Below are 113,804 nucleotides of genomic sequence, written 5' to 3' on the forward strand. Positions count from 1 at the left end.
ATAGTTGGTTCGTCATCTATTGCACCGATGGAGCTTCCGCACTTTGGACAAAAAGCTCTACTGGAGTAATCCGAGGATCTAAACGCTGAGGGAGCACCACCGGCACCTATCCACTTAACTCTGTCTCGCGCAAACTCGACCCACACGGCAGTAAGAGAGCCAGTATGCTGCTGGCAAGTTTTGCATGAGCACGTATGTGGTTTCTCTGCTGGGCCTAGCGCTTCATATCGAACCCATCCGCAGACGCATCCGCCACTATAGGTTGTTTTTTCCATGTACTACTCCGTTGACCTGCGGTCATAGGGTCAAGCTTAGCGGTAGGCAATCGAACCTGTCTCGACGAGCAATCAATAGATACATATTTTCTAAACCTCTAAATTTTTCTGCCCTAATTCTCAGGGTTACGATATGTGCCGGACGCACAGCATAAAAATCGTGATCCACAAGGTGTATTGAGCGGACGCCTACACCCGAGGGATGAGTTGGAACACTTTAAATCTGGCAGCTACGGCGCTGATCCGGGCTCTTGGTGGGTGGGAATACGAGCGACCGAAGCCAAGATTACTCCCTCGTTTACAGGTATGGTGACGCTTTCACTCAAGGATGAACCATGGCTACGCATACCACCAATAACGCTCAGAAGCGCCTCGCAGTGTTGATCGACGCCGACAATGCCCCAGCAGCAATCGTCGAAGGCCTGTTTGAAGAAATTGCTAAGTACGGTGTCGCCAGCGTCAAGCGCATATACGGCGACTGGACTGGCCCCCATCTCGGCGGCTGGAAGAAAGTCCTGCTCGATCACTCGATTCAGCCCATCCAGCAATTCGCCTACACCAAAGGCAAAAATGCCACTGACAGTTCGCTTATCATCGATGCCATGGACTTGCTATACACCCGCCGCTTTGACGGATTTTGCCTGGTATCGAGCGACAGCGATTTCACTCGATTAGCTTCTCGATTACGTGAAGAGGGGTTGACCGTTTACGGGTTCGGCGAAGAGAAAACACCCAAGCCGTTCGTGGCCGCATGCGACAAATTCATTTACATCGAGTTACTCCGTGAGGATGTCGTTGCACCTACCAATGGTGAGCCTAGTACGGCTTCTGTTGCGCCCCCTGATGTGGCCAAACCAGCAGTTGCTGAGCCTTCTAAAAAGCCTAAAGCACCGGTGGGCTTTATCGCCAAGATCATGGACGACATTGCTGACGAGGATGGCTGGGCACATTTAGGCGCGCTGGGCGCGAACATTACGAAACTACGTCCGGATTTTGACCCACGCACTCATGGCTACAAAAAACTGAGCGACCTCATCAAAGGCTACCCGCAGTCGTTTGAGCTGCAGGCCAGAGGCGCATCAGGCGGCACAGCGGTGATGTACGCTCGTCACAAGCAGCCAAGTAAATGACATGTGAAGCCATGGATGGGATAGACGTGCGCTGATTTAAGAATTGTTGGAAGACGTTAGCGGTCGGGGAAAAGTTAGGCACGACGCGCTGTCATAAATTGTATCAGCTCAGTTATGCATAATTGGTAGGCGTTCCGGCAATACATCTTGCGGCCCATCACCAAGTGTGACGGTGTGCGTAGCCTGATACACAGAGCCTCGGCCAATTTTTCATCAATAAAATCGACCCATAGCAGACACTTAACGTCTCATTTAAGACGTGCGGGAATGTCGTATGGTGCCCGTGCCTACGGCAAGTCATGCGCACTCCCGCACTTTCGGGCTCTGCTAGAAGCTCCACTCCTCAGCCCGAACTAGCTGGCAGAACGGCCCGTCAAGAGTTGCGTTGTGATGAGCGACGATCTCCTCAGCTTTCATCACTGGCGTGTCTGAACAGGTATGGCCTTCGGCGATGAGTGCCACATCGAAACCAATATCACGAGCAGCACGGCAGGTGCTGTCGACGCAGTATTGAGTTTTCATCCCAGTGACTACCACACCGGTAGCGCCGCAAGAGCGCAAATTGTCAGCTAGGTCGGTCATTTCAAAGGCATTGGGCCGCCGTTTTTCAAACACCACTTCTCCACCCAGCAGCTTCAGTTCCTGTGCAACCATCGTAAGCGGGCTGCCTGGTTCGATTGGAGATCCAGCGGGCCCGATGTGGCGCGAGAGAAAAATTGGAGCACCAGCGCTGCGTGCCTTGTCCATCAGCGTATTCACTGTTTCCAACAACTCTTCGCAGCGCCATAGTTTTTCCGGGCCGTGAACAAGCCCAACTTGGATATCGAGTATCAACAGGGCGTACATGGGTGCATCTCCTTGCGTTTGAGCCAGCGACACAAGGGCATAAAAAAGGCCCTGTCCATCGCTGGCGGGCCTTTGAAGTTCGTCTGCTATTGGCTCACGAAACCTCGCACGCTCCGCTTTCAGCGGTCGTGGTGGTGGTAGTCGAGGTGAGGCAATAGGTAGTCATGGATCGACACTAGCAATATTGCAACGAGCTGACAAGCCAGGATCCTAGAGTGAGTGCTTTTGGCAGATGGGGTAGGGCAAGTTTACGGAAATCAGGTCTTGTGTCACTCATGCGAAATTGCACCTCACTTGACCACCCGTTTGCATCGCATTTGACCAGCCAATTGCAACGGAGTGACCAGCACGGGTCGTGGTCATTACCGGCCACGAACTGCCATCAGCCCTCGATTACAACCGCATTGCAGATGGCCGCTATTGGACGTATACCGACGACTCGCGTTGCTGGGAATTATCCAGATCGCTCAATTTCTCAGCCGTGACATCCGCGCCGGCCGACAGCAGAAAGTGTAGTATCAGCGGCCGATCAATCCGCTGATTTCTGATACCCAATATGCATGCAGTCAACAGAACATCGAACCGCTATGACGGTAAACACATTGTAATTGTGCATGGTTATACTGCCTCGCCCAATGTGAACTGGTTTCCTTGGTTGGCGGAGGTGCTACGGGCGCAAGGCGCGCGAGTTAGCATTCCAGCTATGCCTGATTCGTTCAATCCCGATCCAATAAAGTGGGCATTGGCGTTGCAGCAATCACTGCCAGCAGCCGACACAAACACAATCCTCATAGGGCATAGTCTTGGATGCATCACTGCTCTACGGCATTTGTTGTCCTTACCCGCACACACCCTAGCTGGCGGAGTCTTGCTGGTCTCCGGCTTCGATAGAACGGTGTCTACGTTGCCAGAACTACACGCCTTCACAGATGCACCGCTAGACCACGCGGAGGTTTGCCGTCGTACACAGAAAATCATCTCGCTGTTTTCCGACAACGATTCAATTGTTGAGCCGACAGCATCGATCGAACTTTCCCGCAATCTCAACGCCGAGCAACAAGTCGTTAGTGGCGGCGGACATTTTCTCGATCGCGAGGGATTTGTACAGTTTCCAGAAGTACATACGGCTATTGCGAGGCTTCTTGAGCACGAGACACAGGTTTAGCCGCTGGGGTATCCCAGTCAGTGTTTGCGTTCGCCGAAGACATTCGACAGCTGCCTTGGAATGAGAAACGGAGATTCGCATGGGAGTTCTGTGAACCTGCTCAGGGTCGTTATCTGCCGGCCGTCACTACGGCGTCTGCTGGTCAAGTCGAATGCAAGCGGTTGGTCAGCACGAGTGCAATTGACTGGTCAGTGGCGATGCAATTGGGTGGTCAAGTCCATGCAGTTACGTAACTCAGGCAGGCTGCCATTTATGCGGCAGCAACTGGTCTATTTCACTCGCCCGCTGCGTCGGCAGACACGTGAGAACATCCTTCAGGTAAATATACGGATCATGCCCGTTGAGACGCGCCGATTGGATCAAACTCATGATCGCTGCCGCCCGTTTGCCGCTACGCAACGACCCTGCGAAGAGCCAGTTCTTGCGTCCAAGTGCCCACGGCCGGATCTGGTTGTCGGGTAGTCAGACGCGGTTGCCCGCGTCCAACCCCCTAAGAACCGTGCATGCGAGTTTCCCAGCACACGGCTCAAGCCTCTACTAAGGCGCTATTGGGCACCCGGTTGTACATCGTCGACGTTGGCAAATTGCACATCCCTTGGGCACCGCAGGTGGTAGATCTCAAGATTGGCGGCCGCATCCGTCCCTCCGTGACTCAGCTTCACAACATGGCGGCTATGCCATGGTGTGTCTTTGGTGACCGGTTTAAGGCATGCGCAGCAGCGGCCACCTTGCTGTAGCCACACCCGATACAGCTTGGCTCGACCCTTTGGGGAGATAAGCATTCTTTTGCCCCATCGGGATTCGAAGTACTCATCCCATTCAGGGTCGTGAGGGTTGGCAGCAGCCTTGATCTTGATATGTCGCACAATTGGCGTGTCCGAGGCGTCCAATAACGTGTACTGACGCTTCCGACCATCGGCGGATTTTTCAGCACATGAGAATACCCATCGACGCGCCCCTTGTACTTTGAAATACCGATCCTTCACCCATCGGCGTGTCTTGCGAGGGTGGCGACGTACCGCCCATCGCCAGAGCATTTCCCACACTGCGCTGTCCACCTGGTTGAAGACCTTCTTGGCGACGACATGACTGTGATAGTTCGCCCAACCCCGTAGAACCGGGTTGAGCAAACCTATCAAGTTAGCCTGCCGTATCGTTTTGTTGGTCTTGATCAACTCTCGCAGCTTGGCAAGTAGAGCCCCGATGTTCGCCTTGGACGGCTTGATCAGGAGCTTGCCGTTGTACTTGCGCAGGTTCCATCCGAGGAAGTCGAACCCGTCCCCTATGTGCGTTATTTTGGTTTTTTCCGGAGAGAGGACAAGTCCACGCTCTGCCAAGAAATCAACCACAGCGGGCCTGACTTCATTCTCCAGCCACTCTTTCGAACAGCCTGTGATGATGAAGTCATCTGCATAGCGCACCACGCGCATTTTTCGGGCTGTCCACTTTGCACTGGGAAACCTCTTCGCCAGCATCGCCTCCAACCCGTCCAGCGTCATGTTGGCCAACACCGGGGATATGATGCCTCCCTGCGGGGTTCCGGCGTGGCTGGGGAACAGTTGATTCTGGTGGACATAACCGGCCTGGAGCCATTTCTGCAAAATCGCCTTATCCATGGGAATGTTGTCGATCAACCAGTCATGGCTGATATTGTCGAAACAGCCTTGAATGTCGCCCTCTAACACCCACTCCGCGTTTGCTTTTCGTGACAGCACACCAAAGCACTGCGCGGCGGCATCCGCAGTTGAGCGTTCCGGCCTGAATCCATAAGAGTTCGGGTCGGCGGTGGTCTCCGCTATCGGTTCCAGAGCCAGCAAATGAAGCGCCTGCATGGCCCGGCATTTCATCGCGGGAATTCCGAGAGGTCTAGTCTTACCGTTTTTCTTCGGAATGAGGACTCTCCGAAGCGGAAGCGGCGAGTAGCCTCGCCGCTTCAACGACTCTATCGCACCGATCTTGGCCATAGGCGTATTCCAAGTGACCTTGTCCACACCGGAGGTATTTTTGCCTTTGTTTTCAGACACACGTTTCACAGCTAAAGCTTTGCCGATGAACGAGTGAGTCAGCAGCCATTGCAAGGCTCTCGCCTTGTTATGCCTGCCGTCTTGTACAGCCTTCACAATACGCGCTTGCAGCCCTTTGACACGACGTTGTACGGCGATCCAATCGATGCCGTCCCACGACGTGCCGGAAGGTGCACACGCCAATGTTGCTGCGTTCATTTGCTCTCCTTCCGTTGAAAGGGTTCTACCTACTCTCGTGTGAAGAGAGACCATGAGGACGTCTGCCCGCTTTCGCGTGAAGTGATGTTTCAACCTCTATCCAACCCATTACAGGATGGCGTTCGCTTTTTCCTCGTTCCTTCGCCCGCACCGCCATGGGCAGTTTTTACAAACGGCTTTCCCTGACGGGAGCGATACGGGATTTCCACGTTCCGCCTACTGAAGTACGTCGGGTTAGGTGCCTGCTATCGACCGGGAGGCATGTGGGTCACGAACGCGTAGTCGAAAGACGCTATTCCCACCTCCATTACCGTTTTGGTTCGAGCGTGTAAGCCATTTCCGCTCGTTCAACTTAACGACCGTTGCGCAGATTCACATGCGTTCACCATACCGACTATCTAGTCCTTGTCCGGCTATGGCTGCCAGAAGAGTACGCCTCTCACGATTGATACCCCGCACCTTGCAGTGCCTCGTCCCATTGTCGAAGGCGCTCTTGATTCAGCCTTCTAGATTCACCCGGTGACACGGGTGGTTCCCGCAGGGGGGGAACAACTTCATTAAGCGACTTCGTGTCGCACCTCGCACCAATTATTGTCAATGGGGACGGCCCCGTCATCGAGATAACGCGACAGCGCCGTCCAGCGTTTAAGGCTGTAATCCAGGGCTTTGGCTGTTGCCGATCCGTTGGGCACCAGATCACGTCAGCTGGTTGAGATAGTCCAAGGAATACCCGGGCACGCGACTCCATAGGATGTGATGATGTGCTCTCTCAACGACAGACAGCGTGTCGATTTGCACATAACCTAAATGCTCTATCGCGCGGAGCGTGCCCTCAAGACCATGACCAAATGCCTTGCTCGAACCTAGTCCTTGATGATCCAGAGCCAGTCGCCGCCAATAAGTTGGATTAGATTGAGTTGCCACGTTCAAGCCTTGGTCGAGTGCGCGTACCGTCTTATTGGTGTGGATGTTCCGGAAACTGCTTGGCGCTGTCGCAGATGTCGTACCAGCTTGGCTTTTCCTTGACGAACTCATGGAAGAGATTGGTGATGGTCAATGCCTCATCGATGCAGTTCGCAGCCACGGGAAACGACTCGGCGGTTGACGTCACCTCGCCCAATGCTGTTCCGCAGTGCGAACAGAAGCAACGGTTGTACTTATAAGGTGCTTCAGGCTTGAAGGTGGTGATGGAATCCGAGCCGGAAATCAGCTCGAACGATGAGCGCTTTACGAAGACGAAGGTACTTGCTCCGACCTTTCTGCAACGAGAGCAATGACATGTTCCCATCATTGTTGGAGGACTCGACACCAAGAACTTCACTGCTCCGCAGCAGCAACTACCTTTAAGCATGGCTTTCTCTCAAAATGAAATAGATACTGTACATAAATACAGTATTCATTGAAAGAATGACGAAAGGCAGCTATGGGGCCAGAGTGTGTAAAAACGCTAGATCCCGTTTCGATCTTCAAGGCTGAGTGGCTGTCCGGCTTCGTAGCCTGATCAAGGCACGATGTCCCTTCCTGATGAGCTAAACCACCCCAGCAACGCGCCAGATCATCGGGACACGTAAAAACAGGCCGGTTTTTAGGCCGTTAGCGCCTTCATCAAGTGATGCGTACCGATGATTTTCATGACCCGTTTCAGGTTGTAGGCGAGCACATTCAAGCTCATCTCCGCACTCACCCCAGCCAGCTTCCGCGTCAGGAAGTGCGTCGCACCCATCCATTGTTTGAGCGTCCCGAAGGGATGCTCAACCGTCCGTTTTCGGACTCGCATCATCTCTGGTGCTTTGCTCAGCCGAAGCTGCATCTCCTCCAATACGTCTTCATGCTCCCAGCGTCGAACTCGTCGTTCCGTGCTCGGTGTGCACTGCAATTTCAACGCGCAGCCCTGGCATTTCGAACTCCAGTAACGATGCAACTTCAGGCCTTTTTCAACGTAGGAGTAGTGCCAGATCAGTGCCTCTCCAGCCGGGCAAATGTATTCGTTTTTGGCCGCGTCATAGACGAAGGCATCGTTATTGAAACGCCCGTCAGCCTTGGCTCCAGAGGTCATCAGTTTGGGCACATAGGCGGTGATGCCTGCATCGTGACAAGCCAGGATTTGTTCGCTTTGAAATAACCTCGGTCCGCCACCACCGACAACGTTTCTGACGCTATCGCCTCGCGGGCCTGCTTGGCCATTGAACTGAGTTGATCGCGGTCAGAACCGACGTTGGTCGCCTCATGTGCAACGATCAAATGGTGCTGAGTATCGACCGCTGTCTGCACGTTGTAGCCGACGATTCCTGTGCCGCGCGTCATCATGGAACGGGCGTCTGGATCGGTCAGTGAGACCTGTTTATCCGGCGATTCATGAAATCCTCAGAAACCATAGCAAGTGTTTGCGAAGGCGTTTTTACACACTCTGGGCCGATTGTTGCCTGTCGCCACGGTCAGCTTTGGGTCGTCCTCTGCCGGTGCTGTTTACTGAGCGTTGAAGTCCGATGCAACCGCTGGGTTAGTTAAATGCGAACGGGTGGTCAAGTGCAATTGATCATTAAGCGACGGCCTCAAGAAGGCATGTTGCCGGACACCTACAATATTCATGACTGCCTAACGTTTAGGTTAAGGAACCGCGGTACGCGGCCCCAGAGAGCGAAGCGAACGGCTTGAACCGCTTATTATACGTTAACCCTGTAACTCAAGGTTGCCTCATCGCCTGTGATCCCTCGGAATCCCCAGCAATGACTTGGCTGCTCAAATATTGTGATTTCAACGTCAACCGGATTTATAGCCAAGTTTCGCTCAAAGGCTGTAAATATTTGCTTTATGAGCTTCTTTTTTGTTTCTTCCGTTCGCCCAGAAATCATGCTTATTTCGATTACTGTGTATTTTTCAGATCTACCGCCGGGGTAATAAAAATTAGTTTTATCTAGCGGGACGAAACGGTGAGCACGCTTGTCTTCGGGCAACCCAAGAACAGTAGTCATGCAATTATGTAGCACATCGGACATCTGTTCTTTTTTGGCATTTAAATTGTAGTCAATTCCATAGATGGTGATCATTGCGATTCCTTGCAAGTGTATAACTACTATTAGGTGACATGCCATGTCACGATTCTTGTCGCGATGGTGTGTCGTATAACGTTCCTTGTCGTCCTGTAAGTCCTTCTCTAGCTTAGAGGTGGTCGCGGTAAATGCGACATTGCTCAGGGAGAAACGCGACATGGATGACGGTAAGCCCTGCTGCCCTCTAGAGTCGAAAGCAGCATCCGTGACACTACTCATTTGCCATCGCCGTGTCCACCGTCCACTTTTGGCCGATTGCTGTCCGTCACGACAGGCAGCAATCGTCAAGTGAGGGGCTGTTTACTCACTTTTAAGATAGGTGCTTAGCTTATTCTGAACAACTTTCATCTGGGCAATCAAAGTATCGAAGTTGTCGGCGATCTGGAGTAACTGCTTCTTTTCAGAGTCTGATTTGGGCGGCTCTGCTTGAGATAGTGTCCCATATAAACCTGCCCGAGCATTCACCATAAAAGTGAGCTGCTTGTAAGTGTCAATATCCTTATATATCAAGTCTCCGTCGAAGCTTCGCAAGACTTCAACTAGCTCTGACACGACGGGAGCATTCGTTGAAATTACAGTTTTCACCTGATTCCAATCACTCGGATCATTGTTATCTACGTAAGTTCTAAGCAACCACGGCAGCGGCGCCTGCGATTGCTCTATTTTAACCAAATCGGCAATGACTCTCTTTAGAGCCTGCTTTTCAACTCTTCGTTCCAGAGACTCTCTCGTTGTCGAGCTGTCCAGCATTGACGAAAGCTTCTTTACTGCCTCCACTGCTGCACCCGAAGAGTTCACAACGATGCTCAGGGCCGTGCCTCCGTCTGCGGGCTTTGGTGATGGTACCGGCAGCCAGATGAGCAGAAGAGTGAACAAGCTGATTCCGAGTACGATGGCCGTCAGTACGGACTTGTGTATTAGGGGTAGTGATCCCATCCAAGGTGCGATCTTCTGAAGGCTCTCAATCCAGTCCATAGAGTTCTCCTGAGTTTATGCAGAGACGAATGAAGTGCTCATGACGTCTAACGCTGACGTTCAGCTGCTCCCGGAGGCAGCCCTCTGCAACGAAGGGAGCCCTCATTTGTAGCAGTTACGGTGTTTGATTCTTGGCTACGAAGCGAACCAATACTAAGCGTACTCTAAGATAGAAAATGTGCACCCGTCGCCCGCAGAAGCAAAGCGCAGTTATGGGTTAAAAGCAACAATGGGGAGCGTCCGCTTCTGGCCGCTCTCTGCCGGTCACGACAGGCAGGAGTCGACCAGAAGCGGTCAAGGCGGATGAAATTACCTTGTACCAACCTACGATGTTGTATGTAATTCCAAGCCCATTCAGTGCATAAAGTGGTTCACAGGTATGGACACCAGTACCCTCACACTCCAAGAGTTGTATCGTCCGGGTAGCTCCTCAAATGGCTGCACCGTGGTCGACAGCGGCCTCATCTGAATCGTGGCTTTCGAGCCAACCCCGATCAGTCGCGACAGGCTGAAAACGTCCAGGTATTACCTGCAAAAAACTCCTAGCGTCCGACAAAAAAATCCTAACCGTTCTGTTTCATGCGGACTAAGGTTCCCACAGGTAGTGCATCAAGCACTGATCTAGGAACTCTACGAAACTGAAAGCGTGCCACTGGTGCCTTGCTCCACGCGACCTCTTTGGGCATGGCCCCGACCGCTAGCGATACCGTCTCCGAGCCGCAGTCGCCGCAGGAGTTGGAGTGGACCTGGGGGCTAAACGGATGGCCAACATCTGGCTAAAAGCAGGCTCAATGCCAGCCCAGCGGCAAGGCTCATTGCTACCATCGTGCTTCTTGTATCTGAAAAGGATTCCCTCTATGCGTAAGTTACTTTTTCTAGTCATGCTGGCAGTTGTTGCAACGGGCTGCTCCAGCCGTAAAGACTTCTACGCAACCGGCGGGAGCAGAGCGGACGGCTCGATCGACATGGCTTACGACTTCAAGCCCTTTGAGACACCGGTCGTTGACTATAAGCAAGCTGAGTCAATTGCAAACAGCAAATGTGCGGTTTGGGGTTACAACCGCGCCGAACCCTTCGGTGGGAAAACTCAGAACTGCCAGGCCCGAGACGGCTGGGGTAATTGCACTGCAGGCCAGATGATCGTCAAATATCAATGCATCGGTAACATCACACCAGCTAACCAGGCCTCAGCTCCAACGCTCACGTCGGTTCCGGTTGGTATGATGACTCCCGCTCAGTACAAGGAAGCGCGTGTGAAAGCATTGATGGATCAACACCTACCCTATGCCGAGTACCAGAAGCAGTATCAGGCGATCATGGCTGAGTAATTCCGTCGATACTGGTTCACGGTGCGGCTCAATATCTCCGAAACTCCCTGAGAGACGGCGTGAAACTGAGCCAGGTTTTCACTCGAAAAACTGCACTGTCGCTTTACTGCCATTGTTTGGCCAAACTTCAGCGATCACAAAATGTGAGGCGCATATCCGCAATGACCACTTCTGGCCGATTGCCGCGAAGGGCCGCAATCGACCGAGGCTGTGTAAAAACGTTTTCGAGCAGCTTTGGTGGCCTAATTGGGAGCTAAAATCACGCGCCTATGCAAATCTCAGCTCTGCTGATTAGCCAAACGCTGGCAGATTTCGTGTAGCAGCGCAGACTACAAAACGGTGCCTGCGTTTTTACACACTCTGGACCCATAGCTGCCAGTGGCGACAGGCAGAAATCGGCCGATTCTGTTGAAAAAGTAGCTCCCCTATCTGGCCTCCGGCAAAATCTCTACATTGGCCAGCAGGGAAGCACGCAGCATGATGGGACAGTTATCGAGTGGGCAGGAACGGCTGTTTTACTCGTTCAACCTTGAAGATCACATCCCAGCCAATCACCTTCTGCGCAGCATTGATCAGTGTCTTGATCTGAGCGACCTGCGCCATTACCTCGCCGATTTTTATAGCCCGATCGGGCGTCCGTCGATTGACCCTGAACTGATGATCCGCATGCTGATCGTCGGCTATTGCTACGGCATTCGCTCAGAGCGGCGGTTGTGCGAAGAGGCCCATCTGAACCTGGCGTATCGCTGGTTCTGCCGGTTAAGCCTTGAAGATGAAGTCCCCAATCACTCGACCTTTTCCAAAAATAGACACGGCCGTTTTCGGGACAGCGATCTCTTTCGCTGGCTGTTCAATGAAGTGCTACGTCGTTGCATGGATGCAGGCTTGGTCAAAGGTGAAGGCTTTGCCGTGGACGCCAGCATCATCAAAGCGGATGCCTGCCGGCAGCGCGGTGTACCGGGTGATGAACAGGTCAACTGGAGCGATCCGGCCCTGAGCACCCGCGCCGTGCGTGAGTATCTTGAGGCGCTTGATGAAGAGGCTCTGGCCGAAACGCTACCGAAGCGCCTGTCGCTGACTGATCCTCAAGCCCGCTGGACCGCTGCTCCAGGTGGCCCAGCGTTCTACGCTTACTCCACGAATTATCTGATCGATACCGAGCACGGTGTCATCGTGGATGTGGAACCCACACCGGCTCATCGCACGGCCGAGGTCGAGAGCACCAAGATCATGATCGACCGGGTCGAGGCGCAGTTCGACATCAAACCGGAACGCCTCATTGGCGACACCGCTTACGGTACCGCGCCGATGCTGGCCTGGATGGTGGAGGAAAAAGACATCGAGCCGCATGTGCCGGTGTGGGACAAAACCGAGCGCAAGAACGACAGCTTTTCGAGTAACGATTTCCACTGGAATGAAGAGGCCGAGGAATACCGCTGCCCGGCCGGCAACCCACTGCGCAGCGAATGGCGAGCCTTCAAGAACGAGCGTTCACACGTCACCAAAGCCAACACCATCATCTTCCGATCCCGGCAGACCGACTGCGCTACGTGTCCGATGAAAGCCAAGTGCTGCCCGAACACTGCATTCCGAAAGATCGCTCGTAGCGTCCATGAAGCCGCTCGCGATGTGGCTCGGCGCATTGCAGCAACGCCGGCGTATCAGCGCTCTCGCCACGAACGTAAAAAGGTCGAAATGTTGTTTGCCCACCTCAAGCGCATCCTGAAATTGGATCGCCTGCGGCTACGTGGCATGAGTGGCGCATCTGATGAGTTCACGCTGGCGGCCGCGGTACAGAACCTGCGACGTCTGGCCAAACTTGCATCTCAAGGGCCACCTTCTACGGGATAGGTGCGTCTGCACGCAGCAAAAAACCTCAAACTAACCCACTAACAGAGCAGCAAAGATCAACGTGTAGTGGTCTAATGAAACCGGACACCCATTTAGGCGAGAATGCTCGCCAGATAGAGGTGTCTGATGACCAAACAACGTCGTTCCTTTTCCGCTGAATTCAAACGCGAGGCCGCAGGCCTCGTGCTCGATCAAGGCTATAGCCATATCGAAGCCAGCCGCTCGCTTGGGGTGGTCGAGTCCGCGTTGCGTCGCTGGGTTAATCAACTCCAGCAGGAGCGCAGCGGCGTGACTCCGCAGAGTAAGGCGCTGACGCCTGAGCAGCAGAAAATCCAGGAATTGGAAGCTCGAATCGCTCGCCTTGAACGGGAGAAATCCATTTTAAAAAAGGCTACCGCGCTCTTGATGTCGGAAGAGCACGAGCGCACGCGCTGATTGATCAACTGAGCCCCCAAGAGCCGGTTGATTGGCTTTGCGCAGTCTTTGATGTCACTCGTTCGTGTTACTACGCCCACCGCCTCAGGCGCCGAACTCCAGACGTTGAGCGGCTGCGGTTGCGCAGCCGGGTTAACGAACTGTTTACGCAAAGTCGAAGCGCCGCCGGTAGCCGCAGCATCGTGTCGATGATGCAGGAAGACGGCGAGCAAATTGGGCGGTTCAAGGTGCGAGGCCTGATGCGGGAACTGGAGTTGGTCAGCAAACAACCTGGATCACATGCCTACAAACAAGCGACGGTTGAACGGCCTGACATTCCGAACATCTTGAATCGAAAGTTTGATGTGCCGGCGCCGAATCAGGTCTGGTGTGGCGACATCACCTACATCTGGGCTCAAGGGAAATGGCATTACCTGGCTGTCGTTATGGATCTTTACGCGCGCCGAGTGGTGGGCTGGGCGCTGTCGAACAAGCCGGATGCGGATCTGGTCATCAAGGCGTTGGACATGGCTTACGAACAGCGTGGCAGGCCTCAAGGACTTCTGTTTCACTCGGATCAGGGCTCGCAATATGGCAGCCGCCAGTTTCGCCAACGGCTCTGGCGTTACCGCATGCGCCAGAGCATGAGCCGTCGTGGAAACTGTTGGGATAATGCGCCGATGGAGCGCGTTTTTCGCAGCTTGAAAACTGAATGGATACCGACCGTGGGCTACATGACGGCTCAAGAAGCGCATCGAGACATCAGTCATTATCTGATGCATCGGTACAACTGGATTCGACCGCACCAGTTCAACGATGGGCTGGCCCCAGCTCAGGCCGAGAAAAAACTTAACGTCGTGTCCGGGATTAGTTGACCACTACAACGAAGGGCCGAAAAACCACTCAATGTGGTGAGTAGGTTCTCCGGTGGTGGTCGTGCCTGAGTTCAGACGAGCTGAAATCCGACTTTTTCAACAGAATCGGCCAATAGCTGCCCGTGAGGTGAACCGGACTGACTTAACACAGCCCAAAAATCGCGTCCCTTCGCAAATTTCAGGTCTACTTACCAAACGGTCGACGTCAGATTTCACGTAGCAACGCTGACTTCAAAGTGACGAATGCGTTTTTACACGGCCTGGGCCGAAAACGGCCTCACCCCAAGACTCCTAGGCCTGTTGATCTGCGAAGTATCGACTGGGTACTTCTCCCAGCAAGCGCTTGAAAACCGTCGCGAATGCACTTGAACTGCTATAACCCAACACCATTGCAACCTGTGTGACCGACTGACCTTTTCCGAGCCGAACAATCGCTGCGAGCAGGCAGGCTTGTTGTCGCCATTCGATGTAACTGATGCCTGTGTGCAATCGAAACTGTCGGGTAAAGGTACGGCGGCTCATCCCCGCGCGCTGAGCCATTTCGTCGATACCAATTTCCAGCGAAGGCAGGGCCAGGAACTCGCGGCACACAATTGCAAGACGTGGCTCCGCTGGCAACGGGGCATTGAGCGAAAGCGCAGGCATCCCGGCAATTTCATGCAGCAGCAATCCCATCAAATGGCCATCTCGTCCTTGGGTGGAATAGTGCGCGGGTACATCCATTGCCTTCAACAGCAAATGCCGCAACAGCGGCGACACGTCCAATACCTGACATTGTCCCGGTAGCCCGAGTCGCTGTGCAGCTTGTTTGCGGATATAGGTGTTGTGCATGGTGACAGGGCCACGCATCTGCATGGCGTGGGGGAGCTGCGCCGGGACCCATATGCCGCGTTGGGGCGGAACGACCCAGTTGCCGTCATCGGTAAACACGGTAATGACCCCCCTTGCGGCATACGCGAACTGTCCACGCTGATGGTTGTGTACCGGGAACAGCGTTCCGTCCGCATAGTCATGTGCGGTCACGACAGCATCGCGCGATGTGTTCTGGTAGGGAGGTATGGTTATTTCTCGCATGGCCCGATTCTAATGAAAGTTGGCCTGTGACTGAAAGCGGGCCAAGTCGATTGCTTGCATATTTCTTCAGGCACGAGCATTTCCGCTCGGCTCTGGGAAAAGACTGACCATGCAGAAGAAGCATCTTGTACTAGCCGTGCTGGTAACGGCCGTCTGGGGATTGAACTTTCCCGTGACCAAACTTGGGCTTGCCGGCATCGACCCGCTGTTGTTGACAGCGTTGCGTTTCACGCTCGCCGCCTTGCCTTGGGTATTTTTCGTGGGGCGTCCACGCGTTGCATTCCGGTGGTTGGCGGCCTACGGGCTGATCTTTGGCGTAGCCATGTGGGCCTTGATCAACCAGGGGATCGCTTGGGGTGTGCCACCTGGTAGCGCATCGCTGTTGATCCAGCTCAGCGCATTCTTCACGCTGGGCTGGGGTGTGCTCTTTTTCGGAGAACGCCTGGGTCAGCCTCAATTGGTTGGCAGCTTGCTGGCGGCCGTAGGGTTGGGGGGGATGGTACTGTGCAGTCCCGGCGATGCGTCGAGGGCAGGTTTTGCACTCGTAATTGGCAGCGCATTGGCATGGAGCATTGGCAACGTTGTCATCAAAGTATCCAAGGTACGTGAGATCTTCGCCTTCGTGGTATGGGCCAGCTTGTTTCCACCCATCCCGCTCTTGCTGTTGACGTGGCTGCTGCATGGCTCGGCCCCCTTCAAGGCGCTACCTTCGCAGCTCAATGCAATGACGCTTTTTTCACTCGCTTTCCAGGTCTACGCAGCGACACATTTCAGTTACTGGGGGTGGAACCTGCTGTTGCGTGAATACCCAGTGTCGCGCGTGGCACCGTTATCGCTGTTGATTCCGGTATTTGGCATCGTCAGCTCAATGGTCATCCTCGGCCAACACCCAAGCCCCTCTAATTGGGCCTTGATCTTGCTGGTTCTACTGGCGCTAGCCTTAGGTTCAGGGAAAGTACAGGTACTGCTCACCCGCCATCGCACGCGTTGATTGGCGGGCTTGAAGGGTCTGTCGGCTGCTTTGTTTCTGGTGTGTCAGTGCTGAATGGGCATCCCTGTGCAGCCTAGGGATCAAGGGGTGGAATTGCCCAACCGTCTGACCTCAGCCTGTATGGCATAAGCCGGCGCCTCCACAGCATTGAAATCTTGTGTATACCGCTGGGCAAATCCTTCTACCCCCCATTCCTGAAACTGCTGCACATGCTTTAGTTCGTGAGCCCAGAGCGCGATGTTCTGTTCTGCGGTTTGAGCGTCCCGGAAGAGGATGATGTCGATCAGCGTCACGGCACCGACATCGGGGTTTTGCAGCATGGCAGTGGCGGCGCTGAATTGGCCGTTGTCGCTAACCTTGTAGCGCGCGACATCGAGGACGCTGGGGTCGTACCAACGCAGCAGTTGTTCCCGGATGTGCAGTGGGATGGGTTGGATGTCGGCGCTGGCTGCTTCAGCACGGGCTTGGGTCAACCATAGAGCCAGGGCAGGTGCCGCGATCTGGTAGATGCCATCGGGCATCTGCCCCAGATCTGGCAGGCAGATGCAGCCGTCCAGGCACACTTGTTTCTCGCCAGGTGGGCAGGCGTTGGTTTGGGCGGGTACTACAAGAGTCAGGCAAAGAGCAAACAGCGCCACCGGGCGCGTGGTGATGGGCGGCATTAGGCCCTCCAGGGACGGAAGCAGCACGAACAGTAGGTCACTATTGATCGACGACCCACATAACTTTAGCGTATCCCTATCGGGTCTCTTCTCGACGGCTGTTTGGGGCGATTGCCGCCCTCACAACAACAGCAACGGTCGATCAGAAGTACTCACTCAGTGATTGCGATCGGACTGGATATACGGTGTCTCATGCACGCTCAGTCCCTCTCCGTGCGATCCGAGGACACGCCGTCTCCCCCCGCTGCCGAAATTTCCGCAAATGGCCATAAACGCTGAAGTGCCTCAAGTAATCGGTTTGGTCGCCGACACGGTTGCTGAATGCCCTCATGCGAAGGACCATAAGATGTTTTACCCACGCGAAGCAGAAAAAGATCACCTATACAACCGAGTAATCCTGCTAAGCATTGCTTGCTGTGTGCTGCTATCACTGGCCGCCATGGCACGGCACCAAGGATCCATCTATGCGATCATCCAATTGAGCGCGGCTGAGGTCACAGGCACAGTGACGCAGCTGGAAGATATCCCTAGAAACAGCATGGTCAAAATAATTCGCTACCAATATGTCGATCACGACCGCCAAGTTCACGAAGGCGAATACCAGGACCAGCGTTATGACGAACACTCCCAATATGAAGTGGGTCAGGATATTTCGCTGCTTTATTCACGCTGGTTCCCGCGAGTAAGTAGTATCACAACCGAGCTACACACCTACCGCCCCGGCTTTTTCATCATGACTGGCGGAGTGTTGCTGGCCTTGTTGTTTCTTGGCATCTCGTTCAGAACAATCAGCCGCATTTTTGCCATGAAGCAGGAAGATCGCTTCTATTGAGATGCGCACCTCAACGATCAATCCAAGCAATAGCCGCCGCGCAGGTCACACCGACTTGCCAACCAGGCACCGTGCAGATACTGTCCATTTTATGAATCAGCCACGCATTGCCTCGACCACCACGACCACGACCGCCCAAGGCGGGTCGTGAGAGGTGTCGTGAGCCAATAACGCACGAACTTCAAAGGCCCGCCAGCGATGGACAGGGCCTTTTCTTTTGCCCTTGTGTCGCTGGTCCAAACGCAAGGAAAGCACTATGTACGCACTGTTGATTCTCGATATGCAGGTTGGATTGTTTCATGGTCCGGATAAACCATGGGCTGGCGAAGCGCTGCTGAACACTTTGAATAACCTGTTGAGCAAGGCCCGCACGGCTGGCGCGCCAATCTTCCTTGCTCGCCACGTCGGTCCACCTGGCTCGCCCATCGAACCTGCGAGCCCGTTGACGCAACTGGTGTCGGAACTGCTGCTACAAGGCGACGAAGTAATCTTCGAAAAAAACCGACCCAACGCTTTCGCCATGACTGACCTGGCCGATCGGCTGAAAGCTTGTGAATCTCAGGGTGTGGTTATTGCCGGAATGAAGACCCAGTATTGTGTCGACAGCACCTGCCGCGCCGCACGCGATCTTGGATTCGATGCAGTGCTGATCGCCGATGGTCATACCTGCTCCGATACCCCTGTGTTGACGGCCGAAAATATCATCGCTCATCACAATGCGACCCTGGCGGGTCCATTCTGTCGCGTCGTTCGCGCTGAGGACTGGCATTTTTAACCGGCATTGATAGATCGGCTCAAGACTGGGTCGGTCTGTCCGCTTTGGGTTGTGAATTCACCAACCCAAAACGTACCTTGAGCAAACGCGGCTAGGCGCGCTCACGCCGATATAGTCGACTCTATTGCCGACCGTACCTCCAGGAACCTTTTCCCAGTGTCTGACATGCCGAGCAACTTCGCTTACACAAAACGCTTCAACGCCGTACTCGCCTACATTGATGCCAATCTCGAAGGTGACCTGTCGGTGAAGACGTTGAGTCATGTGGCGAACTTTTCGGTGTTTCACTTCCATCGACAATTCACCGCGTTCGCAGGCGTGCCTGTCTCACGTTATGTGCAACTGATGCGGCTACGACGCGCGGCGCATCGCCTGGCCGCCCTCGCTGATTCCTCGGTACTGGACGCCGCACTCGGTGCCGGCTTTGAAAGCCCCGAGGCATTTTGCAGGGCGTTCAGGCGGGCGTTCGGTATGACGCCGAGTGCGTTCATGAAGGAACCGAACTGGCAGGTCTGGAATGCGGTATTCGCAATCCCTCACTTTTCCAGGACTATCATCATGCAAGTACGAATCGTGGAATTCCCTGAAATCAGGGTAGCAGCGCTTGAACACTGCGGACCCGCCAGGCTCGTCAATGAGAGCGTGCGCACGTTCATCGAGTGGCGTATGCAGAGCGGACAGTCGCCAGTGGCATCGAGTCGCACCTTCGGTATTCCCTATGGCAATCCCGATACGACACCTCCACAAGCATTCCGCTTCGCAATCTGCGGCGAGATTCACGAGGCAGTGGCGCCGAATGAGTTCGGTGTGCGCGAGATCGTCATTCCTGGCGGTCGCTGCATCGTGGTGCGACACGTGGGGTCACCGGATCACATCGGCGAAACGATCTATCCGATTTACCGCGATTGGCTTCCTGCCAGTGGAGAAGAGCTTCGTGACCACCCGCTGTTCTTCAATTACCTGAGCGTCTATCCCGAGACGCCGCAGGATCAATGGCAAACTGATGTGTATGTGCCGCTGCAATAGCGGAGCAAGCAGCTTTCGCCCCTGACAGACATTGACGAGTGTCCGCTCAGGGTTGCAGCCTTTCGCAACAGGCAGACATCGGCCAAAAGCAGTCCTTCGGATGATGGTCACTGCTGAGAATCAACGAGCTTTGTTCGGACGAAAGACCACCCAGCTCGCCGCCACTAGCACCCATGCCGCAATACCCCCATACAGCATGACCCAGCCAAATCCATGGGCCAAAGCTGCGTTGGCAACATCGACCGCAATAGTAGTGTCTTGGCCAGTCTGCGCCAACACAGCGGAGTTGCCGGCTGAAATATTCTCCGCCAGCAACCTCAACTGCACATCATCGGACGAGCCAGATAACTGGTCGCGCAGGGAAGACAGGATGCCTTCCACCAAGATGAATCCCATCAGCGCGATATTGATTGCAAGGCTGATCATACGAGCGCTGATATCGATGCCCGATGCCATGCCTGCACGCTCACTGGGCACCGATCCTGTGGTGGTATTGGTGACAGGCGTATTGGTCAACCCCAGTCCGATCCCTGCGATCAAGCAGCCAGGAAGCATCGTCAGCCAGCTGGCATGCGTGACACTGCTGCCCCATTTCATCAGCAGGAAGCCCAGACCTATGGTGAACAAGCCTGCGGGAATCACCACGTCAGGTCGATAACGCAGCGCCAGCCGTTCGCCCAACGGAGGGATAACCAGCGTTGGCAGCGTATACGCCAGCAGTGCCAGACCGGTGCCGACACTGGCGTAGCCCAGGCTATTTTGAAAGTACAGAGGCAGGTAGATCATGAATGGCCAGAAGCTGAAGTTCATGCCTGCCGACCCTAGCAAGGCACCCGAGAAGCGGCGGATGCGAAATACCGAGAAGTCGAACATGGGATCGACATAGCGTCGCTGTGCGATGACAAAGACAACGAAGCTGACCATTGCCACAACCAGGCTGGCGATGGCCGAACCACTGGAGAAGCCCAGCCCCGCTCCCTGAGTGATGAACCAGGAAAGACCCAACACTGCCAGCGATAGCGAAATAATGCCCAGCACATCCAGCCTGCGACGCTGCGGATCGCGTGACTCATCGACACCGGCGATGACCAGCACCAGCGCGAGCACGGCAATTGGCGCATGCACCAGGAAGACCCATTCCCAGCTCGACAACGCCACGATAGCTGCGCCGATAATCGGACCGAACCCCAGACCGATGCCGAACACGATCCCCCAGGCACTGAAAGCTTTGCCGCGCGCATCTCCCGACTGGAATCGGTGAGACAGCACTGCCACCTGACAAATCAGCATGGCACCACCGGACATACCTTGCAGGAATCGGCTTGCGATCAACACACTGGTGCTTTGTGCCCATCCACAGCTCAGTGAGGTAATGCCGAAAAGTACCAGGCTAATGATGAACACTCGCTTGCGCCCATATCGATCCGCCAGTGTGCCGGTGGCCATCAGCACCGTGGTGCAGGCGATGGTGTAGGCATTCATTATCCACTGCATATCTTTGAAATCGCTACGCAGAACCGATTCAAGCGTAGGCAAGATTACCGGCACACTCGAGATTTCCAGGCCGAACATCAGCGAGGCCAAGCAAACGGCGGCTATTGTGAAAACATCCTTTTGCGAAGAAGAGAACAGCATCGTGATCTTCCAGATCAAGTTGATGGGCACTGGCAAGACGACCCTGCCCCCTCAGGGGAGTTGGCGCGATAGCCTCACCAGCGTCACCCGACATAACTCCAAGTGACCAGCCGCATTCTGGAAGTAATTAAAAAATGACAGAAATGATTTAATTTCGTAAGTTTTATTAATATTCATCATGAGTTGACTAAATGGACTTCGATCCAGCTCTGTTGCGTGCTTTTGTCGCGATCAAGGAAACCGGTAGTTTCACTCGTGCCGCAGAACGGCTGCACTTGAGCCAGTCAGCGATCAGTCATCAGATCCGGCGCCTGGAAGAACAGGCCGGCACCACCCTACTGGTGCGCACCACCCGACGTTTGACGCTGACAGAAGATGGCGAAGATTTTCTGCGTCATGCCGAACATGTCCTCGACGCGCAAGACGCCCTCTCACGGCGTTTCGAAACGTCATCGGTATCCGGAACCGTGCGCTTCGGTGTGCCAGAAAACTTTATCGGCGACGGCCTGCCGCCGTTATTGACTCGGTTCGCCAGACAATTTCCCGCAGTACGTCTGGATGTAACCGTTGGCACCTACCTTGATCTGCGCGCGCAGGTCGATGCCGATGGGCTCGATCTGGCCGTGGTCATGGCATTGCCGGGCGGTCAGGCCAGCGGTACCGTGCTGCGCGAAACCCGGTTTGTCTGGGCCGCGGCGCAGAGTTTCGACTTTACCGGCGACACCCCTTTACCGCTGGCGTTTGCACCAGCGCCCTGCATGCACCGGCAAGTGGCCGTAGAGGCACTGGCGAGCTCCACCGTGGATTGGCGAGTTGCCTTTACCTCTCCAAGTCAACAAGGACTGCGAGCGGCGGTATTGGCCGGACTTGCCGTCACCGCTCTACCGCTGGGAGATCTAGAGCCCGGCATGGTGGTGATTGACGGTCAACATGGCCTGCCACCGCTGGTGGATGCTAATTTCAGACTGATATGGAGTGTCACAGGAAAGACCCCTGCGGCCAATGCATTTGGGCAACTGCTGGTGGAGATGTCTGAGTCGCCAACGATTTAAACAAGCTGACGGCTATTCGATGGTAAGTGCCCTGTTGATTGCGAATGGCCGCTTTGGGTTGTGGATTCAACCGGTCGAAATCTGACATTTTATTTCCCTCAACCTCTGCCAGACTCAGTCAAAAAAGCAGCCGAAGGAAGTGCCGTGAAAATGCTCATGGAGGTTGTGCTCGGCGTCATCTGCTACCGAGTCGGGTATTGGGTGCTCAAGGCAATTACGCTGGGTCGGTGCGTCAGCAGCCAAATCCCCGGTCTCCCAACTTTGATAGCTGCTGCATATTGGAAGCGCTAACATCCCGCCCTCGCATGGATGCTGTATGGCGGCGTGTAGAGCGCGCACGCTTGGAGTGTCCGTATCACCAGGCCCGCGGACACAAGGAAAAAGTACCATGGCGCTAACCAGCAAGATTTCCCTCTACGACAGTCGATGGCCCACGCTCTTCCTTAACGCCAAAGAGCAGATCGCGAAGGCGTTCGGCACTGAGCTTGTAGCCATTCATCATGTCGGAAGCACCGCCGTTCCCGAGCTCGCCGCCAAACCAGAGATCGACCTCCTGGTCGAGGTTGCGCAGCATCGAAACGAATCCCTCCGAGACACTGTCATGCGTGGGCTAGGGTATGCACGGGGAAGCGATCTGTCGGCAGGACACCATTTTTATCGTCGCGATGTTGATGGTGTGCGGACACACAAGGCCCACGTTTGTATCACCGGCCACGGTCAAATCGAAAGAATGCTCCGCTTTCGTGATTTGCTCAGGAGCAACCCTGTGCTTCGCCAGCGGTATCAAGACTTGAAGCTTGAACTGGAAGCAAACAACACCGGCGGCATAGGTGAATACCTGGCACGGAAGGCCCCCTTTATCGACGAGATTATGGGGTCGGTCTCGACATCCGCTCGCTATAGCGTGGAGCCAAGACCAATCGGCTAGTCAGCGTGGCAATGCCGAGTGTCCTCCCTCATCTCTCCTCGGCAAATGCATCCTTGATAAATGCCTCCAGCTCCTTCTCTTCAAGCAGCTCAATAGAAAAATGCCCGAAGCGTTTCGGTAACCAGAGTATGCGTGTCCCACTTGGCGACTGGAGATTATCGCGAGACAGCGGCTGGCCGTTCTCATTTTCCGGCTGGACGCCTGCGTCGATCAATTCGTCGTAGGCTGCCTCAATATCAGGTGTGGAATAACAGTGCCGGTAGATTGTGCCTTCGCCGTTGGCGTCCATCAGAGCCTTGAGATTTCCGGTAATCGGTTGCACCAGCATAATGCGCTCCGTTCCGAACTTGACGATCGCATAGCGCACATGCAAACCGTCGCGCTGCCAATCAAGTGTCTTTGAAATTTTGGCGCTAAAGACACGAGCGTAATACTTGCACGCTTCCTCGAGGTCTTTGACGAGAACATCGACGTGGCTGAACTTTAATTTCAAGGGCCCCCGGGCGGGTATCGAGGCCGCCGAGAGGGTCAACTTCTCTATCAGCGAGGCGACGTCCTTCGCACCGTAACAGCGAAATTTAACGCTGCCAGCGTCGGTATCCAGACGGACGATCTTCGTCACAAACCCACCTTCAACGCTGACCTTTCGGATCATTGCCAATGGGAGTTCAATATCCAGGGTCCCATCCTGAACGAGGCGGTTCATGATATTGGCGTTCAGGCGAACCATGGTTTCGGTGACCACTAACTTCCCACCAACCCACAACCCTCCGTATGCGTTCTTGAAGGCCTCCAGCACCCCGGCCAACGCGCCCACACTGCCACTCCCGGCTATGGAGAACAGATCGCCCACGTTGTCGTGATTCAACTGGGCGTCGGCCACCAGAAAATTGACCAGCTTCGACTTCAAAACTCCTTCGGCCATCTACACATCTCCATAATTTGAGGAGGTGTAGTTAACCAGAAATAGGCTCTGTACGCCCGGCTGTGTATCACAGTGTGTCTGACCAGCCTCTTGATACATGGTTTTTCACCTGGCCTGCGATTCGACACAGGCCAGATACGTCGCCGCGTTCGAATGCAAGCAAGGTTTCAAGGGGCTCAGCCAGAACCCCTGGCCAACGGCTTGCAACGGAGACATCACATGAAGATGGCACTGCGGAACAAAACCGGCAAAACCCGCCACCGCCTGGTCGGCTCGCCGATCCTCGCGTTTACCCTGTTCAGCGTTCTCGGTGCGGCCCACACACAAACGACCGCAGCCACGCAGCCAACGGCGATCAATGCTGGCGCCACTCATGCAACACCCTCCCCGTTCGGCCCGCTCAAGCATGTCAATGCCGGGCTGCTGAACGTGGCATACGCCGAAACGGGCCCGGCTGACGGGCCGGTGGTGATTCTTCTGCACGGCTGGCCATACGACATTCACAGCTATGACGAGGTCGCCCCCTTGCTTGCTGCAAAGGGCTATCGAGTGCTGATGCCGTATGCACGCGGCTATGGCGATACGCATTTTCTGTCCGATAAAACCGTTCGCAATGGCCAACCGGCTGCACTGGCCAGTGACGTCATCGACTTCATGGATGCGCTGAAGATCAAACAAGCCGTGCTCGGTGGTTATGATTGGGGCGCGCGCTCGGCCGACATCGTCTCGGCGCTATGGCCAGAACGGGTCAAGGCGCTGGTCTCGGTCAGCGGGTATCTGATCGGCAATCAGGCGGCCGGCAAGAACCCGCTACCACCCAAGGCTGAATTGCAGTGGTGGTATCAGTTTTACTTCGCCACCGATCGCGGTCGCGCCGGGTACGAGAAAAACACCCACGACTTCGCCAAGTTGATATGGCAACTGGCTTCGCCGAAATGGGCGTTCGATGACGCCACTTTCGACCGCAGCGCCAAGGCGCTGGACAACCCCGACCATGTCGACATCACCGTGTTCAACTACCGCTGGCGGCTGGGCCTGGTCCAGGGCGAGACCCGATACGATGCGCTCGAGCAGAAACTGGCCACGACGCCTTCCATCAGCGTGCCGACCATCACCCTTGAAGGCGATGCCAACGGCGCGCCGCACCCTACACCCCGAGGATTACGCCAAGCGCTTCACCGGTCAATACGAGTTCCGGCTGATCAGCGGCGGCATCGGCCACAACCTGCCGCAGGAAGATCCGCAGGCGTTCGCCAAGGCTGTGATTGACGCGGATCACCTTTGAGGTGATCTGATGTCCGTGTACTGGCCCCGATGAACACCGTCACAACAACGGCTCGTTTATTTAACGAGCCGTTTTAGCCAAGGCAGGCGCAACACCGTCTAATCTGAATAGAGCACGACCACAAACACACCTCCAGCCTCTTGATGCAGGGGAACATGGGATGATCGGCAAAACAGCGCGCCAATGCTCGTCATGGATCCTCCCTTCCCTGCTCGCCATTAACCTGGCGCTGACTGCAGGATGTGCGGGCAAAACTTCCACGGCCCGCTATTCGGCCTCAAGCGCCGGCTCAAGCTGCTATGCAAAAGCGCTACCCACTGCCGGCGAGGGCGGCCTGGCTTGGGGCTCCACCCTGGACATGGCTCGCCAAAAGTCCATGGATAATTGCATACGCTATGCCGGTCAATCCGGTGGTACGCCGACTACCTGCCATGTGGTGTTGGCGGAGTGCAAAAACTGATATCGAACGCCTGCATTCAATAACAGAACTGAACGCTCACCCTCTGCTCAATAGCGTCAGGCGGCACCAGGGACATTTGTTCCCATGCCCGCCGGCAGGAACGGTCGAATTTCGTCGATTTCTGCGGTGCTAAGACGCAACTCCGAGGCTGCAATCAGTCCGTCTACTTGTGCCGGACGGCGGGCACCGACAATGGCGCCCGTCACTGCCGGTTGGCGAAGTACCCAGGCGATGGCGACCGCCGCAGCGCTCACCCCGTGCCTTTCTCCAATGCGTGCCATGACGTCAACCAATGCCAGGTTCGCACTCAAACGAGGCTCCTGGAAGTCAGCACTTCGGGCCTTGCGCCAATCGTCTTCGGGCAGCTGCGAGATGCGTTCACGCGTCATGCTGCCGGAAAGTAGCCCTGATTGAAGCGTGGAATAGGCAAGGACACCCATCCCGACCTGCTCACAGAATGGCAGAACGTCCTTCTCGATGTCCCGCATCAAGGCCGAGTACGGTGGCTGGAGCGAAACGATCTCTGTCACCGCCTGCGCCCGCTTGAGTTGAGCGACATCGAAATTCGATACACCGATAGCGCGAATCTTTCCTTGATCGCGCGCGGCTGCCAAAGCCGAAAGCGCCATTTCAATACCTTCACTGCTGGCATCGGCAGGAAAAGCAGGCCAGTGGATCTGATAAAGATCGATCGTCTCGACTTGAAGCCGGTGCAAGCTTGCGTCGATCTCGGCGAGCAAGGATTGAGGGGCCAGTGAGTGCGAAATCGCCTTTGTGGCCGGGTCCCAGACCAAGCTGCCTTTAGTGAACACCAAAGGACGACGTGAGGCCGGCACCCGCTGCAGCAACTGCCCCACTAATTGCTCCGCATGGCCCAAGCCATAAACTGCAGCGGTATCAATCCAGTTCACGCCGCGTTCGACGGCATATTCAAGTGCGCCCAGGCTGTCCTTGTCATCCTGCGCTCCCCAACTGTACTCCCAGCCGGTGCCGGCGATTGCCCATGTCCCCAGGCCAATAGGCGAAATCAGAAAATCCGATGATCCAAGACGATTCTTTTGCATAGCGACCTCTCCACCAATGATGGAGGAAGTATCCGGCAGAGGTCTCATGACGATAAGATAGGTTATCGCATTTGAACTACTGAGCAACATTCATGAGTTATCACCCCGATCTCTCTGAACTCGACGCCTTTGCCGCCGTCGCTCGCCATCGCAGCTTTCGCAAGGCCGCCGACGAGCGTGGCGTTTCAGCTTCCGCGTTGAGTCACGCAATGCGAGCGTTGGAAGCACGCTTGGGCATCAGACTGCTGAACCGAACCACTCGTAGCGTGACCCCGACCGAGGCTGGCCAGCAGCTATTGGCGACGCTGGTCCCAACCCTGCACCAGGTTAACGATGCATTGGCGCAATTGACCTCGATGCAGGAAGTGCCCGCTGGCAAACTTCGCCTCAACGTGGCGCGTCCGGCGGCTCGCATCGTGTTTGCAAAAGTGCTCGCGCCCTTCGTGGCCAGGTATCCACGTATTCAGTTGGACCTGATCACCGATGATGGATTGACCGATATCGTGAATGCGGGGTTTGACGCTGGAGTCCGCTTTGGTGAAAGCCTGGCCGGTGACATGATCGCAGTCCCTGTCGGCGCACCCCAGTCGTTCGTGACCGTTGCTGCGGATGCCTATCTGGCCGCAAAGGGAACCGCGCACGTCCCCCGCGACTTGCTCGACCATGCGTGCATTGCCAGGCGTTTTCCCAGTGGCAAACTTTACGCTTGGGAGTATCAAGCCGACGGTCAACCGATACGGTTGTCCGTCACAGGCCCGCTGATTCTGGAAGACGATGCGCTGATGATCCAGGCGGCGAAAGATGGCGCCGGTATTGCCTATGTCTATGAGGAACTGGCGCGCGACGATATCCAGAATGGGCATCTCAGAGAAATACTCCAGGAGTGGAAAGCACCGCCAAGCCGATTCTTTCTTTATTACTCCAGCCGGCGCCATGTGCCACCCGCCCTCAAAGCGCTCATCGAATTTATCAGAGCGGGCCGAGTTCGCGAGGCTGCGTAGCCGTCGTAAAATCAGAACCTGGAGCCCACGATCTTTTTCAACAAACGGAGTTACCTACATGGAAGTCATCAATCAGTTGCAGCCTGCAGAGTGTGCGGGCATGGAAGATATCCGACGCGAAATCGACGCCCTTGATCAGGCCGTTATCAAGCTGTTGGGCAAGCGTTTTCACTATGTGCTGGCCGCCTCGAAGTTCAAGACTTCGGTGACTTCGGTGCGCGCTCCGGAGCGTTTCAAGGCCATGCTGGCGACACGACGCGAGTGGGCCGAAGCCGAGGGCCTGAGCCCGGATGCCATCGAGAAGATGTACAGCGACTTGGTGAACCACTTCATTGCCGAAGAGATGAAACACTGGGCGACCCATCAATCCGAAACCTGACGCTAGTGTCCGGACCGACTTTTTCAACAGAATCGGTCGCAAGCGGCCCTTCACTACCGGCGGCTCTCGTTCCGAAGTGCTCATCGAACCTCGTGGCATCCATTTTTCCCTCCTGCTGACTCTTTCAATCCCACCTTCAAGGACCGAACCTGTGATCGTATCCCCCGCCAAACTCCTCTTCCTGCCCGGAGCCTCAGGCAACACCCGGTTTTGGCATCCGGTTGCTGAGCGCCTGGCCCACCCGGCGCAGCAGGTCCATATCGGCTGGCCCGGTTTTGGAGACACTCCGCCCTTGCCTGGCGTGACTGGCATGGATGATCTGGTGGCTCGCGTGCTGGCCGAGATCGACCGGCCCACAGCGCTGGTGGCGCAGTCCATGGGCGGCATAGTCGCTGTGCTTGCAGCGCTTGAACGACCTGAGCTGATCACACACCTGACGCTGACCGTCACCTCTGGCGGGGTGGATATGTCTGCTCTGGACGCGCATGACTGGCGCCCGGATTTTGCTGCCGCCAACCCGACACTGCCGAGGTGGTTTCTCGACGACCACACCGACCTCACGCTCCGGTTGGTCGAGTTGCGCATGCCAGTCCTGCTCCTCTGGGGAGATTCTGATCCGATCAGCCCTGTTCGCGTCGGCCAGCGCCTTGCTCAACTGTTACCCCGCGCGGAACTACACGTTTTCCCGGGCGCCGATCACAGTCTGGGCTTTACTCACGCAGCCGAGGTGACGAGGTTGATCGAGAGACATCTGGCCTGCTGGTGAGCGGAACACTTGTTGCCACCGTGTCGGACTGATTGTGCGGCCCCGTGCGTTTCAAGACATCTCGGATAGCAAGTGAAAACGTATTTCAGCAGATTCGGTGATTCACTTTCAGAGTGTCCCTAACCAAGGAATGACCCGAGAATTCAAGGATTCAGATTGATGTCAATTTCCATCGCGAGTTTCTTCTACCCTTATTCAAAGTTCCTCCATGGCGCTGCCTACAACCTGCACCAGATTTTGGAAGGCCTGGGCGTCGTGTCATCGAGCTTCACCGAGCGTGACGACGCTGGAAAGATCATCGGCGGCTACTGGTCGCCCGATGAAGCTATGGTGATCACGCTGGGCTATCTGGTGATGCTGTCACTGCTGCTGATTCCCTTGCTGTCAGCAGCAGCCTATACGGTGGGCAAGAAGCGGGGCCTGCTCATCTTCTTCGCACTCTTGTTCCTGCCGGGTGTGTTGAACTGCCTAGGCCTATTCCCCATCATCAATTACCTGCCCACCCGTTACACCATCCATGGTGTGGGGAACCTGGGCAGCGAGGTCGGGCTAATTCCCCTGTTGATGCTATGCGCCATCACCGGATGGGTCGTCATGGTTCTTGTCTATGACAACCTCAACCTCACCGAACGTTTCCGCCAGATCTACGATCACTTCTGGTTCCCACTGGCCTTGGTCGCAGCGGTGTTTTTCGTGGCGGACAACGGCGCCAACGAAGACGCCACATTGCTGAAGGGGGCGACGGCGAACATCCAGGATGCCAGCGGTTACTTGTTGGGCCAAATCAGGCGCTACGACGACTACTGTAAGGCCAATGGCTTGGATGACCTGAGGTCGTGCCAGTGGAGCCGCTATTCGCAGTGGACCTTTACACACATCAAGGAAGGCGAAGCCGGCTACTTCATCGAATTCGCACCGGATGATTCCAAAGGGTTTTACTCCGCGAGTCGCAGGACCGTAAGCGATGAGGATGTGATCGCCATTCGCACAGAGATCGCCGAATACAATCAACGGTTGTGCCCTGTGAAGTACTTTTCCAGTGACCTCTCGAAGTCATCGCCGCTCTCCAGCACCTGTGAGTATGTCCCCCACCACTATTGCTTGGCCAAACCTGATGGTCCGCCGGGTCTTGTGGACGACGGTATCGGCAGCCACACCGTGGCCTTGGCCAGCGAATGCATCATCCCCCGGCTCGCCGCTGCCAAGCCTTACTTGAAGCAGCTGTCGGCGTTGGTCAGCCAACATGACAAAGCCAAGAATCATCGTTGGCTGTATTTCCTCGCCGTCGCTGTAGCGATCGGAGCAAAAGTGGCCCTGGCCACCACCAAGCTATGCCTGATTGATGCGCGACCTTCGGCTGACAGGCGTCGCGTCCTACGGGCTGTACGGTACCGCCTGGGCCAGTGCGTCCGTTTACTGAAGCGCCTCAGCCATTGGGCATGGTTCGCTGCAACCCGCCTATCCAAGCTGTTCAAATGGGTATAGCCCGGCCGGACTGACATTCGCGACGACATTTGCTGACCGATGCAGGAGAGGTGCGCTTGTAAAGCGCAGAAACTCGGGCACAACCGGTCTCTGGATGAAACAGCTGGCTGCGACCGGTCTGGCAGTTAGTTGAGCAGGCTATGCGGCCCGAATAACACCGGAGACGGTTGCGATCCGTCTGTTTCGAACATTTGTCTACTATTGGCCGGTCGCTGGCTTTCGCGCACGACAGCTACCGGTCGATTCTGTTGAAAAAGTCGGCTTCGATTTCCACGGCAGAAAAGTACGCGCCTGAGGTTGAAATCTGTGTATTGGGCAGAAGGTTCAGGACTCGGATTTCACGTGGCAGCGTGCAAAAGAGGTGTTTTCACCCATCAATATTCGAGCGTTTTGGGAAAACCGACTTTCTCAACAGAATCGGCCAATAACGGACGTTCGGATCAGGCCTGCTTTCTGCTACACACGCAAAGAGCCGCCTCAGGAAGCCCTGTCCGCATTGCCAGGAAAGCACCATTTGCTACTTGGCTTGATCAGAGTGTCCATCGGCACCGGAACTTCTCATGCTGATTGTCTGCGCCAAGTGCCGGGTGATGTGCCGAACTGGCGTTTGAATGCGCGACTGAACGCGGCTTCAGACTCGTAGCCAACTGCAAAGCCAATTTGCGCCACATTGCCGCGACCTTCGCGCAGGTGTTGAGCCGCCACGTGCATACGCCAGAGCGTCAGGTATTGCATCGGTGGCTGTCCGACCAATGCCGTGAATCGCTCCGCAAATACCGAGCGCGACATGCCCACTTCAAGAGCCAGGGCTTCTGCAGTCCAGCCCCCGGTTGGACGAGCATGGAGCAGCGCCAGCGCGCGTCCAATATGCGGATCTCGCAAACCCGCCATACTTGATTCGTGAAATGCCGCCGACTTCTGGCGACTGAATAACTTCCCTCGCCGGCATGGGCGCAATGCTCAGGTCACTGCCAAAGGAATGAGCGTCATTGCGAGGAAGCAGAACGAGTTCGCCTGCCCCCACGTCGAGGGTGGCACCACCGTCTATTCGTATTTTCATGTGCCCCGCGGCGGGTTTGACCTGGTCGGCTATCATGGGTGAGTTACTTGAAACGACCCGGTGTAGACGTTTTTGAACGTCCGCATAGGGTTGTGGATTCAACCGGTGGACGCAACAGGCTGCTTACTCTTGCCTGACAATATCGACCGAGATCTCCACCGCCGCAATCGTGCCTCTGTTCTCAAGCCAGTGTGTGGTGTTCCTGTCCTCGGGCCAACCCACGCCCGGCCCATAATCCGTGGCGACGCCATTTCGATGGTCAGTGATCGTTCCTTGCAGGATGTAAACGGTGCCGGGTCTGTCTTTATGGTTGTGAATCGGCCCGAAGACGCCTCCAGGCTCGATGGTCACCATGCGCATTCTAAGTTGGCGCCCTGCCATGCCCTCGATCTCAGGGCCGAGGTCAACCGTTGCAAGTAACTTCACCGCAACACCTTTCGTTTCAGGTGCCACCTGTTCGTTGCTCATAGTGCTCTCCTCTCTGAACATACAGCGCCTGAAATCCACCCGACAACGGTCGCAGCCAAGCCCTGAGCGACGCTGGTTAACGCTCCAGAGCCGCTTCGATCGCTGCGATGTCGATCTTTGTCATCCCCATCATGGCGTCGAACGCGCGCTTGGCCGCCGCTCGATCAGGATTGGTTATCGCAGCCGTCAGAACGCGTGGCGTGATCTGCCACGACAGTCCCCACGGGTCCTTGCACCAGCCGCATACGCTTTCCTGGCCGCCGTTTCCAACAATCGCGCTCCACAAGCGGTCGGTTTCTGCCTGATCGTCGGTCGCCACCTGGAACGAGAAAGCCTCGTTGTGCTTGATACCCGGCCCGCCGTTCAGCCCGAGACAAGGGATGCCCATCACCGTGAATTCGACCGTCAAGACATCGCCCTGTTTGCCCGCCGGATAGTCGCCAGGCGCGCGAAGGACAGCCCCCACAGCACTGTCCGGGAACGTCTCGGCGTAGAACTTCGCAGCGTCCAGCGCGGTGCCGTCGTACCAGAGGCAAATCGTGTTCTTGCTGATCATCCTGGTTCTCCAGAATCGGGACTGATACATGCATTCTAGCAGCGCAGGTAACCGGACGATTTCGGCAACATCGCGCTCGAAGGCACCACAACCCCATGGGCAAACCCGATCATAGCGCTCTATGATTGAACCCCATGACGACCTCTCTTCCGATCCGCCAACCCTGCCCTCCCGGTGCCTGCATCTGCGAGCGTGAGCAGCTGCTGGAAACCCCCGGCACGGACCTGCGCATCCTGAGCCTGACCCAGTCGGAAGAGAAGCGCCTGATCGAACGCCTGGAAAACCTCCAGAGCCTGAGCGACCTCGAGCGTCTGCAACGCCGGATGTACGAGCAGTTGGGCCTGCGCGTGGAGATCGTTCCGGGCTTCAATGAAGTGCGCACCATGCGCGGCATCAACATCACCCTCGGCGAACTGCCGGGCCTGTGCCGTAAAACCCGTCAGTCGATCCCGGCGGCAATTCGTCGAGGGCTGGAGAAGCATCCGGAAGTCGCCTACGAGCTGCTCAATGCCAACGACTTGTTGCGTGATGCCTGATGGCTTGCTCCGTTATCCCGATACGTTCGCTCGAATGCCCTGAAACAGGATCAGCGGTCGCACGCGCGACACGGTCCGCTGCTATGCCTTCTGATGGGAGAACAGGTTTCAGGCCAGCCAGGACGGAGCTGGAAACTCAGGCGTGACCGTGGCCCCGGCGCCAGCCAGGAACGCGAAGATAAAAGGTGCCAGTCCGTAGCAGGAGGTGGCAGATGTTATTCATGGTCCGTTGGTCCATCAGTCCGCAACAACGTAACAGCGCGATCGAACGTTTTCTCAAGACCGGTGGCGCCCCACCCGCAGGCGTCACCATGCTGGGGCGCTGGCATGCCGTCGGCGGCTCCAGCGGTGTGGGCATTGCCGAGGCCAGTGATCCGGTGGCGATTCAGAAGTGGGTGCTGGAATGGAGCGACCTGATGAACATGGAAGTCCACGCCGCATTGACCGATGAACAGGTGGCGCCGCTGCTCGCAGCCGCGGTCGGCAAGCAATAGTCGTCCAGGCGGCGAGTGCCTCTCGCCGCCTTCCTGCTGATTCACTACGTTTTCATCCCGATCCGCCGCCGCATCTCGGCGGTAATCGTCTGCCGGGTTTTCTTCAGGTCGGCCCAGGGTTCATCGCCCACCTCGGCCAGGCGCTCATGCACAGTGTGCAGGTTCCACTGATTGGCGCCCTTGAGCTCGGCCACTTCTTCGCGAAAGACCGGCACCGACACCGGCAGCCCTTCGCGGGTGCGCACGGCGTAGGCGCAAATCGTGGTGGCGCCCAGGCCGTTGCGCAGGTAATCGATGAAGATGCGCCCAACCCGGTTTTTCGGCCCCGACACCGCAGAAAAACGTTCCGGCAGCAACTTGGCCATGTGGCTGACAATCGCGTGGCTGAAGTCCTTGACCTCGTCCCAACCGTGCTTGCGGGTCAGCGGTACGACCAGGTGAATCCCCTTGCCGCCGCTGGTCTTGAGAAACGCCTTGAGCCCCAGCTCATCCAGCACCGTGAGGGTCAGCCGAGTCGCTTCAATCATGCTCTTCCAGGGCAGCGCCGGGTCCGGGTCAAGGTCGAGGACGAAGCGGTCGGGTTTGTCCAGATCGACCGATGTGGCGTTCCAGGTGTGCAGCTCCACCGTGCCCATCTGCACCGCGCCGATCAGGGCTTTGGCGTTGTTGATGACCATCATCGGTTGGCCCGTCAGTGCCTTGTCCAGGATGGCGATTCCGGGAATGGCCAGACGCTCTGAGTTTTTCTGAAAGAACAATTCGCCGGCGATGCCGTCCGGTGCACGCACCAGCGCCACCGGCCGGTCCTTGAGCTGCGGCAGGATCCACTCGGCGACGCTGGTGTAATACTCCGCCAGTTGCATCTTGGTGGTACCGCTGCTGGCATCGATCACCCGATCCGGGTGCGTAATGCGCACTTTGCCCTGCCCCAGGCCGACTTGTGAGGGTGCGGGTGCGTCTTGGGCGGTTGTCTTTTTAGCGGCTGCAGTTTTCATGGCTTTCGCACGCTCCTCGGTGATGCCTTCAGCAGGCTTGTCCTCACGTAGCCCATGGAACACGGCCTGGCGTACCGAGCCGTCCTTGGTCATCTCGGCAAAAGCCACTTCCGCCAGCAGAACGGGTTTGAGCCAATGCACACCCTTGGCTTCACCACCGGTGGGCGGGTTGACCACCGACGGCTTTTTCGTCTGCAGCGGCTTCAGTTGTTCGTAAAGACGCTTGAGGGTCGCCTCGTTGAACCCGGTGCCGACCTTGCCCGCATAGCGCAAACCGCCGCTGTCGCGGTCGTGCAGCCCCAGCAACAACGCGCCAAAGGCACTGCGAGAGCCTTGGGGATTGGTGAAGCCGACCACGACGAATTCCTGTCGATGCTTGCACTTGAGTTTGATCCAGTCACTGCTGCGTCGGGACACGTAAGGTGAACCCAGGCGCTTGCCGATCAGCCCTTCCATCTGCATTTTGCAGGCGCTGCTGAGCAACGCCTCCGGGGATTCGCCGAAGGCGTCGGAGAATCGCAATTGCGGGTTTTCATTGGGCTTGAGCACGGTCGCCAGTGCGGCCCTGCGCTCTTCGACGGGCACTTCGCGCAGGTCCACGCCATTGAGGTAGGGCACATCGAAGAGGTAGTAGACGATATTCCCGCTACGGCCGGTATCGAACGCGTTTTGCAGCGCCTGAAAATCCGGAACGCCCTGCTCGTTCGCCACCACCATTTCGCCGTCGAGCCAGGCCGATTCCAGCCCCAATGCCGCCAACGCCTTGGCTTGCCCGGGCAATTTGTGGGTCCAGTCGTGACCGTTGCGAGTGAAGAGTTTGACCTCATCGTGGTCGATGCGCGCCATGACCCGGTAGCCGTCGAACTTGACCTCGTAGCTCCATTCGCCATCCGGAGCGGATTCGACCAGCGTTGCCAATTCGGGTTTGATCAGCTCCGGTAGCCAGGCTTTGCGGGCGCCCGTCAGTTGTGGCGACTTGTCCTTGAGCGCCCTCGCCGCTGGCTTTTTGACGGGATCGGGTTTCGACTTGGCGACGATGGCGCGGTCACTGAGCACGCTGTCGGGCTCGGCGGCGACCACGTCATATTCGCTTTCAGGTCTGGCCGCGCTGTCCTGATGCTTGATCAGAAACCATTGCTCCTGCTTGCCCGGCATGTGCGTGCGCACGAGGTTCCACAGGCCGCCGAGTTTTTCCCCTAGCAGCTCGAATTTCAGTCGTCCCTTGGCGTATGCCTTGGCCGGATCATCCTGGGGAATCCACACCCCGCGGTCCCAGACGATCACCTCGCCGGCGCCGTAATGCCCTTCGGGAATGGTGCCCTCGAACGTGGCGTAATCGAGTGGATGGTCTTCGACGTGAATCGCCAGGCGCTTGACCTTGGGGTCCAGCGACGGGCCTTTCGGCACAGCCCAACTTTTCAGCGCGCCATCGAGTTCCAGGCGAAAGTCATAGTGCAGGTGCGAGGCGTCATGTTTCTGAATGCAGAACTGCAGCGCATGCGCTTTGCCTTGTCGCCGGCCTTTGGCGGGTTTGGAAACACCGGCAGGCTCTGGACTTTTTTCGAAGTTCCTCATGTTGTTGTACTTTTCGAGCGGCTTGTCCATGGCGCCCTCCACAGGGTTTATGACTGAATCAAACCGTTATAGTCATGAGACCCCGGATGAGTGCGCGAAGGTTCAGTAGCCTTGCAAAACTTGCCCCGTGGTTCCGCCAAACGACAAGGCCCGGCGATTGGCCGGGCCTTGTCGTTGCAGGGCTTGCGAAACACTCGCTTTTTTATCAGGTGAGCGGTTTGCGCAGCAGGATATCGACCGCGAAGACGCCCAGGACGGTCCCGGACACCCAGCGTTGGGTGCGCATGGCAGAGGGTCGCGTGGCCAGATATCCGCTGACCCGGGAGGCGGCGAGGACGATCATGCCGTTCACTGTGACGGCAATGGTGATCTGTACCAGCCCCATCTGGATGAATTGCTGGAAGGTAGACCCTGCGGAAGGGTCGATGAACTGGGGAATCAGCGCGGAATACATCAGCGCAATCTTCGGATTCAGCAGGTTCGTCACCAGCCCCATCGTGAACAGCCGTCTCGGCGAGTGAGGTGGCAGTTCGCGCGCCTCGAAGGGGGAGGTCCCCCTGGGCTTCAGCATGTTCCAGGCCAGGTAGCCCAGATAGAATGCGCCTGCGATCCTGACGAAATCGTAGGCCACTGGCACCGCCTTGAACAAGGCCGCCAGCCCCAGTCCCGCAGCCAGCAGGTAGCACACGAAGCCTAGCGCCACACCCGCCAGCGAAATCATCCCGGCCAGCCGCCCTTGGGAAATCGCCCGCGAGGTCAGGTAGACCATATTGGGACCCGGTGTCAGAACCATGCCCAAGGAGATGATGGCCACACCGGCCAGGTTTTCCAGCGCCATCATTAGCGTGCTCCTTCATTCAAAGGGGATTTGTCGGCCCGCTGCGGCTCGAGCCAGCCGAGACTGCCGCGGAACAGCGCATGCTGAGCGCGCTGTGCCACTGGCCGAACCACGATTTCGTCGACATTGACATGGGCGGGTTGATCGGCAACCCAAGCCACAACCTGGGCGACATCGTCCGCGCTCAAAGGCCGGTCGACATCATTGTAGATGGCGCTGACCCGTTCGGCGTCGCCGCGAAAACGATTCAAGGAAAACTCTGGCGTATGCACCATCCCGGGAAGCACCTCGGTGATGCGCACCGGTACGCCCTTCATCTCCAGTCGCAAGGAATGGGTCAGCGCGCGCTGAGCACTCTTGGCCGCGCAATAGCCGCCTCCCCCCTCATAACCGGCTAGCGCAGCCGTAGAGGTAATATTGACGATGCACCCTTGGGATGCAATGAGCCGAGGCAACATCAGTTGGGTCATCCGCAAAGTCCCCAGTACGTTGCTGTTGAACATGTTCGTCCAATCCTCGGCACTGGCCGTGTCTACCGCATCCAGGCCGATCGCACCGCCCGCACAGTTGACTAGAAGATCGCACTCGCAAATCTGCACCAAGTCCTCTTCTCGCGCTTGTGTCACATCCAGCAAAATGGCGTGTCCGCCGGTTTCGCCGGCAATCCGCTCGAGCCGATCCCCCCTGCGCGCCACAAGGAATACCCGCCAGCCACGACTGGCCAAGGTACGGCCGCATGCCTCGCCAATACCACTGCTGGCACCTGTAACAACGGCTGTTTTCAAGATTGAGCCCCCCATGACTCGGATAACTGTTCGAAGATCATCCCCACGTCACGTACCAACGCGGGGCGATCGAAGCTGCGCAGGCGAAGGCGAGTGCCAGCGCCTTCATAAACACCGCTGGCGAAGCGATCCAGGTTCTGCGGCTGAGCCCAGTACAGGGTACCCAAGCCATCGCGCGGCGAGCTGTTGCGGCGGGCGATCACCCATGCACCCCGCTCGGGGTGCAATGGCCTGCCCTCCTTACTAAGGCTGCGCGCAAGATCCCTGTAGCGGGTAGACGCCCCTGTCTGGAGTTCCCACGCGATCCCCAGCAGGTCGATATCCCTCACCTCTCGCCAGAGGAACGGGATTTCGGCGCCACCGACCCGGGCACCGATTTCCAGGAACAGCCATCTGTCATCCAGGTCGAACAGTTCGAGGTGGAAGACGATTTCTCGCTCAGGCGCGAAGACTGCCAGCAGTTGCTCGACGCGCCCCGCAATTCGCTGTTCGTCGTCGCCCTCCTCGAGCTCGATGCTACCCAGCGGGCTGTCCGGACCGAAATCGGCACAGCTGTTCACATAACGCGACGCCGTGACCACCACAATCCGTTGCCCATCCCACCAGCCGTCTACGTGCAGGATGGGGGCCGCGCAGTAAGCCTGGACCATCATCGGCTCCGTTGCCTGCCGGATCTGATCAAGATCCCCTGGGCCGCGAAGGAATTTTACCCCGCGACTCGCCGTGCCATAGCGCGGCTTGAGCACCAGCGGATAGCCGTGTTCGGCCGCCAGTCGCTCCACCGCTTCGCGGGAATCGGCGGGCGAGGCAGGCAGCACGCCGATCGACGTTTGCCGGCCAGCGACCTCCAGCATGGTGAGCTTGTCGCGGAACCGCTCGGTCCAGGCGACAAGATCTCCCGGTATCTGCCATCGCTCGCGGATAGAAGCCGCATTGAGCAGGTCGCCCTCATTAAGGGCAACCACCAGCGCTGGAACGCCATGCTGCTCGACCAAACGCTCAGCCTCGACCATGACCGCCTCAGCATCGTCCAGTGAGGCGAGCGTCGAGCTTGACGCCAGACGCTCGCTCGGCAGGGACGCGCGGGATTCGGGCGTGCAGATCGCCCGAATCTGCATTCCTGCAGGCAGTTCGTATCGGTCATAGAGCGCTTGGCAGCCGACCCAACGGTGCAAGCACAGGACATATCTCATGCCGTGGGGTCCACGATGAAGTGGACCGCTTCCACCAGTTCGTCGCCGATCCGAACGGCCTCCTCGCGCGAGGAGCCTGTTGCCAGGACATACCCTGAAACGCAGTCGGCAACGGTGTCGAGCGGAGGAATCTTGTCGCCCTCATGCTTCTGGATGACGACGGCACGCTCGGCTGCACCCAGCTCAAACAGGAACGGCAGGAACACCAGTGGCGTCTCGCCTGGCTTGGTATGGCGCACATCGACATCAGGCTTGAGATCGAGCTCGACCTTTCTGACCTTGCCAGGCGTCGGTACGAAGAACTGGATCGCGGCACCCGCTATCGGCTCGGGCGACACATCCGGCAGGGTGTCGATACCCAGTGGCACCGTCAGGAACATGCGGTTCAGGTCCAGGCCGAACGCACGCCGCACCAGTTCCGGGGCACCCGAGCCCGCCAGGCGAGCGTGGGATTCGAGTACACGAGGACCTTTCGGGGTCAGCACGAACTCGCTGTGGGAAGGCCCCTCCTCCAGCTCTACGGCGTCGAGCAGGCGGCAGGTCATTTCCTTCAGCTCGCTCAGCCATTTTTTGGCCTCAGTGCTCGGCGTACTGACCTCCCACTCTACGTATTTGTCGTTCATGCGGTACTGGGAGTAACCAATCGGAAGGTGGCGACCCTTGAACGAGAAGGAGTCGACGCTGACGACCGGCCCCTCCAGGTACTCCTCGATGATGATGTGCTTGACGTCGGCATCCTGAAGCGCCTGCCAAGCCTTGGAAGCGGAGGCTTCGTCATCGCAGGGATGGATGTGCAGGCTGGCTACGCCTTCGGCTGGTTTGAGAACCGACTTGCCATGCTCTTTGACGAACGTGATGGCATCCTGCGCACTGGTGACATGGCGATAAGCTACCGGGCTCAGGTTGTGCTCGACCAGCAACTCGCGCATGGCCACTTTGTCCTTGAGCAGGCGCGCAGTCTTATAGGAAACCCCGGTGAGGCCGAAGTGATCAACCACCTTGCCCGTCGACTCGCCCGCCACTTCGGTGGTGGTAATGATGCGATCGAACGGACGTTCGCGGTGCAGGGGCTCGAGGACCTTGATAATGGCCTCGGCGTCGTCAAGCCTGGCATGCACCACTTGTTCGCAATGGGCGAGGATCTCCTGCTCGTAGTCACCCTCTTGATGCACCAGTACGACGTCGATGCCCAGTTCTTTGGCACCGTGGATAGGCGCGGGACGGCCACCGACTACTGCGATACGCTTGTTCATGCATAAACTCCATGTCTATTGGGATGGTTTTTTGAAGCAAAGGATCAACTGCCGTACACCCTACGCAGCCAGCGCGCCTTGCCGTTGAGCAAAGGCTGGAACGCCTTGCGTCGGTGCAGCACGCGGGCATTTTTGAAAATGAAGAAGTCGCCTGGCTGCAGCACCACCTCTATACCCTGGGCGTCACGCAGGCACTGGCGCAGGAGCGCAAGAGCCTTTTCGCTGTCCAGGTCGAGCGCGGCCACGATGCCATCGTCAAAGCGCAAGCGATAACCGCCAGCGTCCTGCTCCAGCACCGGCAGCACCCTCGCCTCGCCATCGAAGCCCTCGTTGGAGGCGGGGGCACCAAAGGTGTAGGCAGCCTTCTGCAACTGGGCGATCGCCCAGGTGGGCAGCCGTGAAAGAACATGATCCACACAAACAATGTCGGTGGAGGCCCCTTCAAAGTTGCGCACGGCGGTGAAGGCCAGGAAGTTCGGCACGGCGGTCGCGACACTTCGGCTTTGATCGGCGAAGGGCCAGTTGGGGTTGTCGGTGTGCCAGAAAAACTCCACATCGGCGCCCCAGGAACTCGTGGTGCCCGCAGCCTCCGGGACCGGAACGACGTTTCTGACCAGCTTGCCGAAGTTTTCATACTCGACGGCATGCGGCCTGACACCCAGCAGTCGCAGCATGCCAAAGTGCAGCAGATCGAAATCAAGAACGCACTCGGCATTGGGCAGGAAGCCATTGCGTGGCGTCGCGATGTCCGTCGAGAGCGAAATGCCTCTGATCAGCAGCGCTTTGTGCGGGCTGGCAGGAAATGCGCGAATCGCCTCGACGATATCCCGTCCCAACACGGTGCCGAGCCAGTCCCCGCCGACTGTTCCCACACTGTCAGCGCAGTGTGGCGTTTCGGCCAGCCTCACGCGACAGTGCTCCAGCCCGGTCAGGTCGGGGTCATTGACGACCATCTCCTGTACCAGCGAAGCCTCCTGAACATCCATGGCCAAGACGCTCATGATTTGCGGTTCAGATATGAGGTGACCTTGGGGTCCGGACGATGGGCGAACGCCTTGGTTCGCCGGATAAACATCCCCAACGGCAGGATCAGGTAGAGCAGAACATAATCCATAGTGCACCTTCCCTAGTGTATGAAATAGTTAATCCAGCGGTACTGTCTCGCGCCAGTCGACCGCTTCCTCAAACTGAGGCTGCTCCGATTTATCGAGATAGAAATCGCCAATCGCCAGTACATCCATATTGGTACGCATGAAGCAGCGATAAGCTTCGAACGGCGTGTTCACAATGGGCTCACCGCGCACGTTGAACGAGGTGTTGACCAGTACCGGACACCCCGAACGCTGGTAGAAGCGTTCAAGCAGCGCCCGGAACCGCGGGTTGCGCTCCCGGTCCACGGTCTGCACTCTTGCCGAGAAGTCCACGTGGGTAATTGCTGGCAGATCGCTGCGCACCAACTTGAGCAAGTCGATACCGGTAAGCCGCGCACTCTCCTGTGGGATCGCCTTGCGAATGCCCTTTGCAATGGGCGAGACCACCAGCATGTAGGGGCTTTCCTCGACGATATCGAAGTAGTCAGCCGCTTTTTCCTCAAGCACCACGGGAGCGAAGGGCCGGAAGGACTCGCGAAACTTGATGCGCAGGTTCATGTTTGACTGGGTGTCCGAGCGGCGCGGATCACCCAGGATCGAACGGCTGCCAAGTGATCGCGGACCGAACTCCATCCGCCCCTGGAACCAGCCGATGACCCCGCCGTCCTCTATGCTGGTGCTCACCCGCTGGTCGAGCTCTTCCTGCGAAAGCCTGTGAAAAACAGCGCCGCAGGCTTCCAGTTCGTCCCTGATCTGCTCCTCACTGTACTCCGGCCCGAGCAATGCTCCGCTCATGCCATCACGCACGCCAGCAGGTAGCTCGCGGTTTGCTACGCGGCGATGCGTGCGGTCTGTCAGCAGCGCGGCGCCCAGCGAGCCACCCGCATCGCCAGCCGCCGGTTGCACCCACAGTCGGTCGAACGTTCGCTCACGCGAGATCACACCGTTGGCTACGCAGTTAAGGGCAACGCCCCCGGCCATGCATAGCGCTGTCTCGCCAGTGAGTTCACGGGCGGTCTTGGCCAGGCGCGAAACGACGATTTCCGTGACTTTCTGCACCGATGCCGCCAAATCGAATTCGCGATCGGTAAGGGGGGCCTCGGGCAAGCGCCGGGGGCCTCCGAACAGCTGCTCAAAGGCATCGCCCGTCATGACCTGGCCCTTGATGAACTCGAACTTGGTCCAGTCGAGTCTGAAGCTGCCATCGGGCTTCACATCGATCAGATGCGAGAGGATCGTGTCGACGTAGTGAGGCTTGCCATAAGGCGCAAGTCCCATGAGTTTGTATTCGCCGGAGTCCACCTTGAAGCCGCAGAAATAGGTGAAGGCCGAGTAGAGCAAGCCCAGCGAATGGGGAAAGGACAACTCTGCGACCAGCTCGATGCCTTCTGGCTTACCGTGCCAGAGAGTGGTCGTCGCCCATTCGCCGACACTGTCGATACACAGGATCGCGGCGCTCTCGAACGGACTGGGGAAGAACGCCGATGCAGCGTGGGACTCGTGGTGGCCATGCACTTCGATTCGGCGACCGTCCCGGTCTCCCATCGCGCTGAGATGACGCACAACCTCACGGTCCATTCGGCGCTTGGTTGATAGCCATTCGCCAAGCACCGGTGCATAGGTGCGCGCTGCCGAAAACCCGGCCACGGCTGCCGTCGAGAGCACCCGACGGAACTTGAGCGCCGGGTCTTCGTAATAGGCGACATGGTCGACATCGGCCAGGTTTATACCTGCGTACGTCAGGACATACTCAATGGCCTTACGCGGAAAACCCGGGTCATGCCGGATCCGGCTGAAGCGCTCTTCCTGGGCCGCGGCGACGATCTTGCCGTCCACAACCAGAGTGGCCGCGCTGTCGTGATAAAAGGCAGAAATGCCAAGCGTAACCGTCATAGCAGCGACCTCACTTTTTCGCGAAACTTATCCAGCATTGTTTGCTCCCTGGGTGGATTGAGCGCGACGAATCCATTACGGACGCGCGCCCAAAGTTCTTCACGGTCACGTCGAGAAAATGCGCAAAGGTAGGTATCCAGACTCGCGGCAGCCCATGCCGTATGCCCGGTGGAGATGTTGTCGATGGAGTTGTGCAGATCGACGAACATCGTCGGATAGCCGTAGGCGACCAACGCCTTGTGGGTACGCCGATAACCGCCACCTACACCGGATAGCTCCATCGCCAGGTTCAGCCCGAGAATCTCCGGGCAGTAGGTTTGGGGATACCGTCCGATTGACAACCAGAACACGGGCAGCTCGAAGTCCTCGTCGTTGAAGCACGTTGCGTTGGCGTATCCAGGGTCGGCGGTGGCCGGCAACTCGCCATGTACTGCCTTGAGCAGATGGCGGTAGATAACGGGATGGTTCTGCGCCTCGATTCCGTTGCCCAACTCATCGAAAAGCGTTTCGAACAGCCGGCTGCCATACGCCGTGGAGGCTACCGCCGGGTGGGCGAACCCGGCCAGCCAAGCCCCGTCGATCATTGTCAGCGGCGCCAGGGACAGGATATCGGCGACCACCTCATCGCGAGACGGCAGCTCTTCGTCCTGCCCCAGTGCCTGGTTGGAAGCTTCATGCTGGCCCTGCAACCACTGCTGCAAGACACCGGGAGCCCAATGCTCCGGCAACGAGCAACGCCCCTTGGCGACGCCATGGGCGGCCCGGGCCAGCCAGCTCTTCACGTAGTGACCGGCATAGGACTCATCTGACGGCGCGAGCTCCATGCGCAACATGCGCGGGTAGGCCTCTCGTGGGCTCAAACTGGCGACTAACGCTTGGGGTTCAGCGTCCTCGCGAATAGCCCCGGCGAGTATTCCGTCGTCTTTCCATACCTGGAAAGCCGCAGGCTGCATGGGCGCATCGGCGTAAGGCAAGCCGCAGATCCAGCGGTGAAGAATGGCAATATCGTCGCGACTGAAGATTCGGAACATCTTGCCCCGCGGCGAAATCAGGCTGGTGAGCAGTGGACTCGATTCCGGCTTGCCCGCCCGCACGTAGGTGCTGGCGGCAAGATGATCGAGGAACGTCAAGGAGTCGTCGACCGCGAGCAAGGGCTTCATCGGCACCTTATTCAGCCGTGTCTTGTCATGGTATTGGCAAGCATCCAGCCGACGTCGGCTAATCAGGTGGCGTGCCGCCTCTCTCGGATCGAGCCAGCGCTCAAGCACATTGAGCAGTGCTCCGTTCATCTCCTCGACTTGCCAGCGCGCCCACAGGTAGCCTTGGCGTACCCCAACGTTTGCGGCCGGTCCCATCTGCCCGAGAAATTCCCGGACGGCCACTTCAGCGAGCACGGCGAGATCGTCGGTACGACCGGCGGGGTCGTGACGCAAATCGAGAAATTGGCGGGTGGACGGCTCATTGTTGGCAATGAACTCGAACGCGGGCAGCAGCCCGCAATGGCGCAGGTAAAGGTTGACCCCCAGGATCTGGGCCGTCAGCGACTCCGGGAAATGCCCCAATACGACCAGGGCCGAGGCACAGTTGAAGGCTCCGTCCGAAATCCTTGGGTCGGCCACTGCTCGCAAGAGATCTTCGCCAGCATCTGCCAGCGCGTGCTGACGCAGCAATTCCTGGTAGCGCTGGATACGACTGGCCCCCGGTTGACCGGCACCCACATCCGCCGCATGGATACGCAGCGCTGCCATGGCATGGCGCGCTTCATTATTCCAGCTACCACAGACCCCATGAATCAGGTGCTGGCTGCCGATCAGAAAGGGAGCCGACTCCAACGCCGCCTTGGCACGCAGCGCCTGGGCATCTGCTTCGTTCGTCTCGATTGCCTGTGCCAACCTTCGGAATCCGTCGCGCCATGGCCCAAGCCGCTCGCATGCCACACTCGCCAGCCCCGCCAAGGCCGTCGCGCTGGCGAAGTCGAGGTCTGCCAAGTCCGTCCCCTGCACCGCATCCAGGCACGTGCGCAGGGTGACGGGCGTGAACATGCGCCTCGCCTCTCCCCCGGTCTCTGCCCCGAGGAAACTGGAAAAGATTTGCCTATTAGTCTTCATCAGTGCATTGGATATATGGAGGAATTGTTTTTCTTCTTGGACTTTTTCTTTTTCTTGAACAAAGAACCAAGTGCCTTGCGAATTCGCTTGAACATAGAGTCTCCTAAACTTTCACTGCAGGTATCGATGAATGGTGCGTGCTGCGACATCACTGCCAAGGTCGGTAAAGTGCGCGCGATCTACGAAAAGCCATTCATCGCCCGGACGCTCTCTAAAATCATCGATCAAACTGGCAAATCGAATGCCTAAACCATGACAACCACTGGCCAAGTTATCAGCGTAATATTCCGCGACGTCGGGAACGGATATGTCGCCATACAAATGCTGCCAAGTGCCAAACCGGGAAATTCGATCAAGTTCAGCGAACAGTTTCTGCTCTTCGGCGCACGGTGTTCTTGCCCAAGTCGCCAAGGGCTGGAGAACAAACGTAAGTTCCGCACCCAAAGAATCCGCGAGTCGCTTCCAAGTAGTCAGACGATTTAGGGTGTCTTGTGTGGCGCGTGCCAGAGTTTGTGAAACTGGCGGAACTTCGGTCGTTTCGGCAGGCCACTTTGGAAGTTTGCTTGGCGGCAGTTCTGCGCCATTCTCTTCAGCAATTTCATCAAACTTTTCGTAATAGTCGCCGCAGAAGTAGAACGGCGGCAGATCACCCCGAATGAACTCGGGAAGACGCGCCATGACCAGCGTATTGAAGCCCCCCATGATCACGATCTTCCGCACTTTGGGCAGTCGATGGGCATGCAGCATGAATAGCATCAATTCCTGGGTCGCATTAAAGGTATGCCCAGCAAAATTCAGCCATGGCGTACCGTCGGGATCATACGTGGACAGGCGGCTCGCTAGCGAGGCGGCATCACTGGAAGCCCCGTAACCCAAGGCTGTTGAGGCCCCGACCAGCAAATTTACCGCGGACGGCGCGCCGGCCTCCAGGGTGCCGACACTGATCGGCCGGCCTTGCGCATCATGGGCCAGGCGAAATCCGAGCCGATCGGTATTGATCGATTCCGAACGGTAGTCGGCGGCATTGAAACCCATCACATAAGGCAGGTACTGGGAACGACTGCGACTGGCGAATTGATCGTAGGTGAGCATCTGGGGTGTCAACTTCACACGTTCCAGACTGGGATCATCCAGTGCGATGCGCTTGCGTCTTTTAAACATGGCCAAGCCACTCCTTTAGCGAGAATCAGAATTCCATTTGATCAGCCAATTTTTTTCGGGGCGAACGACGCCATCAATTTCGAATCTTTAATATCGAAAGTGCGAATTGGCTAATCACGACCCACGACAAACCATGCATCATAAGTTTTGGCTATTACCAACCTAAACTGTTAGATGCATGAAAGTCGAAATCAATTAAAACCGTATGCGAGCGATAAAGTTCACATCGCAATGCGACGAGGCGGGAAATTCAGTGATGACTGTAGCGAGGTACAATATGAAGGTATTGCATGCTGCAATACGGCGATATGGATAGCTTCCATGCATTGTATCGTCCCTTTACTTTTATTCTTCTCGGCCCCTCAGAGGGGACTCGTGCGAACGATTCTAGACATTGAATCCCAGATGTCAAATGAAAGTACCTGCATTTCATCTATTGGGAAAAAATATTGATGAACGGGTGTGCAAAATCAACAACCCCTTTGAATACCCGGTCATTCATGCCATTAAAATGACAGCACTTATGGAAGCCAGGTTCTGCCGAACAGACGGGTTTGTGCAAGGACACCTCAATGAATAAAGGCGGAACCACACGCCCCCTGATTAACGAACGCCATTTCCGTAGGGGAGCTGGCGCAGGCTGCAATCTTTTGAATTTCAGCGGCTCCGAAAATGCCAAAGATCAAAAGGGAGCACGTTCAGGCCGTGCCGCCCTTGGCCTGTTGCTCCAGGTGCAGCTGCAACTCGGGATCGATCTTCAGCGCAGCCGCCAATTCATCCAGATAATTGCGTTCGGCGTCCTGCTGATCATCCACCAACATCACGCTGGCCAGGTACATCTCGGCGGCCATGCCCGGATCCTGAGCGGACTGCGCCACATCGGCAGCATCCAGTGGCCGGGCGACTTCGTCATCGAGCCATTGCTGCAGCTGCGGATCGTCGGTATGGCGGCCGATTTCGGTGCTGATCATTTGCTTCTCGGCATCATCGATGCGCCCATCGGCCTTGGCGGCGGCGATCAAGGCACGGAGGATGGCGTGGCTGTGGTCTTCGATTTCCGGGCCAGACAACAGATCAACGGTGCGCGGCGCCTGTTGTGGTGCCGAGGCCTGGCTGCGTTGCCAGGCCTGATACGCCTGGAACGCCATCATCCCCAAAGAGGCCAATGCTGCGTAGTTGGTACCGCCCGATCGCGTTTGCGTCGAACCGCCCACGGGTGAACCGCCGCCCAGCAGCCCCCCGAGCAAACCGCCCAGGCCTCCGCCCGCACTGGCACCCGCGCCGCGCCCTAACAGACCACCAAGCAACCCGCCAAGATCGCCCAAACCTCCTTGAGCTGACGCCGCACCGCCACTCTGTTGCGACTGCGAGCCCTGGCCGGCTCGCAGTAATTGCTCAAGCAAATCGCTGGTGTTCATGACGACGTCCTCATCAATGGGCAGAAACTCAGTCAGGCAACAATAGCCCTCGTCGGACATTACGCCAGCGCCGTCTGGCTGACATCAAAAGGCGCCCGCTCACACTCCTGACAGAAACTGACACTGCCTCCTTTTATGCTGCGTCCACCTTGAATGGAGCAGCCCTATGATCACTCCCCGTTACATTTTGCTTTTCGTGGAAAACCCCGCCATCAGTGCACGATTCTATGAGTTTCTGCTCGAACGCAAGCCCGTGGAAGAGTCGCCGACCTTCGCTCTGTTTGTCCTGGATGGCGGCTACAAGCTGGGACTCTGGTCGCGGCACACCGCCGAACCTGCGGTGGGTGCGACGGGCGGCGGGACCGAACTGGCGTTCCCGGTGGAAACCGCCGAACAGGTCGATGCCCTGTTTGCCGATTGGAGCGCTCTCGGGCTGACCATGGTGCAAACGCCAACAGAGCTCGACTTCGGTCGTACCTTCGTCGCGCTTGACCCGGATAACCATCGGCTGCGCGTGTTCTACCCCTCACTGAGCTGACACCCGTCGCGACATCGGTCAACGCTCAATACGTGCCCCGGAGATTTCCGGGGTATTTTTTTGCGCGGCGTCTAAGATTCAAAGGTGGTGAACCTTATCCCCGAAAATCCGGTCGATACCTGCTACCCGACCCGGTTTGCCGACGCCCTCAACAGGAGGGTGATAACCGGCTTGCTTCACTTTCTGGAGAACGCCCCCGTGATATCCGCCGTACACATCGCCAGGCTCAAAGCGTGGGGCGCCCATGGTTTTACCGCCACCGGCGTGGTCACTGCCTTCCTCGCGACCCTCGCCTTGCTGGAGAACCAACCCACCAATTGCCTGCTGTGGCTGGGCGTGGCGCTGATCGTCGATGGCCTGGACGGCGCACTGGCGCGCAAGGTCAATGTGCAGTCGGTGCTGCCAAGTTTCGACGGTTCGATCCTCGATCTGGTGATCGACTACCTGACCTATGTGTTTATCCCGGCGCTGTTCATCTACCGTTACATCCCGTTGCCGGACTACACCCTGCTGCTGACCGTGTCGCTGATTCTGGTGTCGTCGCTGTTTTGCTTCTGCAACGTCAACATGAAGAGCAAAGACAACTACTTCCAGGGCTTCCCCGCCGCGTGGAACGTGGTTGCGCTATGCCTGTACATCATCGATCCGTCGCCGTGGATCACCTTGCTCACGGTCATCGGCCTGGCACTGTTGACCGTGACCCGAATGAAGTTTTTGCACCCGTTCCGCGTGCGTCGATTCATGCCGATCAACATTGCCGTGACGGCCATCTGGCTGCTGTGCAGCTTGTCGCTGGTGGTCAACCACCCGGTCATCAACCCGCTGGTGATGGGCCTGTGGCTGCTGATGTCGGCGTACTTCCTGGGAATCTGCATCTGGCGCACCGCGCTGGAGTGGTTCGACAGCTCGCGGCTCAAGTAGGCACTGCGATCATGCCCATCCATATCGTGCGACTCGGTTCACCCCGCTCCGCCAACGAAGGCCTGCGCCTGGGCACCGTACGCCGCCCGCCTCGTGGCGTGCCGAAGGCCGAATTTGCCAGTCGTGATTTTTATGATGTGTGGCAACCGCTGCTGTCTCCCAGCCCCGAGTTGGTGGCCGTAGCCAAAGCGGCAGACGATGCCAAAGCCTGGGAGGCCTTCAAGCGCAAGTTCAAGGCCGAAATGAACCATCCCGCACCCAGCCAGTTGCTCGACCTGCTGGCCGCCCTCTCCCATCAAACGTCGCTGGCCGTGGGGTGTTATTGCGAGGAAGAGGCGTACTGCCACCGTTCCGTATTACGGGAACTACTGGAGGCACGGGGCGCGAACGTTGTTTAAATCAGGTGAACACCAGCCGGCCTGAAGTTGCCGGGTTGCCCTGCAACATAGAATCTCCCACATTAGAACGTCGGCATGACACCCATCGCATGAACCCCACGGAAGAGAGACCGATCATGGTCAATAATCAAAGGATTGGGTGTATTGAACGGGAGGTTTGTCATGTCTGGTCAATCGCGTTTCATGCTGGTCGTCTCACCCCTGATGGAACACAGCCCCGCCTTCGACCGGGCCGCGGCGCTGGCCAAGGCCGAGAGTGCGGCCCTGCACATCGTGGCCTTCGACTATCTGGAAGGCCTGGCGACCGCCAGCCTGGTCAACGAAAAAGCCCTGGAACAGATGCGCCTGGGGTACGTCGAGCGCCACCGTCAGTGGCTTGAGGAACAGGCCCGCCCCTTGCGCAAGATCGGTGTGCACGTCACCACCGAGGTGGCCTGGGTCGAACATCCGCTGGAGGAAATCCTGATTCACCTCAAAGAGCAGCCGATGGACGTGCTGATCAAGGCGCTGGAACACCCATCGCGGCTGTCGCGGCTGGTGTTTACCCCCCTTGACGTGCATCTGCTGCGTGAGTGCCCGGTGCCGCTGCATTTCGTCAGCCATGCCAAGCATGCATTGCCGCGCAAGATCGTCGCGGCGGTCGATCCCTTCCATCGTGATGATCAATACAAAAGCTTCAACGACCGGATTCTGCACGAAGCGTCAAAACTGGCCAGCGCCTGCAATGCCGAGCTCGATGTGGTCTACGCCTATGACCTTTCATCCATCAGCGCGGACGAATTCAACTTCGATAACGGTTCGGCGTTCTTCACTTCCGGCAAGGCCAAGACCCTGTTCGACTTCCAGGAGGACGCCTTCAACGAACTGGCCGCACGCAACGGCATCGCGCCGGAACAACGACACATGATCATGGGCAACCCGACCAAGGTGCTGACCCGCTATGCCGATACCTATGACGTCGACGTGATTGTCATGGGCCGGATCGGCCATCGCGGCATGGGCCGGTTGATCGGCAGCACGGTGGAACATGTGTTGTACAAAATGCCGTGCAGCGTGTGGGTGGTGTACACCGAGCGGCTGGATGAGTGATTGGGCTGCTCAGAGAGTCAATTCTGCACATACCCTGTGGGAGCGGGCTTGCTCGCGAAGAGGATCTTACGTTCAACAGTGATGTTGACTGAATGTCCGCCTTCGCGAGCAAGCCCGCTCCCACAGGGGATTTGTGTTGTCGTTTCAACGCCGTGTAATCACCACCTCCAGGTATTCACTGGGCACCACCAGCGACCGCTCTCCCGCTCGATTCAGGCGATTGAGCAGTTCGGTCAAGTCGCTTTCCAGCGCCGCGCCCCCTTCGGGTGGCAGGGTCGCAAAGGCCTTGTGAACCGGGCCATACCAGGTGCGGAAAATGTCGATGAAATGGGCGGCCGAGCGGTAGCGGAAGTTGAATAACCGCCGTGTCACCTGGAGTAGAAAGTCGCGCTGATCGAACTGCGAGTGCAACCAGGCTTCGGAGCCCCAGTTGGAAGGCGGTTGAGCCCCCACGGGTGGCGGCATGTGGCGACCCAGGGTCTTGAACATCTGGCCGACGAAGCCTTCAGGCGTCCAGTTGGCAAGGCCAATTCGCCCGCCAGGACGGCACACCCGCGCCAGTTCCGCGGCGGCCTTGGGCTGATCCGGGGTAAACATCACACCGAAGGTCGAGAGCACGGCATCGAAGCTGGCGTCTTCGAACGGCAGGGCCTCGGCATCGGCCACCTGAAAGGTCACGTCCAGGCGCTCGGCCCGGGCGCGGTCTTCACCCCGTTCAAGCAGCTTGGCCACGTAGTCGGTGGACGTAACCTTGCAGCCCCGACGCGCGGCGGCGAGCGTTGCGTTACCGTTGCCGGCGGCGACGTCCAGCACGAGCTCATCACAGAGCAGGTCGCAGGCTTCGGCCAGTTGTTCGCCGACAATCTGTAAGGTGGTGCCGATCACGGCGTAGTCGCCGCTGGCCCACGCAGTCATCTGACGGTTTTTCAGGGCAGTGAGGTCAATGGGTGTGCTCATGAAGTCAGCTCCATCGCAGGTTGGCCCGGCTTACTCCGCCGTGGTGGGATCGATGATGCTCATGACTCGGGAAACGCTGTTGATCGGAAATCCACCCTGTTTGGCGTGCTCCCTGATGAGTTCTTCATTCGGCGCGATGTACACGCAATAAATCTTGTCGCCAGTGACGTAACTCTGCTGCCATTGCACTTCTGGCCCCAACCCGCGCAACACATCGCAGGATTTTTGCGAGATCGCTTTGAGTTCCTGTTGCGGCAGTGCGCCGGCCCCCGGAAGCTCGCGCTCAATAATGAACTTAGGCATGACAATCTCCCTTGCATGATCGTGATGGCAGAGTCGAGAGTGACCCCGTCCACAAACTAAAGCTCCCGGATACGTATCCGTCCTGCCCGGTCGTCCGGCAGTCCCACGAAATGCACCGCTCTCCGATGCATGGTCGCCCCTCCGTAACGCCGCATTAACAGGTTGGCTTGCGTCGCCGAAACGGGTTACACGGCAGGCGCCTTGGCCTCTTTCAGCAGCTGCTGAATCAATTGCTCCTGAGTCTCGTAACGGCCCTCGCCAAAGTGGCTGTAACGCACCTGCCCCTTGGCATCGATCAGGTAATGTGCGGGCCAGTACTGGTTATCGAAGGCGCGCCAGATCGTGTAGTTGTTATCGATCGCCACCGGGTAGGTGATGCCCAGTTTTTTCACCTGATCGCGGACGTTGTCGATGATGCGTTCGTAACCGTATTCAGGGGTGTGCACGCCGATCACCACCAAGCCGTCCTTCTGATATTTCTTCGCCCAGTCCTTCACGTAGGGCAAGGTGTGCTGGCAGTTGATGCAGCCATACGTCCAGAAGTCCACCAGCACCACTTTGCCACGCAGGGCATCGTTGCTCAGCGCTGGCGAGTTGAGCCATTCGACCGCGCCGGAGAGTGACGGCATCACACCTTTGGCCGAGTCCACGCTCGAGTCGGCCTTGACCTTGCTGACCAGGTAATCGACCACTTTCGGCACGGTTTCCAGCACCTGCCGTTCCACCGTGGTAACGCCTTCGGACGAGGTGCCCGCAAGCAGCCTGTTGTCGGTTCCGGTGGCGATGACCGCCGCCGCGACCAACACCGCAGCACCGGCACCGCGACGCAGCCAGCCGGTGACTGGAATCGACGGTCTCAAGCGATTGACCAGGCCGCGACCGGCAAAGACCAAGGTGCCCAGGGACAACGCGCTGCCCAGGCCATACGCCACCAGCAACAGGCTGGTCTGGGCGTTGGCGCCTTGCAGCATCGCGCCGGTGAGGATCACTCCGAGGATCGGCCCGGCACACGGTGCCCAGAGCAGCCCCGTGGCGACGCCGATCATCACCGAGCCCAGCGGGCCGGACATTTTGCGGGTGTCGGGGTCGAGGCGATTGCCCAGCAGCACCAACGGACGCGCCAGCCAGCCGCCGATGCGGACGGAGATCAGCGACAGCGCAAACAGCACCATCACGATCAGCGCCACATGGCGGCCGGTGTTGTTGGCTTGTACCACCCAGTCACTGCTGACCACGGCCAGGCTGGAGATCAGGGCGAAGGTCAGGGCCATGCCGCCGAGGGTGAGCAGGATCGAAGAGCGTGTGCGTTCAACACCGGCAAACAGAAACGGCACGACCGGGAGGATGCAGGGGCTGAGGACGGTCAAAATGCCGCCCAGGAATGCGATGAGAAACATGGGATTACCTTGAGAGTACGAGTCCCATGTGGGAGCGAGCCTGCTCGCGATAGCGATCTGACGGTCACATAGAGGTTGAATGTGCTGCCGTCATCGCGAGCAGGCTCGCTCCCACAGGGATATTGGGTGGTTGGGGGATTGCGTGCGGTCAGGCTGCTATGCCGATCACCCCTTCCCCGTGCATCTGCCGCAACAACGCCACCCCACTGTCAATAAACACTGGCGACCCAACCATCCTCGCCTCCATCGCCAGCCCTTCCAGCTGCGCTCGGCCATTTAGCTGAGGAAACTCTCCGATCCGCTGCAACAACCGCCACGTCAACGGGCTCAATTCGGAGAAACGCACACTCCAGTCTTCGGCCCGACGAACCAACAGCAACGTCGGCTGAGCCGGCAACGCTTGCGGGCGGTAATCCGGCCCCACCCATTGCACCGGCCAGCCATACGCCAACGGCCAGGCCAGCGGCGAAACCTGCAACGGTCGATCCAGCAGCAACCCGGCATCGCTGGCTGGAAACGGCTCGGCCCCGGATTGTTGCAGCACCATTTCGACCCATTCGTAATGCGCCAGCTCGACCATGAATGGCGGCCACGGTCCATCGCTCAACGTCAGCGGCTCCGTGGCCAGGAACTCGACAAACTCCCGGGCGATCTCGCCGAACTTTGGCGTTTGAGCACGGTGGTCCCGCAGGAAGATCCGCACCAGAGAACGCCAGTCACTGTCGCCCAGTATCTTCACCAATACCGCAAAGGTGCTACTGAGCAACGACGACAGGTTCGAGAACACCAGGTCGCGATAAACCTGCACCCGCGCCACGTCCATCCCGGCGGGGCGCGATACGCCGCGCCGTGAGCGCCGCCGACGCCGATCCAGTTCTCCGGCGCGACTTCCAGAAAGTCGAAAGCGCCCTCCGGGGCCGCTTGCAGGTCCTTGATCAAACCGCGGCGCAAGCCTAGCCCGACGGTCGCCGGTACTGATGTGAGGGGAATCTGCATGGTGTCGATCTCATCCGGTCTGGTCCGGTCTCCAGCGCCTGAACACTCAGTGCCGGCCGGCAGGCCCAGTTAGGCGACGCGGTGTGTCGGGGCTGTGTGCGCAAACGGCCATTTTTCAGAGAACTGTATCGGACAGGCAGCCAGATACAGTGGGATACACGAACTAGACTTGTTGATTACCCCCGAAGGGGGAGCCAGGACGCGGTTATCGTCCTGTTCATTCCCACGATCACCGCCCAGAGGGGCATGCCTCGACAAACAATGCCTGCGGACCGTGATCCTGCTGAAGGAGCACACATGATGGACGAGGCCAGACTCAATGATTTCATGGGCAAACTGGTAAACGACATGGGCGGCGCGGCGATGCTCGCCAACGTCATCCTCGGCGAAGAGCTCGGCCTGTACCGGGCCATGGCCGACAGTCAGCCAGTCACCCCCGAAGCACTCGCCGCGAAGACCGGCTGCAACACCCGCCTGCTGCGTGAATGGCTCAGCGCCCACGCCGCCTCCGGTTACATGGAACACCGCAACGGCCAGTTCCGCCTGCCCGAAGAGCAAGCCCTGGCGCTGGCGATCGAAGATTCACCGGTCTATGTGGCCGGCGGTATCGGCGTGGTTGCGTCGTTTTTCCATGACAAGGACAAACTGGTCAACGCCATGCGCGGCAACGGTGCCCTGCCCTGGGGCGATCACCATCCGTGCATGTTCAGCGGCACGGAACGGTTCTTCCGCCCAGGGTACAAGGCGCATCTGGTCAGTGAATGGCTGCCGGCCCTCGATGGGGTGGTCGCCAAACTGGAGGCCGGCGCGAAGGTGGCAGACATCGGCTGCGGCCACGGCGCCTCGACCGTGATCATGGCCCAGGCATTCCCGGATTCGCGGTTCGTCGGTTTCGACTACCACGCACCCTCCGTCACCGTCGCCACCCAGCGCGCCGAAGAAGGTGGGGTGGCCGGCCGGGCGAGGTTCTTCCAGGGCACCGCCAAGAGCTATCCGGGCGACGACTATGACCTGATCTGCTACTTCGACTGCCTGCACGACATGGGTGACCCGGTCGGCGCCGCGCGGCATGCCTATGAATCGCTCAAACCCGACGGCACGGTGCTGCTGGTGGAGCCTTTCGCCAACGACACCCTCGACGAAAACACCACCCCGGTGGGACGGCTGTTCTACGCCGCCTCGACCTTTATCTGTACGCCTAACTCGCTGTCCCAGGAAGTCGGCCTCGGGCTCGGTGCCCAGGCGGGCGAAGCACGGTTGCGCAAGGTCTTCACCGAGGCGGGGTTCACCCAGTTCCGGCGGGCCACGGAAACGCCGTTCAACCTGATACTGGAGGCGCGGAAATAGAGGCAGGCCATCTGCCCGGGTGATCCGCCAGCAACTGGCGAAACCCAATTCCTGTGGGAGCGAGCCTACTCGCGATGGCGGTGTGTCAGGCAGTATCTATGTTGAATGTGCCGCCCCCTTCGCGAGCAGGCTCGCTCCCACAGGGGAATGTTGTCATCGCGCGGAGAGGCGCTCGCCGAGGTTTTCAGCCTTGAGAATATCGAACAGCGCTTGCGCCGCCGCCGACAGTTCATGCCCCGTCGTCAGCACTCCGATCGCCCGCTCCACCACCGGATCACGCAGGGTAATGCAACGCGCGCCCAGCTCGCGCATCTGCCCGGCGCACAACGCTGGCACCGCGCTCACGCCCAATCCGCTGGCCACCATCCGCCCGACCGTCGCCAACTGATGACTTTCAAACTCCACCGGCAATTTCATGCCCCGCGACTGCAAGTGCTCTTCGAGCATCACCCGCACCGTGGACGGTCGCTGCAAGGTAATGAACGGTTCCTTGAGCAAGGTCTGCCAATCGATATCGCCCAGGTCCGCCAGCGGTGAATCGAACGGCACCACCGCCACAAACCGGTCGATGTACAAGGGGGTAAATTCCAGCGACGAACTCTGGGTCGGTTCAAACGCCACGCCCAATTCCACCTGGCGGTCGCGAACCATTTCCAGCACCTGCTCGTTGATCACGTCGTTCACCGTGACGTTGACCTTGGGATAACGCGCGCGAAAGGTCTTGAGAATCGGCGGCAGCAGGTTGCCGGCAAACGACGGCATCGCCGCCAGGGTCACGCGGCCACGCTGGAGGGTGAAGCGTTGCCGGAGCTCATCCTCGGCATTGTCCCAATCCGCGATCAACCGGCGAGCCAATGGCAGCAGCGATTCGCCTTCCGCGGTCAGTGCGACGTTGCGGGTATTGCGCGTGAACAGGCGCCCGCCCAGGCCCTCCTCCAGCGCCTTGATGGTCAGGCTCAACGCCGACTGGGACAGGTGCAGCCGCTCGCAAGCCACGGCAAAACTCAAACTCTGGGCCACGGCCAGAAACGCACGGATCTGTTTAACGGTCATGGCCGATGTCTCCAACGTAATACATTGGTGAGTTTTATCTATCAATCAACCTTAAAAATCAACTTAACAAATAAATCCTCCAGCGCGACACTCCCTCCCCATCCGGCTAGCCAGCCGCCCACAAAGAATAAAAGAGGTGCATATGGCAGGGTTCGACAAGCGCGTGTATTCCTATGAGGAAGCGATGGCCGGTCTTGAAGACGGCATGACCGTGATTTCCGGCGGCTTCGGCCTGTGCGGGATTCCGGAAAACCTCATAGCCGAGATCAAGCACCGAGGCACGCGCGACCTCACCGTAGTGTCCAACAACTGCGGCGTCGACGGTTTCGGCCTCGGTGTGCTGCTGGTAGACCGGCAGATCCGCAAAGTGGTGGCCTCCTACGTCGGCGAAAACGCACTGTTCGAAAAGCAGCTGCTGAGCGGCGAAATCGAAGTCGTCCTGACCCCCCAAGGCACCCTCGCCGAAAAAATGCGCGCAGGCGGTGCCGGCATCCCGGCGTTCTTCACCGCCACCGGCGTCGGCACTCCGGTGGCCGAAGGCAAGGAAGTGCGCGAATTCAAGGGTCGCAAGTACCTGATGGAAGAATCCATCACCGGTGACTTCGCCATCGTCAAAGGCTGGAAAGCCGACCATTTCGGTAACGTGGTCTATCGCCACACCGCCCAGAACTTCAACCCGCTGGCCGCCACCGCCGGCAAGATCACCGTGGTCGAAGTCGAAGAAATCGTCGAACCCGGCGAGCTGGACCCGTCGCAGATCCACACCCCTGGCATCTACGTCGACCGGGTCATTTGCGGCACGTTCGAAAAGCGCATCGAACAGCGCACCGTGCGTAAGTGATCCCCTGCCCCCGGACCGAATGAAGGAATAACAACAATGGCACTTTCCCGCGAACAAATGGCTCAGCGCGTCGCCCGCGAAATGCAGGACGGCTACTACGTGAACCTCGGCATCGGCATTCCGACCCTGGTCGCCAACTACATCCCCGAAGGCATGGAAGTCATGCTGCAATCGGAAAACGGCCTGCTCGGCATGGGCGCCTTTCCGACCGATGCCGAAGTCGACGCCGACATGATCAACGCCGGCAAGCAAACAGTGACCGCGCGAATCGGCGCGTCGATTTTCTCCTCCGCCGAATCGTTCGCGATGATCCGCGGCGGCCACATCGACCTGACCGTGCTGGGCGCGTTCGAAGTGGACGTCGAAGGCAACATCGCCTCCTGGATGATCCCCGGCAAACTGGTCAAGGGCATGGGCGGCGCGATGGACCTGGTGGCCGGTGCGGACAATATCATCGTCACCATGACCCACGCCTCCAAGGACGGCGAGTCGAAACTGCTGCCCCGTTGCAGCCTGCCGCTGACCGGTGCCGGTTGCATCAAACGCGTGCTGACCGACCTAGCCTACCTGGAAATCCACAACGGCGCGTTCATTCTCAAGGAACGCGCGCCGGGCGTGAGCGTCGAAGAAATCGTCGCCAAGACCGCGGGTAAACTGATCGTGCCTGACCACGTCCCGCAAATGCAGTTCGCTGCCCAGTGAGGAATCCTTCCATGCAAGAAGTCGTGATTGTTGCCGCCACTCGCACTGCCATCGGCAGCTTCCAGGGGGCGCTGGCGAATGTATCCGCGGTTGACCTCGGTGCTGCGGTGATCCGTCAACTGCTGGCGCAGACCGGGCTGGACCCGGCGCACGTCGATGAAGTGATCATGGGCCAGGTGCTGACCGCCGGTGCCGGACAAAACCCTGCGCGTCAGGCCGCGATCAAGGCTGGCCTGCCCTTCGCCGTGCCGGCCATGACCCTGAACAAGGTCTGTGGTTCGGGCCTCAAAGCGCTGCATCTGGCGGCGCAGGCGATTCGCTGCGGCGATGCCGAGGTGATCATCGCCGGCGGCCAGGAAAACATGAGCCTGGCCAATTACGTCATGCCCGGTGCTCGCACGGGGTTGCGCATGGGTCACGCACAGATCGTCGACACGATGATCAGCGACGGTTTGTGGGATGCGTTCAACGATTACCACATGGGCATCACCGCCGAGAATCTGGCTGAGAAATACAGCCTGACCCGTGAGCAACAGGACGCCTTCGCTGCCGCGTCCCAGCAGAAAGCCGTGGCCGCCATCGAAGCCGGGCGGTTTGCCGACGAAATCACCCCGATCCTGATCCCGCAGCGCAAGGGCGATCCGGTTGCCTTCGCCACCGATGAACAGCCTCGGGCCGGCACCACCGCCGACTCCCTGGGCAAACTGAAAGCGGCCTTCAAGAAGGACGGTTCGGTGACTGCCGGCAACGCGTCTTCGCTGAACGACGGTGCCGCCGCCGTGATCCTGATGAGCGCCGAAAAAGCCAAGGCCCTCGGTCTGCCGGTGCTGGCAAAAATCGCCGCTTACGCCAACGCGGGCGTCGACCCGGCGATCATGGGCATCGGCCCGGTCAGCGCCACCCGTCGTTGCCTGGACAAGGCCGGCTGGTCCATCGATCAACTGGACCTGATCGAAGCCAACGAAGCCTTCGCCGCGCAATCTTTGGCGGTGGCCAAGGATCTGGAATGGGACCAGAACAAAGTCAACGTCAACGGTGGCGCCATTGCCCTGGGCCATCCGATCGGTGCTTCGGGTTGCCGGGTGCTGGTGACGTTGCTGCATGAAATGATCAAGCAGGACGCCAGGAAAGGTCTGGCGACGTTATGCATCGGTGGAGGCCAAGGCGTGGCACTGGCCATCGAAAGAGCTTAAAAGCTTCGCGAGCAAGCCCGCTCCCACAGGGGATTTAGGTGAGGCACAGTTTTTGTGTTCACTGAAGATCAACTGTGGGAGCGGGCTTGCTCGCGAAAAGGCCCGATCAGGCAATACACCTCCCGACTCAGCCCACAAACTGCAAAATCAACCAGCTATTCGCCCCGCTGATCACCGTAAACAATCCCCACGCCAACACCCGCGTTGGCAGTCGATTCACAAACGGCCCCATGAGCTGCTGATCGTTGGTCATGCGAATCAACGGATACAACGCGAATGGCAATTGCAGACTCAACACCACCTGACTCAACACCAGCAGCTTGCCGATTGCCCCATCGCCCATCAGCCATACGCCGATAAACGCCGGGATCAGCGCCAGCCCGCGAGTGATCAACCGCCGTTGCCAGCAGGGCAGCCGCAGGTTCAGGTAGCCCTCCATGATCACCTGGCCGGCGATGGTGCCGGTGAAGGTCGAGCTCTGCCCCGACGCCAGCAACGCCACGCCAAACAGCACGCTGGCCAACGCACCGCCCACCAATGGATCGAGCAGATGATAGGCATCCTGGATGTCCACCACGTCGGTATGCCCGGTCTTGTGAAACGCCGCGGCGGCCAGAATCAGGATCGCGGCGTTGACCAGCAGCGCCAGCGTCAGAGAACCGATGGTGTCGATGCGCGCCAGTTTGACCGCGTCCTGCTTGCTGGCCAGGTCCTTGCCGATCATTCGGGTCTGCACGATCGAGGTGTGCAGATAGAGGTTATGCGGCATCACCGTGGCCCCGAGAATACCGATGGCCAGGTACAGCGGCGCCGCATCGCCGAGGGCTGAAAGTGACGGCGTAAAGCCCCGGGCGACGTCCGGCCAGTAGGGTTTGATCAGCAACAGCTCGACGAAGAAACACGCGCCAATAGTGCCCACCAGCACCAGCATGATCGCCTCCAGTCGGCGAAAGCCCCGGTTTTGCAGCGCCAATACCAGCAGCGTGTCGAACGCGGTGAGCGCGATGCCGAAGGTCAGCGAACAACCCAGCAGCAGGTGGAACGCCAGCGCACAGCCGAGCACTTCGGCGAGGTCGGTGGCGATGATCGAAATTTCCGCCAGCAGCCACTGGGTCCGTGCGGTCCGCGTGCTGTAGCGATCCCGGCACAACTGCGCCAGATCACGCCCGGTGGCGATGCCCAGACGCGAGCACAAACACTGCACCACCATCCCCGCCAGACTCGCCAGCAACACCACGAACAACAGGCTGTAGCCAAACCGCGAACCGGCCTCGATGGCGGTAGCCCAGTTGCCCGGGTCCATGTAGCCGATGGACACCAGCAAACCGGGGCCGGCAAAGCGCAGGACGCGCTTGAAGAAGGCTGCACGAGGGTCAACGGCAACCGTGCCGGCCACTTCCGGTGGGCAAAACGGCGCAGTACCGACTTCGGGCAAACTGAATTTCACACAAGCATCCGTCAACAGTTGGGAGCGCGCAGCTTAGACGTTTCGCGCACTCCGGTGTAGGCGCTCAGCGCTTGTGCAGAGAGCGCCCTGAGCATTTCCTCACCCGCAATGCTAACGTGGCCGGCTCACACCGATCGGAGACGCGTGCGTGCTGATGCTCAAACTGTTGGTGATTCCGGGATTTCTGTTGCTGATTTCCCTGGCCGGAAAACGCTGGGGCCCAAGCGTCGCCGGTTGGCTGTCGGGGTTGCCGGTGGTGGTCGGGCCGATTCTGTTCTTCCTCGCCATCGAGCAAGGCCTGGTGTTCGCCGCTCAGGCGGCGACGGCAGCGTTATCGGCAATGTTCGCAATGATTGCCTTTTGCGTGACCTATGCCCAGGTTGCACAACGCTTGAGCTGGCCGTGGGCGCTGACGATTTCGCTGCTGGTCTGGGCTCTGGCTGCCAGCGTGTTGTCGCTGATCCCGCCGTCGCTGGTGTTCTCGGTGATCGCGGCCGCCACCGCATTGCTGGCCGCGCCGCACCTGTTTCCCTCGGTGCAGCCCATCGTTTCAGGCCCGGCGCCGAAGTCCGACAAACTGCTGCTGCGCATGCTGGCCGGCGCCCTGCTCACATTGGCCGTCACATTGCTGGCCAGCACCGTGGGTGAACGCTGGAGCGGTCTGCTCGCGGTATTCCCGGTGCTGGGCAGTGTGATGGCGGTGTTTTCCCAGCAGACTCGCGGGCCGGCTTTTACTGCGGCGTTGCTCAGGGCGACAGCGACCGGGATGTATTCGTTTGCGGCGTTTTGTCTGGTGCTGGCGTTGGCGTTGCCAAGGTTGGGATGGCTGGGTTTTGTCTTAGGGGCAGGCGTGTCGTTGGGGATGCTATTGATCACTAAACGGCTGGCATTGCGTTCGAGAACTTAACGCTACCACGGCAGCTGCTACAGATCGCGATCCATGGGATGATCGCCGTCAAAGCGCGATCATCCCATGGAGAGTTTGAATGTCATTGTTGAGTAAAAAAGCCGTTGTTCTGCTGCTGATGGCGGCCGCCAGCCTCGGAGCCTTGAATGCGCAGGCGGCCAAGGCCACTGCCAAGGATACGGCACCGACCCAAAAGGTTTCGATGCTCGGCGGCAAGTTCACCTTCACCCTGCCCAAGGGTTTCATCGCCAACCCGCTGCCAGCCGGCGACGCGGCCACCGGTACCGCCGGGGCAACAGGCACGATGTACACCAACCAGACCACCAAAACCGTGGTGATCGCCGCTGAAAACACCATTCCCGGCGGCGTCAACGTCAAGGACAACGACGGTGAGTTCCTCGACGCCACCGTGTCCGCCTTCGCCACCGAGCAACGCAAGGCACTGCCGGACTTCAACAAACTGAGCGAAAAAAGCCTGACCCAGAAAGGCACGGGCCTGGGCCTTCGGCAGATCGACAGCACCGCCACCCAAGGCGGTGGCATGACCCTCGACAGCACGTTGATGGCCGCTTCCGGCACGCGCATGGCCATCGTTCAGATCATCTCCCGCCCCAACGACAAAACCGGCCACGAAACGCTGGTCAAACAGATCGTCACCGGCAAATAGACCCGACCGACTCAGGGATTGAGGCGCTGCAACCAGGCGCTCAGATCCTGCATCTCGGTGGCACTGATGCTGTGGCCGACACCTTCGTAGGCATGAAACTCAGGCTTGAGTGACAGGCGCTGCAACAGGCTGTCGGCCTCGGTGCCATCGTTGTAGGGCAAGCGTTTGTCGGCGGTGCCATGACCGATGAAAATCGCCAGCGACTGGCGTTTTTCATCCGGTTCGAGTTCGGACTTGAGCACCGGCAGGATTCGCCCGCTCAACGCCGCAATGCCACCTACTGCCTCGGGATGACGCAACGCCACTTCGTAGGACATGATCGCGCCCTGGCTGAAACCCACCAGGAATACCTTGTCCGTTTCGGTGTGATATTTCTTCGCCGCTTGGGCGACGAAGTCCAGTAGCACCTGGCCGCTGGCCTTCAGGTCGTCCGTCTCGCCGTTATAGGCGCCGTCGCCCTTTTTGCGAAACCACTGGTAACTGCCCTCCTCCATCGTCATCGGCGCCCGCACCGACAGATAGTTGTACTGCGGCGGCAATTCATCCTTGATGCCGAACAGGTCCTGCTCGTCGCTGCCGTAACCATGCAGGAAAATCACCAGAGGCTGGTGACGGGATTCAGCGTTGGCCTGCTCCAGGTATTTGAGCGGCAGATCGGTGTGCAGTGGGGTTTGAGCATGAACGGCGGTGGACGCCAGGAGCGTGAGCAGAGCGAGCAACTTCAACATTAACCTTCCTTCACGGCGCGCAGGATTCGGGGCAGAGCCTAACACTGTGAGGCGAGATGTCGATGATGGCCCAGGTATCTTCGCCGTTTCTGAGGCCGTCTTCGCGAGCGAGCCCGCTTGTGTCTTGCGCAGGAATTAGACTGAGGGTGAGAGCGGTGAGTGGGTACTGGCGCGCAGCACACCGACTTTCTTGCCCTTGAGTTCGGTCAGCGGGTCCTTGATGTCGCGACCCTCCTTCATCACGAAGCGTGCCGGGGTGTGGTAGTGCTTGATGGTGAAATCGACGTTCTTCTTGCGGTCGTCGGTGATGGTCATGGACGACAGGATCGCGTCGATTTTCTTGACCCTCAGGGCCGGGATCAGGCCATCGAACTCTTGCTCGACCCAGGTGCACTTCACCTTCATCTGCTCGCACAGCGCATCACCGATATCCACGTCGAAACCGGTGAGTTTGCCGTCCGGGGTTTTCATCGAAAATGTCGGATAACCGGCTTTTTGCCGATGGCCAGACGCTTAAGGTATTGGAATGGCACGAAGATGCGATCGATCTACCGCCAGGTGCGCAGTTGCGGGCCAGCAGTGACGTTTGTGAGCAGCAGATGCATCGCGTTGGCCCGGCACGGATGGGGTTGCAGTTCCACCCGGAGTGGAATGCCGAATCGGTGGCGAGGGAGCTTGCTCCCGCTCGGCTGCGAAGCAGTCGTAAATACTGAAGATGCGATCTATCCAGGAAATCGTGAGTGGCTGTTTTCAGGGCCGCTTCGCGCCCCAACGGGAGCAAGCTCCCTCGCCACACTGGGTCAGCATTCACAACTGATGGGCATCGCAATGGCGGGTTGCGCCACAACACTCAACTCAAACCCTTCATCCAGCCACCCGGTCACCCCGCCGATCATCTCCTTGACCGGGTAACCCAGCGCCGCCAGTTTCACCGCTGCCTTGTTGGCGCCGTTGCAATGGGGCCCTGCGCAATAAACCACGAACAGCGTGGATTTCGGATAAGCCGCCAGGCCATCGACCGTGATCAGTCGCCCCGCAATGTTGATCGCGCCCGGCACATGTCCGCGTTCGAACGCCAACGGTCCACGCACGTCCACCAGGACAAAATCCACATCGCCGGCCTGTTGGCTGCCGTATACGTCGGAACAATCAGTCTCGAAGGTCAGACGGTTGCTGAAATGCATCAGGGCGATGGCGGATGGGGCTGCGGGAATCTCGCGAACCAGGCTGGGCATGGGCTGTACTCCAAAGTCTCGGTGGGTGTGAGAAGACTTTATCTGCTCCGGGCTTGCCGCTACAGTGGCGCACAAGACACTCACCGGGAACTTTCCGCCAAATGCAGCCCACCCCAGGCTTGGTCGCGATTCTGGCCTACGACGGCCTCTGCACCTTCGAGTTCGGCATCGCCGTGGAGATCTTCGGTCTGGCGCGACCGGAGTTCGATTTCCCTTGGTATGAGCACCGCATCGTCGCTGTCGACCCAGGGCCGATGCGTGCCATGGGCGGCATTCAGGTGCTGGCCGACGGTGGGATGGAACTGCTTGAAGAGGCCCGGACCATCATCATCCCCGGCTGGCGCGACCGCAGCGCGGCGGTGCCTGAACCTTTGCTCGCAGCCCTGCGCCAGGCCCATGCCCGGGGCGCGCGATTGCTGTCGATCTGTTCCGGGGTATTTGTACTGGCGGCCACCGGTTTGCTCGACGGTCACGGCGCCACGACGCATTGGCGCTACACCGCTGAACTGGCCGAACGCTTTCCGGACATTCAGGTGGACCCGGACGTGCTCTATGTCGATTCGGGTCAGTTGATTACCTCCGCCGGCAGCGCCGCCGGCATCGATGCCTGCCTGCACCTGGTCGCGCGGGATTTCGGCACTCAGGTGGCCAACTCGGTGGCACGGCGGTTGGTGATGTCGCCGCAACGCACCGGCGGCCAGGCGCAGTTCATTCCGTCACCGGTCAGCCCGACGCCACGTAGCGATCTGTCGCGGGTCATGCAATGGGCGCGGGAACGCCTGCACGAACCGCTGGAAGTTCGCGACCTTGCCAGCGAAGCGGCCATGAGTGAGCGGACATTCCTGCGGCGATTCACCGATGCCAGCGGCATGCCACCCAAAGCGTGGTTGCAGCATGAGCGCCTGGCCCGGGCCCGCGAGCTGCTGGAGAGCACCCGTCAGAACACGGATCAGATTGCCCGGCACTGTGGTTATCGTTCGGTGGAGAGTTTTCGGGTGGCATTTCGCAGTGTGATTGGGGTGCCGCCTTCGGTGTATCGGGAGCGGTTTGGGCGAGAACCCATCATTATTAATGGCGATAAAGATACTTCTTCCTTATGAGAAAACATCTTTATTCATCGCCAATCTTAATATTGAACCGCCCACATCCTAACGCTTCGCTATTAATAAAATTATATTAAACATTCCTCATTCGCTGCCCATTGCATAATTATCCGCGCCTGCTTAACTGCAAAAACTGCTGATCGAAGCAGTGCCCGCAAAACACCACGGAAGGAATCGTTATGAGCAGTTCAACTCGCCATAGCATGCCCCCCTATGGGGTGGCCATCCAAGGCGCAATCAAGGCAGGCGACCTGCCGCAAATGAAGACGCTATTGAAACAACGCGATGCATCCACACCAGAAAATAAAGAGCTAAATGCCGCTTACGAGCAGTTGGCCAAGGAAGTCGCACGCCTGGAAAAGCATTAGTCGCTATTTCCGCTCCCCTTATTGCAATGGAGGCAATAATTATGTCTGGTTCTACTCAGCAACTTGTCGGCTTATTCCCCCTCAGCTACCGAATTGGTACTTCGGCACCGGGTGCACAAAGTCTGGCACTCAATATACTGGTCTTTACCCCTGATGAGACTGTAAACGGAACGGCTGCAATCACTCAGGCGACCAACCCGCCGCTGGATGTGCACTCCGATGTCTGGGGTGAATATACCTACCTGACCGTCATGTCACCGGGTGTCAGCAAAATCCTGATCACCGCTCAAGGCAATCAAGGCGGGCCGGGCTCGAATTCCATCGTGAATTTCAAGTTGCAACTGGTGGTGGGCACTGACTGGAAAGAAGGCGTCGCCAACTACTCGTACTTGAATGGTCAGCAGTGGGTCGAGGTCAACAATGCTCCCGCCCATCTCGTTGATTCGGTGCCGTCTAACGTCTCTGCACTGCCGCCGCTGGAGCCCGGTCCGGTCATTCCGCCGCAGTCATCTTATCCGCCAATCATGCCGCTGTACGCCGCACCGATTCAAAGTGCAATGGCCAGCGGTGACCTGGCTCAGATGAAAAACCTGGCGCGCCTGGCCCAACAACAACTGGATCAGCAACCCCAACTGACCAGTGCGCTTGAGGTGGCCAAGGGTGAAATCAGCAGGCAGGAACGCCGCTGATCCGACCACGAAACATGCCCGACTTGTCTTGAATACAAATAAGGGAGTAGCACCATGTCAATCGGACTTTTTCATACCCGCCTCAACGTCAGTAGTCATCTACTGGGCGCACCGGTTTTAACCCTGGATCTGCTGGTCGATACCGTAAAGAAAAAAGTCAGTGGGGTTGCCAGCATTTTCCAAAGCACCTATCCGCCTCTCAACTTCCGTGCCCGTGTATGGGGTGAGTACTCCGAGGCCAAACTGGTGCCGACGGCCGAGAACCACATCATCCTCACCCTGGCGGGCAGCCCGAGCGGCCCTCTCAGCCAGATCGCCCAGACTTTCGGCTTGAAAGGCATTTTAGGCGCCGATTGGGCGAGCGGTTATGTCGACTACAAGTACCAGGAACAGGGCATCTGGCACTACGTGAAACACGCCGCCGTCAGCCAGGCACCCGTTATTGTGCGCCCAGAGCATCCGCATCATGCGGTGCCGCTCTATGCCGTCGCGGTACAGCAAGCGCAAGCCAGCGGTGACCTGGCGCAACTGAAGGCCGTGGTGAGCCAGGGTGAACAGCAACTGGCCCACAGCGGTGCCCTGCGCAACGCACTGGATCAGTTGACCGCTGAAATCGCCCGCCTGGAGGCCCGCTAACCGGTCAGTCAGCGCAATCCATGTGGGAGCGGGCTTGCTCGCGAAGGCGGCGACACAGTCAACATTGACGTCGCCTGACACACCGCTGTCGCGAGCAAGCCCGCTCCCACAGGTTCCGTGCCTTGACTGCTCGGGTTCAATAACAAAAGGTAAATCCGGTCGCGCCATTGACCCAAGGAAGGCGCGAACACTTCGATGGATTCGTGCCGCGCACGCGTTTGTGCGCAAGGATTTTCCATGTCAGACAGTCGCCCTGCCCGCTACCTCAGTGAAACCGACCTCAAACGCTACGTGCCGGTGCATGTGGTCTGGGAAATCACCCTGGCCTGCGATCTCAAATGCCTGCATTGCGGCTCGCGCGCCGGCCATCGACGCCCCGATGAACTGAACACCCGGGAATGCCTGGACGTCATCGACGCCCTGGCGGCACTCGGCACCCGCGAGATCACCTTGATCGGTGGTGAAGCCTATTTACGCAAGGATTGGACTCAACTGATCCAGGCTATCCACGATCACGGCATGTATTGCGCCATACAAACCGGTGGACGCAACCTGACGCCCGCGAAAATGCAGGCAGCAGTGGAAGCCGGGCTCAATGGCGTCGGTGTTTCACTGGATGGACTGGCCCCGCTGCATGACGCGGTGCGCAATGTTCCGGGCTCGTTCGACAAGGCGGTGGATACCCTGCGACGCGCCAAACAGTCCGGGCTTGCGGTGAGCGTCAACACACAAATCGGTGCGGCCACGTTACCCGATCTGCCCGAGCTGATGGACCTGATCATCAACCTCGGCGCCACTCACTGGCAGATCCAGTTGACGGTCGCCATGGGCAACGCCGTCGATCACCCGGAGCTGTTGTTGCAGCCCTACCAATTGCTGGAGGTGATGCCGTTGCTGGCGCGGCTCTACCGCGAGGGGGTCGATCGCGGCCTGCTGATGAACGTAGGCAACAATATTGGTTACTACGGCCCTTACGAGCACATGTGGCGTGGTTTCGGCGACGAGCGCGTGCACTGGAGCGGCTGTGCCGCCGGCCAGACCGTGCTGGCGCTGGAAGCCGACGGCACGGTAAAGGGTTGCCCGTCATTGGCAACAGTGGGGTTTTCGGGCGGCAACGTACGCACCATGAGCCTGCACGATATCTGGCATTACAGCGAAGGCATGCACTTTGGCCGCCTGCGTGGTGTCGACGACCTGTGGGGTTACTGCCGAAGCTGTTACTACAACGACGTCTGCCGTGGCGGCTGCACCTGGACGTCGCACTCTCTGCTCGGCAAACCCGGCAACAATCCCTACTGCCACTACCGCGCGCTGGACCTGCAAAAACAGGGACTGCGCGAGCGCATTGTCAAACTCGAGGACGCGGCAAAGACGTCCTTCGCCGTCGGACGGTTTGACCTGATTACCGAACGCATCGACACCGGCGAGAAGGTGAACAGCGTCAGCGACAGCGGCCAGGTGATCAAACTGGCCTGGGCGAACCAGGGCCAGAAATCGCCGGACGAAGGACGGATTCCACCACAACTGGCGCTGTGTCGTGGCTGCTTGCAGTACATCCATGCACACGAAGTGACGTGCCCACACTGTGACGCCGATGTCGCCGCCGCAGAAGCCGTGCACCAGACAGACCGTGCCCGGCAACAAGCGATTATCAAGACGCTGACCGGTCTGTTGGGGTTACCGCAAAATACCTCGGTGTAACGATACTGACGATCCATCACGAGGGGGCGACCTTCATAGGCCACCCCCCCTTCCCTGTGAAAAGGACTTTACGGAGCCGTCGGGTGTTCGACGATCAGCGATTCGATGTTCCTTTTTTTCGCCCGGACGAGCGCCGCCGTCACTTCAGCTTGCTTGGCCTCTGCCTCGGCTTTCGAATTGAACGGTCCGACCAGAATACGAACCTTTCCATTTTCCTTGACGACATTGGAAACGAAGCTGTGCTCAATCAACCAGCCACTGAGGTCACTGACGGCCTGGGGTGTCTCGCCGCGCACTTCGACGTCCCATTGCGGGCCCGTTGCCGCCGCGGGGACGGAAGCGACTGCCGGTTGCGGCTTTTGAGCGTGAACACCCTTATCCTCACCACATCCGGCCAGCGTCAGTACTGCGATTACCAAGACCATTTTGCGCACAACGCTTCCCTCTTAATGCTTAAAGCAGCGATTTTAACATCCATGGATCCTTCTCGAGTGCCGCAAAATGGGCTCAAAACAACGAGATTGATGGTTGCGGCCTCTGTATAGTTACACCTTGGGAATTAATGCAGCATCTGCGCGTCAGAAAGAGGCACCCAAACTGTGAGACTTCGCACTAATCTATACGTAATACCGACCTCTGCACTGTCCAAATCAGGTGCCCTACAAAGCAATCAAGGAGAAAACCATGCTGATACTCACCCGCAAAGTCGGTGAAAGCATAAACATCGGTGATGACATTACGATCACCATTCTGGGCGTTAGCGGCCAGCAAGTCAGGATTGGCATCAACGCCCCGAAAGACGTTGCGGTGCATCGCGAAGAAATCTATCAACGCATTCAGGCTGGCCTGACCGCCCCAGACAAGCCACAAACACCCTGAATCCTGCTGCAGTCAGTAGCCAGCCCATTCAGCCTCGAATAACGGCTGGCTAAAGATTCAAGCGCCGCATCGCTCTCTGTCCAGTCTCTCTTTGCGATGCAATTGCAACGTGAAGCAGATACTACCGCCCGCCTTACGCCATGACTGTCAGACGTTTCGGATTTGCTGCGAGAAAGAACGTCCTGGCTAACCAAACGTCACACCACGCGCCATGCCCGTGGCCGCCACGACCATCAACACCAGCAACAGCGCTTCTATATGGCTGATACGGGCAAACAGCGCTGCACGCCCGGTATCGATAGCCGCGCCACGCCCCAGTGCCACCCGCCATTTGATCAGCGCCACCATAGGCGCAACTTCCAGCAACAGGATAAGGACGAAGAGTGTCATTTTGAGATGAAACAGGGGTTGGTGAAGATAGTAGTCAGTGCCTTTTTCGTACCCGCCAAAGGCTCGCACCCCACCCGTGATCAGGAGAATGACCGCAGAGATCCCCCACAGATTATCTGCAATCAAAACACGGCGAGCTTCCCCCGCCCCGGTAATCAGACGATGTAGAGCCGTGCCGCGGGTCAGTACCGCCCAAAAGCCCAGAGCAAAGGCCAAGAGGTGAATTGCCGCCAGAAACCAGTGAGCCAGCATCGACATACTCCCATCAGGACAAAGTTGAATCAGCCCTACAGTAGTAGTCCATCGCGTGGGATTTGCCTACGCATGCGGCTCCGCTGAATACCCGCACATAGCCACCGCCAGGGCGACCGACTCTATCGGCAAATAGCGGGCGCAAAAAAGCCGGGCTCCTGATGGATACCCGGCTTTGAGAGTCTTGGACTTAATCTATTCTTTTGGAAATCGAAGTGCGAGCGTTGCTCAACCCTTTCGTGTTGTGAACGCCAGGCGTAGAAGCCGAAATGGCAGAGGCCTTCGTCACTCCTCGCGTGTCCCTGGAATGCGCAATGCCCGAAGTGACGGCCCCATGGCCACGGTCACTGTTACGTTCGCTACCATAGTGGTTGCCACTGACGCCATGATCCCGAACGGCTTTGCCGGCGTGATCGCTGCTCAAGCCCGCGCCGTGGCCATTGCTGCTGACGCCGCCGGAATGGCCAGAATCACCGTGGCCGCTATTGCCACCATTACCACCGCCATTGCCACCGCCGTTACCGCCGCCATTGCCACCACCGTTACCACCGCCATTGCCACCACCGCCACCACCGCCATTGCCACCACCGCCACCACCCTTCGCGTAGGCGGAGTTCATGATGGACAGATCAGCGGGCAATAACGGGGCGGCCGCAAGCATCAACACGCATGACATGACAGCAGCAAGACTCTTGTTTTTAAATAACATGGTGGGTTCCGTGGAGGTTGATATTGCACGGAACAATTGACTGTTTCGGCCCCACACAGTTCAAAGGCCGCCGACCAGCGGGCAGGCAATGGGCAGTTATCGAACCTGCACGCTGCTTACCGCGATGTTGCTGGTCGTCATGCTGCAAGGGCGCGATTGAAATTTATCGCTTTCACATCAATCGAACGCACCATTGAGCACCTCGTAGATGATCCCGGTGGCGATGGCCACCAATATCAAGTCAGTGCCAACCTGTTGCCACTCGTAGCCATCGTAGTGGGGAAGCCTGCCGAGCAGTCGGCCATCGAGTTTTTTGGCGATCCCCGGCGGAAGAGGTTTTCCGCGGGCGAGGTTTTTTTGAATACCGGGCGGCAAGGCGGGACCGGGGCTCCAGTAATCGCGATAACCACCCACGATTCCAAGGACACTACCGTGGTTGATGCTCGGGCCGTGACTCCAGTCGTCACCCCCTGAACCTTTCCCTTTGTTGCCATGACCGGAGTTGCCATGGTCCTGGTTGTATTGTGGATTTCCCTTGCCGCCTCCCTGGCCCTTTCCGTTTCCCGGGTCGGCCAATGCAGTCACTGAACCAGACACCAAGGCAAGACACGTCATAGCGGCGATCAACGAGCGAGATCTAAACATATCCGTTCTCTCAAAAAGGGGATGTTCCCTGCAATGTAGACGGTTATGGCTGTGTTAGTTCAGAAACAGTGTTCACGGGGGGGTGACAGGCCAGATGGGAAATCGAACAACGAATGGAGAGCAGCGCTGGCCCAGTTAGTTGATGGCTGGGCCAGACGAAGCAACTACAGCATTACGGTTGAGAGCATGCCTAAAGCCCCCAGGCAAAACCCGATGAGTGCGCCACGTCCTGGTGCTTCATGAAACAAGTACCAAACCACTATCGGCTCAAGGAGCAATAGCGACGTGACTGAAATCACCGTAACAATCCAGATATCACCGACAGCAACATAGCCCAGCCAATATGCGCCCAGCAGGCAAAAACCGGCAAAGCTCATCAGCACGACGGGAAGCATGAATGCCTCCCATGAACTACTACCTGTTTGGGCAAGCCTGGCGGTTACCACCTCACTGTAGATCGCGCAAAACTCACCCACCACCATCAGCCCTAGAGCAGAAACTCCGAGTAGTTCTTTGGACATATCAAAAATTCCTTCGTATTCAGAGCAAGATTTCTCAGTTCCCAGCCAGCAATGTCGCTGCCTGGCGATCCGTTGCAGTGATACGAAGCAGTCTTGAATAGCCCTGAATTACCGAAGTGCTTTTCCATGCTCATTTCCTTCTCGGGGTGTGAATCCAGGCACCAGAATAGTGAGTGCCCGCACCGATCATACGTTCCGTTAACCGCCGCTAACAACCGGCGCCTCCCCTGCCTGTACGAATCCCCAGTAACGCCCCGCGCCCGCCCGATAGTAGCCTTATGCCTTCATGCAACGGATCTCCCAGTCCTTTGCCTGCAAGCCCAAGGATTGGGATTGCGCCAATTTCGGCGCGGATAACTCAAGGAGAGTGAAATGAACAATGACGTACAAGGTGCCCTGAAGCACACCGGATCGTCGCTTCTCACCCTGAACTGCATAATTTCAGGGCTTACCAGCCAATTAAAAGTTGGGCAAGGCACACCAGCCATCAATGCCGCTCAGGCCTATGCACTGGAAGTCGCAAAAGCGTATCCAGCAGCTAACGGCGTCGCACCGGATGTCAAGGCGATCACTGAATTCTTCAATGGTCACAAATAACGCTTAACCCCAAAGCGTTTTCAAGCCTCAAGCGCCGACGCTCTAACAGGTCGGCTTTCCGTTGCGAGCGCACGGTCCAATCCTTCGGTAATCCAAGCCTCGAACCAGAAAACAAAAACTGCGAAATGCATGCATCAACAACTGCTGCCCGCGAGACGATTCCGGGCACTACTTTCTTTACCTACATGCCAGCGATACACCGCCAACTTTCATGCCGCTGACCGAGGAGCGAACGCTTCAAGCTGCACAGGGCGAGGTAGGAATTCTGGCGTAGACACATCGCAACCTAAGACTTCCTGCGCCCTGCCTGATCCTTGCGCATGTCAAGGTACAGGCAGAGCTCACAGTTCGCTCGACTCCGTGGGTATGACTGAAACGAAAAGGCCCCGCTCAATGCGAGGCCCTGACATGATCGCCCTCGCCTGGTTCACCTACGTGTACCAGTTAAACCAGCTAATAAAACGCATGGTTTTGTCGAAGCCGGCGTGACCGGCGAAGAAAGCAAACAGCAAAATGGGAGTTCCAGGCAAAAGGAGTATCACTCCCTGCTGCCACTCGCCCCAACTCCAGCCCAGACGACGCCATCCAACTTTGTTACCTGCAACGGCGAATTATCACCGACACCACTGAGCCTCACAGGGAATTCCATCGTCATCGCCATCCATTTCCATTCCTGGACAATTTTGCAGAAAGCTTTTGGCCTCTGCACACGAGGTCATCTGCGAACAGTATTTGCGTCCATCACATTTGAATGAAGCCGAAACAGGCTTCTGCGCAGTCGCGGCTGTAGAGGTTCCTTTAGGATTCGATGGCTGAACCTCAGCCCAGGACTGTAATTCAGGGGAAAGCTTCCAAGCCAACAGACCAACAACAAGCACAACCAAAATCAGTTTCATTTTGATCCATTCCTGATGAGAGACCATTTGCATTCTCACGCTGCCTGTTTTTCAGCGTAACCCATGGCAAAAGTACTTGCCCAAATTATGGTCAAGGTGCAGCGCCTCATGGAGGCGGATGAATACAAGAAACTGCGGTATGCCGGCGGTAAACCGAGTTTGCCGCAACTGAAAAAATGGAAAGTGGTGGCTTTGCAAAAGTTTTGCAAAGACAACAAAAAAGGGCCCACCTTTCGGTGAGCCCTTCCAGACCGTGTCTCTTGGAGTAGAGCCGGGGAATATAACTGGAGCGAAGTGTAGAATCCTTTCGCTCCCTCACACCCTCAGTTTACCCCGTGCAGGATGACAGTCCTTTGGTGTGGGCGAGCCCTTTCACTGAGCAGCTTCACCGTCCTTAAAAGCGATTTCTACCACTTGTTCTGGGGATAGCTCCTGCGAATAATTCACATCGTCAAAGTATTCGTCTGGCCAGAAAATCAAATCTGATATCCGGTCATTCGGAATATTGATTTCTAGCATGCTCAACCAAAATTCGACTTCATGGTCGGCGCCATCACCCTCCATGACCCTTCGAGCCAACTCTACCAACTCTTGCTTGGTCACGTCTGCCACGCGCAGCTCATACGGTTTGGCTAAGACTTTGCGAACCCATGTATCGTGAGCCTGGCCTCCATAAACTCCCTGAAAGTCGATGAACTCAAGTTCTGTCATAGCCTCTCGATTGAATTCCGCCAACTGACTCAGCGTCTGCTCGGGATGTCCGCAATCAATCTCCTCCGCGAGTTTCGTTAGTCGAGCAACCATGGATTCATCCAGTGCAGGCGGCACTAACTCGGTACGAAGCTCCATTTCATCTCCCAATTCGTTTGCTGTCCCTTGAATCTCTGCTAAGCCTAAAACTCTCTGACGGAGATATTTGGTTGATCACATATTACGTATTGCTTCGTCCGCTTTAAGCTCGAACTCAAACCCGATGCCCACTTCTTCTAGAGTCTCTGTAACACGCTCAATGAAGATCTCTGCTTGCTCTGGCAGCTCATACAGACCAAGAACACGAATGATGGGATGTTTGCCAAGTGCACCGGGAATTTCGGTGTAAATCTCACCGCTTTCGATGAAAGCGATGTACGTGTTGATTTTCTCTTGCAGCAACAGCAGGTGTTCGCCTTGTTCAGCTTTACCACCCCATTCAAGGTGGTCAGTGATCACCAGCACCACGTTGTTTGGCTCTCGCTTGGGAATTGCCCAGAAATCGATCACACGTAGATTTGTTATGGACATTTATGCTCCTCTAGGGTTTGGCCAAATCCCACTGACAAACTTTCAACTGCTCTACATCAGTGCCACTCTCTTTCCGCATATCAATATTGCCATCTGCATCGAGGAAGATGTTGGTGTTAGGCCACTTCGGTTTGATACTGATGCAATGCCAGCGGCCTTCCTTGCTGTGCCACGAAAACTCCATAAAGAACTCATCATCCGGGGAGACGAGCCCTTTGTCGCTAACGCTGCCACCGGAAGAAAACCGGCCCCTGTATATCTGATCTTTGACGCTCCAGACATACCGCAACTCTTCCCGACCATCCTTGGAATAGTGGACAGTCGCAGTTGGCAAGGCACTACGCCAGAGGACAAACGCCAGCAGCGGTAACAACGGTATCCAAAACCATCGAATGTATCGTCTTCGAGCTTTACTTGCAGACGTGGACACTAACACCCTCCCCCCAATTTTCCGGTGTAACAGCAAGCACTTCATCCATGACCATCTTCGCCGTTATCCCACCATCGGGATGTTGTTTGGCGAGCTTCACGCCGATACTGATCGAGACTCTATCGGCCACATCATCCCATGATCGAAAATCAGTCCACGGACTGGCTGTAGGATGAGGGCCGGGGAGCTTCCAATCTGCTTTGGGCTTCGTCAGCACCTCATCGCCCTTCCTTATAGTATCTGAGACAATTTGCTCAGCTCCCGCACCATCCAGAAGAACGCTTTCTGACAGTCCGCCTATGATTCCGACGTACCCGTAATGGATGTTTGACCATATGTCGTAGTAATAGTCGTACTTTGCCTGTTTGTGTCGCACGCCGGGGAAGAGCTTGCGGAGTTTCGGCTTGTGATCCCACTCCATATCCTGCCCCACTTCTTTAGTCCATATTGCCGCCGCTGCAACCTTCTGTGCTTTTGCGATATCGCCAAAATTTGGCCGCCCCCCATGCGAGCGAGCAACGGTAGTTCCGAGAACTGTTTCGCCGCAACGTCGGGATCGTAGTCAATGAGCCTTCTCATCTCCAACACAGCCGGGTCGTGGATGTTGCGGTTCATCTCACCAGCAATGTAGTTAGCCAGCGGCTGCATTTGGTCAGGATGGTTGCATACAACGGGTTCCGCTTTCTCCGCATCCTGTTTGGGGGGCGGAGCGTTAGGGTCTACCAACGCATTTGCGGCAACTGCTTTCTCTTTGAGTTTCGGATCGGCGAGTAGTGTCACCATCTTTTCTTCGTCAATTGCGCCGTTTGGGCGAATCGCTCCAAGCGCCATAAAGTTGATTACGGTTGCACCACCAGCGTCGCCCATGACAAAGCCACCACCGACATCGCCTGCCCCTGTGATGATCGTTCCACCATGACTCGTAGGACTTCCCAAATGGGCCATAGGACGGCCATTTACCAGAATCGAGGGAAACCCCGTAGTGATGACTGCGCCACATCCACAGGTATCTCCCACACGGGCAGAGCCCATGAAGTTGATGTTTGTATCAGCAGAGGCAGAGGCAATCGGAGTGGTGCCATGGCCGGGCATAGGGCAGACATGCTTGTCACCCAGTCGTGCAGAGGAAATCATAAATCATCCTTGAGTCGTTACGAGGAGTTCCTGCCTGTAGCTGGGGCAGAATGACTCTACCGGGAGGCTCAAGTGCTGGCTGTAGGACAAATCCAAAAAGCCTTGAAAATTCCCTGTGTTCCGTGTCATTCGCCGAGGTGCGGAGGATACCCGCTCAAGCTAGGTATGTTGAGTGACGGCAATGTGCTTTATATCGAATAGCCGAAATCGCACTTACCGTACGCACATCAACTATGATCATCACAGCGTCCACATCAGCAAGGAGCATTTATGAGCATTCCACAGGACATTTTGAAGACGGTCGGGGACAACCCAGTTGAGGGGGCAATCGCTATCTGCCGTTTCGCTCTAAACTTGGCACAGACATCATCGGACTGGACAGAAGAAATTCACGGAAGGGGACCTGACCAGAATCCAAGACATCATCAATGAGCTGCGAAATTTGCTGGCTAAAGACACATTGTTAGATGACGGGCACAAACGACGCCTTTTGAAACGCTTAGAAGAGTTGCAGAAGGAATTACACAAAAAGGTTTCCGACCTGAGCCACTTCTACGCCCTAATGGGTGATTTTGGTGTGGCCGTCGATAAGCTGGGCAAGGGTGCGAAGCCATTTACAGACCGCATCAAAGAGCTGATTGGTTTTGCATGGAAGTCCCAGGCACGTGCAGAACAACTACCAAGCTCGGCCGAAAATCCGATGCTGGAGCATGATGACGAACCACCGAGGCTAAATTGACACCTCCCCTTCCCTCAAACCATTTAGGCCATCAGTAAATCTTTGATGGCCTAGTGTATTGCGTCGCACATTCAGCTATCGAGGAAACCGCAACAGAATCATTCGCTTTAGGCGTTCGCATTGCTCCGTGTGAACGAACCCGATATTTTGTGAACGTTCTGCATGAAATCCGAAGCAACAAAAAAGGGCCCACCTTTCGGTGAGCCCTTCTAGACCGCCCAGCAGAGCGGATTTTGTTTGGTAGGCGCGATTGGACTCGAACCAACGACCCCCACCATGTCAAGGTGGTGCTCTAACCAACTGAGCTACGTGCCTGCTGTGAGGCGGCATTCTACGGAATTCCGGAGGGGTGTCAACACCTTTTTTTCACCTAACCCTATGAATATGCAAAATATTTAATTTTCCGCTCACAAAGAAGATTTTCCGGTGACTGGCGGCTGATTTTTAACTCGGGTAGGATCGATGCACTCGTAAAATATATTAAACAGAGGCTGCAGGATGGCGAACACTCCCTACCCAGAGTCCTATTACGCCGCGTCGGCCAATGCAGCGCCACCGCGCCCGGCCTTGCAGGATGATGTAGAGACTGATGTCTGTGTAATCGGCGCCGGTTACACCGGCCTGTCCTCTGCTCTGTTTCTGTTGGAGAACGGTTTTCGGGTAACGGTCCTGGAGGCGGCCAAAGCGGGTTTTGGCGCATCGGGGCGCAACGGTGGCCAGATCGTTAACAGCTACAGCCGTGACATTGATGTAATCGAGCGCAGTGTCGGCCCCAAGCAAGCTCAGTTGCTGGGGCAGATGGCGTTTGAGGGCGCGCGGATCATTCGTGAGCGGGTTGCCAAATATAATATCCAGTGCGACTTGAAGGATGGCGGTGTGTTCGCCGCCATTACCGCCAAGCAGATGGGCCATCTGGAATCCCAGAAGCGGCTGTGGGAGCGTTTCGGTCACACTCAGCTTGAATTGCTGGATCAGCGACGCATCCGTGAAGTGGTGGCTTGCGATCAATACGTCGGCGGGATGCTCGACATGAGTGGCGGGCATATTCATCCGCTCAACCTTGCCCTGGGCGAGGCAGCGGCCGTGGAATCGCTGGGCGGCACTATTTACGAACAGTCGCCAGCGGTGCGCATCGAGCGCGGCGCCAATCCGGTGGTGCATACACCTCAGGGCAAGGTCAGGGCCAAATTCATCATCGTCGCCGGCAACGCGTACATCGGCAATCTGGTGCCGGAGCTGGCGGCCAAGTCGATGCCCTGCGGGACTCAAGTGATCACCACTGAACCCTTGGGCGATGAATTGGCCAAGCGCCTGTTGCCCCAGGACTACTGCGTCGAAGACTGTAACTACCTGCTCGACTACTATCGCCTGAGCGCTGACAAACGCCTGATTTTCGGCGGCGGTGTGGTCTATGGCGCACGGGATCCGGCGAACATCGAGGCGATCATTCGACCGAAGATGCTCAAGGCCTTCCCACAGCTCAAGGACGTGAAAATCGATTACGCCTGGACCGGCAATTTCCTGCTGACCCTGTCGCGCCTCCCCCAGGTCGGACGCCTGGGCGACAACATCTACTATTCCCAAGGTTGCAGCGGCCACGGCGTGACCTACACGCACCTGGCGGGCAAGGTGTTGGCCGAGGCATTGCGCGGTCAGGCCGAGCGCTTCGACGCGTTTGCCGACCTGCCCCACTACCCATTCCCCGGCGGGCAATTGTTGCGTACACCGTTCGCGGCATTGGGTGCCTGGTACTACGGACTGCGGGACAAGTTCGGATATTGACCGCTAGAGGTGAAAGGGGCCGTTGAATACGGCTTATGCCAGTCAGTTAAGCCCACATGGATTGCGCTTAACTGACTGGCATTACGCAGTGCCTCTATCTTGCCACGTCCACCCGCGACAACACGGCAATGCCCTTCCCTGCGGCGCAGCGCACGGCTGGATCGATTCAGAAGTCGACTGTCGCCGAAACAAGGTAGGTTCGTGGGGTCGAGAGCGTCAACCCGGGCTCGCTGTCATCCGAAGCCCCGGCCGAACTCCAGTAGCGCTTGTCTGCCACGTTCTCGACGTTGGCACGCAGGGTGATGTTCTTTTCATCGATCTTGAACGCATAGCGTGCACCCACGTCGAAACGCTCCCAGGCGTCGATTTCCTTGTTGTTGGACTGGTCCAGATACTGCGAGCTGGAATAGATGCCGCGGCTGGTCAGGGTCAGGCCCTGTACGGTCGGCACATCCCACTCGGCGCCCAGGTTGACGTTGTATTTCGGCGTGGCAGGCGCGCGGTTGCCGTCGAAGGTGCCATTGGTGGTGTTGGTCAACTCGCTGTCGATGTACATGACACCGCCGAGCAGGCGAAAACCTTTGAGCGGTTCACCGAACACACTCAGTTCCACACCGTCGTTTTGACGCTTGCCGTTCGGGCCGAAAACCCGCGTCGTGGCGTTGGTCTCATAGGCCGGCTGCTTGATCCGGAACACCGCGGCGGTCACGGCGAACGCACCCGCGTCATACTTGGCGCCGACTTCGACCTGCCGGCTGATGAACGGCGGGAATATCTCGTCCTCGTTCACCGAGGTCGACGGCGCGATCTTGCCCTGGCTCAGCCCCTCCATGTAGTTGGCATACAGCGACAGCTTATCGGTTGCCTTGAACAGGATGCCGCCCGACGGCGAAACCTTTTCCTCATCGTAGGCCGTGGTGCCTTTGACATCATCCACCCAGTCATCAACCTTCACGCGCTGCCAGCGAGCGCCGAGGGTCAGCAGCAACCGGTCATCGAAGAAACCCAGGGTGTCGGACAACGCCACGCCGCTGAAACGGTTCTCGGTGTAGACCTTCGAATCGAGTCGGGTGGGCCTGCCAGGTGTTGGTGTTTCCACGGGGTCGTAGAGGTTGCTGCGGGCCGCGGCATAACGGGCGCCGCCATTTTCGAAGTCCATGTAGAAATAGCTGGCGGCCAGGTTGACTTCATGGCTCACCGGGCCGGTATGAAACCAGTTGCGCACCCCTGCCGTGGCCGTCCGGACATTTTCGTCACGGGTGAAGTCACGCGGCTGAACGCTGAAATCGCCGGCGTCGTTGGTGACCGCAACGGCATGCCGGAGAAAGTCATGGTTGCTTTTACGCGCGCCCACACCGCCGTACAGCATGACGGAGTCGCTGACATCGAATTCGCCGTTCACCGTCCCGAACGTGTCGTGGGTACTCGCCTTGCTCCAGGGCTGCGCATAGTTGTGACGCACATCGTTTGCATTTGGAACTTTCGCATTGGCGCCGACCTGCACACGTTCCTGCGGGGCGTCGGTATCACGCTCGGTGCGCCCCAGGTCCGTCGAGAGTCGCAGGCGTTCACCGCGAAAATCCAGGCCCAGCACGGCCATCTCGCGGTCGACACTCTGATGATCCCATTCGGTGTCGCCGGACTGCTTCACACCGTTGAAACGAATACCGAACTTGTTGTCTTCACCAAAGCGCCGGCCGACATCCACGGCACCGCCGACCTGGTTGTCGGAAGCGTAGCTCCCGGTAAACGAAGTGATGGGCTTGTCGGTCGCGCGCTTGGGCACCACGTTGATCCCGCCACCCACGCTGCCCCGCGGCGAGATGCCGTTGATGAGCTGGCTCGGGCCTTTGAGGATGTCGACGCGGTCGGCCATCTCCATGTCGATCGTATAAGTCGGCAGGACACCGTAGAGACCGTTGTAGGCGACATCACTATTGAACAGGCTGAGCCCGCGAATGGTGAACTGCTCATAACGCCCACCCGCCGGGTTGGTAGCGCGTACCGAAGGATCGCTGGCGATCAGGTCACCCAAGGTACGAGCCTGCTGGTTTTTGACCACCTCGCTGGTGTAGGTGGTCATGCTGAATGGCGTTTCCATAAAATCTTTCGAGCCCAGCAAGCCTTGCGAACCGCGGCGCGCGACCTGGCCGCCGGCATACACCTCGCTGTCCGCCCCGCCCGTGGCACCGAGAATCGAGGTGGGGGCCAGTTGCAGGCTGCTGCCTTCTGGCGCCGGGGTCAGGATGTAGGCCTGTTCACCCACGGGCTGCAATTGCAGACCGGAACCCCGCAACAGCCGGGCAAAGCCCTCCTCGACCGCATATTCACCGGAAAGACCGGGGCTGGTGCGACCGCCCACCAGTGCCGGGTCGACCGAAAGATTGACGCCAGACAGACCGGCGAAGCGGGTCAGCGCATCGCTCAGGCTGCCGGCAGGCACCTGATAATTGCGCCGGACACTGTCTTCGGCCCAACTGACAGTGATGAACAACGGACTGGCACTCAGGCCCAACAACAGGCTCAAGTGCAACAACGGACGCAAGCGGGAAGAAGCCGGACGCGGACAGCAAGGTATTACTGCGGGCATTGAAATAGCTCTCTTGATTCGTTCACATGCCTTGAATGACAAGCGAGTCGAAAAAAGGGGACAGGCTTCACACACTATTTTTGCGCGGCAGCAACGTAACCCAATATCGCGTACGCAAATGCACCTCCAGCGGCAGGCTGGCCGCCAGCAACGCGAGGACGTGATCGGTGTCGTCCAGGCGGAAACTGCCGGTGACACGCAACGCTTCAAGCTCCGGCTCCCAACGCAACACACCCGGTCGATAAGTGCCGAGTTCGCGCAGGAAATCCCCCAGCGGCTGGTTTTTCGCCATCAGCACGCCTTCTCGCCAACCTGGCGCAAGCACATCGAATGGGCCGACCGGCCCAACGCCAGCAGCTTGAAGACTGCCTTGTTGACCACTGCGCAAAGCCAACGCCGGCCCCCGCAAGGGCTGCATTTGCACGGCGCCGTTGTACACCGACACGCGGCAACCGCGCGCATCCTGACGAACACAGACTTCGCTCTGGCTGACGATGATCTGTCCAAACTTCGTTTGGATCGTCAGCGGCGATGCGCCCGGCACCTTCAGCGACAGCTCGCCCTCAATCAGCTTCAAGCGCCGGTTCTGCAAATCCACATCGACGGCACTGGCCGTGTTGAGTTGCAAGGAACTGCCATCAGCGAGTTGCACCTGTTTGCGCTCCCCGGTGGCCGTATGCAGATCGGCTCGCCAGACATCCAGGGGCAATTGTCGGCTGATCAGCCAAGCCGCCGGCACCAACGCCACCGCACCCAATGCACGCTTGAGCACCACACGCCGCCCCGGCTCGGGGCGATCCAGACTTTTGAGTGCCACGGCTGAAGGCAGATCGGCAAACCGCTGACGCAAGGCTTGAGCCTTCTGCCAAGCCTGCTCGTGACTGACGCAACTGTCGCGCCAACGCTGCAGATTCGCACGATCCTGCTCGTTGGCACTCCCAGATTCCAACAGTGCGAGCCACTTCGCGGCAGCTCGCACTGCCTGACGGGCGTCGGGTACCGGACTGCTCACAGCCCCACCAACAGGCAATGCTCGTAGGCGTGCGCCATGTAGCGTTTGATCGTGCGCTCAGATACTCGCAGGCGCTCGGCGATTTGCTGATAGTTCAAGCCTTCCAGCTGACTCCAGAGAAACGCCCTGCGCACCGCCGTCGGCAGCCCGTCGAGCAACTCATCCAGGGCTTGCAGGGTTTCCAGCAGCAGCCAGCGCTGCTCGGGTGATGGCACGCAGTCTTCAGGCATCGACGCTAACGCGGTCAGATAGGCTTGTTCGAGACTGCGACGCTTGTAGAAATTGCTCAGCAGGCGTTTGCCCACGGTCAGCAGATAGGCACGGGGTTCCTGCAGGTCGGCAATTCGCTGAGAACTGGCGAGTAAACGCAGGAACGTATCCTGACTGAGGTCCGCCGCATCACAGGCGTTGCCCATGCGTCGTCTCAACCAGCCTTCAAGCCAGCCACGGTGATCGCGGTACAGATCGTGGAGGGTCTGCTCCTTCGGCATCGCTGCATCACTCATCTCAAGAAGTCCTGTGCCAAGGATTATCGTAAATGAGAGTGATTCTAATTAATGTCGAAGCCGCGAACCAAGCCCTTTATGCACCGAGTGTACAGAAAGGTCGTGCTGGGAAGACTGGAGAGGCATAAAAGCCAAATTGAAGACACAAAAAACCCCGGTCTTTCGACCAGGGTCTTTGCTATCGACTCGAAGATAGCCATCGGCTTGCTTCGTAGCTCCAAGGCGTTCAGTGGGCCTTGAGGCAGATATGGCGCAGCGGACGGGACTCGAACCCGCGACCCCCGGCGTGACAGGCCGGTATTCTAACCGACTGAACTACCGCTGCGTATCGCTTTGGACTTTCGCCCAAGTAACTCGTCTGACTGAAAAGCTTCGAAGCTTTTCAATCTCGAGGCAGATAAACCTGACTCGGAAAATATGGCGCAGCGGACGGGACTCGAACCCGCGACCCCCGGCGTGACAGGCCGGTATTCTAACCGACTGAACTACCGCTGCGCGTCGGTGGAGGCTTTTTAGCTTCCCTCTTGCTTACGCAAGAGTCTCAAGAAGTGGTGGGTGATGACGGGATCGAACCGCCGACATTCTGCTTGTAAGGCAGACGCTCTCCCAGCTGAGCTAATCACCCTTTGCTTCTCTGAGGCCGCGAAATTTACGCAGGTATCGAAGCTAAGTCAATACCCCGCTTGAAGTTTTTCTGAAAAAGACAAAATCGTGTCAATCCGAACGAGGCCGGTAACCGCCAGACCGCTTTCGCGAGCAGGCTCGCTCCCACAGTGAACCGCGTTTCTTAGGGCAACATGCTTTCTAATGTGGGAGCGAGCCTGCTCGCGATGATGGCGGCACATCCAACATCAATGCTGGAGACAGCGCGCCGCCCTATTACTCGCTGTAAATCATCTTCTTGGTCATGCCACCATCGACCACAAACTCCTGGCCCGTGACGAAACCGGCGTTCTTCGACAGCAACCACGCCACCATCGCCGCCACGTCCTCGACCGTCCCTACCCTGCCCGCCGGATGTTGCGCATGATCGGCGTCGGTCAACGGTTCGGCACGCCGCGCCGCCGGATCCCGCGCATCGATCCAGCCAGGACTGACCGCGTTGACACGAATCTCCGGCCCCAAACTGATAGCCAAGGCGTGAGTCAGGGCCAACAGACCGCCCTTGCTCGCCGCATAAGCCTCTGTGTCGGGTTCCGACTGCCCGGCGCGGGTCGAGGCCAGATTGACGATGGCGCCGCTGTGAGCACGCAGGTACGGCGCACAGTGCTTGGCCAAGAGCATCGGCCCGCTCAGGTTCACCGCCAGCACCCGGTTCCAGTACGCCAGATCGAGGCTTTCCAGGGTGATATTGTGCGGATCGGCCACCGCCGCATTGCACACCAGCGCATCCAGGCGCCCGAACTGCCCCAGCACCTCGGCCACGCCCAGCGCCACCTGCGCTTCATTCGCGACGTCCATGGCGATGAACCAGGCATGTTCGCCAAGCACCTTCGCCACTTTCGAACCGCGCTCCCGATCCAGATCGGTCAGCACCACCTGCCAGCCTTCGCTGATCAGCCAGGCCGCAATGCCCAGGCCAATGCCCCGTGCCGCACCAGTGACCAGAGCGACGCGACCATGGGTACCCGTGGTCGGCGTGGACAACTCGATCACAAGGCAGCCAACCCGCGCGCCAGATCGGCCTGCAGGTCTGCCACGTCTTCCAGACCGACCGCTACGCGGATCAGGCTGTCACGAATCCCCGCCGCTTCACGCTCTTGCGGCGCGAGACGGCCGTGAGAAGTGGTGCTTGGGTGCGTGATGGTGGTTTTGCTGTCGCCCAGGTTGGCGGTGATGGAGATCAGGCGAGTCGCATCGATAAAGCGCCAGGCGCCTTCTTTGCCGCCCTTGACCTCGAAACTCACGACCGCACCGAAGCCCTTCTGCTGACGCTGGGCCAGTTCGTGCTGCGGATGGCTCTTGAGGCCCGCGTAATGGACTTTCTCGATGCCGTCCTGCTGCTCCAGCCACTCGGCCAGTTGCTGGGCATTGGCGCAATGCGCCTTCATGCGCAGGCTCAGCGTTTCCAGACCCTTGAGGAAAATCCAGGCGTTGAATGGGCTCAGGGTTGGCCCGGCGGTGCGCAGGAAGCCAACGACCTCCTTCATCTGCTCGCTGCGACCCGCCACGACACCCCCCATGCAACGACCCTGGCCGTCGATGAACTTGGTCGCCGAGTGCACGACGATGTCCGCGCCCAGCTTCAGCGGCTGCTGCAACGCAGGCGTGCAGAAGCAGTTGTCGACTACCAGCATCGTACCTTTGGCGTGAGCAATTTCCGACAGTGCCTTGATGTCTACCAGCTCGGCCAGCGGGTTGGACGGCGACTCGACGAACAGCAACTTGGTGTTGGCCTTGATCGCCGCATCCCAGCCGGACAAGTCCGCCAGGGGCACGTAATCGACTTCGATACCGAAGCGCTTGAAGTACTTTTCGAACAGGCTGATGGTCGAACCGAACACGCTACGCGACACCAGCACGTGATCGCCGGCGCTGCACAGGCTCATGACCACGGCCATGATTGCCGCCATGCCGGTCGCCGTGGCCACCGCTTGCTCGGCGCTTTCCAAGGCGGCAATGCGCTCTTCGAACGCACGTACGGTCGGGTTGGTGTAGCGCGAGTAAACGTTGCCCGGCACTTCCCCGGCAAAGCGCGCAGCCGCGTCGGCGGCAGTACGGAAGACGTAGCTGGAAGTGAAGAACATCGGATCACCGTGTTCGCCTTCCGGCGTGCGGTGCTGACCGGCGCGTACGGCCAGGGTATCGAACGCTACGCCTTCGAGGTCGCTGTCCAGCCGACCGGCATCCCAATCCTGACTCATGCTGTCACTCCTTGCCTTGCTCTTTATTTAGTAGATACAAAACCGGCCCCTCAGGGCCGGTAGTTACTCAGTTGTTGTACAGATCAATGATCGCACTGACTGCCTGCGTCTTGACCTTGGAGGCATCGTTGCGCGCCTGCTCGATCTTGTTCAGGTAAGCCTCGTCGACGTCGCCGGTGACGTACTGGCCGTCGAACACCGCGCAATCGAACTTCTCGATCTTGATCTTGCCGCCACCGACCGCTTCGATCAAGTCAGGCAAGTCCTGATAGATCAACCAGTCGGCGCCGATCAGGTCGGCAACATCCTGAGTCGAACGGTTGTGGGCGATCAGTTCGTGGGCGCTTGGCATGTCGATGCCGTAGACGTTCGGGTAACGAACAGCCGGTGCAGCGGAGCAGAAGTAGACGTTTTTGGCGCCGGCTTCGCGAGCCATCTGAATGATCTGCTTGCAGGTGGTGCCGCGAACGATGGAGTCGTCCACCAGCATCACGTTCTTGCCGCGGAATTCGAGTTCGATGGCGTTGAGCTTCTGGCGTACGGATTTTTTCCGTGCAGCCTGCCCCGGCATGATGAAGGTCCGGCCGATGTAGCGGTTCTTCACGAAGCCTTCGCGGAACTTGACGCCCAGGTGGTTCGCCAGTTCCAGGGCCGCGGTACGGCTGGTGTCCGGAATCGGGATGACCACGTCGATGTCGTGATCCGGGCGCTCGCGCAGGATCTTCTCGGCGAGCTTCTCGCCCATGCGCAGACGAGCTTTGTAAACCGAAACGCCGTCGATGATCGAGTCCGGACGCGCCAGGTAGACGTGTTCGAAGATGCACGGCGTCAGCGAAGGATTGGTCGCGCACTGACGGGTGTGCAGCTTGCCGTCTTCAGTGATGTAGACCGCCTCGCCCGGCGCCAGGTCGCGAATCAGGGTGAAACCGAGCACGTCCAGCGAAACGCTTTCGGAGGCGATCATGTACTCGACGCCTTCGTCGGTGTGACGCTGACCGAAAACGATCGGACGGATGCCGTGCGGATCGCGGAAACCGACGATGCCATAACCGGTCACCATCGCCACGACCGCGTAACCACCGACGCAACGGTTGTGCACGTCGGTGACGGCGGCGAACACGTCTTCTTCGGTCGGCTGCAACTTGCCGCGCTGGGCCAGCTCGTGCGCGAACACGTTGAGTAGCACTTCCGAATCGGAGTTGGTGTTGACGTGGCGCAGGTCAGATTCGTAAATCTCCTTGGCCAGCTGTTCAACGTTGGTCAGGTTACCGTTGTGCGCCAGGGTGATGCCGTACGGCGAGTTGACGTAAAACGGTTGAGCTTCGGCCGAGGTCGAACTGCCCGCAGTCGGATAACGCACATGGCCAATGCCCATGTGGCCGACCAGACGCTGCATGTGACGCTGATGAAACACGTCACGCACCAGGCCGTTGTCCTTGCGCAGGAATAACCGGCCATCATGACTGGTCACGATACCGGCAGCGTCCTGGCCGCGGTGCTGGAGGACGGTTAGCGCGTCATACAGCGCCTGATTGACGTTCGACTTACCGACGATACCGACGATGCCACACATGCGACGCAACCCCTACTTAATGGATCTGAACTGAACTGAACACAACTCACTGAGGCGTTTTGGCCGTCGGCAAGAGGTGCTCCTTGAACGGAATATCAGCGGGTACGCTGATTCCGCTGGCAAGCCACTGACTGCTCCACCCGAGGATCAGGTTTTTGGACCAGTCTGCGACCAATAAAAACTTTGGCACGAGTTGGGATTCTTTCCACCACCCGTCCTGCTGTACCGGCCCCAGGCTCAACAGCCCGACCGCCACGACCACCAGCAACACGCCACGCGCAGCGCCGAAGGCCATGCCGAGGAATCGATCGGTCCCGGATAGCCCGGTGACGCGAACCAACTCGCCGATAAGATAATTGATCATTGCGCCCACAATTAAAGTGGCGACAAACATGATGGCACAACCCGTGATCACACGAGCCGATGGCGTTTGGATGTATCCGGCGAGGTACTCGGACAATGAACCACCGAACATCCAGGCGACGACTCCTGCGATGATCCAGGTCACCAGCGATAATGCTTCTTTGACGAAGCCGCGGCTCAAACTGATCAATGCGGAGATGGCGACGATTGCGACGATCGCCCAATCAACCCAGGTAAATGGCACAGTGCAGCCTACAGACGGATAAGGCGGCGCATTTTAGCAGAGCCCATGGCTGTCGGTAAGCTGAGATTGTCAGTGCTTTTCAAATCGGGGCGATTGTTCTAACCGCGCTCAGGCTGAAAACGCACCACAAAACCCTTGAGGCTCTGCTGACGACTCAACAAGTCACGCAGACGATCGGCTTCCGCGCGCTCGATCAGCGGCCCGACGAACACCCGATTCTTGCCATCGGCGGAGCGGATATAGGCGTTATAGCCTTGGCTGCGCAGGGTTTTCTGCAGGCTTTCAGCGCTTTCACGGCTCGACAGGCTGGCCAGTTGCACCGACCAGCTGACCGACAGGCCATTGGCATCGACGCGGCTTGGGGTGGTAGTGACCGGCTTGGCCGGTGCGGCAGCGATTGGCTGGGCAGGTGTCGGCACGGGCTTGACGACTGGTGCCGCAGACGGCGCGACCGGCTTGGCAGTCGGCGGCGCTGGCGCCACGGGAGCACTTTGCGCGATCGGTGTCGACGGCGCTTGCTGCTCGGCAATTTCGTCGTCGCCTGGCACAGGTTCCTGCGGCAATGCCTGCGGTTCAGGCACCACCACCGGCTCAATCTGCACTTGCGGCATCGCGGGCGCGTGCGGCGCAGCAGGCGCGTCGACCGTCACCTGACGCTGCTCATCCTGACGGGAAAACAGCATCGGCAGGAAAATCACCGCCAGCGCCACCAGCACCAGGGCGCCGACCATGCGCTGCTTGTACGCCTTATCCAGCAAAGCCATTTGCCGCTTCCTCCGTGGAGTGCCGGGCCAGCCATTCAAGGGCCTCGGCGACACAATAAAATGATCCGAACAACAGAATTTCGTCGTCGCTCGTCGCCTGCGCGCACTGCCCTTCCAGGGCGGCGGCCACGCTGTCATAAGACGTTACCGAGGCGCCGAGGTTCTGTAATGCCGCATGCAACTGCGCAACCGGTCGTGCCCGCGGCGAATCCAGCGGTGCGACGGCCCAATGCTGGACACTAGCATTCAATTCACCGACAACACCATCCAGGTCCTTGTCCGCCAACAGCCCGAACACCGCCAGACGCTTGCCGGCCGGTGGTCGGCTGGCCAGACGACGAGCCAGATATTCTGCCGCATGGGGGTTGTGCCCCACATCCAGCAACAGATTCAGACGCTTGCCCTGCCAGTCGAACTGACGACGATCGAGACGACCGACCACCCGCGTCGCTTTCAGGGCTTCAATAATCTGCGCATCCACCCAAGGCAAACCGAGCAACAGGTAAGCCTGCAAGGCCAATGCGGCGTTTTCCATCGGCAGATCAAGCAATGGCAAATCGTGCAACTCAACCGCACGCCCTTGGGCATCAACACCGCGCCATTGCCAGTTGTGATCGGTGATCCCCAGGTCGAAATCGCGCCCACGCAGGAAAAACGGGCAATTGAGCTCGCGCGCTTTATCCAGCAAAGGTTGTGGAGGATTCAGATCGCCGCAGAGCGCAGGCGCACCCTGGCGGAAGATTCCGGCCTTTTCGAAGGCCACGGATTCGCGGGTATCGCCCAGGTAATCCGCATGGTCGACACCAATGCTGGTCACCAGCGCGATATCGGCGTCCACCACGTTGACCGTATCCAGACGCCCACCCAGGCCGACTTCCAGCACCACCGCATCCAGACCGGCCTGTTGAAACAGCCAGAACGCCGCCAGGGTGCCCATCTCGAAGTAAGTCAGGGACGTCTCGCCACGGCCCGCTTCGACCGCTGCAAAGGCTTCGCACAGCTGAGCGTCAGTGGCTTCGACACCATTGATTTGCACCCGCTCGTTGTAACGCAGCAGGTGCGGGGAATTGTAGACACCCACGTTCAGGCCCTGCGCCCGCAGCAACGAAGCCACGAAAGCGCAGGTAGATCCCTTGCCGTTGGTGCCGGTGACCGTGATCACCCGAGGCGCCGGCTTGCCCAGTCCCATGCGGGACGCTACCTGTTGCGAACGCTCCAGCCCCATGTCGATGGCCGAAGGATGCAACTGTTCAAGGTAGGCGAGCCACTCGCCAAGGGTGCGCTCGGTCATATGTTCGCAGGTACCGGTGGAACCACGATCGGCTCGATCGGCGCAGCGACGAACTTCGGTGTCGGCTTGCCCATCAGTTGCGCCAGCAGATTACCCAGGCGCGGACGCAGTTCCTGGCGGTGAATGATCATGTCGATTGCGCCGTGCTCCAGCAGGAACTCGCTGCGCTGGAAGCCTTCCGGCAGTTTTTCGCGAACGGTCTGCTCGATCACGCGCGGACCGGCGAAACCGATCAGGGCTTTCGGCTCACCGACGATCACGTCGCCGAGCATCGCCAGGCTGGCGGAAACACCGCCGTAGACTGGGTCGGTCAGTACCGAGATGAACGGAATGCCTTCTTCACGCAGACGCGCCAGCACCGCGGAGGTCTTGGCCATTTGCATCAGGGAGATCAGCGCTTCCTGCATCCGCGCGCCGCCGGAAGCGGAGAAGCAGATCATCGGGCAACGGTTTTCCAGGGCGTAGTTGGCGGCGCGCACGAAGCGCTCACCGACGATGGCGCCCATCGAACCACCCATGAAGGAGAATTCGAAGGCCGACACCACCACCGGCATGCCCAGCAAAGTACCGCTCATGGAGATCAGTGCGTCTTTTTCGCCGGTCTGCTTTTGCGCAGCGGTCAGGCGGTCCTTGTACTTCTTGCCGTCGCGGAACTTCAGACGGTCAACCGGCTCCAGGTCCGCGCCCAATTCGGCACGACCGTCAGCGTCGAGGAAGATGTCGATACGGGCGCGAGCGCCGATACGCATGTGGTGGTTGCACTTGGGGCAAACATCCAGGGTCTTTTCCAGCTCCGGACGATACAGCACCGCCTCGCAAGACGGGCATTTGTGCCACAGACCTTCAGGCACCGAGCTCTTCTTGACCTCGGAACGCATGATCGAAGGGATCAGTTTGTCTACTAACCAGTTGCTCATGCTTTCTTTCTCCAGTACCGGTGGCCCGAACGCTCTGGTTCGCAGCCCCGCGTATGCCCTTGACCTAAATTCATGTGTGTGTGTGGCGATGATCGATGGCTTGCCGGGTCAGCGAAACGTGACCTGCGTACAACCCAAAACATCCTCAGCCCTGCCTGCTTTGTGCAGGTGCACCTGTTTTATACAGAGCAGTGGACGGCGGCAGTCTGCCAGCCGTCACATCAACGTAGGAGCTGTCGAGTGAAACGAGGCTGCGATCTTTTGATCCTGAAGATCGCAGCCTCGTTTCACTCGACAGCTCCTGCAAGTTCCTACACAGCTCCTGCAACAGCTTTGATGAATGCCTGAATCTTTGCGTGATCCTTGATGCCCTTGCTCGCCTCTACCCCACCGCTGACGTCTACCGCGTAAGGCCGAACCCGGACAATTGCCTCAGCGACATTGTCCGGCGTCAAACCGCCCGCCAGAATGATCGGCTTGCTCAAGCCGTGCGGTATCAGTGACCAGTCAAAGGCCTCACCGGTTCCGCCCGGCACGCCTTCGACATAAGTGTCGAGCAAGATCCCGCTGGCACTGGCGTAGGCATCGCAACCTGCTGCGATGTCATCACCAGCCTTGACCCGCAACGCCTTGATGTACGGTCGGCGCCAGCCTTCGCACTCCGCGGCGGTTTCGTCACCATGGAATTGCAACAGGTCCAGCGGCACGGCATCGAGGATTTCCCCCAACTCACAGTGGCTGGCGTTGACGAACAATCCCACGGTGGTCACGAACGGCGGCAATGCCTTGATGATCGAGCGCGCCTGCTGAAATGTCACGGCCCGCGGGCTTTGGGCGTAGAACACGAATCCGATGGCATCGGCCCCGGCCTCGACCGCCGCCAACGCATCCTCTATGCGGGTAATCCCACAAATTTTGCTGCGAACGGCCGACATATCGATAGAACCTCAGGGCAAATCCGGGAAAGTCCCGGATGGTATCAAAAGCGTTCGAGGGCGTCAGCCGTCAAGTTCAGAGAAGCCGGTGAGGAAGTGCGGGCCGAGGTAGCGCTCGGGCAATTCAAACTCGTCGTGGTACTCGACTTGCACCAGATACAGGCCAAACGGATGGGCGGTCACCCCGCCAGAACGCCGAACGCGACTCTCCAGCACCTCTTTCATCCACGCCACGGGACGCTCGCCAGCACCGATGGTCATCAGCACCCCGGCGATGTTGCGCACCATGTGATGCAGGAACGCACTGGCGCGGATATCCAGCACGATCATTTTGCCATGGCGTGTAACGCGCAGGTGATGCAGCTCTTTGATCGGCGACTTGGCCTGGCATTGACCGGCGCGGAAGGCGCTGAAGTCATGGGTGCCGACCAGATACTGCGCCGCTTCGGACATGCGCTCGACGTCCAGCGGGCGGTGGTTCCAGGTGATTTCTTCGTTCAGGTGCGCCGGACGGATCTGATCGTTGTAGATCACGTAGCGATACCGCCGGGCGATGGCCTTGAACCGAGCATGGAAATGCGCCGGCATGACCTTGGCCCAGCTAACGCTGATGTCGTGCGGCAAGTTGATGTTGGCGCCCATGACCCAGGCCTTCATCGAGCGCTCGACCTGAGTGTCGAAATGCACCACCTGCCCGCAGGCATGTACCCCGGCATCGGTGCGCCCGGCGCAATGCAGCGACACAGGTGAGTCGGCGACTTTGGACAAGGCCTTTTCGAGGGTTTCCTGCACCGTGTCCACACCGGAGGCCTGACGTTGCCAGCCGCGATAACGCGAACCTTTGTATTCAACGCCCAACGCGATCCGGAAAAAGCCGTCGGCCGCCATTTCGGCGGCCGGATTATCTATATTTGCCAAGGGGTGACAGCCTGCTGGTCTACGCAAAGGCAGGCATTATAAGGCCGCCGGACCGGGATGCCAGAGGCGTGTGTTTTCTGTGCCCTGCCCGACCGGCTCAACTGCCGATGTTGATGCTGGATGAGATGCCCCCTTCGCGAGCAAGCCCGCTCCCACAGAGGATTGGTACCAGCCGCAAGTAATGCCCCCCAATCATTGTGGGAGCGGGCTTGCTCGCGAAGGCGATCGAACAGCCACTATCGCATTACCGTCAAAACAAAAACGGCAGCCTCGATGGGCTGCCGTTCTGTTTACGCCTTACCGATGACTCACGCCAGACGAGACAGCATTTCCTTGGCTTCGCTCTTCTGACCGGCATCACCCTCGGCCACCACCTCATTGAGGATGTCTCGGGCGCCGTCGTTGTCACCCATGTCGATGTAGGCCTGAGCCAGGTCGAGCTTGGTGGCGACTTCGTCGGTGCCGGAGAGGAAATCGAAGTCCGGCTCATCAGCCACGGAGGCCAAAGCGTCTTCCGCAGTGAAGCTCGGCTCACCGAGGCTCTGGGACAGACGATCCAGCTCAGCGTTGACATCGTTGAGTTCGTTTTCGAAGGCATCCGGCTGATCCGCAACGGCGTCCATTTCATCGGCCAGCGACAGGTCGAAGTCCGCCGGCAACTCCAGGTCGTCGAGCGGCGCCTCAGTCACGGTCGGCGCTTCAGTGATGGTCGGCACTTCGGCGGCCGGCAAGTCCTTGAGGCCGTCATCCAGACTCAGCAGGAAATCGTCTTCGGCCAGGGTCGCCGGCGAGGCATCGCCTCCCAGGTCCATGTCCAGATCGAAGTCCGACAGATCATCGAGGTTTTCCTTGATTTCGGTCTGCTGCTGCAATACCGACTCAAAGCTCAGGTCGTCGTCCAGCGGGAAATCGTCCAGCTCAGCCTGGAGTTCTGGTTCCGGCTCTGGCGCAAGCTCCGGCGCAACGACAGGCGCGACTGGAGCAGCCGGCTCCAGATCGTCCAGGCTCAGATCAAAGGCGCTGTCGAAGTCGTCATCGGCCAATGCCGGCTCCGGGGCTTGCGGCTCGTCCAGCAGCAGGTCCTTGACGTACTGCGCGTCCAGTTCGGCAGCGATCGCCGCAGCGGCCAGGCCACCCGCAACTGCGACAGCCATCGCCGGGAAGCGGCTTTTCAGCTGCTCGACCCGGGCGAAGTTGTCGCCGTTGGCTACCAGTTGACGCTCCTGAGCAACGAACGCATCGCGATCGCCCTGCTGACCATAAACCTCCATCAGTTTCAGGCGCAGGTCACTGCGCTGTGGTTCTTGCTTGATACCGTCGTCCAGCAAAGCGGCGGCCTGATTCAGGCGACCGCCCGCGATGTGCGTCTGTGCCTGGGCCAGCACATCGTCAGAGCGTTCGGCGGCAGGCGATACCAGCGGCGCAGCGATCGGTGGCGTCACCACAACCGGGGCAATCACCGGGGTCGGTGCGGGTGCAGGCGTTGGCGCAGTCGCGAGTTTCACGCTCGGCGGCGGAACCTCAAGACCTTCGAAGCTGCTTTCCGGCAGGTCTTGGTCGACGGAGAACTCTTGCTCCTCCGCCAAGGCACGAGCCATGCGCAGATGCTTCTCGGCCTCTTGCTGAGCCTTGCGGCGACGGGCCAGCAACAGCAGCAACAGCAGCAGAACCACCGCCCCACCGCCCACCAGACCCAGCAGGATCGGATTGGTCAGCAGTTCGTTGAATTTCTGATCGTCGGAGGTCGCAGGGGGCGTCTCGACGACTGGCGCCGGAACGGCTTGCGGTGCGACAGCCTCGGGGGCAGGCGCTACCGGAGCCACGTCCGCAGGCGTTGCCGCAGGATTAGCCGCCAATTCAGCCGACATCACCGGAGCAGTCGCCGCAGCCGGCGCACCTGCGGCGCCTTCTGCCTGCAGCTTGGCCAACTGGTTATTCTTCAGCTCGATCAGGCGTTGCAGCTTGTCCAGCTGACTTTGCAGATCGGTCATCCGGCTTTTCAGTTCGGCGTTGTCACGACGGGTCGTGTCGAGGCTTTCCTGGGTCACAGCCAGCTTGCTGCTCAAAGCTTTCGCATCACCGGCGGCCCCCTTGCCACGACCCTTGCCGGTGTCGGCAGAGACCAGGCTCAGCTTGTCTGCGGCGGCTTGCGACGAAGCGCCTTCACCGCGAGCGCGCTTGGTGGCATCGAGTTGCTGCTGCCCGGCCCCGGGTTTCGCCACGTAGCGACGACCCTGGCGCCACGCAGTGTTCTGCGCGGCGACCTCAGCGATGGCCTTGGGTTGCGGCAGGCTGGTGCTCTGCACCTGATCAGGCAGACGCAGCACGTGGCCGGTTTTCAGTCGGTTGATGTTGCCATCGATGAACGCATCCGGGTTCAGCGCCTGAATGGCCAGCATGGTCTGCTGGACCGAGCCGCCATTACGCGCCTTCGCCGCGATTTCCCACAGGGTATCGCGTGGCGTGGTGGTGTATTGAGACGACTTGGTCGCACCGGTGACCGGCGCGGTCACCGCTTGGGCTGGCGCCGGTTGCGCGGCGGCATCGGCGGTCTGCGGCGAGAACTTGGACGGATCGAGCAGCACGCTGTAATCGCGCAACAAACGACCATTAGGCCACATCACCTGAACCAGGAATTTCACCATTGGCTCGGACAGCGGTTTGCTGGACGTGATGCGCAGGATGCTTTTACCGCTGGCGTTAAGCACCGGGGTAAAGGTCAAGTCGTTGAGAAACGCCTGGCGGTCGACACCGGCCTTGGCGAAGTCTTCGGGCGAGGCCAGGCTCGGCACCACTTCGGCAGCCGTGAGATCCTTGACATCAAGCAGCTCGATTTCCGCCACCAAAGGCTGGTTCAGCGTCGACTTCAGGGTCAATTCCCCGAGCCCGAGGGCATGCGCCGTACCGGAGGACAGCGCCGAGGCGGCCGCTATTGCTAACACCAGTTTGCGAACTTGAACCATAGCCTCATCCTTTGTTTGAACATTCCTCGGCCAGCGAGAAGGTGTTGATTGCCGCTGCCGTAAGGCGTTGCGCGCGGCGACGAAGGGTCGTTGCGCGCGATCATTTCATTCATGCGACGAAAGCCCTGCGGGGTGGCTCGCCTGAAGCGTTCCAGCCAAATATGGCGCCTGGCTGGAATCATTCGAAAAATTGTTGCCAAGTATCTTTTACAGCAGGTCTTTTATCAACAATTCAGCCACCTGCACAGCATTGAGCGCGGCGCCTTTGCGTACGTTATCTGACGTCAGCCACATATTAAGTTCCGCCGGATCGTCGATACCACTGCGAACCCGACCAACGTAAACCACGTCCTGCCCTACCGCATCGCCTACCGGGGTCGGGTAATCACCCGCCTCGACCAGCTCGATACCAGGCGCCGCTTCCAGTGCCGCGTTGACTTTCGCCAGGTCGACAGCACTTGATGACTGCAAGGTCACGCTATAGCTATCGCCAAAAAACACCGGGGCTTGAATGCAAGTGACGGAAATCTTTAATAAAGGCAGAGCCATGACCTGACGCAGCTCCCGTACCAGGCGCTTTTCCAGCAGCGTGTGCCCCTGAGCATCGGGCGCACCGACTTGCGCCAGCAGGTTGAAAGCCATCTGCCGATCGAAGAAAGCCGGCTCCAGAGGACGCACGTTGAGCAGTTCGGCGGTTTGCCGGGCCAGCTCGGTGACGGCTTCGCGGCCTTGGGCAGATACCGCCAGACAGGCCGTCAGGCTGATGCGTTGCAGGTCGAACAAGCCGAGTAACGGCGCCAGCACCACCGCCAGTGTCGCGGCCGCAGGGCTTGGGCTGCTGACCTGGAAGGGCTTTTTCAGGCCAGCCAGAATTGCAGCGTTGGCCTCAGGCACGACTTGCGGCGCCTGATCGGCCGGCAACGCGCCAGACAGGTCGATCAGCGCGCAACCGGCAGCCGTGGCGCGCGGGGCGAAACTGAGTGTCACCGCCGGACCGGCGGCGAAGAACACCAACTGCACTTTGCTGAAATCGAATTCATCGACTTCCCGCACCCGCACGTTCTTGCCGCGAAACGGCACCGAATGCCCGGCCGATTCACTGCTCGCCAGCAGGTGCAGGTTGCCGACCGGAAAGTCGCGCTCTTCGAGAATCTGGACGAGTGTTTCGCCGACAGTACCGGTGGCGCCGATCACGGCAATATCGAAGGACTGGCTCATGGTTCAACCTCTGGCGAAACGGGGGGAGCGGCACTTTACCGGGTGGTTGGCAGCGAGGCAATTCACACCCCATCCTGATCGTTCCCACGCTCTGCGTGGGAATGCCGCCATGGACGCTCTGCGTCCGCCGTTGAGGCAGTGACGCGGAGCGTCACGAGATGCATTCCCACGCAGAGCGTGGGAACGATCGGTGGGCAAAAAAAAACCGCCCCTCTTTCAAGGCGCGGTTTTTTCATTACTTCAATCGATCAACGCTCAAGCAGGATCCGCAACATGCGACGCAGCGGTTCGGCCGCGCCCCACAGCAGTTGGTCGCCGACAGTGAAGGCACCGACGAACTGCGAACCCATGTTCAGCTTGCGCAGACGACCGACCGGCACGTTCAGGGTGCCGGTGACTTTCGTCGGGCTCAGCTCCTGCATGCTGATCTCACGGTTGTTCGGCACCAGCTTGACCCATGGGTTGTGCTGGCTGATCAGCCCTTCGATGTCGGCGATCGGCACGTCTTTGTTCAGCTTGATGGTCAGCGCCTGGCTGTGGCAACGCATGGCGCCGATGCGCACGCAGATGCCGTCCACCGGGATCGGGCTCTTGAAGCGACCGAGGATCTTGTTGGTCTCGGCCTGAGCCTTCCACTCTTCGCGACTCTGGCCGTTCGGCAGTTCCTTGTCGATCCACGGGATCAGGCTGCCGGCCAGCGGTACGCCGAAGTTTTCGGTCGGGTACGCGTCGCTGCGCATGGCTTCGGCGACACGACGGTCGATGTCGAGAATGGCGCTGGCCGGGTCGGCCAGTTGATCGGCGACAGCGGCGTGGGTCACACCCATTTGCTTGATCAGTTCACGCATGTGCTGCGCGCCGCCACCGGAGGCCGCCTGATAGGTCATGGCGCTCATCCACTCGACCAGACCGGCTTCGAACAGACCGCCCAGGCCCATCAGCATCAGGCTGACGGTGCAGTTGCCGCCGATGTAGTTCTTGGTGCCCGCATCGAGCTGCTGGTCGATGACCTTGCGGTTCACCGGGTCCAGCACGATCACCGCGTCATCCTGCATACGCAGGCTGGAAGCGGCGTCGATCCAGTAACCCTGCCAGCCGGCTTCGCGCAGTTTCGGGAAGACTTCGCTGGTGTAGTCGCCACCCTGGCAGGTCAGAATCACGTCAAGGGTTTTCAGCTCTTCAATGCTGTAAGCGTCCTTGAGCGGAGCAATGTCCTTGCCCACGGACGGGCCTTGGCCACCGACATTGGAAGTGGTGAAAAACACCGGCTCGATAAGATCGAAATCCTGCTCTTCCAGCATCCGCTGCATGAGCACGGAACCGACCATACCGCGCCAACCGATCAGACCTACACGTTTCATCGCAACTACACCTTCTTGAAAGTGGGCCGCTGCTTTCATGGTTGAAAATTGCAGCGGGCCAGAGAGATTACAGATTCCGCAGCGCGGCGACTACTGCGTCGCCCATTTCCTGCGTACCGACCTTGGTGCAACCGGCCGACCAGATGTCACCCGTGCGCAGGCCCTGATCCAATACCAGGCTTACGGCCTTCTCGATGGCATCGGCCGCATCCTGCAGATTGAAGCTGTAACGCAGCATCATCGACACCGACAGAATGGTCGCCAACGGGTTGGCAATGCCCTTGCCAGCGATGTCCGGCGCCGAACCATGGCACGGCTCGTACATGCCTTTGTTGTTGGCATCCAGCGACGCCGACGGCAGCATGCCGATGGAACCGGTGAGCATCGACGCTTCGTCGGAAAGAATGTCGCCGAACAGGTTGTCGGTGACGATCACGTCGAACTGCTTCGGTGCACGCACCAGTTGCATGGCGGCGTTGTCGACGTACATGTGGCTCAGTTCGACGTCCGGGTAGTCCTTGGCCACTTGCTCGACGATTTCACGCCACAGTTGGCTGGACGCCAGCACGTTGGCCTTGTCCACCGAGCACAGCTTTTTGCCGCGCACGCGGGCCATGTCGAAACCGACACGGGCAATACGGCGGATTTCGGTTTCGCTGTACGGCAGGGTGTCGTAGGCCTGACGCTCGCCATTTTCCAGTTCGCGCACGCCACGTGGCGCGCCGAAGTAGATGCCGCCGGTCAGTTCACGGACGATCAGGATGTCCAGACCGGCCACGATTTCTGCCTTCAGGCTGGAAGCCTCGGCCAGTTGCGGGTACAGGATCGCCGGACGCAGGTTGCCGAAAAGGCCCAGTTGCGCACGGATTTTCAGCAGGCCGCGCTCAGGGCGGATATCACGTTCGATGGTGTCCCATTTCGGACCGCCCACTGCGCCCAGCAATACCGCATCGGCGGCACGGGCACGGGCCAGGGTTTCGTCGGCCAGCGGCACACCGTGCTTGTCGATGGCGGCGCCACCGATCACGTCATGGCTCAGTTCGAAGCCCAGGCTGTACTTGTCGTTCGCCAACTCCAGCACCTTGACCGCTTCGGCCATGATTTCCGGGCCAATACCGTCGCCCGGGAGAATCAGAATCTGCTTGCTCATGCTTTCCTCATGTCATCAGTCGGCGCGCCCGCGGGCGCGTCCGGAAAAATTCTATCGCTCGGTAGTTCTCATTTAGAGCTTATCGTTCAGCCATCAGCACCAGCACATCGGTACTGAACGAACCATCGGCCTCAATCTCAAAATATTCGCGCACTTCGTTGCCCATCGATTGCTGCAACTCGCGGATCGCCGCGCGCATCACTTGCGGCGTGCGCATGCGCTCGACCCACGACGTGTACTCCAGACGCAGCCGTTGGCGCGTGGTGCTGCGGGTATGCAACCCGGCTTCGCTGACCTGGCGCAACCACTCACCGGCAGAATAATCGCGCACGTGGCTGGTGTCGCGCAGCACTTCGACGCTTTGCAGGTAAGTGTCGAACAACGGGCTGCCCGGTGACAACACATCGATGAACGCCGCCACCCCGCCCGGCTTCAGTACCCGACGAACTTCGCGCAGGGCCAGCCCAAGGTCGCTCCAATGGTGCGCCGAATAACGGCTGAAGACGAAATCGAACTCGCCATCGGCGAACGGCAGGCGCTCGGCGGCACCCAGTACCGTGGACACGTTGCTCAAGCCACGATCGACGGCAGCAGCGGCCACCACGTCGAGCATCTGCTGAGACAAATCGTAAGCCACCACTTCCTTGGCCAGCGAGGCCACGTGAAAACTCACGTGGCCGGCGCCGCAACCGAGGTCGAGCACCCGGGCATCGCCCTGCCCCGCCAGCTCAGCCTGTAGCAGCGCAAATTCAGTGCCTTGAGCGTGTACGGCGCTGCTCAGATAGGCCGAGGCCTGTTCACCGAATTGCTTTTGTACTACCTGACTGTGCTGGGCGGTGCTGGTCATGGGGACTTCCTTTTTGGGGTTTGGCCTTGTGTTGTCTGTGCGGGCCTCTTCGCGGGCAAGCCTCGCTCCTACAGGGATTTGCGGTGTTCACAAAACCTGTGGGAGCGGGCTTGCCCGCGATGAGGCCGGTCCTATCCTTACAATTCCCGGATCAATCACGCGTCGCGAAACAACCACGGCTGGCTCGCGCGGTGTTTGGCTTCAAACGCGGCAATCGCCTCGCCGTCCTGCAAGGTCAGGCCGATATCGTCCAGACCATTGAGCAGGCAGTGTTTGCGGAAGGCATCGATCTCAAAATTCAACACCTTGCCATCCGGACGGGTCACTGTCTGAGCTTGCAGATCAACCTGCAACTGATAGCCCGGAGTCGCTTCAACCTGTTGGAACAGCTCATCGACTTCAGCGTCGCTCAGGATGATCGGCAGCAAGCCGTTCTTGAAGCTGTTGTTGAAGAAGATGTCGGCGTAGCTCGGCGCGATGATGCTGCGGAAACCGTACTCTTCCAGTGCCCACGGCGCGTGTTCGCGGCTGGAGCCGCAACCGAAGTTCTCACGGGCCAGCAATACGCTCGCACCTTGATAACGCTCGGCGTTGAGGACGAAGTCCTTGTTCAACGGGCGCTTGGAGTTGTCCTGATACGGCTGCCCGACATCCAGATAACGCCACTCATCGAACAGGTTCGGACCGAAACCGGTGCGCTTGATCGACTTCAAGAACTGCTTCGGAATGATCTGATCGGTGTCGACGTTGGCACGATCCAAAGGCGCGACAAGACCAGTGTGCTGGGTAAAAGCTTTCATGCTGCGCTCCTTTAGATCAATTCACGGACGTCGACGAAACGACCGTTCACCGCTGCGGCGGCCGCCATGGCCGGGCTGACGAGGTGCGTACGGCCACCAGCGCCCTGACGGCCTTCGAAGTTACGGTTGGAGGTCGACGCGCAATGCTCGCCCGACTCCAAACGGTCCGGGTTCATCGCCAGGCACATCGAGCAGCCTGGCTCACGCCATTCAAAACCGGCTTCGAGGAAAATCTTGTCCAGGCCTTCGGATTCGGCCTGAGCCTTCACCAGCCCCGAACCCGGCACCACGATGGCCTGTTTGATGGTCGAAGCCACTTTGCGGCCCTTGGCGATCACGGCAGCGGCACGCAGGTCTTCGATCCGCGAGTTGGTGCAGGAGCCAATGAATACGCGGTCCAGCTGAATGTCGGTGATCGCCTGATTGGCGGTCAAACCCATGTATTTCAAGGCGCGCTCAATGGAGCCACGCTTGACCAGGTCCATTTCCTTAGCAGGATCAGGAACGTTCTGATCCACCGCCAGGACCATCTCAGGCGAGGTGCCCCAGCTGACTTGCGGCTTGATTTGAGTGGCATCGAGTTCGACGATGGTGTCGAACTTCGCATCGGCATCGGACACCAGGTCTTTCCAGGCTTCGACGGCCAAGTCCCATTCCGCGCCTTTCGGGGCGAATGGACGGCCCTTGACGTAAGCCACGGTTTTTTCATCGGCAGCCACCAGCCCTACGCGAGCGCCGGCCTCGATGGACATGTTGCAGATGGTCATGCGGCCTTCGACCGACAGATCGCGAATCGCGCTACCGGCGAACTCGATGGCGTGGCCATTACCACCAGCGGTGCCGATCTTGCCGATCACCGCGAGGACGATGTCCTTGGCCGTCACGCCGAACGGCAATTTGCCCTCGACCGACACCAGCATGTTCTTCATTTTCTTGGCGACCAGGCACTGGGTGGCGAGCACGTGCTCGACCTCGGAAGTACCAATACCGTGAGCCAGGGCGCCGAACGCGCCGTGGGTCGAGGTGTGGGAGTCGCCGCAGACCACGGTCATGCCCGGCAAGGTCGCACCCTGCTCCGGGCCGATCACGTGAACGATGCCTTGGCGCACGTCATTCATTTTGAATTCGACGATGCCGTATTCATCACAGTTATCGTCGAGAGTCTGAACCTGCAAACGCGAGACCTGGTCGACAATCGCTTCGATGCCGCCCTTGCGCTCCGGGGTGGTCGGAACGTTGTGGTCCGGGGTCGCGATGTTGGCATCGATGCGCCACGGCTTGCGCCCGGCCAGACGCAGGCCTTCGAAGGCTTGCGGCGAGGTCACTTCGTGGATGATGTGACGATCGATATAGATCAGCGCCGAGCCATCGTCGCGCTGCTTGACCAAATGCGAATCCCAGAGCTTGTCGTAGAGCGTTTTGCCGGCCATCAGACGGTTCCTCATCAGCTTGTTTCTATGCCCCGGGTTTGAACAATTCAATAACCCTTTGGCTTGTGAGGTCGATCCTAGGGGGTTACATTAAATAACTCAAATTCATATTTTTTATGCTTTGGATAACCAACTGGAATACGAACATGGATCTGGCCAACCTCAACGCTTTTATCGCGATCGCCGAGACTGGAAGCTTCTCCGGCGCCGGCGAACGGCTGCATCTGACGCAACCGGCCATCAGCAAGCGCATCGCCGGGCTGGAGCAGCAATTGAAGGTGCGACTGTTCGATCGACTGGGCCGGGAAGTCAGCCTGACCGAAGCCGGTCGTGCCCTGCTGCCTCGGGCCTATCAGATCCTCAATGTGCTGGATGACACCCGCCGCGCCCTGACCAACCTGACCGGCGAAGTCACCGGTCGTCTGACACTGGCCACCAGTCATCACATTGGGCTGCACCGTTTGCCACCCTTATTACGGGAGTTCACTCGACGTTACCCGCAGGTGGCGCTGGACATTCAGTTCCTCGATTCAGAAGTGGCTTACGAAGAAATCCTCCATGGCCGTGCCGAACTGGCGGTGATTACCCTTGCACCTGAGCCTCACGCACTGGTCAAGGCCACACCCGTGTGGGATGACCCGCTGGATTTCGTGGTTGCCCCGGAGCATTCGCTGATCAGTAACGGCGCGGTCAGCCTGGCGGATATTGCCCTGCACCCCGCGGTTTTCCCCGGCGGCAACACCTTCACCCACCACATCGTGCAGCGCCTGTTCGAAGCCCAGGGCCTGACGCCGAACATCGCCATGAGCACGAATTATCTGGAAACCATAAAAATGATGGTCTCGATCGGGCTGGCCTGGAGCGTTTTGCCGCGCACCATGCTGGACGATCAAGTGGCGCGCATACCTTTGCCGGGCATACAGCTCACTCGCCAGCTAGGCTATATCCTGCACACCGAACGGACGCTGTCGAACGCGGCGCGGGCCTTTATGGCCCTGCTGGATGCACAAATCGATCAGCCAGGGACTCGCGGCTAAGCTGTGCTACTTCTTTTGTGCTACGCCTATAGAGCCTAAAAACCTGTGCCTAACGCCCAATTCAGCCCAAGGCCTGTTATCCATGCCCAAATCTGTTGAACGTACGCCGCCGATGCCGCGAATTCAGGCACTTGATCCAAAACGGTCTGAGCAGAGCTGGGAAAGCGCCCCGCAGTTGCTGGCGGCCCTCAACGGTGCTCGGCTCGGCGCCTGGTATTGGGACATCGAGCGCGGGCAAATCAGTTGGTCCCGGGGCACTCAGGCGCTGTTCGGCTTCGATCCCCGCCAGCCGTTGCCCGAGGACCTGGAATACCTCGACCTGCTGCCTCAGGAAGATCGGGCGAAAGCCATTCGCGCCTTCCACGCGGTAATCGCCGGCGCGCCGCTGGAACAGGCGATGCACCACCGCATCCGCTGGCCCGACGGCAGCCTGCACTGGCTGGAAATCAACGGCAGCCTGTTGCCGGACAAAAACGGCCGGCCGCGAATGATCGGGGTCATTCGTGAAATCACCCATCAGCGCCAGCGCGAACAGGCGCTGAGCAGCTCGGAAAAACGCTTCGCCACGCTGTTTCACTTGTGCCCGAACATGGTGCTGCTGACCCGCCAGGAAGACGGCCTGATCACCGAAGCCAACCAGTATTTCGAAAGCCTGTTCGGCTGGCCGGTGCAAGACGCCATCGGCCGAACCACGCTCGAGCTGGGCCTTTGGGTCAACCCGGAACAACGCACGCAGTTGGTCAAGGCCACCAAGGCCAAAGGTGAGCTGATCAACATGGAGGTGCAGTTTCGCGCCAGCAATGGGCAGGTTCACGACGGCATCCTCAGCGCGCAAAAGGTCGAACTCGAAGGCCAGCCCTATCTGCTGAGCACGTTCCTCGACACCACCGAACGCAAAATCGCCGAACACGCCCTCAAAGACAGCCAGGAACGCCTCGACCTGGCCCTTGACTCGGCGCAACTCGGCACCTGGGACTGGCACATTCCCAGCGGCATGCTTTACGGTTCGGCGCGGGCCGCTCAACTGCATGGGCTAGAGCCCAAACCCTTCCATGAGTCCTTCGAGGCATTTTTCGAAGGCGTGCCCGGCGATGAACGCGACACCATGCGCGACGCCTACCGCAGTTTGCGTGAAGGCCCGGCCGGCAATTATCAACTGACGTACCGCGTGCAATTGCAGGACGGCAGCTCGCGCTATCTGGAAAGCCGCGCCAGACTCTACCGCGACGAACAGGGCAACCCACTGCGCATGGCCGGCACACTGCTGGACATCACTGATCAGGTGGAACGCGAACAGCAACTGGTGGCCTCGGAAGAAAAATTCGCCACCTTGTTCCAGGTCAGCCCGGACCCGATCTGTGTCACGCGCCAGGACACCGGCCATTTCATCGAGATCAACTCCAGTTTCACTCAGACCTTCGGCTGGAGCGCCGCCGACGTGATTGGCCGCAGCGCCGACGAAATCGGCCTGTGGGACGCTTCGGCGAAAAGCCTGCAAAGGATCGAGCGGGTCATCCGCGAACAGGGCCTGAACAATGTGGCGATCATCGTTCAACACAAGGACGGGCAGTCCCTGACCTGCGTGATTTCCAGCCGCCAGATCAGCGTCGGCGACCAACCCTGCATCGTCACCACCCTGCGCGACATCACCCAGCAGCAACGCTCCGAAGCGGCGCTCAAGGCCAGCGAGGAGAAGTTCGCCAAGGCGTTCCACTCGAGCCCCGACGCCATCACCATTACCGAACGCGACACCGGGCGCTATCTGGAGGTCAACGATGGTTTCTGTCGCCTGACCGGCTACCGCGCCGACGAAGTGATCGGCCGCACGGTGTATCAGGTCGGCATCTGGGCCGAAGAGAAACAACGCTCGGCGCTGCTGGCGGAGTTAAAGATCAAGGGCCGGGTTCACCATCAGGAAATGCTCGGGCGCAATAAACGGGGCGAATTGCTGACCGTCGAAGTGTCGGTGGAGCCCATTACCCTCAACGAAACCGCCTGCCTGCTGCTGACCGCCCGGGACGTCAGCCTGCTGAAAAACGCCGAAGCACAGATCCGTCACCTGGCCTACCACGACCCGTTGACCAACCTGCCCAACCGCGCCCTGCTGATGGATCGCCTGAGCCAGCAAATCGCCCTGCTCAAGCGCCACAGCCTGCGCGGCGCCCTGATGTTCCTCGATCTCGACCATTTCAAGCACATCAACGACTCCCTCGGCCACCCGGTGGGCGATACCGTGCTGAAGATCATCACCGCGCGCCTTGAAGCCAGCGTGCGCATGGAAGACACCGTTGCGCGCCTGGGCGGCGATGAGTTCGTGGTGCTGCTCAGCGGCCTGGAAGGCTCGCGCAGCGACGTCAGCCTTCAAGTGCGGGAAGTGGCGGACACCTTGCGCGAACTGCTGTCCGAGCCGATGTTCCTCGACGGACAGCGCCTGCAAGTGACGCCGAGCATCGGCATTGCGCTGATCCCCGACCACGGCTCGACCCCGACCGACCTGCTCAAACGCGCCGACATCGCTCTCTATCGCGCCAAGGACTCGGGCCGCAACACCACGCAGATGTATCACAACACCATGCAGAAGGCCGCCAGCGAACGCCTGCGCATGGAAACCGACCTGCGCCTGGCCCTTTCCCGGGGTGAATTCAGCGTGCAATACCAACCTCAGGTGGACGCCCGCGACAACCGCATTACCGGTGCCGAAGCCCTGGTGCGCTGGCACCACCCTGAATTTGGCGCGCAATCGCCCACCGAGTTCATCAAGGTCCTGGAAGACAGCGGGCTGATTCTGGAAGTCGGTACATGGATCCTCGACGAAGCCTGCGCGGCCTTCAAACACCTGATCGCCAAGGGCCTGATCGACCCGCTCGATTTCAGCCTGTGCGTGAACATCAGCCCACGGCAATTTCGCCAGAACGATTTCGTCGAACGTGTCGAATACAGCCTCAGCAGCCACGGCCTGCCCTGTTCGTTGCTGAAACTGGAAATCACCGAAGGCATCGTTATCCAGAACCTGGACGACACCATCAACAAAATGCGTCGCCTGAAAAAACTCGGCGTGAGCTTTGCCATGGACGATTTCGGTACCGGTTATTCCTCACTGACCTACCTCAAGCGCCTGCCGGTAGACACCCTGAAAATCGACCAGTCGTTCATCCGCGACGCCACCACCGACCCCAACGACGCCGAAATCATTCGCGCCATCGTCGCCATGGCTCGCAGCCTGGCGCTGAACGTGATCGCCGAAGGGGTGGAAACCGCAGAGCAACTGGAGTTTTTGCAGGGGCTGGACTGCCATTTGTATCAGGGGTATTTGCACAGCCGACCGTTGCCGGTGGAGGAGTTTCAGAAGCTGCTTAAATAGTCGGTGTCACTGATGCACTGAGGGGGAGACGTTCCGTAACAGGCACTCCAATTGCCAGTTTTTCTCTCAACCTGTAGGGTCGCGTTTTTTTTGCACTGCCTCAAAGAGATCAACCATGCAGGATGCAACCCTCCCCCGCCCGGCCTTGCTGGGTATCGACCTTGGGACCACCAATAGCCTGATCGCCGTTTGGCAGGAAGGTCGGGCACAGTTGATTCCCAATGCCCTTGGCGATGTCCTCACCCCCTCAGTGGTCAGCCTCGATGAGGATGACAGCATTCTGGTGGGCAAGGCCGCCCGCGCTCGCCTGACCACCCATCCGGAACGCACGGTGGCGGCGTTCAAGCGTTTTATGGGCAGCGACAAACAGTTCGAACTGGGCGCACGGCAATTCAGCCCGGAAGAACTGTCAGCGCTGGTGATCGGTTCACTCAAACAGGATGCCGAAGCCTGGCTGGGCCATCCGGTGCATGAGGCGGTGATTTCGGTGCCCGCCTACTTCAGTGACGAGCAACGCAAACGCACGCTGTTTGCCGCCGAACTGGCAGGCCTCACGGTGTCGCGGCTGATCAACGAGCCGACCGCCGCCGCCATGGCGTACGGGCTGCACGAGCAGAAATTCGAGCGCACGCTGATTTTCGACCTCGGCGGCGGCACCTTCGATGTCACGGTACTGGAATACGCACTGCCGCTGATTGAAGTGCATGCCTCCACCGGCGACAACTTCCTCGGTGGTGAAGACTTCACCGCTGCGCTGTTACAGGCCTGCCTGAAAGACTGGCAACTCACTCCGCAGCTGATCGACGGCCAGGGGCTGGCCAGCCTGGGCGATGCTCTGGAGCAACTCAAATGCAAACTCAGTGAAGGCACTCAGCATCTGAACTGGAACGGCGCCGGCGTCTTGCGCGAGTGGTCGCTGGATGAGGCCGCCGCGCTGAAAATCTGGGAGCCGCTACTGGCCCGGTTGCGCGCTCCCATCGAACAAGCCCTGCGCGATGCACGGCTCAAGCCCCGGGATCTCGACAGCCTGGTGCTGGTCGGCGGTGCTACGCGGATGCCAGCCGTGCAGCAGATGGTCGCCACACTGTTCGGGCGCCTGCCCTATCGCCACCTCGACCCGGACACGATTGTCGCACTGGGCGCCGCCACCCAGGCGGCGTGCAAGGCCCGAGACAGCGCAATCGAGGAGCTGATCCTGACCGACGTCTGCCCATATACGCTGGGCATCTCGACCAGTCGCGGTGAAGACGTCAGCGGCGCCTTCTCGCCGATCATCGAACGCAACACCGTGATCCCGACCTCTCGGGTGCAACGCTTTTACACCACCCATCCGCAGCAAGACCACATCCGGATCGCGGTCTATCAGGGTGAACGGCCGTGGGTACGGGACAATATTTTCATCGATGCCTTCGACGTCGCGGTGACACCCGGCGACCAGACACAGGCTCTGGATGTGCGCTTCAGCTACGATATCAACGGCTTGCTTGAAGTTGACGTCACTCTGCTGGCCAGCGGCGAACGCCACAGCCACAGCATTGATCGCAGCCCCACCGGGCTCGACCCGCAGTCACGGCAAAACAGCCATGAACGGCTCAGCGCCCTGAAAATCCATCCACGGGATGCGCTGCCCAATCGCACCCTGCTGGCACGACTGGAGCGTGCGTGGACGCAAAGCCTGGGCGATGAGCGCGAACAAATTGCCGATTGGCTGGATGCCTTTACCGCCGTGCTCGGTGGCCAGCAATCGGTGGAGATTGCCAGCCATCGGTCACAACTCAATAAAGCGCTGGATCAACTGCGCCTTTAGCCGTTAAGCCGCCGCAGGGTCGCCTGCAAACCACCGGGCAGCGCGGCCTCGCCGGCGCTGTCCGGCGGCACACCATAGCGGTTAGGCAGCTTGTCGCCGGGAAAGCCGAACAACACCAGAGGCAGGAACGGCAATACCGGCGTCAGGCAGGCGATAATCAGCAGTGTGGGAATCCCGCGGCCGATATCATGCAGCCGGCGCAGAATTGCACTGAGCAACAATGCGATGCCCAGTAGCAGCATGACAATCCCCGAGATGGTGGTGCCGCTGAGCAGCGCCACGATCGGGGTGATCACCACACACCCCAGTACCTGCCCGATAAACGCCTTGCGCCCCAATCGCGTGCCCAAGCGCCAGACCGCAGCAGACGGCACCGGGCGAGTGTCGCTTTTAGCCAGGAGCAGGCGTTCACTCCAGGACAGCAAGGCAGTCAATGCCAGACGCAAGCCCACACTGTTCGCGGCGTCATCCTTGCCGCGCTGCAACTGTTGCAGCACCTTGGTCCTCGGCACTCCTGCCGCGCCATAACGAATCAGGCTTCTCAGCGTATCGAGGACTTCATAGACCAGCAGCTTGTCGACGTCGAAATCCGTCAGCACTTTGCGCGGTGGCCAAACAGGATCCCCCTTGATCAAACCATTACGGAACGCTTCGAACCAGTCATCTTCACAACTGATAGCGGCGATGGATTGCAACAGTGCGCGATGCTGCTCCGCGTCAAGGCTCGGATCGTGATACAGCACCCCCCAGAGCAGCATCAACCCCAACAAATCCTCGCCGCACGCATCAGGATCACTTTCAATGCAGGTATAGAGCTGCGCATTACCGGGCAGCGCTGCGCTGTCGAGGGCCTGTTGCACATTGAACAGCTGCTGCACGAGCAAGCCATGGACCGGATCGGTACCTTGCAGCCACCCCAGCAAACCGGTGCAGTTACCTTGCTCACGCTGCAAACGTCGCAACAACGGCTGGAGCCGACTCAGGGGATGAGCCGGGTTGACCTCCAGTCGCTCCAGGCATTGCGTATCGATCAACGTCAGCCAACGCTCAGGCTGTTCAAGCAATGCCAGCAGGAAGACCGTTTGAGCGTGCCATTGCCATGCTGCCTCGCCTTGGGCAATGTCCGGCAGGACTGCACCTCGCTGTCCCAATTGAACCAGCAGGCTCAAGCTCCGCAAGTTCGCGTCCGCTTCTGCGTCCAGCAAGTCAAATGCCTGATCGATCCGCACCAGGGCAGACGGGTCGTAAGCCCGCAACCTGCCCAGCCACAGGCGACAAATCTTGTGCGGCTCATCTTTTGTCAGTTCCTCGGCCAGTTGCGGCTCAACTGAACGACTGCTGAGAAAGGCCTTCATTGCCAACGGAATCGGCGCCCGATTCAACCAACAGAGTTGCTGCTCTGCCTGATACTTGAACCCGCTCAGCACCAACCCCTCAAGGGCATCGAACGGATGCGGCTCCTCCAGTATTTGTTGCAACAACCCTGTATCGCCACGATGCAAGGCCCATGCATGCCGGTACAGACGCTGCAAGCGGGAATCCGCATGCTCCCCTAGAAGCAATGCCAGCAGAGGCAGTTCATCCCCCGTCATCCGCCAATCGACAAATGAGGCTGCCAAACCCTGCAGATTGAGTTGCCCGACCCCAAGCCAGCGAGCCAGCGTTTCGGGCCGCTGTGAAGGGCTGCCATATTCTTGAGTGACATCGTCGAGGTCATGGGACCAGTCACGGAAATTTTCCAGACGGTCAAATGCCTGAATCAGCAGCGGGAGGAAATCCGGCTGACGCTTGGCGCAAAGCTCCAGCAAACAGCTCTCAGCCTTCGGGTGACGATGCTCCAGCCAAAGCCGGATCCAGCAGGGCAACGCCTCATCCTCAAGCCCCAACAAGTCGTTTTGACAAGCCAACAAATAAAGCCAATCGACATCGTCTGGCGCTTGGCTCTGTTGTTCGACACACAGCTGCTGCAGACCTGGACCACCGATACCCGCCTGAGTGAACTGCACCAGCAAACGCTCGATGAATGCTTCGTCCGCCGGCAGCGGCAAACAGGTGTGATGGCTGGCGAAGTCTTCAAACTCATGGAGCGGACGATGTTTGAAGAGGTAGTCGAGGCTGCGGGCATGCCACAGCGTTTCTATCTGCGCAGGCTCGGACCAGCCGCTCATCAGTGTCGTGTCGAACGGGTCTGGCGCCTTGATGCGTTGCAGGAACTGTTCGACTTTATTCGCCTGCTCGAACCCCAGATCCAACAGCTGGTGCTCCCACCCCATCCGTTGCGCCAGCAGATTTGCGCAGCGGTAAGACAGCGATCCGGCATTGGCCAATGCATGGAACAGCCCCCAACCGAGGTCATCAAAAGCGTCCAGAGGCAGTTGATCCAACGCTTTAACGAACGCTTGCCAGGCCTCTGGATTGAAGCGCCGGGCCGGATCTTCGAGCAACGCGTAAAAATCCACCAAGGTCTGCGGAACCTCGGGGGCAGCAGCACCTTCATCTTCGATTTCGTCCTCTTCCTGACGAGCGAAGCGGGTGGCACTTTCATAGGCCTCACGCAGTGCCTGAAAGCCCTCAGGATCACTCTCCGGATGGTGCTCCGGCAGACGCGCGCGGTAGGCATTTCGAATGATTGTCTGGTCTTTGGTGGGTTCTATACCCAAGCGTATCCAGCAACTCATGACCAGTCGAACTCCTCAAGGGACGCCGGGCGTGGCGGTGGGTTGAGGTCCGTGTGCCAGGGCAGGTCTACCAGGAAAGAAGGGATGTCGCGCGAAAGACCGCGCGCAATGAAAGCGCTACGGGAAAACTCCCCTTGCCGATCAAGCTCGTGAGCCATCTGTTCGTCACTGTTACCCAGACAGCTCCAGAACGCATGACCGGCCAGGAAACCATTGAAATAGGAGAACCAACTGCCGTAATGGTATTGCGCTCTTACGGCGAGTCGGCCATGTAGCCAAAGACTTTCAGTTAAATTGATCCACTCATTGCGCAAGCCGCAGCGCAAAAGAAACCCCATTCGCCCGAGATCCCAGGCCCTGATGCCACCCGGCCCGCATCCACCGAAGGTACGCCCGGCGAATTCGTGCAAGTCGCGTTCGCGGGGCGACAGTGCTTCAAGCAGTGCCTGCCATTCGCTCGGCAAGCAACGCTGCCACGACCGATATGCCCCATCGAGATGAGAGGCATGACCGTCGTCCGCCATCCCTTCGAGCATGCTTAATAGCTGCGGCCGGTCGCTGATGCCCCAGCTGCATTGCAGGTCGATAAATTGCGGATCGGAGTAGAAAGCAGGCTCGTCATAATGGGCGCGAGGATTGAGGGCCACCATCGGCGCAGAAAGACCGCACAGCCAACGCTGTTGTATCTCTTCCATGAAAAAAAGCTCCGGGCCGACCAGGCAGGATGGGGGTCGGCAAACTGGCGCGGATTGTAGAGAAACCGTCGCAGGGCGGCAAAGCTTGCATTGCTGTTTTTTGCCTGGAAACAAAAAGGCCCCGACAAGTCGGGGCCTTCATTCAGCGGGTTACAGACTGTTCAAACGAATGTATTCCTTCGAATGACTCAATGCTGCAGAGCCGGCTTCTGCGTCCCGTTGATCGGGATGCGTTTGGCTTTCGCTTCTTCCGGTATCACGCGCAGCAGGTCGATACTCAACAAACCGTTGCGCAGTTCGGCGGCCTTGATTTCGATATGGTCCGCCAGACGGAACGACAGTTTGAAGGCGCGTTGCGCGATGCCTTGGTACAGGTAAGTGACGCTTTCGTCCGCGTCACGTTTGCCGCCACTGATGGTCAGCACACCTTTCTCCACTTGCAGGTCCAGGTCTTCTTCCTGGAAACCGGCGGCCGCTACGACGATGCGGTATTGGTCATCACCGTATTTTTCAACGTTGTAGGGTGGATAGGTGCTGCCTGGCTCATTGCGCAGGGCGGTTTCGAACAGGTCGTTGAAACGGTCGAAACCTACCGAGGAACGGAACAGTGGGGCCAGGGAAAATGCAGTACTCATGATTCAAATCTCCTGAACATAATCAGCAAGTTTTTTTGTCTCCGCGACCCGAATTCGGCATCGCGTAATCCTTAGATAAGGATCGCTGATTACTTTTCAAGAGATTATTTTCAGATTTTTTTCAAGCAGATTCAGGCTGCTTCAGACACCTGCAAACCCAGTAAACGCGAGACCTGATCCAGCTCGGTTTCTCGACGCAGGACGGTGAACAACTCTACCGCTTCGGGATAATTACGGGTCAGCATCGCCAGCCACTGCTTCAAGCGACCTGGCGATTGGCGTGGCGTCATCTGTGCCTTGGCTTGCAGCCAGAAGTCCTGAATCAGCGGCAGCAGCTCGACCCAGGTCATCTCGACGACCTCTTCACCGGCGCGGGCAGCGGCGATCTGCCGGGCCAGATCCGGGCGCGATACCAGACCACGACCCAGCATGATGTCCTCGACGCCGCTGATCTCGCGGCAGCGGCGCCAGTCCTCGAC

104 protein-coding genes, 4 tRNA genes and 9 pseudogenes (2 of these 117 running past the window's edge) are annotated in these 113,804 nt (G+C 58.5%); 43 read left to right on the forward strand and 74 right to left on the reverse strand.

Annotated elements, in window-relative coordinates; genetic code table 11:
* A protein-coding gene (locus LOY38_RS17395) for a GFA family protein (protein ID WP_258696296.1) crosses the window boundary here: on the reverse strand, positions 1-275 show its 5' portion. 124 nt of this gene lie to the left of the window's left edge; only the first 275 of its 399 coding nucleotides appear in the window; its start codon is at positions 273-275; its stop codon lies beyond the left edge, outside the window.
* 335 nt (positions 276-610) lie between these two features.
* On the opposite strand from LOY38_RS17395, the gene LOY38_RS17400 reads away from it, so the two are divergent.
* Positions 611-1,405 carry an NYN domain-containing protein gene (locus LOY38_RS17400; protein ID WP_258696297.1) on the forward strand — a complete coding sequence of 265 codons (795 nt, stop codon included), beginning with the start codon at positions 611-613 and terminating at the stop codon, positions 1,403-1,405.
* Between the two features lie 327 nt (positions 1,406-1,732).
* Here LOY38_RS17400 and LOY38_RS17405 read toward each other — a convergent pair whose 3' ends face one another.
* Positions 1,733-2,251 carry a cysteine hydrolase family protein gene (locus tag LOY38_RS17405; RefSeq protein ID WP_258696298.1) on the reverse strand — a complete coding sequence of 173 codons (519 nt, stop codon included), beginning with the start codon at positions 2,249-2,251 and terminating at the stop codon, positions 1,733-1,735.
* 556 nt (positions 2,252-2,807) lie between these two features.
* Between LOY38_RS17405 and LOY38_RS17410 the strand changes: the two genes are divergently transcribed.
* The gene (locus LOY38_RS17410; protein WP_258696299.1) at positions 2,808-3,416 is read left to right on the forward strand and encodes an alpha/beta hydrolase; all 609 of its coding nucleotides are present in this window, start codon (positions 2,808-2,810) and stop codon (positions 3,414-3,416) included.
* Positions 3,417-3,650: 234 nt separating this feature from the next.
* On the opposite strand, the pseudogene LOY38_RS17415 reads toward LOY38_RS17410, so the two are convergent.
* From LOY38_RS17415 to LOY38_RS17450, 8 genes and pseudogenes are all read right to left on the reverse strand, one after another.
* Positions 3,651-3,872, reverse strand: a pseudogene (locus LOY38_RS17415) (transposase domain-containing protein); the annotation flags it as partial.
* Between the two features lie 89 nt (positions 3,873-3,961).
* The gene (ltrA, locus tag LOY38_RS17420; protein WP_258696300.1) at positions 3,962-5,638 is read right to left on the reverse strand and encodes a group II intron reverse transcriptase/maturase; all 1,677 of its coding nucleotides are present in this window, start codon (positions 5,636-5,638) and stop codon (positions 3,962-3,964) included.
* Between the two features lie 578 nt (positions 5,639-6,216).
* Positions 6,217-6,339: pseudogene (locus tag LOY38_RS17425) on the reverse strand (transposase); the annotation flags it as partial.
* A complete protein-coding gene (locus tag LOY38_RS17430) occupies positions 6,335-6,673 on the reverse strand; it encodes a DNA glycosylase AlkZ-like family protein (RefSeq protein ID WP_258696301.1) in 339 nt (112 codons plus the stop codon). The gene LOY38_RS17430 and the pseudogene LOY38_RS17425, both read right to left, overlap by 5 nt.
* Positions 6,594-6,989: a GFA family protein gene (locus LOY38_RS17435; RefSeq protein WP_053180424.1), complete on the reverse strand. Its 396-nt coding sequence runs from the start codon at positions 6,987-6,989 to the stop codon at positions 6,594-6,596. Before LOY38_RS17435 ends, LOY38_RS17430 begins: the two co-directional genes overlap by 80 nt.
* A gap of 234 nt (positions 6,990-7,223) precedes the next feature.
* Positions 7,224-7,993, reverse strand: a pseudogene (locus tag LOY38_RS17440) (transposase); the annotation flags it as partial.
* Between the two features lie 308 nt (positions 7,994-8,301).
* Entirely contained in the window at positions 8,302-8,685 is a 384-nt protein-coding gene (locus LOY38_RS17445; protein ID WP_258696302.1) for a tautomerase family protein, read from the reverse strand.
* 303 nt (positions 8,686-8,988) lie between these two features.
* Positions 8,989-9,663, reverse strand: a complete 675-nt coding sequence (locus LOY38_RS17450) for a cell envelope integrity protein TolA (RefSeq protein WP_258696303.1) — start codon at positions 9,661-9,663, stop codon at positions 8,989-8,991.
* Between the two features lie 857 nt (positions 9,664-10,520).
* Between LOY38_RS17450 and LOY38_RS17455 the strand changes: the two genes are divergently transcribed.
* From LOY38_RS17455 to LOY38_RS17465, 3 genes are all read left to right on the forward strand, one after another.
* Positions 10,521-10,991, forward strand: coding sequence for a YecR-like lipofamily protein (locus LOY38_RS17455; protein ID WP_258696304.1), 471 nt, complete (start codon positions 10,521-10,523; stop codon positions 10,989-10,991).
* Positions 10,992-11,468: 477 nt separating this feature from the next.
* The gene (locus tag LOY38_RS17460) at positions 11,469-12,842 is read left to right on the forward strand and encodes a transposase (protein ID WP_258696305.1); all 1,374 of its coding nucleotides are present in this window, start codon (positions 11,469-11,471) and stop codon (positions 12,840-12,842) included.
* Between the two features lie 126 nt (positions 12,843-12,968).
* Positions 12,969-14,131, forward strand: a protein-coding gene (locus tag LOY38_RS17465) for an IS3 family transposase (protein ID WP_258696306.1) whose coding sequence is annotated in 2 segments (ribosomal slippage) — positions 12,969-13,224 and positions 13,224-14,131 — 1,164 coding nt in all. Because the reading frame shifts where the segments join, the coding sequence is not laid out codon by codon here.
* A gap of 291 nt (positions 14,132-14,422) precedes the next feature.
* Here LOY38_RS17465 and LOY38_RS17470 read toward each other — a convergent pair.
* Entirely contained in the window at positions 14,423-15,205 is a 783-nt protein-coding gene (locus LOY38_RS17470) for a helix-turn-helix domain-containing protein (RefSeq protein ID WP_258696307.1), read from the reverse strand.
* Positions 15,206-15,314: 109 nt separating this feature from the next.
* On the opposite strand from LOY38_RS17470, the gene LOY38_RS17475 reads away from it, so the two are divergent.
* Entirely contained in the window at positions 15,315-16,196 is an 882-nt protein-coding gene (locus LOY38_RS17475; protein ID WP_258696308.1) for an EamA family transporter, read from the forward strand.
* 80 nt (positions 16,197-16,276) lie between these two features.
* Here the strand turns inward: LOY38_RS17475 and LOY38_RS17480 are convergent, their stop codons facing one another.
* Positions 16,277-16,858: a DUF4157 domain-containing protein gene (locus tag LOY38_RS17480; protein WP_258696309.1), complete on the reverse strand. Its 582-nt coding sequence runs from the start codon at positions 16,856-16,858 to the stop codon at positions 16,277-16,279.
* Between the two features lie 346 nt (positions 16,859-17,204).
* On the opposite strand from LOY38_RS17480, the gene LOY38_RS17485 reads away from it, so the two are divergent.
* The 3 genes from LOY38_RS17485 to LOY38_RS17495 all read left to right on the forward strand — a co-directional run bounded on the left by LOY38_RS17485 (position 17,205) and on the right by LOY38_RS17495 (position 19,491).
* A complete protein-coding gene (locus LOY38_RS17485; protein WP_258696310.1) occupies positions 17,205-17,690 on the forward strand; it encodes a DUF3592 domain-containing protein in 486 nt (161 codons plus the stop codon).
* A gap of 256 nt (positions 17,691-17,946) precedes the next feature.
* A complete protein-coding gene (locus LOY38_RS17490) occupies positions 17,947-18,465 on the forward strand; it encodes an isochorismatase family protein (protein WP_258696311.1) in 519 nt (172 codons plus the stop codon).
* A 156-nt stretch (positions 18,466-18,621) separates the two neighbouring features.
* Positions 18,622-19,491, forward strand: coding sequence for a GyrI-like domain-containing protein (locus LOY38_RS17495; RefSeq protein ID WP_258696312.1), 870 nt, complete (start codon positions 18,622-18,624; stop codon positions 19,489-19,491).
* A gap of 120 nt (positions 19,492-19,611) precedes the next feature.
* Here LOY38_RS17495 and LOY38_RS17500 read toward each other — a convergent pair whose 3' ends face one another.
* Entirely contained in the window at positions 19,612-21,126 is a 1,515-nt protein-coding gene (locus LOY38_RS17500; protein WP_258696313.1) for an MFS transporter, read from the reverse strand.
* A gap of 191 nt (positions 21,127-21,317) precedes the next feature.
* On the opposite strand from LOY38_RS17500, the gene LOY38_RS17505 reads away from it, so the two are divergent.
* The gene (locus tag LOY38_RS17505) at positions 21,318-22,178 is read left to right on the forward strand and encodes a LysR family transcriptional regulator (RefSeq protein WP_258696314.1); all 861 of its coding nucleotides are present in this window, start codon (positions 21,318-21,320) and stop codon (positions 22,176-22,178) included.
* 388 nt (positions 22,179-22,566) lie between these two features.
* Positions 22,567-23,106 carry a GrpB family protein gene (locus LOY38_RS17510; RefSeq protein ID WP_258696315.1) on the forward strand — a complete coding sequence of 180 codons (540 nt, stop codon included), beginning with the start codon at positions 22,567-22,569 and terminating at the stop codon, positions 23,104-23,106.
* Between the two features lie 28 nt (positions 23,107-23,134).
* On the opposite strand, the gene LOY38_RS17515 is transcribed toward LOY38_RS17510, so the two are convergent.
* A complete protein-coding gene (locus tag LOY38_RS17515) occupies positions 23,135-23,599 on the reverse strand; it encodes a VOC family protein (RefSeq protein ID WP_258700744.1) in 465 nt (154 codons plus the stop codon).
* Between the two features lie 651 nt (positions 23,600-24,250).
* Between LOY38_RS17515 and LOY38_RS17520 the strand changes: the two are divergent.
* Both LOY38_RS17520 and LOY38_RS17525 read left to right on the forward strand, forming a co-directional pair.
* Positions 24,251-25,316: pseudogene (locus tag LOY38_RS17520) on the forward strand (alpha/beta fold hydrolase).
* Positions 25,317-25,476: 160 nt separating this feature from the next.
* Complete coding sequence (locus tag LOY38_RS17525) at positions 25,477-25,776, forward strand: hypothetical protein (RefSeq protein WP_258696316.1); 300 nt, start codon at positions 25,477-25,479, stop codon at positions 25,774-25,776.
* Positions 25,777-25,832: 56 nt separating this feature from the next.
* Here LOY38_RS17525 and LOY38_RS17530 read toward each other — a convergent pair whose 3' ends face one another.
* The gene (locus LOY38_RS17530; protein ID WP_258696317.1) at positions 25,833-26,840 is read right to left on the reverse strand and encodes an aldo/keto reductase; all 1,008 of its coding nucleotides are present in this window, start codon (positions 26,838-26,840) and stop codon (positions 25,833-25,835) included.
* Between the two features lie 92 nt (positions 26,841-26,932).
* Between LOY38_RS17530 and LOY38_RS17535 the strand changes: the two genes are divergently transcribed.
* The 4 genes from LOY38_RS17535 to LOY38_RS17550 all read left to right on the forward strand — a co-directional run bounded on the left by LOY38_RS17535 (position 26,933) and on the right by LOY38_RS17550 (position 30,471).
* Positions 26,933-27,841, forward strand: a complete 909-nt coding sequence (locus tag LOY38_RS17535) for a LysR family transcriptional regulator (RefSeq protein ID WP_258696318.1) — start codon at positions 26,933-26,935, stop codon at positions 27,839-27,841.
* 58 nt (positions 27,842-27,899) lie between these two features.
* Positions 27,900-28,220, forward strand: coding sequence for an isochorismate lyase (locus LOY38_RS17540; RefSeq protein WP_258696319.1), 321 nt, complete (start codon positions 27,900-27,902; stop codon positions 28,218-28,220).
* Positions 28,221-28,371: 151 nt separating this feature from the next.
* Positions 28,372-28,986, forward strand: coding sequence for an alpha/beta fold hydrolase (locus LOY38_RS17545; RefSeq protein ID WP_258696320.1), 615 nt, complete (start codon positions 28,372-28,374; stop codon positions 28,984-28,986).
* Positions 28,987-29,145: 159 nt separating this feature from the next.
* Positions 29,146-30,471 (forward strand): hypothetical protein, encoded by a 1,326-nt coding sequence (locus LOY38_RS17550; protein WP_258696321.1) that lies wholly within the window; start codon positions 29,146-29,148, stop codon positions 30,469-30,471.
* 558 nt (positions 30,472-31,029) lie between these two features.
* Here the strand turns inward: LOY38_RS17550 and LOY38_RS17555 are convergent.
* From LOY38_RS17555 to LOY38_RS17565, 3 genes and pseudogenes are all read right to left on the reverse strand, one after another.
* Positions 31,030-31,543 (reverse strand): annotated as a pseudogene (locus LOY38_RS17555) (AraC family transcriptional regulator); the annotation flags it as partial.
* Between the two features lie 111 nt (positions 31,544-31,654).
* Positions 31,655-31,999 carry a cupin domain-containing protein gene (locus tag LOY38_RS17560; RefSeq protein ID WP_258696322.1) on the reverse strand — a complete coding sequence of 115 codons (345 nt, stop codon included), beginning with the start codon at positions 31,997-31,999 and terminating at the stop codon, positions 31,655-31,657.
* 76 nt (positions 32,000-32,075) lie between these two features.
* Entirely contained in the window at positions 32,076-32,555 is a 480-nt protein-coding gene (locus LOY38_RS17565; protein ID WP_258696323.1) for a VOC family protein, read from the reverse strand.
* A gap of 134 nt (positions 32,556-32,689) precedes the next feature.
* On the opposite strand from LOY38_RS17565, the gene LOY38_RS17570 reads away from it, so the two are divergent.
* Together LOY38_RS17570 and LOY38_RS17575 are read left to right on the forward strand one after the other, a co-directional pair.
* Positions 32,690-33,091, forward strand: a complete 402-nt coding sequence (locus LOY38_RS17570) for a hypothetical protein (protein WP_019648541.1) — start codon at positions 32,690-32,692, stop codon at positions 33,089-33,091.
* Between the two features lie 212 nt (positions 33,092-33,303).
* Entirely contained in the window at positions 33,304-33,585 is a 282-nt protein-coding gene (locus LOY38_RS17575; RefSeq protein ID WP_258696324.1) for a DUF3303 domain-containing protein, read from the forward strand.
* A gap of 44 nt (positions 33,586-33,629) precedes the next feature.
* On the opposite strand, the gene ligD is transcribed toward LOY38_RS17575, so the two are convergent.
* From ligD to LOY38_RS17625, 10 genes are all read right to left on the reverse strand, one after another.
* The gene (gene ligD / locus LOY38_RS17580) at positions 33,630-36,185 is read right to left on the reverse strand and encodes a DNA ligase D (RefSeq protein WP_258696325.1); all 2,556 of its coding nucleotides are present in this window, start codon (positions 36,183-36,185) and stop codon (positions 33,630-33,632) included.
* A gap of 175 nt (positions 36,186-36,360) precedes the next feature.
* The gene (locus tag LOY38_RS17585) at positions 36,361-36,996 is read right to left on the reverse strand and encodes a LysE family translocator (protein WP_258696326.1); all 636 of its coding nucleotides are present in this window, start codon (positions 36,994-36,996) and stop codon (positions 36,361-36,363) included.
* A complete protein-coding gene (locus LOY38_RS17590) occupies positions 36,996-37,778 on the reverse strand; it encodes an SDR family oxidoreductase (protein WP_258696327.1) in 783 nt (260 codons plus the stop codon). The genes LOY38_RS17585 and LOY38_RS17590 overlap by 1 nt, the downstream gene beginning before the upstream one ends.
* On the reverse strand, positions 37,775-38,971 hold the full coding sequence (locus LOY38_RS17595) for an acetyl-CoA carboxylase biotin carboxylase subunit family protein (RefSeq protein ID WP_258696328.1): 1,197 nt from the start codon (positions 38,969-38,971) through the stop codon (positions 37,775-37,777). The genes LOY38_RS17590 and LOY38_RS17595 overlap by 4 nt, the downstream gene beginning before the upstream one ends.
* Positions 38,968-40,224, reverse strand: coding sequence for an ATP-grasp domain-containing protein (locus LOY38_RS17600; RefSeq protein WP_258696329.1), 1,257 nt, complete (start codon positions 40,222-40,224; stop codon positions 38,968-38,970). The genes LOY38_RS17595 and LOY38_RS17600 overlap by 4 nt, the downstream gene beginning before the upstream one ends.
* A 44-nt stretch (positions 40,225-40,268) precedes the next feature.
* A complete protein-coding gene (locus tag LOY38_RS17605) occupies positions 40,269-41,225 on the reverse strand; it encodes a TauD/TfdA family dioxygenase (protein ID WP_258696330.1) in 957 nt (318 codons plus the stop codon).
* A gap of 141 nt (positions 41,226-41,366) precedes the next feature.
* Entirely contained in the window at positions 41,367-43,208 is a 1,842-nt protein-coding gene (locus LOY38_RS17610; protein WP_258696331.1) for a carbamoyltransferase, read from the reverse strand.
* Positions 43,205-45,250 (reverse strand): iron-containing redox enzyme family protein, encoded by a 2,046-nt coding sequence (locus LOY38_RS17615; protein WP_258696332.1) that lies wholly within the window; start codon positions 45,248-45,250, stop codon positions 43,205-43,207. The genes LOY38_RS17610 and LOY38_RS17615 overlap by 4 nt, the downstream gene beginning before the upstream one ends.
* 177 nt (positions 45,251-45,427) lie before the next feature.
* Positions 45,428-46,477: a hypothetical protein gene (locus LOY38_RS17620; RefSeq protein WP_258696333.1), complete on the reverse strand. Its 1,050-nt coding sequence runs from the start codon at positions 46,475-46,477 to the stop codon at positions 45,428-45,430.
* A 698-nt stretch (positions 46,478-47,175) separates the two neighbouring features.
* Positions 47,176-47,955, reverse strand: a complete 780-nt coding sequence (locus LOY38_RS17625; protein WP_408980528.1) for a tellurite resistance TerB family protein — start codon at positions 47,953-47,955, stop codon at positions 47,176-47,178.
* Between the two features lie 106 nt (positions 47,956-48,061).
* On the opposite strand from LOY38_RS17625, the gene LOY38_RS17630 reads away from it, so the two are divergent.
* From LOY38_RS17630 to LOY38_RS17645, 4 genes are all read left to right on the forward strand, one after another.
* Positions 48,062-48,433, forward strand: coding sequence for a VOC family protein (locus tag LOY38_RS17630; RefSeq protein WP_258696335.1), 372 nt, complete (start codon positions 48,062-48,064; stop codon positions 48,431-48,433).
* A 198-nt stretch (positions 48,434-48,631) separates the two neighbouring features.
* Complete coding sequence (gene pcsA / locus LOY38_RS17635; RefSeq protein WP_258696336.1) at positions 48,632-49,354, forward strand: phosphatidylcholine synthase; 723 nt, start codon at positions 48,632-48,634, stop codon at positions 49,352-49,354.
* A gap of 11 nt (positions 49,355-49,365) precedes the next feature.
* Positions 49,366-49,752, forward strand: coding sequence for a DUF488 domain-containing protein (locus LOY38_RS17640; RefSeq protein ID WP_258696337.1), 387 nt, complete (start codon positions 49,366-49,368; stop codon positions 49,750-49,752).
* Between the two features lie 162 nt (positions 49,753-49,914).
* On the forward strand, positions 49,915-50,841 hold the full coding sequence (locus LOY38_RS17645) for a universal stress protein (protein ID WP_258696338.1): 927 nt from the start codon (positions 49,915-49,917) through the stop codon (positions 50,839-50,841).
* 144 nt (positions 50,842-50,985) lie between these two features.
* On the opposite strand, the gene LOY38_RS17650 is transcribed toward LOY38_RS17645, so the two are convergent.
* The 4 genes and pseudogenes from LOY38_RS17650 to LOY38_RS17665 form a co-directional block, all read right to left on the reverse strand.
* On the reverse strand, positions 50,986-51,798 hold the full coding sequence (locus tag LOY38_RS17650) for a class I SAM-dependent methyltransferase (RefSeq protein ID WP_258696339.1): 813 nt from the start codon (positions 51,796-51,798) through the stop codon (positions 50,986-50,988).
* A gap of 30 nt (positions 51,799-51,828) precedes the next feature.
* Positions 51,829-52,101, reverse strand: coding sequence for a DUF4242 domain-containing protein (locus LOY38_RS17655; RefSeq protein ID WP_258696340.1), 273 nt, complete (start codon positions 52,099-52,101; stop codon positions 51,829-51,831).
* A gap of 185 nt (positions 52,102-52,286) precedes the next feature.
* Positions 52,287-53,498: a cytochrome c biogenesis protein DipZ gene (locus LOY38_RS17660; protein WP_258696341.1), complete on the reverse strand. Its 1,212-nt coding sequence runs from the start codon at positions 53,496-53,498 to the stop codon at positions 52,287-52,289.
* A 148-nt stretch (positions 53,499-53,646) separates the two neighbouring features.
* A pseudogene (locus LOY38_RS17665) lies at positions 53,647-54,330 on the reverse strand (DUF2063 domain-containing protein); the annotation flags it as partial.
* 464 nt (positions 54,331-54,794) lie between these two features.
* Here LOY38_RS17665 and LOY38_RS17675 point away from each other — a divergent pair.
* The gene (locus LOY38_RS17675; RefSeq protein ID WP_258700745.1) at positions 54,795-55,841 is read left to right on the forward strand and encodes a class I SAM-dependent methyltransferase; all 1,047 of its coding nucleotides are present in this window, start codon (positions 54,795-54,797) and stop codon (positions 55,839-55,841) included.
* A 153-nt stretch (positions 55,842-55,994) separates the two neighbouring features.
* On the opposite strand, the gene LOY38_RS17680 is transcribed toward LOY38_RS17675, so the two are convergent.
* Positions 55,995-56,894: a LysR family transcriptional regulator gene (locus LOY38_RS17680; RefSeq protein ID WP_258696343.1), complete on the reverse strand. Its 900-nt coding sequence runs from the start codon at positions 56,892-56,894 to the stop codon at positions 55,995-55,997.
* 142 nt (positions 56,895-57,036) lie between these two features.
* On the opposite strand from LOY38_RS17680, the gene LOY38_RS17685 reads away from it, so the two are divergent.
* Genes LOY38_RS17685 through LOY38_RS17695 form a run of 3 tightly spaced genes read left to right on the forward strand, consistent with a single transcriptional unit; the run spans position 57,037 to position 59,630 of the window.
* Positions 57,037-57,735: a CoA transferase subunit A gene (locus LOY38_RS17685; RefSeq protein WP_258696344.1), complete on the forward strand. Its 699-nt coding sequence runs from the start codon at positions 57,037-57,039 to the stop codon at positions 57,733-57,735.
* A gap of 36 nt (positions 57,736-57,771) precedes the next feature.
* Positions 57,772-58,437 (forward strand): CoA transferase subunit B, encoded by a 666-nt coding sequence (locus LOY38_RS17690; protein ID WP_258696345.1) that lies wholly within the window; start codon positions 57,772-57,774, stop codon positions 58,435-58,437.
* Between the two features lie 11 nt (positions 58,438-58,448).
* On the forward strand, positions 58,449-59,630 hold the full coding sequence (locus LOY38_RS17695) for an acetyl-CoA C-acetyltransferase (protein WP_258696346.1): 1,182 nt from the start codon (positions 58,449-58,451) through the stop codon (positions 59,628-59,630).
* Positions 59,631-59,757: 127 nt separating this feature from the next.
* On the opposite strand, the gene LOY38_RS17700 is transcribed toward LOY38_RS17695, so the two are convergent.
* The gene (locus tag LOY38_RS17700; protein ID WP_258696347.1) at positions 59,758-61,077 is read right to left on the reverse strand and encodes an Nramp family divalent metal transporter; all 1,320 of its coding nucleotides are present in this window, start codon (positions 61,075-61,077) and stop codon (positions 59,758-59,760) included.
* 148 nt (positions 61,078-61,225) lie between these two features.
* Here LOY38_RS17700 and LOY38_RS17705 point away from each other — a divergent pair, with 148 nt between their 5' ends.
* Together LOY38_RS17705 and LOY38_RS17710 are read left to right on the forward strand one after the other, a co-directional pair.
* Positions 61,226-61,984 carry a hypothetical protein gene (locus tag LOY38_RS17705; protein ID WP_258696348.1) on the forward strand — a complete coding sequence of 253 codons (759 nt, stop codon included), beginning with the start codon at positions 61,226-61,228 and terminating at the stop codon, positions 61,982-61,984.
* Positions 61,985-62,063: 79 nt separating this feature from the next.
* A complete protein-coding gene (locus tag LOY38_RS17710; RefSeq protein WP_258696349.1) occupies positions 62,064-62,651 on the forward strand; it encodes a hypothetical protein in 588 nt (195 codons plus the stop codon).
* Positions 62,652-62,662: 11 nt separating this feature from the next.
* On the opposite strand, the gene LOY38_RS17715 is transcribed toward LOY38_RS17710, so the two are convergent.
* Positions 62,663-63,379 carry an alpha/beta hydrolase gene (locus LOY38_RS17715; RefSeq protein WP_258696350.1) on the reverse strand — a complete coding sequence of 239 codons (717 nt, stop codon included), beginning with the start codon at positions 63,377-63,379 and terminating at the stop codon, positions 62,663-62,665.
* Positions 63,380-63,541: 162 nt separating this feature from the next.
* Positions 63,542-63,874, reverse strand: a pseudogene (locus LOY38_RS17720) (transporter substrate-binding domain-containing protein); the annotation flags it as partial.
* On the opposite strand from LOY38_RS17720, the pseudogene LOY38_RS17725 reads away from it, so the two are divergent.
* A pseudogene (locus LOY38_RS17725) lies at positions 63,874-64,047 on the forward strand (GMP synthase); the annotation flags it as partial. The pseudogenes LOY38_RS17720 and LOY38_RS17725 sit on opposite strands and share 1 nt — an antisense overlap.
* A 132-nt stretch (positions 64,048-64,179) precedes the next feature.
* Here LOY38_RS17725 and LOY38_RS17730 read toward each other — a convergent pair.
* Positions 64,180-64,614, reverse strand: a complete 435-nt coding sequence (locus tag LOY38_RS17730) for a rhodanese-like domain-containing protein (RefSeq protein ID WP_258696351.1) — start codon at positions 64,612-64,614, stop codon at positions 64,180-64,182.
* 101 nt (positions 64,615-64,715) lie between these two features.
* On the opposite strand from LOY38_RS17730, the gene ftrA reads away from it, so the two are divergent.
* The 5 genes from ftrA to LOY38_RS17755 all read left to right on the forward strand — a co-directional run bounded on the left by ftrA (position 64,716) and on the right by LOY38_RS17755 (position 69,111).
* A complete protein-coding gene (gene ftrA / locus LOY38_RS17735; protein ID WP_258696352.1) occupies positions 64,716-65,714 on the forward strand; it encodes a transcriptional regulator FtrA in 999 nt (332 codons plus the stop codon).
* A gap of 182 nt (positions 65,715-65,896) precedes the next feature.
* On the forward strand, positions 65,897-66,085 hold the full coding sequence (locus LOY38_RS17740) for a DUF1843 domain-containing protein (RefSeq protein ID WP_258696353.1): 189 nt from the start codon (positions 65,897-65,899) through the stop codon (positions 66,083-66,085).
* Between the two features lie 41 nt (positions 66,086-66,126).
* The gene (locus LOY38_RS17745) at positions 66,127-66,774 is read left to right on the forward strand and encodes a DUF1842 domain-containing protein (protein ID WP_258696354.1); all 648 of its coding nucleotides are present in this window, start codon (positions 66,127-66,129) and stop codon (positions 66,772-66,774) included.
* A gap of 54 nt (positions 66,775-66,828) precedes the next feature.
* A complete protein-coding gene (locus LOY38_RS17750; protein ID WP_258696355.1) occupies positions 66,829-67,410 on the forward strand; it encodes a DUF1842 domain-containing protein in 582 nt (193 codons plus the stop codon).
* A gap of 237 nt (positions 67,411-67,647) precedes the next feature.
* On the forward strand, positions 67,648-69,111 hold the full coding sequence (locus LOY38_RS17755) for a GDL motif peptide-associated radical SAM/SPASM maturase (RefSeq protein ID WP_258696356.1): 1,464 nt from the start codon (positions 67,648-67,650) through the stop codon (positions 69,109-69,111).
* Positions 69,112-69,179: 68 nt separating this feature from the next.
* Here the strand turns inward: LOY38_RS17755 and LOY38_RS17760 are convergent, their stop codons facing one another.
* Complete coding sequence (locus LOY38_RS17760) at positions 69,180-69,545, reverse strand: SPOR domain-containing protein (RefSeq protein WP_258696357.1); 366 nt, start codon at positions 69,543-69,545, stop codon at positions 69,180-69,182.
* 250 nt (positions 69,546-69,795) lie between these two features.
* On the opposite strand from LOY38_RS17760, the gene csrA reads away from it, so the two are divergent.
* Positions 69,796-69,990, forward strand: coding sequence for a carbon storage regulator CsrA (gene csrA / locus LOY38_RS17765; protein ID WP_007938114.1), 195 nt, complete (start codon positions 69,796-69,798; stop codon positions 69,988-69,990).
* 186 nt (positions 69,991-70,176) lie between these two features.
* Here the strand turns inward: csrA and LOY38_RS17770 are convergent, their stop codons facing one another.
* The 4 genes from LOY38_RS17770 to LOY38_RS17785 all read right to left on the reverse strand — a co-directional run bounded on the left by LOY38_RS17770 (position 70,177) and on the right by LOY38_RS17785 (position 72,468).
* Positions 70,177-70,632: a DUF2214 family protein gene (locus tag LOY38_RS17770; RefSeq protein WP_258696358.1), complete on the reverse strand. Its 456-nt coding sequence runs from the start codon at positions 70,630-70,632 to the stop codon at positions 70,177-70,179.
* Positions 70,633-70,822: 190 nt separating this feature from the next.
* Positions 70,823-71,341, reverse strand: a complete 519-nt coding sequence (locus LOY38_RS17775) for a hypothetical protein (protein WP_258696359.1) — start codon at positions 71,339-71,341, stop codon at positions 70,823-70,825.
* Positions 71,342-71,518: 177 nt separating this feature from the next.
* Positions 71,519-71,986, reverse strand: coding sequence for an RcnB family protein (locus LOY38_RS17780; protein WP_258696360.1), 468 nt, complete (start codon positions 71,984-71,986; stop codon positions 71,519-71,521).
* 164 nt (positions 71,987-72,150) lie between these two features.
* On the reverse strand, positions 72,151-72,468 hold the full coding sequence (locus tag LOY38_RS17785; RefSeq protein WP_258700746.1) for a hypothetical protein: 318 nt from the start codon (positions 72,466-72,468) through the stop codon (positions 72,151-72,153).
* Positions 72,469-72,879: 411 nt separating this feature from the next.
* Between LOY38_RS17785 and LOY38_RS17790 the strand changes: the two genes are divergently transcribed.
* Positions 72,880-73,104, forward strand: coding sequence for a hypothetical protein (locus LOY38_RS17790; RefSeq protein WP_258696361.1), 225 nt, complete (start codon positions 72,880-72,882; stop codon positions 73,102-73,104).
* A 614-nt stretch (positions 73,105-73,718) separates the two neighbouring features.
* Here LOY38_RS17790 and LOY38_RS17795 read toward each other — a convergent pair.
* The gene (locus tag LOY38_RS17795) at positions 73,719-74,000 is read right to left on the reverse strand and encodes an excalibur calcium-binding domain-containing protein (protein ID WP_258696362.1); all 282 of its coding nucleotides are present in this window, start codon (positions 73,998-74,000) and stop codon (positions 73,719-73,721) included.
* Between the two features lie 63 nt (positions 74,001-74,063).
* Between LOY38_RS17795 and LOY38_RS17800 the strand changes: the two genes are divergently transcribed.
* Positions 74,064-74,240: a hypothetical protein gene (locus LOY38_RS17800; protein ID WP_258696363.1), complete on the forward strand. Its 177-nt coding sequence runs from the start codon at positions 74,064-74,066 to the stop codon at positions 74,238-74,240.
* A 132-nt stretch (positions 74,241-74,372) separates the two neighbouring features.
* On the opposite strand, the gene LOY38_RS17805 is transcribed toward LOY38_RS17800, so the two are convergent.
* From LOY38_RS17805 to LOY38_RS17820, 4 genes and pseudogenes are all read right to left on the reverse strand, one after another.
* The gene (locus LOY38_RS17805; protein ID WP_258696364.1) at positions 74,373-74,849 is read right to left on the reverse strand and encodes a hypothetical protein; all 477 of its coding nucleotides are present in this window, start codon (positions 74,847-74,849) and stop codon (positions 74,373-74,375) included.
* Positions 74,850-74,924: 75 nt separating this feature from the next.
* A complete protein-coding gene (locus LOY38_RS17810) occupies positions 74,925-75,281 on the reverse strand; it encodes a DUF6572 domain-containing protein (protein WP_258696365.1) in 357 nt (118 codons plus the stop codon).
* Positions 75,282-75,291: 10 nt separating this feature from the next.
* Positions 75,292-75,711 carry a hypothetical protein gene (locus LOY38_RS17815; RefSeq protein WP_258696366.1) on the reverse strand — a complete coding sequence of 140 codons (420 nt, stop codon included), beginning with the start codon at positions 75,709-75,711 and terminating at the stop codon, positions 75,292-75,294.
* Positions 75,692-76,845: pseudogene (locus LOY38_RS17820) on the reverse strand (polymorphic toxin type 44 domain-containing protein). The gene LOY38_RS17815 and the pseudogene LOY38_RS17820 overlap by 20 nt, the downstream one beginning before the upstream one ends.
* A 442-nt stretch (positions 76,846-77,287) precedes the next feature.
* Here LOY38_RS17820 and LOY38_RS17825 point away from each other — a divergent pair.
* Complete coding sequence (locus tag LOY38_RS17825) at positions 77,288-77,584, forward strand: hypothetical protein (protein WP_258696367.1); 297 nt, start codon at positions 77,288-77,290, stop codon at positions 77,582-77,584.
* A 238-nt stretch (positions 77,585-77,822) separates the two neighbouring features.
* Here the strand turns inward: LOY38_RS17825 and LOY38_RS17830 are convergent.
* Positions 77,823-77,899, reverse strand: a tRNA-Val gene (locus tag LOY38_RS17830).
* Between the two features lie 183 nt (positions 77,900-78,082).
* Here LOY38_RS17830 and LOY38_RS17835 point away from each other — a divergent pair.
* Entirely contained in the window at positions 78,083-79,366 is a 1,284-nt protein-coding gene (locus LOY38_RS17835) for an FAD-binding oxidoreductase (protein WP_258696368.1), read from the forward strand.
* A 166-nt stretch (positions 79,367-79,532) separates the two neighbouring features.
* On the opposite strand, the gene LOY38_RS17840 is transcribed toward LOY38_RS17835, so the two are convergent.
* The 22 genes from LOY38_RS17840 to leuC all read right to left on the reverse strand — a co-directional run bounded on the left by LOY38_RS17840 (position 79,533) and on the right by leuC (position 103,112).
* Positions 79,533-81,956 (reverse strand): TonB-dependent receptor, encoded by a 2,424-nt coding sequence (locus LOY38_RS17840; RefSeq protein ID WP_258696369.1) that lies wholly within the window; start codon positions 81,954-81,956, stop codon positions 79,533-79,535.
* Between the two features lie 67 nt (positions 81,957-82,023).
* Positions 82,024-82,968 (reverse strand): FecR domain-containing protein, encoded by a 945-nt coding sequence (locus LOY38_RS17845; protein ID WP_258696370.1) that lies wholly within the window; start codon positions 82,966-82,968, stop codon positions 82,024-82,026.
* Entirely contained in the window at positions 82,965-83,474 is a 510-nt protein-coding gene (locus tag LOY38_RS17850) for a sigma-70 family RNA polymerase sigma factor (protein ID WP_258696371.1), read from the reverse strand. Before LOY38_RS17850 ends, LOY38_RS17845 begins: the two co-directional genes overlap by 4 nt.
* Before the next feature lie 248 nt (positions 83,475-83,722).
* Positions 83,723-83,799: transfer RNA gene (locus LOY38_RS17855), tRNA-Asp, on the reverse strand.
* 93 nt (positions 83,800-83,892) lie between these two features.
* Positions 83,893-83,969 (reverse strand) — tRNA-Asp (locus LOY38_RS17860).
* Positions 83,970-84,023: 54 nt separating this feature from the next.
* Positions 84,024-84,099: transfer RNA gene (locus LOY38_RS17865), tRNA-Val, on the reverse strand.
* Positions 84,100-84,353: 254 nt separating this feature from the next.
* Complete coding sequence (locus LOY38_RS17870) at positions 84,354-85,130, reverse strand: SDR family oxidoreductase (RefSeq protein WP_258696372.1); 777 nt, start codon at positions 85,128-85,130, stop codon at positions 84,354-84,356.
* On the reverse strand, positions 85,127-86,338 hold the full coding sequence (locus LOY38_RS17875) for an O-succinylhomoserine sulfhydrylase (RefSeq protein ID WP_048395135.1): 1,212 nt from the start codon (positions 86,336-86,338) through the stop codon (positions 85,127-85,129). The genes LOY38_RS17870 and LOY38_RS17875 overlap by 4 nt, the downstream gene beginning before the upstream one ends.
* 67 nt (positions 86,339-86,405) lie before the next feature.
* The gene (purF, locus tag LOY38_RS17880; RefSeq protein ID WP_007905939.1) at positions 86,406-87,911 is read right to left on the reverse strand and encodes an amidophosphoribosyltransferase; all 1,506 of its coding nucleotides are present in this window, start codon (positions 87,909-87,911) and stop codon (positions 86,406-86,408) included.
* A 46-nt stretch (positions 87,912-87,957) separates the two neighbouring features.
* Positions 87,958-88,518, reverse strand: a complete 561-nt coding sequence (locus LOY38_RS17885; RefSeq protein ID WP_258696373.1) for a CvpA family protein — start codon at positions 88,516-88,518, stop codon at positions 87,958-87,960.
* Between the two features lie 98 nt (positions 88,519-88,616).
* Entirely contained in the window at positions 88,617-89,282 is a 666-nt protein-coding gene (locus LOY38_RS17890; protein ID WP_258696374.1) for an SPOR domain-containing protein, read from the reverse strand.
* Positions 89,266-90,573 (reverse strand): bifunctional tetrahydrofolate synthase/dihydrofolate synthase, encoded by a 1,308-nt coding sequence (folC, locus tag LOY38_RS17895; protein WP_258696375.1) that lies wholly within the window; start codon positions 90,571-90,573, stop codon positions 89,266-89,268. Before folC ends, LOY38_RS17890 begins: the two co-directional genes overlap by 17 nt.
* Complete coding sequence (accD, locus tag LOY38_RS17900) at positions 90,570-91,490, reverse strand: acetyl-CoA carboxylase, carboxyltransferase subunit beta (RefSeq protein WP_258696376.1); 921 nt, start codon at positions 91,488-91,490, stop codon at positions 90,570-90,572. The genes folC and accD overlap by 4 nt, the downstream gene beginning before the upstream one ends.
* 311 nt (positions 91,491-91,801) lie before the next feature.
* Positions 91,802-92,425 (reverse strand): phosphoribosylanthranilate isomerase, encoded by a 624-nt coding sequence (locus LOY38_RS17905; RefSeq protein WP_258696377.1) that lies wholly within the window; start codon positions 92,423-92,425, stop codon positions 91,802-91,804.
* Positions 92,426-92,488: 63 nt separating this feature from the next.
* Positions 92,489-93,313: a tRNA pseudouridine(38-40) synthase TruA gene (gene truA / locus LOY38_RS17910; protein WP_258700747.1), complete on the reverse strand. Its 825-nt coding sequence runs from the start codon at positions 93,311-93,313 to the stop codon at positions 92,489-92,491.
* Between the two features lie 338 nt (positions 93,314-93,651).
* Positions 93,652-96,306 (reverse strand): FimV/HubP family polar landmark protein, encoded by a 2,655-nt coding sequence (locus LOY38_RS17915; RefSeq protein ID WP_258696378.1) that lies wholly within the window; start codon positions 96,304-96,306, stop codon positions 93,652-93,654.
* Positions 96,307-96,513: 207 nt separating this feature from the next.
* Complete coding sequence (locus LOY38_RS17920; protein ID WP_258696379.1) at positions 96,514-97,524, reverse strand: aspartate-semialdehyde dehydrogenase; 1,011 nt, start codon at positions 97,522-97,524, stop codon at positions 96,514-96,516.
* 248 nt (positions 97,525-97,772) lie between these two features.
* Positions 97,773-98,885 carry an aspartate-semialdehyde dehydrogenase gene (asd, locus tag LOY38_RS17925; RefSeq protein WP_008075929.1) on the reverse strand — a complete coding sequence of 371 codons (1,113 nt, stop codon included), beginning with the start codon at positions 98,883-98,885 and terminating at the stop codon, positions 97,773-97,775.
* 67 nt (positions 98,886-98,952) lie between these two features.
* Positions 98,953-100,035 carry a 3-isopropylmalate dehydrogenase gene (gene leuB / locus LOY38_RS17930; RefSeq protein WP_007935187.1) on the reverse strand — a complete coding sequence of 361 codons (1,083 nt, stop codon included), beginning with the start codon at positions 100,033-100,035 and terminating at the stop codon, positions 98,953-98,955.
* A 79-nt stretch (positions 100,036-100,114) separates the two neighbouring features.
* Positions 100,115-100,882 (reverse strand): class I SAM-dependent methyltransferase, encoded by a 768-nt coding sequence (locus tag LOY38_RS17935; RefSeq protein ID WP_258696380.1) that lies wholly within the window; start codon positions 100,880-100,882, stop codon positions 100,115-100,117.
* Between the two features lie 155 nt (positions 100,883-101,037).
* On the reverse strand, positions 101,038-101,682 hold the full coding sequence (gene leuD, locus LOY38_RS17940) for a 3-isopropylmalate dehydratase small subunit (protein WP_258696381.1): 645 nt from the start codon (positions 101,680-101,682) through the stop codon (positions 101,038-101,040).
* An 11-nt stretch (positions 101,683-101,693) separates the two neighbouring features.
* Positions 101,694-103,112, reverse strand: coding sequence for a 3-isopropylmalate dehydratase large subunit (leuC, locus tag LOY38_RS17945; protein WP_258696382.1), 1,419 nt, complete (start codon positions 103,110-103,112; stop codon positions 101,694-101,696).
* A gap of 146 nt (positions 103,113-103,258) precedes the next feature.
* Between leuC and LOY38_RS17950 the strand changes: the two genes are divergently transcribed.
* The 3 genes from LOY38_RS17950 (at position 103,259) to LOY38_RS17960 (ending at position 109,317) form a co-directional block, all read left to right on the forward strand.
* Entirely contained in the window at positions 103,259-104,149 is an 891-nt protein-coding gene (locus tag LOY38_RS17950; RefSeq protein WP_258696383.1) for a LysR family transcriptional regulator, read from the forward strand.
* Positions 104,150-104,231: 82 nt separating this feature from the next.
* A complete protein-coding gene (locus LOY38_RS17955; RefSeq protein ID WP_258696384.1) occupies positions 104,232-107,510 on the forward strand; it encodes a PAS domain S-box protein in 3,279 nt (1,092 codons plus the stop codon).
* A 115-nt stretch (positions 107,511-107,625) separates the two neighbouring features.
* Positions 107,626-109,317, forward strand: coding sequence for a molecular chaperone HscC (locus tag LOY38_RS17960; RefSeq protein WP_258696385.1), 1,692 nt, complete (start codon positions 107,626-107,628; stop codon positions 109,315-109,317).
* Here LOY38_RS17960 and LOY38_RS17965 read toward each other — a convergent pair.
* From LOY38_RS17965 to LOY38_RS17980, 4 genes are all read right to left on the reverse strand, one after another.
* A complete protein-coding gene (locus LOY38_RS17965; protein ID WP_258696386.1) occupies positions 109,314-111,995 on the reverse strand; it encodes a DUF805 domain-containing protein in 2,682 nt (893 codons plus the stop codon). The genes LOY38_RS17960 and LOY38_RS17965 overlap by 4 nt on opposite strands.
* Positions 111,992-112,690, reverse strand: coding sequence for a DUF1266 domain-containing protein (locus LOY38_RS17970; RefSeq protein WP_258696387.1), 699 nt, complete (start codon positions 112,688-112,690; stop codon positions 111,992-111,994). The genes LOY38_RS17965 and LOY38_RS17970 overlap by 4 nt, the downstream gene beginning before the upstream one ends.
* A gap of 188 nt (positions 112,691-112,878) precedes the next feature.
* Positions 112,879-113,325, reverse strand: a complete 447-nt coding sequence (locus tag LOY38_RS17975) for an Hsp20 family protein (protein WP_007905974.1) — start codon at positions 113,323-113,325, stop codon at positions 112,879-112,881.
* 131 nt (positions 113,326-113,456) lie between these two features.
* Positions 113,457-113,804, reverse strand: partial view of a tRNA-dihydrouridine synthase gene (locus tag LOY38_RS17980; protein WP_258696388.1) — the 3' end only. 612 nt of this gene lie beyond the right edge of the window; the window shows 348 of its 960 coding nt (coding positions 613-960); the start codon falls outside the window, past its right edge — the gene reads right to left on this strand; its stop codon occupies positions 113,457-113,459.

The sequence above is a fragment of the Pseudomonas sp. B21-015 genome (genome assembly GCF_024749285.1).
GTDB lineage: Bacteria > Pseudomonadota > Gammaproteobacteria > Pseudomonadales > Pseudomonadaceae > Aquipseudomonas.

Excerpts from the sequence above, each read along its gene's own strand:
- LOY38_RS17400 (WP_258696297.1), top strand. The coding sequence starts at position 611 with ATGGCTACGCATACCACCAATAACGCTCAGAAGCGCCTCGCAGTGTTG.
- LOY38_RS17405 (WP_258696298.1), bottom strand. The coding sequence starts at position 2,251 with ATGTACGCCCTGTTGATACTCGATATCCAAGTTGGGCTTGTTCACGGC.
- LOY38_RS17410 (WP_258696299.1), top strand. The coding sequence starts at position 2,808 with ATGCATGCAGTCAACAGAACATCGAACCGCTATGACGGTAAACACATT.
- ltrA (WP_258696300.1), bottom strand. The coding sequence starts at position 5,638 with ATGAACGCAGCAACATTGGCGTGTGCACCTTCCGGCACGTCGTGGGAC.
- LOY38_RS17430 (WP_258696301.1), bottom strand. The coding sequence starts at position 6,673 with ATGAGTTCGTCAAGGAAAAGCCAAGCTGGTACGACATCTGCGACAGCG.
- LOY38_RS17435 (WP_053180424.1), bottom strand. The coding sequence starts at position 6,989 with ATGCTTAAAGGTAGTTGCTGCTGCGGAGCAGTGAAGTTCTTGGTGTCG.
- LOY38_RS17445 (WP_258696302.1), bottom strand. The coding sequence starts at position 8,685 with ATGATCACCATCTATGGAATTGACTACAATTTAAATGCCAAAAAAGAA.
- LOY38_RS17450 (WP_258696303.1), bottom strand. The coding sequence starts at position 9,663 with ATGGACTGGATTGAGAGCCTTCAGAAGATCGCACCTTGGATGGGATCA.
- LOY38_RS17455 (WP_258696304.1), top strand. The coding sequence starts at position 10,521 with ATGCGTAAGTTACTTTTTCTAGTCATGCTGGCAGTTGTTGCAACGGGC.
- LOY38_RS17460 (WP_258696305.1), top strand. The coding sequence starts at position 11,469 with ATGATGGGACAGTTATCGAGTGGGCAGGAACGGCTGTTTTACTCGTTC.
- LOY38_RS17470 (WP_258696307.1), bottom strand. The coding sequence starts at position 15,205 with ATGCGAGAAATAACCATACCTCCCTACCAGAACACATCGCGCGATGCT.
- LOY38_RS17475 (WP_258696308.1), top strand. The coding sequence starts at position 15,315 with ATGCAGAAGAAGCATCTTGTACTAGCCGTGCTGGTAACGGCCGTCTGG.
- LOY38_RS17480 (WP_258696309.1), bottom strand. The coding sequence starts at position 16,858 with ATGCCGCCCATCACCACGCGCCCGGTGGCGCTGTTTGCTCTTTGCCTG.
- LOY38_RS17485 (WP_258696310.1), top strand. The coding sequence starts at position 17,205 with ATGTTTTACCCACGCGAAGCAGAAAAAGATCACCTATACAACCGAGTA.
- LOY38_RS17490 (WP_258696311.1), top strand. The coding sequence starts at position 17,947 with ATGTACGCACTGTTGATTCTCGATATGCAGGTTGGATTGTTTCATGGT.
- LOY38_RS17500 (WP_258696313.1), bottom strand. The coding sequence starts at position 21,126 with ATGCTGTTCTCTTCTTCGCAAAAGGATGTTTTCACAATAGCCGCCGTT.
- LOY38_RS17505 (WP_258696314.1), top strand. The coding sequence starts at position 21,318 with ATGGACTTCGATCCAGCTCTGTTGCGTGCTTTTGTCGCGATCAAGGAA.
- LOY38_RS17510 (WP_258696315.1), top strand. The coding sequence starts at position 22,567 with ATGGCGCTAACCAGCAAGATTTCCCTCTACGACAGTCGATGGCCCACG.
- LOY38_RS17525 (WP_258696316.1), top strand. The coding sequence starts at position 25,477 with ATGATCGGCAAAACAGCGCGCCAATGCTCGTCATGGATCCTCCCTTCC.
- LOY38_RS17530 (WP_258696317.1), bottom strand. The coding sequence starts at position 26,840 with ATGCAAAAGAATCGTCTTGGATCATCGGATTTTCTGATTTCGCCTATT.
- LOY38_RS17535 (WP_258696318.1), top strand. The coding sequence starts at position 26,933 with ATGAGTTATCACCCCGATCTCTCTGAACTCGACGCCTTTGCCGCCGTC.
- LOY38_RS17540 (WP_258696319.1), top strand. The coding sequence starts at position 27,900 with ATGGAAGTCATCAATCAGTTGCAGCCTGCAGAGTGTGCGGGCATGGAA.
- LOY38_RS17550 (WP_258696321.1), top strand. The coding sequence starts at position 29,146 with ATGTCAATTTCCATCGCGAGTTTCTTCTACCCTTATTCAAAGTTCCTC.
- LOY38_RS17560 (WP_258696322.1), bottom strand. The coding sequence starts at position 31,999 with ATGAGCAACGAACAGGTGGCACCTGAAACGAAAGGTGTTGCGGTGAAG.
- LOY38_RS17565 (WP_258696323.1), bottom strand. The coding sequence starts at position 32,555 with ATGATCAGCAAGAACACGATTTGCCTCTGGTACGACGGCACCGCGCTG.
- LOY38_RS17570 (WP_019648541.1), top strand. The coding sequence starts at position 32,690 with ATGACGACCTCTCTTCCGATCCGCCAACCCTGCCCTCCCGGTGCCTGC.
- LOY38_RS17575 (WP_258696324.1), top strand. The coding sequence starts at position 33,304 with ATGTTATTCATGGTCCGTTGGTCCATCAGTCCGCAACAACGTAACAGC.
- ligD (WP_258696325.1), bottom strand. The coding sequence starts at position 36,185 with ATGGACAAGCCGCTCGAAAAGTACAACAACATGAGGAACTTCGAAAAA.
- LOY38_RS17585 (WP_258696326.1), bottom strand. The coding sequence starts at position 36,996 with ATGATGGCGCTGGAAAACCTGGCCGGTGTGGCCATCATCTCCTTGGGC.
- LOY38_RS17595 (WP_258696328.1), bottom strand. The coding sequence starts at position 38,971 with ATGAGATATGTCCTGTGCTTGCACCGTTGGGTCGGCTGCCAAGCGCTC.
- LOY38_RS17600 (WP_258696329.1), bottom strand. The coding sequence starts at position 40,224 with ATGAACAAGCGTATCGCAGTAGTCGGTGGCCGTCCCGCGCCTATCCAC.
- LOY38_RS17605 (WP_258696330.1), bottom strand. The coding sequence starts at position 41,225 with ATGAGCGTCTTGGCCATGGATGTTCAGGAGGCTTCGCTGGTACAGGAG.
- LOY38_RS17610 (WP_258696331.1), bottom strand. The coding sequence starts at position 43,208 with ATGACGGTTACGCTTGGCATTTCTGCCTTTTATCACGACAGCGCGGCC.
- LOY38_RS17615 (WP_258696332.1), bottom strand. The coding sequence starts at position 45,250 with ATGTTCACGCCCGTCACCCTGCGCACGTGCCTGGATGCGGTGCAGGGG.
- LOY38_RS17620 (WP_258696333.1), bottom strand. The coding sequence starts at position 46,477 with ATGTTTAAAAGACGCAAGCGCATCGCACTGGATGATCCCAGTCTGGAA.
- LOY38_RS17625 (WP_408980528.1), bottom strand. The coding sequence starts at position 47,955 with ATGTCCGACGAGGGCTATTGTTGCCTGACTGAGTTTCTGCCCATTGAT.
- LOY38_RS17630 (WP_258696335.1), top strand. The coding sequence starts at position 48,062 with ATGATCACTCCCCGTTACATTTTGCTTTTCGTGGAAAACCCCGCCATC.
- LOY38_RS17640 (WP_258696337.1), top strand. The coding sequence starts at position 49,366 with ATGCCCATCCATATCGTGCGACTCGGTTCACCCCGCTCCGCCAACGAA.
- LOY38_RS17645 (WP_258696338.1), top strand. The coding sequence starts at position 49,915 with ATGTCTGGTCAATCGCGTTTCATGCTGGTCGTCTCACCCCTGATGGAA.
- LOY38_RS17650 (WP_258696339.1), bottom strand. The coding sequence starts at position 51,798 with ATGAGCACACCCATTGACCTCACTGCCCTGAAAAACCGTCAGATGACT.
- LOY38_RS17655 (WP_258696340.1), bottom strand. The coding sequence starts at position 52,101 with ATGCCTAAGTTCATTATTGAGCGCGAGCTTCCGGGGGCCGGCGCACTG.
- LOY38_RS17660 (WP_258696341.1), bottom strand. The coding sequence starts at position 53,498 with ATGTTTCTCATCGCATTCCTGGGCGGCATTTTGACCGTCCTCAGCCCC.
- LOY38_RS17675 (WP_258700745.1), top strand. The coding sequence starts at position 54,795 with ATGGACGAGGCCAGACTCAATGATTTCATGGGCAAACTGGTAAACGAC.
- LOY38_RS17680 (WP_258696343.1), bottom strand. The coding sequence starts at position 56,894 with ATGACCGTTAAACAGATCCGTGCGTTTCTGGCCGTGGCCCAGAGTTTG.
- LOY38_RS17685 (WP_258696344.1), top strand. The coding sequence starts at position 57,037 with ATGGCAGGGTTCGACAAGCGCGTGTATTCCTATGAGGAAGCGATGGCC.
- LOY38_RS17690 (WP_258696345.1), top strand. The coding sequence starts at position 57,772 with ATGGCACTTTCCCGCGAACAAATGGCTCAGCGCGTCGCCCGCGAAATG.
- LOY38_RS17695 (WP_258696346.1), top strand. The coding sequence starts at position 58,449 with ATGCAAGAAGTCGTGATTGTTGCCGCCACTCGCACTGCCATCGGCAGC.
- LOY38_RS17710 (WP_258696349.1), top strand. The coding sequence starts at position 62,064 with ATGTCATTGTTGAGTAAAAAAGCCGTTGTTCTGCTGCTGATGGCGGCC.
- LOY38_RS17715 (WP_258696350.1), bottom strand. The coding sequence starts at position 63,379 with ATGTTGAAGTTGCTCGCTCTGCTCACGCTCCTGGCGTCCACCGCCGTT.
- LOY38_RS17730 (WP_258696351.1), bottom strand. The coding sequence starts at position 64,614 with ATGCCCAGCCTGGTTCGCGAGATTCCCGCAGCCCCATCCGCCATCGCC.
- ftrA (WP_258696352.1), top strand. The coding sequence starts at position 64,716 with ATGCAGCCCACCCCAGGCTTGGTCGCGATTCTGGCCTACGACGGCCTC.
- LOY38_RS17740 (WP_258696353.1), top strand. The coding sequence starts at position 65,897 with ATGAGCAGTTCAACTCGCCATAGCATGCCCCCCTATGGGGTGGCCATC.
- LOY38_RS17745 (WP_258696354.1), top strand. The coding sequence starts at position 66,127 with ATGTCTGGTTCTACTCAGCAACTTGTCGGCTTATTCCCCCTCAGCTAC.
- LOY38_RS17750 (WP_258696355.1), top strand. The coding sequence starts at position 66,829 with ATGTCAATCGGACTTTTTCATACCCGCCTCAACGTCAGTAGTCATCTA.
- LOY38_RS17755 (WP_258696356.1), top strand. The coding sequence starts at position 67,648 with ATGTCAGACAGTCGCCCTGCCCGCTACCTCAGTGAAACCGACCTCAAA.
- csrA (WP_007938114.1), top strand. The coding sequence starts at position 69,796 with ATGCTGATACTCACCCGCAAAGTCGGTGAAAGCATAAACATCGGTGAT.
- LOY38_RS17770 (WP_258696358.1), bottom strand. The coding sequence starts at position 70,632 with ATGCTGGCTCACTGGTTTCTGGCGGCAATTCACCTCTTGGCCTTTGCT.
- LOY38_RS17775 (WP_258696359.1), bottom strand. The coding sequence starts at position 71,341 with ATGTTATTTAAAAACAAGAGTCTTGCTGCTGTCATGTCATGCGTGTTG.
- LOY38_RS17780 (WP_258696360.1), bottom strand. The coding sequence starts at position 71,986 with ATGTTTAGATCTCGCTCGTTGATCGCCGCTATGACGTGTCTTGCCTTG.
- LOY38_RS17785 (WP_258700746.1), bottom strand. The coding sequence starts at position 72,468 with ATGGTGGTGGGTGAGTTTTGCGCGATCTACAGTGAGGTGGTAACCGCC.
- LOY38_RS17790 (WP_258696361.1), top strand. The coding sequence starts at position 72,880 with ATGAACAATGACGTACAAGGTGCCCTGAAGCACACCGGATCGTCGCTT.
- LOY38_RS17795 (WP_258696362.1), bottom strand. The coding sequence starts at position 74,000 with ATGAAACTGATTTTGGTTGTGCTTGTTGTTGGTCTGTTGGCTTGGAAG.
- LOY38_RS17800 (WP_258696363.1), top strand. The coding sequence starts at position 74,064 with ATGGCAAAAGTACTTGCCCAAATTATGGTCAAGGTGCAGCGCCTCATG.
- LOY38_RS17805 (WP_258696364.1), bottom strand. The coding sequence starts at position 74,849 with ATGGAGCTTCGTACCGAGTTAGTGCCGCCTGCACTGGATGAATCCATG.
- LOY38_RS17810 (WP_258696365.1), bottom strand. The coding sequence starts at position 75,281 with ATGTCCATAACAAATCTACGTGTGATCGATTTCTGGGCAATTCCCAAG.
- LOY38_RS17835 (WP_258696368.1), top strand. The coding sequence starts at position 78,083 with ATGGCGAACACTCCCTACCCAGAGTCCTATTACGCCGCGTCGGCCAAT.
- LOY38_RS17840 (WP_258696369.1), bottom strand. The coding sequence starts at position 81,956 with ATGCCCGCAGTAATACCTTGCTGTCCGCGTCCGGCTTCTTCCCGCTTG.
- LOY38_RS17850 (WP_258696371.1), bottom strand. The coding sequence starts at position 83,474 with ATGAGTGATGCAGCGATGCCGAAGGAGCAGACCCTCCACGATCTGTAC.
- LOY38_RS17875 (WP_048395135.1), bottom strand. The coding sequence starts at position 86,338 with ATGAGTCAGGATTGGGATGCCGGTCGGCTGGACAGCGACCTCGAAGGC.
- purF (WP_007905939.1), bottom strand. The coding sequence starts at position 87,911 with ATGTGTGGCATCGTCGGTATCGTCGGTAAGTCGAACGTCAATCAGGCG.
- LOY38_RS17890 (WP_258696374.1), bottom strand. The coding sequence starts at position 89,282 with ATGGCTTTGCTGGATAAGGCGTACAAGCAGCGCATGGTCGGCGCCCTG.
- folC (WP_258696375.1), bottom strand. The coding sequence starts at position 90,573 with ATGACCGAGCGCACCCTTGGCGAGTGGCTCGCCTACCTTGAACAGTTG.
- accD (WP_258696376.1), bottom strand. The coding sequence starts at position 91,490 with ATGAGCAACTGGTTAGTAGACAAACTGATCCCTTCGATCATGCGTTCC.
- LOY38_RS17905 (WP_258696377.1), bottom strand. The coding sequence starts at position 92,425 with ATGTCGGCCGTTCGCAGCAAAATTTGTGGGATTACCCGCATAGAGGAT.
- truA (WP_258700747.1), bottom strand. The coding sequence starts at position 93,313 with ATGGCGGCCGACGGCTTTTTCCGGATCGCGTTGGGCGTTGAATACAAA.
- LOY38_RS17915 (WP_258696378.1), bottom strand. The coding sequence starts at position 96,306 with ATGGTTCAAGTTCGCAAACTGGTGTTAGCAATAGCGGCCGCCTCGGCG.
- LOY38_RS17920 (WP_258696379.1), bottom strand. The coding sequence starts at position 97,524 with ATGAGCCAGTCCTTCGATATTGCCGTGATCGGCGCCACCGGTACTGTC.
- asd (WP_008075929.1), bottom strand. The coding sequence starts at position 98,885 with ATGAAACGTGTAGGTCTGATCGGTTGGCGCGGTATGGTCGGTTCCGTG.
- leuB (WP_007935187.1), bottom strand. The coding sequence starts at position 100,035 with ATGAGCAAGCAGATTCTGATTCTCCCGGGCGACGGTATTGGCCCGGAA.
- LOY38_RS17935 (WP_258696380.1), bottom strand. The coding sequence starts at position 100,882 with ATGACCAGCACCGCCCAGCACAGTCAGGTAGTACAAAAGCAATTCGGT.
- leuD (WP_258696381.1), bottom strand. The coding sequence starts at position 101,682 with ATGAAAGCTTTTACCCAGCACACTGGTCTTGTCGCGCCTTTGGATCGT.
- leuC (WP_258696382.1), bottom strand. The coding sequence starts at position 103,112 with ATGGCCGGCAAAACGCTCTACGACAAGCTCTGGGATTCGCATTTGGTC.
- LOY38_RS17950 (WP_258696383.1), top strand. The coding sequence starts at position 103,259 with ATGGATCTGGCCAACCTCAACGCTTTTATCGCGATCGCCGAGACTGGA.
- LOY38_RS17955 (WP_258696384.1), top strand. The coding sequence starts at position 104,232 with ATGCCCAAATCTGTTGAACGTACGCCGCCGATGCCGCGAATTCAGGCA.
- LOY38_RS17960 (WP_258696385.1), top strand. The coding sequence starts at position 107,626 with ATGCAGGATGCAACCCTCCCCCGCCCGGCCTTGCTGGGTATCGACCTT.
- LOY38_RS17965 (WP_258696386.1), bottom strand. The coding sequence starts at position 111,995 with ATGAGTTGCTGGATACGCTTGGGTATAGAACCCACCAAAGACCAGACA.
- LOY38_RS17970 (WP_258696387.1), bottom strand. The coding sequence starts at position 112,690 with ATGGAAGAGATACAACAGCGTTGGCTGTGCGGTCTTTCTGCGCCGATG.
- LOY38_RS17975 (WP_007905974.1), bottom strand. The coding sequence starts at position 113,325 with ATGAGTACTGCATTTTCCCTGGCCCCACTGTTCCGTTCCTCGGTAGGT.